The organism is Gilliamella sp. Nev6-6 (genome assembly GCF_001690605.1).
GTDB lineage: Bacteria > Pseudomonadota > Gammaproteobacteria > Enterobacterales > Orbaceae > Gilliamella > Gilliamella apicola_C.
The window spans coordinates 115,344-230,445 of sequence record NZ_LZHP01000018.1 but is presented as its reverse complement, the minus strand read 5'-3'; the positions used below and the strand labels follow the sequence as shown (position 1 = coordinate 230,445).

The following is a 115,102-nucleotide window of genomic DNA, read 5'->3' as shown; positions in this document are numbered from 1 at the left end:
CATCAATTGCTGCTTCACGAGAGACCGCCTTGTAAACAAGTTTCAAATCGCTCATAAATGCTTTGTGATGTTTAGAGGCAACATACTTAATTGAATGGCGGATTTGATGAATAACACAAAGTTGAACCTCTGTTTGTGGGTAAATAGTATTAATCGCTTCAGGAAAGCCAACTAATCCATCGACACAAGCAATTAAAATGTCATTTAATCCTCGGTTTTGTAAATCGGTCAACACCGATAACCAAAAATGAGCCCCTTCGTTTTCAGATAAATACAAGCCTAATACTTCCTTTTTTCCGGCTAAATTAAGTGCAAGTACAGTATAAACAGCCTTGCTGTGATAAACCCCATCTTCTTTTACTTTATAATGAATTGCATCCATCCAAACAAACGGATAAAGCGATTCTAGCGGTCGTTGTTGCCATAATCTGAGCTCAGGAATGATTTTATCTGTAATGGCGGTTAAAGTTGCAGGAGAAAGACGAAAAGCATAAATCTCTTCAATATGCTGGCTGATATCTTTATAACTCATCCCCAGCGCATACATACTGAGAATTTTTTGTTCAATTTCATCGTTTAATGTTGTCTGATTTTTTTTGATGAGTTGAGGTTCAAATGAACCGTTTCTATCTCTTGGTGCATCAAGTTCGAAACTGCCTGATGAGCTTTTTATTGTCTTTGAACTCTTACCATTACGCCGATTAGGGGTAATGTCGTTGGCTAAATGAGAATCTAATTCCGCCGATAACGCCGCTTCTGTTAGCTGCTTGATTAATGGCGTTAAAATACCATCTTTACCCGTTAGCGGTTGACCATTTTGTAATAATTTTAATGCTTTTTCAAAATCAAATTCTTGGGACATGGGTCATTTCCTTTTTTGTTACATAGTTTACCGAAATGACACAGAATATTGAACAGTCTCTCCTCTTCTAGGTAAAGATGCTTCATTCTCTCCTCCAGAGGGTCTTTTTAATCTTCCCAAAAAATATAGATAAAAAAATTTTACATCTAAGCGATCTTCATCTTTTCCAGTAAAGATAAGCCATCAAGACCATTTTATGGATACATACCATTATCGAACCAAATGTATCCGGATTTGTATCCAAAATTGTGCTTGATTTAGAGTAACTTCAATTGAGTTTGGTTGAGTAGTAAAACTTAGAGGAAGCCTTGTGAAAACAGCTTTTGTTAGAAATGTTAATAAATAATTGTTACAAATTAGTTCAAAATAAATCAAATCCAAGTGATTTCTCTTAAGCCTTGCAAACAAAGGCCTCAAGGCCATTTTATGGATACACGCCATTATCGAACCAAATGTATCTGGGTTTGTATCCGAAATTACACTTGATTTGGGGTGATTTCAGTTTAACTCGGTTGACAAGGAAAACTCATTGCAAGCCTTATCTGAAAAGGCTTTAGACATAAAAAAACCTGCTAGAAGCAGGTCTTAGAATTTGGTGATTGGTGCCCGGACGCGGAATCGAACCACGGACACGGGGATTTTCAATCCCCTGCTCTACCGACTGAGCTATCCGGGCAACAATGGATGCACATTAAACACGATTTGTAAGTGTCAGTCAATCCCTTTTGTAAAATTTTTTAAAAAATATTTATTGTTTGGTTGAAAATTAGCTAATCATCTTCATATTAATAGCTAATTTCTAATACTATCCCTTTGTGCTTATAGGAATTGTTATATGCGATTTGTTGGTTTTATTCTCTTTTTTATTTATGTTTATTTTGAAATCAGTGTTTTTATAGCTGTTGCAAATTCAATTGGTGTTTTACTTGCATTAATCTGTATTATTGCAACGTCAATTCTTGGTTTTTCATTAGTTAAAACACAAGGCTTGAAAAATCTAAGTATTATGCAACAAAAAATCGCCAATAATCAAAGTGCTAAAGCTGAAATTATAAAAAGTGTATCTTTGCTTTTTTCTGGTTTTTTCTTACTTATTCCTGGTTTCTTAACTGATATTGTTGGCGCAATTTTATTAATTCCCCGTGTTCAAGATTATATTGTAGAATTTATAGTTCGAAAAATACCGATGAGATTTCAATTTTCATCATCGCAAACACATTATCAAGACAGTGATATTATTGAAGGTGAATTCAAACGTAAAGATGATTGATAAATAATCAATTAGACTTTTTTTAGTTTTCTTCCCTTGAAGAATTTGAAATTGCCCCCATATAGTTTGCACTACATTTGAAAATCATAATTGCATGATTTATTGATAATAATTGTTTTAATTAAAATTAGTGTTAGGAGATAACTAATGAAAATTCGTCCATTGCATGATCGCGTGATCATTAAACGCAAAGAAGTAGAATCAAAATCAGCGGGTGGTATCGTGTTAACAGGTTCAGCTGCTGGTAAATCAACACGAGGTGAGGTTTTAGCAGTTGGTAATGGTCGCATTTTAGAAAATGGTCAAGTACAGCCATTAGATGTGAAAGTGGGAGATATCGTAATTTTTAACGAAGGATATGGCGTTAAAACAGAAAAAATCGATAACGAAGAAGTGCTTATCTTATCAGAAAGCGATATTTTAGCCATTGTTCAAGCATAACTGGCAAATAATTAAACTATAGACAGAATTTAGGAGAAATACGAAGATGGCAGCTAAAGATGTAAAATTTGGTAACGATGCTCGCATCAAAATGCTTCAAGGTGTTAATGTATTAGCCGATGCAGTTAAAGTAACTTTAGGTCCAAAAGGGCGTAATGTAGTATTAGATAAATCATTTGGCGCACCAACTATTACTAAAGATGGGGTTTCTGTTGCTCGTGAAATCGAATTAGAAGATAAATTCGAAAATATGGGTGCACAAATGGTTAAAGAAGTGGCTTCAAAAGCAAACGATGCAGCGGGTGACGGTACAACCACTGCTACTGTACTTGCTCAAGCAATTGTTAATGAAGGTTTAAAAGCTGTTGCTGCAGGTATGAATCCAATGGATTTAAAACGCGGTATTGATAAAGCCGTTGTTGCAGCTGTTGAAGAACTTAAAAAATTATCTTCTCCTTGTGCTGACTCTAGAGCAATTGCACAAGTTGGTACCATTTCAGCTAACTCTGATGAAACCGTTGGTACTTTAATTGCTCAAGCAATGGAAAAAGTAGGCAAAGAAGGTGTTATTACTGTTGAAGATGGTACAGGTTTACAAGATGAGCTTGATGTTGTTGAAGGTATGCAATTTGATCGTGGTTACTTATCACCATACTTCATTAACAAACCTGAAACAGCAACAGTTGAATTAGATAGCCCATATATTTTATTAGCTGATAAAAAAATCTCTAATATTCGTGAATTATTGCCAGTGCTTGAAGCGGTCGCTAAAGCAGGTAAATCATTATTAATTATTGCGGAAGATGTTGAAGGCGAAGCATTAGCGACTTTAGTTGTAAATACTATGCGCGGTATTGTTAAAGTTGCAGCTGTTAAAGCACCTGGTTTTGGTGATCGTCGTAAAGCTATGTTACAAGATATTGCAATCTTAACTGCTGGTACTGTAATTTCAGAAGAAATTGGTTTAGAGCTTGAAAAAACAACACTTGAAGATTTAGGTCAAGCTAAACGCGTTGTTATCAATAAAGACAATACAACCATTATTGATGGCGTTGGTGAAGAGTCTTTAATTAAAGCGCGTGTTGAACAAATTCGTAAACAAATCGAAGAATCAACTTCTGATTATGATAAAGAAAAACTTCAAGAACGCGTTGCTAAATTAGCTGGCGGCGTTGCAGTAATTAAAGTTGGCGCAGCAACTGAAGTTGAAATGAAAGAGAAGAAAGCGCGTGTAGAAGATGCGTTACACGCTACTCGTGCAGCAGTTGAAGAAGGCGTTGTTGCTGGTGGTGGTGTTGCTCTTGTTCGTGCTGCGTCAGCGATTTTGGAACTTAAAGGTGCTAACGAAGATCAAAACGTAGGTATAAAAGTCGCTCTTCGTGCAATGGAAGCGCCATTACGTCAAATCGTGACTAACTGTGGTGAAGAAGCATCAGTTGTGGTTAATGCGGTTAAAGGTGGCAAAGGTAACTATGGTTACAATGCTTCAACTGAAGAGTATGGTGATATGATTGCAATGGGCATCTTAGATCCAACTAAAGTAACTCGTAGTGCATTACAATACGCAGCGTCTGTTGCCGGTCTTATGATTACTACTGAATGTATGGTTACTGATTTACCTAAAGATGATAAAGCTGATTTAGGTGCTGCTGGTGGTATGGGCGGCATGGGTGGTATGGGCGGAATGATGTAATCTCATCTGTTGCTACTCCTTAAACTTATCAATATAAACCACTCGTTCATGCGAGTGGTTTTTTCTTATTAATTTCTTTCCTTATTTGTACCAAATAAAACAAATTAAAAATACGCCGTTAAATTGATTAAAGTTAAATATAAAGCTTGATAATACTTTCATATGTCAGTAAATGGCTTAAATTATATGTGTTTCCTATTTTCCTTTTTTATTATCAATAGCAGTTTTACTTGTCAAAATAAACTGTTAAATAGATAATAACATGATGAAAAGATGGCATTTGTCTTTTCTATAGGAGTAAATTAATTATTCCAAACTTTCTCCTTTTCATTTGAAATAGGATTTAAAATAGCTAAATAATAAGGAAAAAAACAATGAGTGTATCTTCTAAGAGAAAAGTAACTAGCACTGAACAAAATGATTCTTCAGTTAGGCAACGACAAAAAAGCGCTAAAGTAGAAAATCCGCTTTCAAATATTCAACAAAATACTTTTTTTAAAGTTATTTTTTCAGATAATCTTTCACTTGAACAGAAAGTAGAAGAAGTCACTCATATTTTAGAATTTACTGATAATAAAGAAGCTGATAGAGCCAAAATTCAAGAATTTGATACATTTAAAGAATATTTACAATCCATTTCAGAAGAGATGTCTAAACAGCGCATCGAAATGACTGATACCGAAGTATTCGCTGAGTTACAGCGGGTATATTCTGACTTTAATAATGACCTTAATGACTTTATTGAAAAAATTAAACCACTTACTGAACTTACAGACGCACTGTATAACTTACGCCAAAATGGTGAGACTCGAAATGCTTTAGCGCAAATAAAAGCGGATCAACAATGGGATGAAGAAAAGATAGCGCAACAAGCAAGTGTGCAAAGCGAAATTACTAGTATTGAAGAGAAAATAACTAATTTGCAAAAAGAAATCGTTTTGTTACAAAATGATAGGAAATTTTTTGGTTTAGGAAAAATTAAAGTTGCATCACAAGCTAAAATCACTGCTAATGAGGAAACTATTGTACAGTTACAACAGCAAATACAAAATAAACAAAAAGAATTAAGTGATATTCAGATAGAAATTGCACAACGTCACGAACAACGCAAGGATTCAATCGATGTTGAAAAACTAAAGGAGTTACTGAACCTAACTTCAGAACAGCATACATTACGCCAAGCTGATATGGTTGAATCGGCATTAAAATTTGTTAATCAAGGCAAAGAACGTTTTGGTGCAATTCGTAATCACCTTGAAAAAATGGTTAAACAAATAGAAGGGCTTAGCGATAATAATGGCAATATGATACAAATTTATGCCATTATGAACGAAGCGACTAAAAAAGTTGAGAAAGTTCACCGCGAACGTAGAGAAGAGCTTGAGCATAAAGATGTTGGTGACAACCTATTAGAATCAATGAAGCTTGATGAAGCTAGACGCAATTTAGATGAACATATCGATACTGTATCAACAGCAACGGTTGATACCATGCAAACCTATGGTGAATTAACAACGGAAGCCATTAAAATTCGCAATATGCAAGCTGCAACCAAAAAACAAGTTGAAAGTGCCAGAGCAATGCATTCACGAGGAATTGCATCGGTTGCTTCACAACTTAGTGTTGTGGTTACTGCTGTTAACTCAGCAGCAATTAATGAGGCACAATCTATGGCAGGTAATACTTTAGCTGAAATGACACGAGTAACAAATGAGATAGCTAAAAATGAAGCCATCCGAATTGCAACAGGTCGTGATGAAATTAATAATGATTTAGAAGCGATGTTACAGAACTTAGCAGAATTTGGTGATACTCAAAAAGAAGCTACTGAAATTACACGTTCAGCATTAGAAACAATGCGAGCAAATTTAGAAGAAATTGAAAGAATGTCTAAAGATGTTCAAAATGATACGCGAGAATTTATTGCTGTGACAGGTGATGTTTTATCAGAAAAATCTGAGAATAAAAAAGAGAGCTCGCAAACTACCTCTCCCTTTAAACTATAATAAAGGAATGCACAATGTATTTAGTTAGAGGGCGTGAATATTTAGCGCAATACCCTAATTTTACTTTAGTGGGTCGGGAACATGATTTAGAAAGAATATCATCTATTCTTATACGAAAATCATCAAATTCACTTTTGCTAACAGGTCCTGCTGGTGTTGGTGTTTCAATGCTTACCCTTGGTTTGCAAGCAGCTAAAAACAGCCCAGATACACCGTTTGATTTGATTGTAAAAAAACTGTTTTGGTTAAATTGTGATGCGCTTTTTTCTAGTGGTGATAGCGCTAAGATAAACAATGAGTTTCAAAGTATTTTAAAAAAGCTAATGCAAACTCCAGAATCAGTATTGATTATTACTGATACGGCTAATTTTTTAGAAGCAGCACACAATACTGGCAATGCTCATTTTATCAATGCATTAAATAACGCAGACAAAGGAAATAATTTCCAAGTTATTTTAGAAGTCCGCGATGATAAATTGAGTAATGTATTAAAAGCCAGTACAAACATGCCAGAGCTTTACACTCTTTATGATGTTAAAGAGCCGATTGGGGATGATTTAAGATCGATTGTTTCTAGTGTTGCTAAAGAGCTATCTGCATACCATAAAATTGAAGTTGATGAAGATGCTGTTGAAGAAGCGATACATTTAACCAGTAAGTATCGAGATAGTTTAGGTTTAGGTGGAGCACAACCGCAACGAGCGATTGCTCTACTTGATCGTGCGCTTGCAAGTTATCGCCAACTTACGCATAAACAGCATCCTAAAATAATTGAGCTAATGAATAAGATAGCCAAAAGTACCAATGAAACAGAAAAGCAAGATTTGCAACAACAACTTGAACAATGGCAACAAGATTGGCAAGAATTAAAGTCAGAAATCAATAAAACTTACCAATATCAACGTGAGGCCGAAACATTACGCTTTAAATTGCAAGATGAGATCAACCAATTGCAAGAAGAAGAGGATAATAATAAAAATTCGGAATCAACAACAATAAAAACCTTTGCACAGCTAACCGCTGGTGGATTTGACTCACCGGCTGTTACCAAATTAAAGGAAAAGATTCGACAGATTGATGCAGAAATAGTACAAAATAACGAACAACACCAAAAATTGGTTATGCTAGCTAACAAAGATTTACGGCTTAACCGTCAAGAAGTTATCACTGAATTTAGCAAAGTTTCAGGAATACCTGCAAACAAACTAGATGAAAATGAAGTTGAAAACTTGATTAATTTAGAGGCAAATTTATTATCGAGAATTTTTGGTCAAGATAATATTGTTAAACATGTCGCTAATTCGGTAAAAGTCGCTAAAGTCGATGCGCTAGAAGAATCAGGTCCAGCCATGTCTTACCTATTTTTAGGTCCATCCGGTGTAGGTAAAACTGAGATGGCTAAAGCCTTAGCGCAATATGTCTATGGTGATGAAAAATCATTGGTACGTTTTGATATGTCTGAATACATGGAAAAACATGCTGTTGCTAAATTGATTGGTGCGCCACCAGGATATGAAGGATTTGAAGCTGGAGGCATTTTGACAAACTCTGTTAGAGCAAAACCAGTTGGAATCTATCTATTTGATGAGATTGAAAAAGCACATCCTGATGTATTTAATATCTTTTTACAGATTTTATCGGATGGACGATTAACTGATAATGTCGGTCGAACAGTCGATTTTTCTGATATTATGATTATTATGACTTCAAATATCGGGCAACCTTATTATTTAGATCCAAACCTTTCTGATGAAGCTGCGTGTGAATTGGCAACAAATGACCTGAATAACACTTATCGTTCAGAACTACTTAATCGTTTTAACGGACGAGAAAATATTCTCCATTTCAAACGCTTGCCAATGGTCGTTATCGAGCGAATTATTCGCCGTGAAATTGACAAATTGAATCAAGCATATCAACCTCGAGGTTTTTCTGTAGAAATATCTGATTCTTGCATAAGCTCATTTTGTCATGATCACTACGATTTAATTCGTGGTGCGAGAGGATTACCTGGTTATATTAAAGCAAATATTAGACCAGTTATCGTCAATCATATTTTGCAAAATCCTCATGACAAAGGTGCCTTTAAAGCGGTCTATAATCAACAGGCTTGTAGCTTTGATATGACATTTTGTAAAATTTAAAAAGATTTAAATAGAAGTATTTTCCATAAACTGTTACCTATAACAGGTAACAGTTTAGTTAACTAAATTGGTTTCAATCTTATCTATTAGATACTTTAACGTGATAAATGCTATTATGATAGTCCTGTTTGAAAAGCTAAGCGATGTTACTAGATGAAAACAAGTGAAAGTCTAATTAGATAGATGTTGATAAAGCGTAATTGTGCCAATCATAATAAGCGCTAAACCACCTAAAAATTCTGCTCGTTTACCAATTAAACATCCTAATTTATTACCTAATAATAATCCAATCGTTACCATTAAACAGGTTGCTATGCCAATCATTGTTGCAGCCCAATAAATATTCACGCTTGCTAACGCTAATCCAATACCAACAGCAAATGCATCTATACTGGTTGAAATAGCTGTAAAAATTAGCATTAGAAAGGATTTTTTTGATGATGTTTCTCTATCCTCTAGGCAATCTTCATCAGTTTTTTTAAAGCTGTTGTAAATCATGTTAATACCTAAAAATAACATGACAGTAAAAACAACCCAGTGATCCCATTGTTCGATATATTTCAGTGCAATATAGCCAACTAACCAGCCGAGGATTGGCGTAATAGCTTCAACAACACCAAATAAAATACCGACTTTGAGTGCACCTAAAAATGGGGTTGATTTAAGCGAAACCCCGCGGCATACAGCGACAGCAAAGGCATCGGTCGACATAGCCAGTGCTAATAATAAAATAGCCCAAAAACTCATGATATCTTCTTTAAAAAATTATAATGATGATGTTATTACGGTTTAAATAATAATATTTTATAGCTTACTATTTTGTGACTGAAAACAAATAATTGGCAACTTTCATATCGCCCTTTTTCTGATAAATCTCAGCTATTTTTTTCACATTATCACGCCGATTTGCGTCGTATTGAAAAAGTTGCTTAAACATTAACTCAGCTGTTTTTTTATCATTATTTTGGATAGCACAATATCCATATTGTTCATAGGTATCAGCTTTCCAACGGTGGCGATCTAAATCAAGACTTTGCTTAAATTGTTGCTGTGCTTCTTGGTAACGATCTCGCCCACATAAAAAAGAGCCATAATGCACATGATATAATCCATTACCAGGTTGCATAAAAATAATGCGCTTATAGATCATCTCGGCTTCCTCGTATTCACCAACATGTTGATCAAACATTGCCATTGCTAGCATAATTTGTGGGTTATTTGGTGAGTATTGTGCCGCTAATTTGAGGTTATAATGTGCTGCTTTGACATTAGCTTCAGATCCATTTGCGTTGGCAAGATAGCCTAACCCAAGGCGCATTCTTGCTAAAGCGGCTTTTTCTGGATCAAATTCATCGCTGTTTTTGATTTGACAACCAGATAAAATGATCAGAGCAAAACAGTTTAATATCAAGCTTCTTTTCATCAACTTCCCCTTTTTGCTGTTTTTTTCCTTTATAATGTTTGTTGCACCAAGCTTTGTTTTTTATACAGCGTTCTTTTGGTACGATCAACAACTTCACCAGCTAATTGGCCACATGCGGCATCAATATCGTCACCGCGCGTTTTTCGAACAATTACAGTAAAACCATATCCCATCAATGTTTTCATAAATCGATCGATACGCGAATTAGAGCAACGAGAATAAGGCGCACCAGGAAACGGATTCCAAGGAATTAAGTTAATTTTACTTGGTACATTTTTTAGGAATTTAGCAAGTTCGTGTGCGTGTTCAACACCGTCATTAACTTGATTAAGTAATACATATTCGATAGTAACTTTTCCATGATTCGCATTTGAACAAGAAAGGTAACGTAAAATTGAATCACGCAACATAGTCATATTGTATTTTTCATTAATTGGCATGATTTCACTGCGAATAGTATCGTTAGGCGCATGAAGTGATATCGCCAGTGCCACATCAATCATACCCGCGAGCTTATCTAAAGCAGGAACAACCCCTGAGGTGGATAGTGTTACACGCCTTTTTGACAAACCATAGCCAAAATCATCTAGCATAATTTCCATCGCGGGCACTACATTAGATAAATTAAGTAACGGCTCTCCCATCCCCATCATAACGACGTTGGTAATCGGTCTATCCGCCAGTTTGCCTGTTACACCAATAGCATTTGATGCGCGCCATACTTGGCCAATAATTTCAGAAACGGTTAAGTTTCGGTTAAATCCTTGTTGTGCGGTAGAACAGAATTTACATTCTAATGCACAACCAACTTGTGATGAAACACATAATGTTGCACGATCGCGTTCTGGAATATAAACCGACTCAATCATTTGGTTATTGCCCACATCAAGCGCCCATTTAATTGTGCCATCAGATGAACGTTGCTCCATTGCAATCATTGGCGCTTTAATTTCAGCTAACGTTTTTAGTTGTTCTCTTAGCTTTTTATTGATATCGGTCATTTGGTCAAAATCATCTACCCCAAAATGGTAGATCCATTTCATCACTTGATCGGCTCTAAATGGTTTTTCACCTAGTGAAATAAAAAACGCTCTTAATTGTTGGCGTGTAAAATTGAGTAAGTTTACTTTTTCTTTACTTGGGTTCATTGTGGTTAGATTTATTGAGTTTGAAGTATCTGATAAATTTACAGACATATTTGACGTACTTAGTGTTGACATAAGGCCTCGTTTTTACACATTATGGCTATTTCAATTTTTAGGAAAAAGATTATACTGTTTTTCATCTCATCTTACTATAAAGAATATATGTAATATTTAAAATGAAAAGTAAATTAATAAATTTAAAAACACTTCTTATTTTAATCTCATCATTAACGTTAATTTTATGTTCGAGTATTACTATGGCGCAAACAATTCCATTAAATAAACTAACAGGGCAGTTTGATGAAAAAAAAGATAGTGATTTTATTGCATTGGATTTAACTCAATTACCAGTTAATAAAAAAGGAATGTATCTACAAAAAGAAGTTGCTGATCAGCTAATAAAAGCGTTTAAAGACTTCAAAAAAGATCACCCCAATATTCCTTTTATTGTGGTAAGTGCAACACGTAATTACGCTTACCAAAACGGGATTTGGCAACGAAAATGGGATGCTTTATCTCATAAGCTCAATGACCCTGAGAAAATTGCCCGAGAGATTTTAAAATACTCATCAATGCCAGGCACATCAAGGCACCACTGGGGTACAGATATTGATATTACCAGCGTTTCATCTGCATATTTTAAAAATGATAAAAAGGGCATCATTCTTTACAAATGGTTGCAAGAAAACCTACCCAAATATGGATTTTGCCAAGCATTTAATGAGGGGCGAAAAGGCGGATATCAACCCGAAGAATGGCATTGGTCCTACAAGCCCATCGCCAGCCAATATATTGCGCAGTACAAAGCGATACTAGAAAGTGATCCAGACGCTATTATAAAAACTTTAGATTTTATAGGTCACGATAAAATTAAGCTAGAAAGCCTAGTTAAACAGTACGTGCTCACCATTAATAGCGACTGTTATTAATCGTTAATTACTGCTTCTCCAATAAGGTAATTCGATTGTTACAACTAATCCACCACCATCACGATTGGTTGCTTGAATAGTGCCGTTATGCATAATAACGGTCTTTCTTGCAATCGCAAGACCTAACCCGTAACCTTTGCCTAATTGAGGAGACTGGATACGGACAAACGGTTCAAAAATACTCGATAGTTTATTAGCTTCTACACCAGGCCCACGATCTTTAACTTCAATTTGCAAATACTTGCCTGCTTCTTTTAATGAAACTTCGACAGCTTGTCCAGCTTTAGAGAAGCGAATCGCATTACGAATAATGTTTTCTATAGCTCGGCGAATTTGCTCTGAGTTACCTTTAACAATAGAATGAGCAACGGGCGATAAGTTGAAATGTACATCAATGAGTTGATGATTAGCCTCATAGTTAGCATCATTAATTACTACACTTATTAAGTCTTTTAAATCAAAATATTCATCGGTACGATTATTCATTTCAGCACGAGAATAGTTTAGAATCTCACCGATTAACTGATCTAATCGTTCTGACTCTAATTCGATTCTAGCTAATGCGGTATCAATATTTTGTTTGTTTTGTTGAGCAAGCCCAATCGCTAGTTGCAAACGAGCAAGAGGTGTTCTTAGCTCATGTGAAACATCATGAAGAAGAGCTTGACGATCTGAGATAAGAATATTAAGTTGCTCAACCATCATATCAAAATCTTTACCTAATTCGCTAAGCTCGTCACGCCTAGGTTTTAATTTTTGGAATAATCGAACAGAAAGATCACCCTGAGATACGCGAAAAAAACCTTGTCTTAATAACCGCATGGGTCTAGTTAGATTCCATGCCAAAAACAAGCTAAAAGCTAGCCCAACACAGATTCCCATTAACACAATTGGCATTGGCATATTGAATAATGTCTTTTTAACATCTTTATCTTTATCTTCTTTAAATGAAATAGAATAAAGTGTGCCATCAGGCGCGACAGCCATGCGTTGATAGACATAGGTTGGTGTTTCTAATTCGTCGGTCAAAATATTGACTTGCTCATTGATTGGAGAAACTAATTTTATTGATAATAAAGCCCTTTCTCGTTCAGGTAAATGGGCTATAAAATTAAGCGTCTCATCTTCGCCTGCTACATGTAATAGCTGGGCTATCATATCCACTTTTGTCGGCATATGATTAAGAAATTTTTGATTTTTATTTTCTACATAAACAGAAAATGCAATCCAAGTTAATTGGAAAGTGAGGTAGAAGATAACCCAAAATATAATGAGTATTTTCCAAAATAATCGACGATTCATAGCAAGCCTATTGGTTATTAGCGGATACGGTAACCGACAGCCCTAATTGTTTCAATTGTCACATCATTTTGTGCTATCTGATGTAGTTTTTGTCGAATGTTACTAATATGAACATCAACACTACGATCATAAAGTTCTCGTGCTCGACCAAGACCGATCTCTGATAACTCCTCTTTAGTTACTACCCGCTCGCTATGTTTTACTAATAAAACTAATAAATTAAACTCGGTTGATGTTAAATCAATAGCTTTTCCATTCCACGTGCATAAACGTTGGGGAAGATCTAAGGTTAAGCCATTAAAATGGTATTTTTTATCATCAACTGTTTCTACTGAACGTTCATCAAAACGACGTAAAACAGCACGTAATCGGGCTAACAACTCACGCGGATAACAAGGTTTTGGGATATAATCATCAGCGCCTAATTCTAATCCTAAAACGCGATCAATATTATCGCCTTTGGCCGTTAACATAATAACTGGCATATTACGCTGTTGCCGTATGCTTTTAAGGACATCAATACCATTAATGTCAGGTAACATCACATCTAAAATTGCAGCACGGTATTTTCCTGACAATGCTTCATCAATACCATCTTTACCCAAATAAACACTCTTGATATTGAAACCTTCATTAGTCAAATATTCACTAAGCATTTGTGATAGTTCAATATCATCATCAATTAATAAAATATTTATCATAATCGCAATCGCCATTGTTATCTAATTTTAGGTTTTTACATTATTGCAATAATAAAAAAAAAGTCAGGCTCCTTTACTAAAATATTACATATTTTTGAACGAGGAATGATAATGTAATTTACTATTATTAATAATATAAATAGTTTTTAAAGTAGCTCTATGTTACAGCATATATTTTCAAATCAAGTTAATAAGTGGCATTGAGTATTGGTTATGCCAGCGCACTAATTAATTCTAAGTAAAGATACAGTGAAGTAATATTTTTAAAGACCTATACTTTATGAATAAAATATGGAGATAAAAATTGAAACAACAAGTAATTAGGCAAGAAAAATTTAGTGTAGTTAAAAAGAACGCTAGCTATTAGTAAGCAGTAAGTTTGCATTGAAAGTAATTAAATTTTATACTTTTAACGCTTTTTATATAATCAGTTGGCGTATTTTTTTAAAAATATGCTGGACAATATTGTTTTTTATGCGTAATATTTCGCCCTGCTTCTATGGTGGCTATAGCTCAGTTGGTAGAGCCCTGGATTGTGATTCCAGTTGTCGTGGGTTCGAATCCCATTAGCCACCCCATTTATAGAATGCGGAAAACTTATAACGGCGAGTAGCGCAGCTTGGTAGCGCAACTGGTTTGGGACCAGTGGGTCGGAGGTTCGAATCCTCTCTCGCCGACCATTTTTAAATAAAATTCTACTTATTGGAATTTAGCTATTGAGTCTTATATAACAATCCGCATACTGATTTCATTTACCAGTCATCTATTTTCAGTCATTGCCTAATATTTTAATTAAATTTATTGCAACTTTTGAAACCATTTCCTTTCTCAATTTTTTATTATTTTGGTTAAATATCATATTAATATATAACGTCATGTTATCATCTTCTTATTTACAATAATAATTCTTATCTGGCTTGTTTTATGATGATATTTTGTTTTAATAATAAATATCTCTTTATATAAACTCTAATTATTGGAAATAACATATGAAAAATGTCGGTTTTGTCGGTTGGCGCGGAATGGTTGGTTCCGTTCTTATGCAACGTATGGTTGAAGAGCACGATTTTGATTATATCAATCCTGTATTCTTTTCTACATCTCAAGCGGGTCAAGCAGCGCCTACTTTGGGCGGTAAGACTGGTATATTACAAAGTGCAGATAATATTGATGCGTTGAAAGCATTAGATATTATTGTTACCTGCCAAGGTGGTGATTATACTTCTGAAATTTATAAAAAATTGCGTGCAACTGGTTGGCAAGGTTATTGGATTGATGCTGCATCAACACTTAGAATGGAAGATGATGCGATTATCGTTCTTGATCCTGTTAATAAAGCTAACATCCATACTGCTTTAGATAGAGGTATTAAAACCTTTGTTGGCGGTAATTGTACAGTAAGTTTAATGTTGATGTCATTGGGTGGATTATTTGCTGAAAACTTAGTTGATTGGGTATCGGTTTCAACCTATCAAGCGGCTTCTGGTGGCGGTGCGCGTCATATGCGTGAGTTGCTTACCCAAATGGGGATGTTAAATGCGGAGGTTGCTAAAGAACTACAGGATCCTAATTCTTCTATTTTAGATATTGAGCGAAAAGTGACGCAAAAAATGCGCGACGGTAGTTTACCAACTGATAATTTTGGTGTGCCATTAGCAGGTAGTCTGATCCCTTGGATTGATAAAGCGCTTGATAATGGGCAAAGTAAAGAAGAATGGAAAGGTCAGGCTGAAACCAATAAAATTTTAGGGACTGACGAGATTATTCCAGTTGATGGACTTTGTGTCCGTATTGGCGCATTACGTTGTCATAGTCAATCGTTTACGATTAAATTGAAAAAAGATATTAGCGTGCCAGAAGTTGAGAAACTACTTGCTTCCCATAATGATTGGGTTAAAGTTGTTCCAAATGAACGTGAAATTTCGATGCGAGAGCTTACTCCTGCCGCAGTAACAGGCACTTTAACAACGCCCGTAGGCCGCTTACGTAAGCTTAAGATGGGCAAAGATTATTTATCAGCTTTTACAGTCGGTGACCAATTACTATGGGGGGCCGCTGAACCATTGCGTAGAATGTTACGCATTTTAGCTTAAACTAGATATAAAAAGTAAAGCCCGATTTGTTGGGCTTTATTTTTATATCTATAAGCTATGATTCTTTATCTTCCAGCAATGTCATTAATAATGAACCATTAAATAAAGCTTGTTGCACTAATGCAAACGCACCAATTGCTGAACGGTCATTGAGCGATGAACAATGAAGAGTAAGATTTTTTCTTAATTCTTCTAAACTTTGTGCATTTAATGCACTATTTACCGCATGCAATAGTATTTCGGGAGATTTTGTCAATTCACCTGCTAATACAATACTTTGTGGATTAAAAATATTTACCATCATAGCAACTGCTCTACCAAGATTTTCACCGGCATCTTTGACTAACTTAATTGCCAATTCATCTCCTTGGTTAGCATATTTACAGATATTGGCAATATTACAATTACCCAAACTTAATTTAGTTGGGTAACCTTGCTCAATCATTTGTTTGGCTCGATGCTCAATTGCTTTATTAATAACTCGATTTTCTAAACAACCAAAGTTACCACAATGACAGCGCTCACCTAATGCATCCACTTGGATATGACCAACTTCACCCACCGTTTGATTATGATTAGTTAACAGTTGTTGATTAATAATGATGCCTGATCCAACACCACGGTGTACACGAATCAAAATTGAGTCATCTACATCTTGGGTTGAGCCAAAATAACTTTCCGCTAAAGCTAAACTTTGAATATCATTACCAATAAAAATCGAAATATTAAACTTATGGTGTAATGCTTCGGCTAAAGGCCATGCTTTAACTGGAATATGCGGTGTATAACGAATAATTCCGCGTACAGAGTCGACCAAACCAGGTAGTACAACAGATATTGCCACAAGGTGTTTTATCTTTTTACTATTCTGTTCTATAAATTGTTCAATTAACGCGATTAAATACTCTTCAGCCAATTGCTGGGTAAATGTAGTTAGTGGGTAAATTTCGGTAACTAGATTTTTAGCACCAAGATCATAAAGTTCAATGGTAACACGGGAACGACTTAATTGAACAGCAATTGTTTGATAATAATCAAATTTTGCTTGTATTGAAACGGCTGGTCGCCCGCCTGTTGATTGTTGTGCATCAACTTCTTTTATTAGATTGCTTTTAAGAAGTTGACGAGTAATTTTAGTTATACTTGCTGGTGCTAATTGACTAATTTCCGCCAGTTGAATTCGAGATACAGGCGCTTGCTGAACAATCAAACGGTAAATCATGGCATAATTTAATTGTTTGATTAATTCAGCATTGCCAACTAGATTTAGATAATTAAAGGTCATATTTTATCTCAATATTTTCGTTAACTATCTAGCATTCTAGCTGTTCATCTCTCCATTAACAATCGTTTTCACGTTTGAAAAGTCACGATCAAAAATAACCAAGTTCGCAATTTTATTTTCACTAATTGAGCCAAGTTGTTTATCAACACCAATTGCTTTTGCTGGGTAAAGTGTCGCCATTCTTAATGCTTCATCTAAGGCGATACCCACATATTCGACTGCATTTTTTACAGCTTCTATCATGGTTAAGGAAGAGCCGCCTAACGTCCCATTTTCATCAACACATCGACCATCTTTATAATAAATGGTTTTACCTGCAAATACACCAGATTCTAAGTTTGATCCAGCAAGTAACATTGCATCGGTAATTAAAATTAAATGATCTTGTTTAATTTTGTGGCTATTGCGAATATTTGCCCAACTTACATGTTGACCATCAGCAATAACACCAACATAAACTTCAGGTTCATCATAAATAGCGCCAACAACACCAGGTTCACGCCCAGAAATATAAGGCATGGCATTAAATAGATGCGTTCCCAAACGAATACCATCGTTAAACCCTCGACGGCAATCATCATAATGGCCATTAGAATGGCCAACAGATACATGAATACCTGCATTAACCAATTGTTTGATGAAGTGGCTTTCTACTTTTTCTGGCGCTAAAGTAATAATTTTAATGACATCAGCATTTTCACATAAAAAATCAATCATTTCTTGCGATGGTTGTCGAATAATATTTTCATCATGAATACCTTTCTTTTCAGGGCTAATATAAGGCCCTTCAAGGTGCAAGCCAAGTGCTTGGTTTTTATGCGTCGTTAGATATTCACGCATCACTTTAACCGCTTTTATCATGAATTCATCAGTCGATGTGATTAAAGTGGGTAAATAACTAGTACAACCAGAGATAAGATTTGTTGCCTGCATTGCTTCTAAGGTTTCAACACTTAGTGCATCAAGCGTTTCATTAAATTGTACACCACCACAACCATTGACTTGAATATCAATAAACCCAGGCGCAACTATTGCGCCTTGTAAATTTTTAATGGTGATGCCCACCGGCAATTCGTTTTGTTTACAGATTTTTGCAATCTTATCACCGTCGATAATAACAGCGTGATTTTCAAGGATTTCATAACCTGTATAAATACGGCAATTTGTTAATGCGTACATAAGTTTATCCTTTATAAAATGGTTACTTTAAGATTATCAGTTTCCATCTGTTTAAAATATTTTAAGGTTTTCACTTTAAGATCATCAGTACTTGGTTCATCACAAACAATAATTGATGCAGGGTGCATTTGTAGTGCAGTTACGGTCCAAAGATGGTTAACACTACCTTCAACACCTGCTTGCAGCGCTAAGCTTTTGTTATGACCGCAAACTAACAAAATCACTTCTTGTGCATCCATTAAAGTTGCAACTCCAATAGTTAATGCATGTTTTGGCACTTGATTGACATCATTATCAAAAAAGCGAGAGTTAGCAATGCGTGTGTCTTCAGTTAATGTTTTAATACGCGTACGAGAACAAAGTGAAGATCCTGGTTCATTAAAGGCAATGTGTCCATCTTGGCCAACGCCACCGACAAAAATATTAATTTTGCCATAAGCTTTAATTTTCGCTTCGTATTGACGGCATTCTTCATCAATATCAGGTGCATTACCGTTTAGTATATGGATGTTATTTTTGTCAATATCAATATGGTTGAAAAAATTTTCATACATAAAAGTATGATAACTTTGCGGGTGATCTTCTGGAAGTCCTACGTATTCATCCATATTAAATGTAACAACATGTTTAAAGCTAACATTTCCGGCTTTATACTGTTTGATGAGTTGTTGATACATAACTAATGGTGAACTTCCTGTTGGTAAACCTAGCAAAAAAGGGCGCTCAGCTGTTGGTTTAAATTGGTTAATTTTATTAACAATACGCTCTGCAACCCAAGCGCCGACTTCTTGTGCATTTTCTAAAGGAATAAGTCTCATGAGATATCACCTCTTTTGATATAATTAAATAAACTCTTTTTTTTTTAAGTAAAAAATGTTGAATATATTTTACTATATTAAGACAATAAATCAAAAAATATAGTGATTTTAGTCACAAAAAAGCAATAATTAATTTGCGAAGTAAAATAATATAAGATGAAATATAATAACCAAGCTGTTTTTACTTAAAAATATATAATTACACATACTTCTTTAAGTACCATTTCAACAAATATGAGGTAACACTTATGGGAATTTTAGCTTATATGCAACGTATCGGGCGCTCACTGATGGTGCCTGTTGCCGTTCTGCCGGCTGCGGCAATACTCCTCGGGATTGGCTATTGGATTGATCCCAATGGTTGGGGGCAAAACAATATTTTCGCCGCTTTTTTAATTAAATCTGGTGGTGCAATTATTGAAAATATGCCAATACTTTTTGCTATTGGTGTTGCTTACGGCATGTCTAAAGATAAAGATGGTGCGGCTGCCTTGTCTGGTTTGGTTGGTTTTTTAGTTGTTACAACCTTACTTTCTCCAAATTCTATTGCCTTATTTAATGGCATTGACACCAGTTTAGATGGGTGGGATGCTCAAGTTCCAGCGGCATATAAAAAAATAAATAACCAATTTATTGGTATACTTGTCGGTATTATTGCTGCGGAACTTTATAATCGTTTTAGCCAAGTTGAATTACATAGAGCATTATCTTTCTTCAGTGGTAAAAGGCTTGTACCTATTATTGTTTCAGTTGTTATGCTATTAATTTCAGCTATTTTATTTTTTGTTTGGCCGACTATCTATGATGCACTGGTCGCTTTTGGTAAATATATTAAAGAATTAGGCGCTGTTGGTGCAGGTATTTATGGGTTCTTCAACCGCTTACTTATTCCGGTTGGTTTACACCATGCTTTAAACTCAGTATTTTGGTTTGATGTGGCTGGAATTAATGATATTCCAAACTTCCTAGGTGGACAAAAATCTATTGAAAGTGGGTTAGCAACAGTAGGTATTACTGGCCGTTATCAGGCAGGATTTTTCCCTGTTATGATGTTCGGCTTGCCTGGTGCAGCGTTAGCTATGTATCATACAGCTAAAAAAGGTAATAAAGATAAAACGGCATCAATCATGTTAGCTGCTTCATTTGCTGCATTTTTTACAGGCGTTACCGAGCCGTTAGAATTTGCCTTTATGTTTGTTGCACCTATGCTTTATTTTGTACACGCTGTTTTGGCTGGTATCTCACTTTATATTGCTGCTGCAATGCAATGGATTGCAGGATTTGGTTTTAGTGCTGGTTTAGTGGATATGCTACTTTCAAGTCGTAATCCGCTTGCTGTTCACTGGTATATGTTAATTCTTCAAGGATTAGTGTTCTTTGTTGTTTATTATGTGGTATTCCGCTTTGTTATTGTTAAATTTAACCTTAAAACACCAGGTCGTGAAGACGATGATACTACTGTTTCATCAACCGAAAATGTTCAGCAAAAGCAAGCTGTTGGCGATATTTCTAAACTTGCCGAGCAATATTTAGCAATTGTAGGTGGTAAAGAAAACCTAACTAATATTGATTCTTGTATTACACGTTTGCGTTTAGGTGTAAATGATTCTGATCTAATTGATGAACCAGCAGCCAAAGCACTAGGAGCAATGGCAGTTATTAAATTAGGTAAAACGGGCGTACAAATTGTCGTTGGAACGCAAGCTGAAAAAATTGCCGACGGGATGAAAAAGCTAGTCTAATTAAGTTAAAATAAAACTTATTCGATTAAATCGACTTAACATGGTAATCCATCTTATTAATCAGCTTTGCTGAAAGATAGGGTGGATTATTTATACTACATGAATTTATATCGTATAAAAATATAGCTAATAAAAATCAGATTAGTTTTATTGTTGAATATTATATTTGTAAAGAAGTTTCAGGAAATATATACTTTTCACTATAAAATCAAAACCGTAAGATGACATCTTGAATAGAAAGTAGTTGACTTATAGATAGCGCATCAAGCACTTTATTAGGAATATTTAATGTGGCATTTGCTAAATTTCGTGCTTCTAATGAAGATTCGCATACATAAACATCTTCGATATCATAAAGTTCAAGCATATTAAGTGTAGCAATATAATCACGCATTAAAATTTGATTAGGTTGTTGATTAGGCAATAAATGCAATACCCCATCATTTATGAAAAAAACCGAAACATGATTGATGGCTGATACAGCTAAAGCTACATCGAGCGCTTCTCGCCCTTTAGCATTTCCATGCGGTGGTGAGCTAATAATAATTGCCACTTTTTTCATTCTAACGACCTTAAATCAAAATTGAACCGTACGATCTGACATAGCAATTGATTCACTCAGTTCACCAAGCCCTGTTAATTCAAAATGTTCAGCAAGATTACCCTCAGTAACACCACGTCTTTGCGCTGCTGCGACACACACAGCTAATGTTAATGAATATTTCTTTGCTAACTGTTGCCATGCTACAACTAAATTAAACTCATCATTAGCTGGATCGGTATAATGATTAGCATTATATATGCCATCAGCATAAAAAAAGATATTTTTAATTGAATGAGAAGTTTTTGTCAGCAATGTATGCGCAAATTGGTAAGCGCAATAAGCAGATTGGGTCCCATAAGCAGGACCCAAAACAACAAGTGTATAGTTTAATGAGTTCACAAAATTATTTTGCTTTCTGTGAGTTAGTTTCTTGTGAATTTTGATCCTTGGCATTACCATTATCAATGCCCAATAATTCAACTTCAAAAACCAAGGTTGAAGCAGGTTGAATAGAGGCTTTATCATTTTGACTAGGGAAACTTTGATCTCCATAAGCTAATTCAGGTGGAACCACTAGTTTAATTTTACCGCCAACGCCAATTAATTGAATGCCTTCTGTCCAACCTTTAATTACGCCGTTAAGTGGGAATGTTGCTGGCTCACCTCGATCATAAGAGCTATCAAATTTACGCCCATCAGTTAATGTCCCTGCATAATGAACAATAACTGTATCTTCAGCTGTTGGATGGCTCTCTGAACCCTCTTTAATGATTTGATAAAGCAATCCAGATTTGGTTTTTTTAACGCCATCTTGTTTAGCAAATTCTTCACGAAATTTATTGCCAGCAGCTGTATTATCTGCTTTTTCTTTTTCAAAACGGGCTTTACTTTCTTCTTGAATACGTTTACCAAACGCATCTAAAATAGTTTTAACATCATCTTTTGAAAGTTGCGATGCATCACGGAATGTTTCATTGAAACCACTGATTAAATATTCTTGATCAGGCTTAATTTCATTTTGTTCCAAATTTGATTTCATATAGGTTGCGAATGATGAACCTAAAGCATAAGCTTCTTTTTGTGCATCAGTTGAAAGAGTGACTTTGCTTTCCGTTGTTTCAGTATTCGATTCAGATGTTTTTTTATCATCACATCCCGATAATGCTAAAACAATGGCGCCACTTACTAAGGTCATTTTAATCAATGATTTCATTATACTTCTCCAAGTTATAAACTTTTTAGTTGATTATTTTAATTATTATATATGATTTGGTATAGGATAATATAGTGCTTGTGGATCATTTATTTTATAAATCTGTATTAATATGTTGATAACAAATTAGGGCAGACAATATTTCGCAATTTAAATCATCCTTGAGTGAAAGCGGTATCCTCAGTTATAATGTATAGAATTTAGAGTAAATAATGTATAAGGATAGCTATTTTGACTACCGAACTTAATGCCCTTGATATTGAAGAGATCATCAGTTTATTACCCCATCGTTACCCATTTTTAATGGTTGATCGCGTGATTAGTTATGAAAAAGGTAAAACATTAAAAGCGATAAAAAATGTGACGGTGAATGAGCCATTCTTTCAAGGACACTTCCCAAACAAACCGATTTTCCCTGGCGTATTAATTTTAGAAGCCATGGCACAAGCAACGGGTATTTTGGCATTTAAAAGCATTGAAGAGCTGTCCCCTGGGCAACTTTATTATTTCGCTTCAATTGACAAAGCACGTTTTAAACGTCCTGTTGTACCTGGTGATCAGCTTGTACTTGATGTTGAGTATATTAAAGAGCGTCGTGGTATTGCGCTATTCCATGGTGTTGCAACTGTTGATGGTAAGTTAGTTTGCGAAGCCGAAATGATGTGTGCTCGTAAATAACATTTGGTATTTTACATATTCCAAATTGTTTTAAGGAAATACTATGGCAACAGAAATACACCCAAGTTCAGTCATTGAAAAAGGTGCTAAAATCGGCGATAACGTCAAAATTGGTCCTTTTTGTTTTATTGGTGAAAATGTTGAAATTGGTGACGGAACCTTTTTAAAATCGCACGTTGTCATCAATGGTCACACCAAAATTGGTAAAGATAACCAAATTTATCAATTTGTCTCAATTGGTGAAGTAAACCAAGATTTAAAATATCGTGGAGAGCCAACGCGTACTGAAATTGGTGATCGCAATATGATCCGCGAAAGCGTAACCATTCACCGTGCTACCATTCAAGGTGGCAATTTGACTCGCATCGGTAGTGATAATTTATTGATGATTAATGCTCATGTTGCACACGATTGTTATATTGGTGATCACTGTATTTTAGCAAATAACGCTACTTTAGGTGGGCATGTTCAATTAGGTGATCATGTGATTATTGGCGGTATGACCGCAGTACACCAATTTTGTGTTATTGGATCGCATGTGATGGTTGGTGGTTGTTCAGGCGTTGCGCAAGACGTTCCACCTTATGTTATTGCTCAAGGTAATCATGCAACACCTCATGGCGTAAATTACGAAGGCTTAAAACGTAGAGGGTTTAGCAAAGAAGCTTTACAAGCGATTCGCAACTGCTATAAAACTCTTTATCGAAATGGTCTAACGTTAGAAGAAGCTAAAGTTCAAATTGAAGCTGCTGCAAAACAACAGCCTGAAGTCCAACTTTTTATTGACTTCTTTACTCGTTCAACGCGAGGCATCATCCGTTAATGGTCAATAAACCGTTAACTATTGCTCTAGTTGCTGGAGAAACCTCTGGTGATATTCTTGGCGCAGGATTGATTCGTGCGCTGAAAAAACATCACCCCAATATTGAATTTGTTGGTATTGCTGGCCCTCAAATGCAAGCCGAAGGTTGCCAAGCTTGGTATGAAATGGATGAATTGTCAGTTATGGGAATTGTTGAAGTATTGGGGCGTTTACGTCGTATTTTATCAATCCGTCGAGATATCACTCAACGCTTAATTCAGCTTAAACCTGATATATTTATTGGTATTGACGCGCCTGATTTTAACCTTTCTTTAGAAGGTAAATTAAAGCAAGCAGGTATAAAAACCATTCATTACGTTAGCCCTTCGGTTTGGGCTTGGAAACAAAAACGTGTTTTCAAAATTAAACGCAATACCAATCTTATTTTAGCTTTTTTGCCATTTGAAAAAGCGTTTTATGATAAATTTGATGTACCTTGCCGTTTTATCGGTCACAAAATGGCGGATGACATTGCACTTAACCCAAATCAACACGCTATGCGCCAACAATTAGGTATTCCGCTTAATAGTCGTTGTATAGCTTTATTACCTGGTAGTCGTCATGCTGAAGTTGCATTATTATCAGCACCTTTTTTAAAAGCGGCAATACTCTTGCGTAAGCGCTATCCTGATCTACATATTGTTGTGCCACTAGTCAATGCGAAAAGACGACAAGAGTTTGAACAAATTAAAGCCGAAATAGCACCAACACTTGATGTACAATTATTAGATGGTCATGCCCGTGAAGCAATGATTGCCAGTAATGCTGCAATTTTAGCATCAGGCACAGTAGCACTAGAATGTATGTTAGCTAAATGTCCGATGGTAGTTGGCTATAAGATGAAGCCTTTCACATTTTGGCTCGCTAAAAAATTAATTAAAACACCTTATGTTTCTTTACCTAATATTTTAGCGGGTAAAGCGATTGTGCCAGAGCTATTACAGCAAGATTGCACACCTGAAAATATTACTAATCATATTATTTCTTTTTTAGAAAGCGACAATAGTATATTGAAGGAAACCTTTTTATCTTTACATAATCAAATTCGTTGTAATGCCGATGAACAAGCAGCACAAGCGGTAATTGATGTAATTAGAGGATCCACATAGTTGTTAGATTTTACTTATCCAAATGCAACACTGATTGCTGGTGTTGATGAAGTCGGACGCGGTCCACTTTGTGGCGATGTTGTTACTGCTGCTGTTATTTTAGATCCAAACAAGCCAATTAAAGGCTTAACAGACTCTAAAAAATTGACTGAAAAAAAGCGCGAACAACTGTTTGACATAATCAAACAAGATGCTTTAGCGTGGAATATTGCCCGCGCTTCAGTGGATGAAATCGATAAATTAAATATATTACATGCCACTATGCTAGCAATGCAACGTGCTGTATCTGGGTTACCTATTAAACCCAATTTTGTATTAGTTGATGGTAATCGTTGTCCTGATTTTGGTATTCAAAGCCAAGCGGTTATTAAGGGCGATTTATTGGTAGCAGAGATTAGTGCTGCTTCAATTTTGGCTAAAGTTACTCGTGATCGTGAAATGGTTGAGCTTGATAAGTTGTATCCACAATATGGTCTTGCTAAGCATAAAGGTTATCCAACTAAAGCGCATTTAGCGGCAATAAAAGAACATGGTATTAATTATTTATATCGTAAAAGTTTTGCACCAGTTAAGCGTTTAGCCGTATTTTAATTTACCATTGTTTGTCAACTGTTGTCAGTAAGGGGGAATTAAAAATAGAAACTGGTGAAATAACCGTTTCTTGATAAGGAATTTTGTTTCCATAACGCTCTTTTAATTTTTTCTTCACGACAGGTGATGAAAGATTAAAATCTTTGATAGTTTGTAATTGACCAATTTTCAATTTCAAAGCCTTATCATAAATTTTCCAGATTAATTCAGAACAATAGATATAATTATTGTCCCAACCAAACCAGATATCATAAGGTTTGCCTTCAAAACTACTTGCGACTTGCTTTAATTTAGCAATTTCGCTATGGGATAGATTGTGATTTTTTAAACGTTTTATGATGTAGTTTTTATTTTTACCACGTGCAATCCAACTATTTAGTGGTGTATAAACGACTTTATTAGCAGCTTCAAAAACATATGGCTTACCATTATTTTTAATAAAAATAATTCCCATATGACTGTATGGAGAGTTTGTAGCTTGTTCAACTGCCAGGCTTTGTCTTGATTGTGAGGATTGAAAAATAATATCCCCATCTTGAGGTTTATAACTAGCAATACTAATAAAGCTAGCTAAAGACAGCATAAACAATATAACAAAACGCATTAAATTTACTTTTAGCTGTAAATAATGCTATAAATTATAAAATAAAATAGCCACTTATAAAATAGTGTTTTGTAAGTAGCTATTTAAATGGGAAACTAGTCTTGATGAGTAAAGATAGATGCAAATTTATTTTTATACGTTTCTTTACTGGTTTTAGCGAATCGAATTGTTTTGAATATACCCAATAAGCTTGCTTGATGCATGCGGTACAATAGGCGATGGATCGTTAAAGCAAAAAAGCCTTTAACGCTCATTTCTCCTTTTCCAGCAATTTTAACCACACCTTGAGCGGTATCATGCAAAGAAATAATTGTTCCATTATCTGTATAACTGAATGATTTCATGGATTTATTATTTAACATGTTAACAATGTTTTCATAACAAACTTTTGCCATTTGATGTGCGGCTTGTGCGGTAGCGGGAGCGGCTCGCCCGCTGTCTTGCATTGCGTAAGCACAATCACCAATAACAAAAATATTATCATCACGTGTTGTTTGTAATGTTGGTTTTACTACAAGCTGATTAGAACGACTTGATTCTAATCCAGAAATATCTTTTAAATAATCAGGTGCTTTTACCCCAGCAGTCCAGATCATAATATCTGCATGAATGGTATCGCCTTCTTTTGGATAAAAGCCATCACTTTCCGCTTTAGTGATCATGGTTTTTGTTAATACGCGAATGCCACGGTTTTGTAAATTTTCAGTGATACTTAATGCTGTTTTTTCAGGTAGGGCAGGTAAAATACGATCAGTTGCTTCAATAACGGATACATCTAGTAAATCTGAACACATTTTATTGTGACCACAAGCGCCGAATGTTTCAACCATGTGAGGTAATTCAGAGGCTAATTCAACACCTGTTGCACCGCCACCGACAATAGCAATACGAATTTTATCTTCATTTTTTTCTTGTTTTTCATCAATAATTGAACAAAAACCAGCAAATTTGGCAATCAGTGTTTCACGTAAACGAATTGCAGCATTTTGGTCATCTAAAAAGATACAATGCTCTTTAACACCAGGTGTGCCAAAATCGTTTGAAGTACTTCCTATTGCTACAACTAAAATATCATAGGGTACAGCGATAGATTCGTTGTTTAAATCTTCAATAATAATTTGTTTTTCTTCACGGTTAAGATCTTTAAATGTACCTTGCGTAAATTGAAAGCTGTGTTGTTGCCCTTGTGTAGCATAATCAATTTTATCAGCTTGTTCGTTCAAAACACCTGTGGCAAATTCATGTAATAAAGGCTTCCACAAGTGATAGCTGTTTTTATCAATTAGTCTAATTTCGGCTTGCTTGTCTTTACCTAGTTTATCGCCAAGGTCTGTAGCTAGCTCTAAACCACCGGCTCCACCACCAATAATTATTATTTTTTTCATAAATTTCGAACCTTATCGTATATTAATTGAAAATATCATACTAAATAAGTAGGTTTTTATCTATTTCTTTTAACTAATATCAATTATAAATAAAACCTATTAAAGTGATGTTTTATAATTATCAAAATTTATTTAAAAGTTAAATAGAATATAGCCATATTGACTATTCATAATGTTAATATATTCTTATTTTTTAAAATAAAAATTCTGCTTTAGTTGTTGAAATAAAGCATTTTTGGTATAACCTATAATATAGTAATCGTTACAATTTAAGTATGTAAAATCTGTAATGCATACCATCGTCCTAATTGTTTAGGTCTTATCTAATCATTATCACTCTATACAAAATTTATGAATAAAAAAATTTTTATTACGATTGTGTTAATTGTTATTTTAATCTCAATGACAATTTTAATTCGCTCACACAATAGTCAGCTTATCTTACAAGGTGAGGTTGATGCGCCTAATGTTAGTATTTCGTCAAAAGCTAAAGGACGGGTGCAGGCTATCCATGTTAATCGAGGCGATGATGTAAAACCAAACGATATATTAATAACGCTCGATAGCCCAGAGTTATTAGCACAAGTTAAAGCCGCACAAGCAGCATGTGATCAAGCTCAAGCTCAAGTTACACTTTCTAAGCACGGCACACGTGAAGAAAGTATTCGCTACTATCAAGCATTACTTCAACAAGCTAAAGTTGCTTATGCTAATGCCACTAAAGAGTATGATCGCAATAAAGCTATTTTTAGTAAGGGTTATGTTTCTCAATCAATCTTAGATAATGCATTAAAAATACGTGATGAAGCCTTTCAACAAGTTCTGTCGGCACAAGCTAATTTAGATCAAGCGCAAAATGGGGATCGCATTGAGCAACGTGAAATTTACGATGCAAAATTAAAAGAGGCGCAAGAGCAACTTAAACAATTACAAATTCAATATGATGATTTACAAGTAAAAGCACCTGTCGCAGGTGAAGTTGGTTCGATACCTGCTGAAGTTGGTGAGTTATTTAATGCCAATAGCCCACTGTTAACTGTCATTCAGCTACCACAGGCTTACTTTATATTTAATATTCGCGAAAACATTATGCCCAATATTCATAAAGGTGATCATGTTAAGCTTGAAGTGCCCGCACTCGGCAATAAAAAAATTGAGGCTGAAGTTCGTTATATTGCGCCCATGGGTGATTATGCAACAAAACGGGCAACGCGAGCTACTGGTGATTTTGATTTAAAAACCTTTGAAGTTAGGCTTTATCCAACAAAGCCTATTACTAATTTACGTGCAGGTATGAGCACATTATGGAAAATAGACAATTAATTGGGGATTTTTGGCATCGCTTTAAACAAGCGTTTAATGCTGAAATACCCACCATTTTTAAACGATTTACTTTCCATTGGCTAATGTGGATTTTGCCACTAATTATTTTTGTATTAATCAGTAGCATATTCCACCGCGGTGTGCTATTTGATCTACCTGTTGGCTATATAGATCATGATAACAGTGTTTTATCACGTGAAATTGTGCGCAATCTTAATTCGGGTGCACATGCAAGTCTTGTTAACTATGATAGTCAGCTTTCAGAGGCCGAGCGCGATTTGCGAAAAGCAAAAATTTACGCCATTTTTTATATTCCCCCTAATTTTGAAGCAGATGTATTAGCTGGCCGTCAGCCCACTCCAATGCTATATTACAATGCGTTATACTATAGTGCGGGCTTGTATTCTATTATGGACTATTCTGGCCTTATTGCCGCATTAAATACTCAATACCGTAGCACAATGGCAACTAGTATTGGGATACCAGTACCTAAGCTTGCAAAAGTAAACTTCAATTATGATGGATTGTTTAATGCCAGTGGTAACTCAATGTACTTTCAGCAATTTTCTGCTGTTGTGCATCTACTACAACTGTTTGTTGTCACAATAACGATTCATCTATTAGCACAATTACCAAAGCGAACTCGCCCTAATTATCCTTTTGTTTTAGGGAAATTAGCGCCTTATACCATTTGGTTTACTATGTTACTTATTTTTGAAATTGCTATGCTGGTTTTATTTTCTGATGCGCGTGTATCAGGATCACCCTTTGCAATGATGATAGTTGTGTTTTTTTATGTTATTGCTGCGCAAAGTATCGGTATTTTGCTGTACACTTTTACAAAAACGCCAATTGATGCTTATTCCTATATCGGTCTTTTAGTTGGGCTGGCGCTAACTTATTCGGGCATTGTTGTGCCAGAACTATCAATGCCATGGATTGCCAGATTCATTTCATCTTTAGAGCCATTAACTTATGCACTTAATAAACTGTTTGATCTGTTTTTACGTCACTCTAGCTATCTTTCAGTGCTAAAAGTCTGTGGTATTTTAATGATCTATCCAATAATTATTACTGTGTTAGTAAGAAAACGTCTAGTAAGACGACTACATTCACAGTAAGGGGAAAAACCAAGATGCTTAAAATATTTTGGTCTTCATTTGTAAAAATATTTTTGCTTATGTTAGTGAGACCAAGGTGGTTATTGTTACTCTTATCTGTCTCATTGATGAGTTTAGTTTATAGTAATGGAACTATAACCAGCTTGCCAGTAGCCATCGTCGATCAAGATCATACACCAACAAGTCGAGGTTTAATTCGCTCTTTAAATACTAGCTCTAAAATCGAGACCATCATATATGAAAGCTCTCTACAAGCTTATGATGATATTAATAATCATAAACTGTTTGCGGTATTTACTATTCCAAGAGATTTTGAAAAGCGGTTATTAAATGGCGAAGAAGTGACAATACCTGCATATGGTGATGCTTCAAGTCGTTTAGCCAATGGTTTAATACAAGTCGATATAAAAGGGATCTATCAACAGATATTAACTGAATATAATACTCGAATAATGCGTAATAGTGGATTTTCAGATAAACAGATCAATATTATTTTATCGCCAATAAATGGTCAAACTGAACCACTTTATAATCCTGGCGTCAGTTTTGCCGCTATTACCTTTCCGGGTTTATTAGTAATGTTATTGCAACACTCATTTTTAATTGCTTCAACACGTACTAATATTACATTAAACTCGTTACCGCAGGGTAAACCACCTAAAATTATCATATTGGGTAGCTTGTGTGGTCTTATACCGATCTGGTTATTTTTATCCATTGTTCTGTTTGGTTTATGGCCTTGGGCACTTGGCTATCGACAACTCGCCAATATTCCAGAAATTTTAATCATGACATTTCCATTATTGCTTGGTGTTTTAGGGCTCAGTAAATTGCTGACTGAATGTTTACGTAAAACCGAAATGATCTATTTGACACTCGCATTTTTGACAACCCCCGTATTTTATTTATCGGGTACAATTTGGCCGCTTGATGCCATGCCTTTTGGGGTACAAATAGTTTCTAAAATGTTACCATCAACTTGGGCAACCAATATGATAGCAGGTGTCAATCAAATGGGGTTAAGCTTAAAAGATAATTTATTTAATGTATTTATGATTTTGTTGCTTGGGATTATATACGGTTCACTTGGCTTTTTTATTGCAGCATTGCGAGAAGGTCGAGTAAGAAAATTTTTAAAAAACTCAACGTCTAAATCTAGAAAAATATAATAATCAATAGATTATCAATGATATAAAATATAAATCCAGTGGCTTATTGTTATTAGCTTTACCGATTGATATTAAACATTGCTATGATGATTTAAATTGTTCGTTAATAACTTTTTATTAGTACAAGATTAGTACAAGCAGTTAGGCTTGCTTTATTGGTTAATTTATTTTATTGTTTGAGAATTATCTTGAATTAGCACTCGTTTATTTAAATTTAATATCGTTTTACTTGTATTCGCGTTATACTAAATAAACTTATATACCACAGCAAAAGGAGACTTGATAATGGAGTTTGATACTTCAGTTCTTTGCGATTATTACCCAGAAGACGTTAACGTTGTTGAACCGATATTTAGTAATTTTGGCGGTGTGACATCATTTTCAGGTCAAGCTGTAACAGTTAAATGTTTTGAAGATAACGGGCTACTATACGAAATTTTACAATCGGACGGTTCAGGTAAAATTCTTGTTATTGATGGTGGTGGTTCTGTTCGTCGTGCATTAATTGATGCAGAGCTAATCGATATTGCCGTGCAAAATCAGTGGGAAGGGATTATTGTTTATGGCGCTGTTCGTCAAGTTGATCACTTGGCTGAAGCTGATATTGGTATTCAAGCGCTGGCAGCAATTCCAGTTGGTGCTGAGGATCAAGGCATAGGTGAAATCGATATTCGAGTTAACTTTGGTGGCGTAACTTTCTTTTCTGGTGATTTTATCTATGCTGATAACACTGGTATTATTTTATCTGAAATTGCGCTCGAAATTGAAGATAAATAAAAAATAACCTATACCGCCGAAGCCTATCGGCGGGTTTTATATTTAAATGCGCGCTTTTCTAAAGTTTTTTAACAAGGATTTTGTTAATGCTAAATTATTCGATTACGAATATAACCGCCAGTTACCGTTTTAATCAGTCCCTCTAGTTCCATATCTAATAATTTAGTTGTCACTTCGGAAATCGGTAAATTGACTTGCTGGGCAATAATATCAATAGGAATAGGTTGGTGGTGAATCACAGCAAAAATTTCCGGATACAAAATAGAATGACTTGGCGCTTCTTTAATTGAATTAAGCGAGTTATTTACTACTGATAAATAGTTATAATAATGCTCTAAAATATCAGCAGGCTTAGAAACCAAATAAGCGCCTTGTTTAATTAAATAATGAGTTCCACTACAGTTTTCATTATCAATATCGCCAGGTAAAGCAAAGACATCGCGATTTTGCTCAAGTGCATAGCGCGCCGTAATTAGTGAACCACTTTTTTCTGATGCTTCAATCACAAAAGTACCTAAACTTAATCCGCTAATAATTCGGTTTCGACGAGGGAAATAGACTGATCTGGCTTTTTCAAATGGTAGAAATTCAGAAACAATGGCGCCGTCTTGTGCCAAAATATCATTGGCTAAGCTTAAATTTGATCTTGGTGCAACCTTTGCTAATCCACTGCCTAGAACTGCAATAGTCGGGCCAGATACTTCAAGCGCACCACGATGGCAAATTGCATCTAACCCTAGCGCCAAACCACTGGTTATGGTTAAACCATTAATAGCTAATTCGCTTGCAAAATATCGTCCCCATTGTGCTCCATATTCACTAAATTCGCGACTGCCCACCATAGCCAATTGAGGAGAATCTAGTAACTGCCGATTACCTAAAACAAATAATAATAAAGGCGGAGAATCAATTTGCTTAAGCAGTAAGGGATAATCATTATCGCAATAGGCAATAAGATATTTTGGTGGAAAAGGTGAATCTAACCATTCAAGTATTGGCTCAAAATGTAGGTATGATGTTTCATAAAAAAGTGCTAATTGAATGTCTGATAATCCTAGTTTATTTAATAGAAGAGAGACATCTTTTATGCTACTAGGTAAACCGTTAGCAAAAAGTTGCATAATTTTTTCAAAAATGGCTCGTTTTCCATATCTAAGCATTGAAATTCGTAATAAAAATTCATATTTACTCATCATAACCCTTTTTTATATACAGCTTAAACAGGCGTCATATCTTGAATTGATAAGATATATTTTATCAATAGCCAACAAGGGCTATTCATCAGTATGATAAATGTTTACAATGAATAATAGATGGAATAAACCCGAAATTTGAGGAGTAGATCGAATAATTTATGGCTATTTTACCAGTATTACGTTTTCCTGATGAGCGACTTCGCAAAGTTGCTAAGCCTGTTACTAAATTTACACCAGAGTTACAAACCATTATTGACAACATGATTGAAACCATGTACGCCGAAAATGGTATTGGCCTGGCTTCTACCCAAGTCGATGTGCATGAACAAATTATCGTAATTGATGTATCAGAAGACAAAAGCCACGTTTATGTGATTATCAACCCAGAAGTCATTAGCCAAGAAGGTGAAACAGGTATTGAGGAAGGCTGTCTATCGGTACCTGATTGCCGTGGTTTTGTGCCAAGAGCTGAAAAGATTAAAATTAAAGCACTTGATCGTAATGGCAATCCTTACGAAATTGACGCTGATGATCTATTGGCTATTTGTATTCAACACGAAATGGATCACTTAAAAGGTAAGCTTTTTGTCGATTATCTTTCACCATTAAAACGCCAACGAATCGAACAAAAAATGAAAAAACTTGCCCGAGAAGAGCAACGCAGTAAATAAAATTAACCGCCAGTACTTGGCGGTTAAACTCATTACGCTTAACTATTTAGCGACAATAACCATTGCAGGGCGAATTAAACGGCCATTTAAGGTATAGCCTTTCTGAATGGTATTAACAATTTGTCCTGACTGATGTTCAGGTGATTCAACCATGCTAATTGCTTGATGCATATCAGGGTTTAATTGAGAATCTTCGGTATTAATCACTTCAATACCAAATTTTTTGACAGTGTCTAAGAATGATTTTAATGTCAGTTCTAATCCTTCAACTGTCGCTTTATGTTCTGGATTGGTTTTATCCGTAGATTCTAAAGCGCGTTCTAGATTATCAATAACGGGTAATAATTCGTTAGAAAATTTTTCGAGTGCAAACTTACGCGCTTTATCAACATCTTGCTCGACTCGTTTACGAACATTATCAATTTCAGCTCGCGCACGAATCATGGCTTCACTTTCATTTTTTTTCGCTAATTGCAATGCTTGTTCAAGCTCTGCAATACGAGCATCTTTTGCACTTAATTGTTCTTCAAGATTTGGTTGCGCCGGCGCTTCTTGCTCGGCTGTTGCTTCTACTGGTGTGTCAATGTTAGTTTCATTTTCTGACATATTTTTATCTTGCTCTGTCATAGGGTACTCCAAATAATGTAGTCGAAAACTTAGTGAATAACGGTTATTATGGGGGCAATTTTTATGATTACAAGCTTATCATCATATTGATATGTGATTTTTTGAATTATTATCAAAAAATACAGATGGTTATGTAAAAAATAACAAGGATATTTTATGGATACACCATTTAAATGTATTGGCTTAATTGGGCTTCCACGTAAATTAGAAGCAATAGAAACTCATCAAGTGCTTTATGATTGGCTTGTTAAACTTGGTATTCGTGTGCTGGTTGAAGATCGCTTAGCGGATCACATTCAATTTTCTGTTAGCCACTACGCTTCGTTGGAAACAATTGGTGAGCAAGCCGATCTCGCTATTGTTGTCGGAGGAGATGGAAATATGTTGCATTCAGCTAGGCGACTATCGCACTATAAAATCAAAGTTATTGGTGTCAATCGCGGTAACCTCGGTTTTTTAACTGATATTTCTCATGAACAAGTGATTGAACAATTAAGCCCTGTTATTGCTGGTAAATATGAGGATGATCCCCGCTTTTTGTTAGAAGTGTCTATTTATGATAATGGTAACTTGATTAACTCAAGTTTTGCTGTCAACGAAATTGTTGTTACTCCTAATACTGTTGCACATATGATTGACTATGATGTCTACATTAATGAACGCAATGCCTTTTCACAGCGAGCAGATGGGTTAATTATTGCCACACCGACCGGCTCTACCGCTTATTCACTATCGGCGGGAGGTCCTATTTTAGCTCCTCATTTAGATGCATTAATTATTACACCAATGTTTCCACATTCATTAGCGGTCAGACCATTAGTGATCAAAAGTGATAATGCTATCCGCTTAAAATTCCCAACGACAGCACTGGATCTTAATATTGCTTGTGATAGCCAAATTATTTTGCCTGTCAAACCCACACAAGATGTGATTATTCGCCGTTCTTCGTATGAGTTTAATTTAATTCACTCTAAGGATTATGATTATTTTAATAATCTTTCAAGCAAATTAGGATGGTCACAAAAGATGTTTTAGCTTGTGTTGTCAATAAATTTCAGAGAAATATGTATGTCAATATCAGATCATTGATCCTTGCCTTATTGGCGACATAAACCCCATCTAATTGCCCCAAGCTTAGTGTACGATATTAGAAACTAGGGCTATGATGTATCAGAAAGAATATAAATTAAGCATGATAAAAATCATTCAGAAAAGCTATTGATTTTATTGAAGTTTTTATTTTGTTGATTATCAGCAATAATATTCATCTTTTTTACCATTAGTCTATCGCATGATGTACGGCCCAATACATTAAATAGGCCGTTTAATCCTGTTGAACTCAACCTAGTTTGGATGACCGACATCACGGATATTCCCCCCTCGTGAAGGTGGGGTATACTTCGGTGTAATGATTTACTCGGTCGAAAAGCGATCTGCCAGCAAACAAGCTCATATATTGATAGTGGCGAGTTTTGTCTTATATTTTGGCGAGGATCACGCTTCATCTCTTAAAGAATAAATGTCATCGCATAAACAGTAAATGAGGAAAAGATAGCGGCAATTACATCATCTACCATAATGCCAAATCCACCGGGGATACGTTTATCAAACCAGCGAATTGGCCAAGGTTTTGCCATGTCAAACACTCTAAATGCCACGAAAGCTATGGCAATCCACATAAATGAAAGTTGCGGAATAAAAAATAGCGTGATCCACATTCCGACAAATTCATCCCAAACAATGTGCCCTGAATCGTGAGTATGGGTATCATCCGATGTTTTTTGGCAAATAAAACAACCAAAAATAAAAGTCACTAAAATAAATATCCAGTATAAAGCTGGCTGTAAACCATAAAACAAAAGCCATAACGGGATAGCCATTAATGAACCCATGGTTCCCGGCATAATCGGTGACATGCCGCTACCCAATCCTACTGCTAAAAAATGAATGGGATTGGTCAGTTTTAGGTATTTTTTAAAATTTTTGTTTCGCTCTTGTTTGGTCATGATTCAATATTCTTTTAGATAAAATTATGCCGACATTAAGTCGGCAAAAAGAAAGGAGCTTATGTTAACAAAACACCTTTGTATTAATTGTGACAATATTATTCGTCTTTGGTTAATGTTGCAACCATTACCGCTTTGATCGTATGTAGGCGGTTTTCCGCTTCATCAAACACGATGCTATGTTTAGATTCAAAAACTTTATCAGTCACTTCTAATCCATTGTTTAAACCATATTGCGCAGCTATTTGTTTACCAATCGTGGTATTCATATCATGAAAAGCAGGCAAGCAGTGCATAAATTTGACATTTGGGTTACCAGTGAGTTTAATCACGTTTTGATTTACTTGATATGGTGTTAATAGCTTAACTCGCTCATCCCAAACATTTTTAGGTTCGCCCATTGACACCCATACGTCCGTGTATAAAAAGTCAACATCTTTAACGCCTTTGGCAACCTCTTCAGTTAAGATAATTTTTGCCCCTGTTGTTTTAGCGATATCTTGGCACTTTTGCACAAGGTCAGCTTCAGGTTGGCAAGCTTTTGGGGCAACTAATCGAATTTCCATTCCCATTAATGCTGCACCTTCCATTAATGAATTCCCCATGTTATTTTGTGCATCGCCTAAATAAGCAAATTTAATACTGTTTAATGGGCGATCACCGATATGCTCTTGCATTGTCATAAAATCGGCTAATATTTGCGTTGGATGTGCTTCGGTTGTTAAACCATTCCAGACTGGCACACCTGCATATTTTGCTAAGGTTTCAACAATTTCTTGACCATAACCACGATATTCAATTCCATCATACATTCGACCTAGCACGCGCGCGGTATCTGCAATCGATTCTTTATGCCCAATTTGGCTACCACTGGGACCTAAATAGGTTACTTGAGCTCCTTGATCAAACGCACCTACTTCAAATGCACAGCGAGTACGAGTTGAATCTTTTTCGAAAATAAGGGCTATATTTTTACCAACTAAATGTTTTTTTTCGTTACCTTGTTTTTTGGCTTTTTTTAGTTCGATAGCAAGTTCAATCAATCGATTAATTTCTGCTGGAGTAAAGTCGAGTAAACGTAAAAAATGGCGTTGATAAAAACCGTACATATTGAGCTCCTAAAAAGCGGTAAATTTTGCTAAGATTTTATTTGAATAATTATGCAATTTCAAGTTAAACCTTCTAGATTTATTTGATATTATTTCTAAGCATTGAGTTGTCTAAAATTTTAGATTTTGTCATTTGATTATTTTTTATAATATTGCTTTTTTTGTTTAAAAAAGTGTAATAATATGATTAAATATTGTATTATTAAAAACAATTAAATTGAATTTTTATTCATATTTATTGGTTGTTTAATCAAAGGTAGCTTAATCATGCAAACTTACGCCCTCCTTATGTTGCAAGACGGTTCGCAATTTATTGGTAAATCCATTGGTGCTAACGGACAAACTGTTGGTGAGGTGGTCTTTAATACGTCAATGACTGGCTACCAAGAAATCCTTACCGATCCCTCTTACTGTGAACAATTGGTTACACTGACCTATCCTCATATTGGTAATGTCGGAACAAATGATGATGATGCCGAATCCAGCCAAATTTATGCAAAGGGATTGATTATTCGTGATTTGCCATTATTAGCCAGCAACTACCGAAGTGAACTCGATCTTTCCAGCTATTTAAAAAAGCATAATGTTATTGCCATCGCCGATATTGATACGCGACGCTTAACGCGTATTTTGCGTGAAAAAGGAGCACAGCATGGTGTTATTATAACAGCAACGGATAAAAAGACCTTACTTGAAAAAGCCGAAATAGCCAAACAACAGGCAATAAATTTTAAAGGATTAAGTGGGCTTGATTTAGCTAAAGAAGTGACGTGTTTGACAAGTTATATTTGGACTCAAGGCATATGGACAAGACAACAACAGCCTAATCCAATACCAGAAAAACAATTACCATACCATGTTGTTGCTTATGACTTTGGCGTAAAACGCAATATTTTGCGCATGTTAGTTGAACGTGGTTGTAAATTAACAGTCGTATCAGCCAAAACGACAGCAGAACAAGTCCTTGCATTAAAGCCAGATGGAATATTTTTATCTAATGGCCCAGGTGATCCAGCCCCTTGCCGTTATGCAATTGAGGCTATTAAGCAGTTTTTAAATACTGACATTCCCATCTTTGGTATCTGCTTAGGTCATCAACTTTTAGCACTAGCATGTGGCGCTAAAACGATTAAAATGAAGTTTGGTCACCATGGCGGAAATCACCCCGTTAAAAATCTTGAAAATAATCAGGTTATGATCACCGCTCAAAATCATGGTTTTGCAGTAGATGAAGCAAGTTTACCTGCTCATTTAAGAGCCACTCATAAATCACTATTTGATGGTTCACTGCAAGGTATTCATCACAATTACAAACCAGCTTTTAGTTTTCAAGGTCACCCAGAAGCCAGTCCGGGACCGCATGATGCGGCACCACTTTTTGACCATTTTATCGAATTAATCAAAATTTATAAGCAGGAGCAATAAGCATGGCGAAGCGAACAGATATCAACAGTATATTAATTATTGGCGCAGGCCCAATTGTTATTGGTCAAGCATGTGAATTTGATTATTCGGGAGCACAAGCCTGTAAGGCGCTACGTGAAGAAGGCTATCGCGTTATTTTAGTTAATTCCAACCCAGCCACTATCATGACGGATCCTGAAATGGCCGATGCCACTTATATCGAGCCAATTCATTGGACATGCGTTCGCAAGATTATTGAACAAGAAAGGCCAGACGCCATTTTACCAACCATGGGCGGTCAAACAGCGTTAAACTGTGCATTAGAGCTTGAAAAACAAGGTGTATTGAAAGAATTTAATGTTGAAATGATAGGTGCAACAGCAGATGCTATCGATAAAGCCGAAGATCGTAAACGGTTTGATGAGGCGATGAAAAAAATCGGCCTTGATACCGCTCGTTCAGGCATTGCGCATTCGCTTAAAGAAGCTTATGCCGTTCTTGAGCAAGTTGGTTTTCCTTGCATTATTCGCCCGTCCTTTACCATGGGGGGAACTGGGGGCGGAATTGCATATAACACAGAAGAATTTGATGAAATTTGTACCCGAGGACTTGATCTTTCACCAACCAATGAACTACTTATTGATGAATCATTAATTGGTTGGAAAGAATATGAAATGGAAGTAGTTCGAGACAAAAATGATAACTGTATTATTGTTTGCTCAATTGAAAACTTCGATCCAATGGGTATTCATACAGGTGATTCAATTACGGTGGCTCCGGCACAAACCTTGACGGATAAAGAGTATCAAATCATGCGTAATGCATCAATTGCCGTACTGCGTGAAATTGGCGTTGAAACCGGTGGCTCCAATGTACAATTTTCCGTTGATCCAAACACTGGGCGATTAATTGTCATTGAGATGAATCCGAGAGTATCACGTTCATCAGCGTTAGCTTCTAAAGCTACCGGTTTTCCAATTGCTAAAATCGCTGCTAAATTGGCAGTTGGTTATACACTCGATGAATTATCGAATGATATTACAGGGGGTAAAACCCCCGCCTCATTTGAACCGTCAATTGATTATGTGGTCACTAAAATCCCACGCTTTAATTTTGAAAAGTTTGCTGGTTGTAATGATCGTTTAACCACGCAAATGAAATCGGTTGGTGAAGTGATGGCCATTGGGCGTACCTTCCAAGAATCAATACAAAAAGCATTGCGAGGGCTTGAGGTTGGCGCTTCAGGATTTGATCCTAAAATTGATAATTATACTGATGAAAAAAATATCACCAAAATTCGTTATGAACTCCAAGAAGCGGGTGCCGATCGTATTTGGTATATTGCCGATGCTTTTCGAGCTGGTTTAACGCTTGATGAAATCTTTTTATTAACGCATATTGATCGCTGGTTCTTAGCCCAAATTGAAGAATTAGTACAAATAGAAAATCGATTAAAACAACAAACAATTAACAAGTTAGATGAAGAACAATTATGGCAACTTAAACGCAAAGGTTTTTCTGATTTATGTATTGCAAAACTGATCAACTCTACCGAACAAGCCGTTCGTCATTTACGGCATCAATACCATATCCATCCTGTTTATAAACGTGTTGATACTTGTGCTGCTGAATTTGCAACCGACACGGCCTATCTGTACTCAACCTATGAACAGGAATGCGAAGCTAAGCCTCAATTTCGTCGTAAAAAAATCATGATATTAGGTGGTGGTCCTAATCGAATTGGCCAAGGTATTGAGTTCGATTATTGCTGTGTGCATGCAGCATTAGCTCTGCGTGAGGATGGTTATGAAACCATTATGGTTAACTGTAACCCAGAAACCGTGTCAACCGATTATGATACTTCTGATCGCCTCTATTTTGAGCCAGTTACGCTTGAAGATGTGCTTGAGATTGCGCATGTTGAAAAGCCAAATGGTGTTATTGTGCAATATGGAGGGCAAACACCACTAAAGCTTGCCCGTGCACTTGAAGCGGCAGGTCTACCTATTATTGGTACTTCACCCGATGCTATAGATAAAGCCGAAGATCGCCAGCGTTTTCAAGAAGTCGTCGATAAATTGAAATTAAAACAACCAGCCAATGCAACGGTGACCGATATTGATGAAGCTATCACCAAAGCGGAAAAAGTCGGTTACCCATTAGTGGTTAGGCCATCTTATGTATTAGGTGGTCGGGCAATGGAAATTGTCTATAATGAGCAAGATTTACGGCATTATTTTAAAACAGCGGTAAGTGAATCGAATAATGCCCCTGTCCTACTTGATCACTTTTTAGATGATGCCATTGAAGTAGATATTGATGTGATTGCTGATGGTGAACAAATTGTCATTGGTGGTATTATGGAACATATTGAACAAGCAGGGATCCACTCTGGCGATTCAGCTTGTTCATTACCTACACACACACTAACCTCAGAGATTTTAGCCCAACTCAGGCAACAGGCTAAACAGTTAGCACTTGAGCTTGATGTGAAAGGCTTAATGAATGGACAGTTTGCTGTTAAAGATAACCAGATTTATTTAATCGAAATCAACCTGCGAGCAGCTCGCACTGTCCCTTTTGTCTCAAAAGCAACTGGCTTACCACTCGCTAAAATCGCCGCACGAGTCATGGTAGGAACAACCTTGGCACAACAAAACGTAACTAAAGAAGTAATCCCTCCTTATTACTCAGTAAAAGAAGTGGTATTACCGTTTAATAAATTTAGTGGCGTTGATCCTATCTTAGGACCTGAAATGCGCTCAACGGGTGAAGTTATGGGCATCGGTAAAACCTTTGCTGAAGCCTTTGCTAAAGCACAACTTGGTAGTTTATCAAATATGAAAAAATCAGGGAAAGTGCTACTATCTGTGCGTGACCAAGATAAAACAAGGCTATTAGGCGTCGCTAATCGATTAATTGCTCATGGATTTAGTATTGATGCCACTATTGGCACGGCAAAGGTATTACAACAAGCAAATATATCATGCCAAATCGTAAAAAAAGAAAACGAAGGGCGACCAAATATCCACGATCATATAAAAAATGGGGAATATAGTTATATCCTTAATACCACATCAGGACGAGCAGCTATTGATGCATCCAAAATATTGCGCCGAAGTGCCATTCAATATAAGGTGCATTACGATACGACAATGAATGCAGCTTATGCCACAACAGCAGCGTTAGATTACGATCCTACGCATAACGTAACCCCACTACAGGCGCTTTATCCATAGCCTAAAAGACGAGCAATGCTCGTCTTTTATAATCTATTAACTGATATAATCGATTAATTTAAATTAGCTTGCCGGTGAATTTTCTGCTGACATCGTCCAAATATCTGCCTCAGCTACATCATGAATATGATTTGCAAAATTATAACAACGTTGAAAAAGCTTATTATCAAGATTGCTTTGCTAAAGTAAAAATAATGAACTCACAGCTTGCAACCACAAGAAAAAGCTCGTTTTTTCCGCAATATCGTGTTAATTTATTTATTATATTTTAATTAATTTAACAAGTTATCATATATGGATATGATTCATTCCTCTGATCTAAAAACGATCATGCATTCCAAGCGTGCCAATATTTATTATTTAGAGCATTGCCGTGTTTTGGTTAATGGTGGGCGTGTTGAGTATGTGACGGAGCAAGGGCAACAGTCTTTATATTGGAATATCCCAATAGCTAATACTACCTGTATTTTATTAGGTACCGGAACGTCATTAACGCAAGCAGCCGTGCGAGAGCTTTCACGAGCAGGCGTCATGATTGGTTTTTGTGGAGGAGGCGGAACCCCACTTTTTTCATCAACTGAATCTGAGTTTGCCTGTCAATTTTTTTCGCCACAAAGTGAATATCGTCCGACAGAATACCTACAAAGTTGGTGTCAATTTTGGTTTGATGACAAGCGTCGATTACAAGCAGCTAAATTATTGCAACAAACAAGGCTTAATATTATTAGTGAGTGTTGGCCACAATTTGATTGGGATGTTGATAAAACGCAGTTAACGCATATTCTTACTGATGCAATACAACAATTTACCGATGTGGATAATAGCCAAGCACTTTTAGCCGCTGAAGGGCGAATTAGCAAACGCCTTTATGGCATGGCAAATCAATTAACACTACAAGATGATAAATTTAAGCGTGAGCATGGTACGCATGGTAAAAGTCATGACCCGGCTAATCAATTTTTAGATCATGGTAACTACTTAGCCTATGGACTTGGTGCAACGGCTTGTTGGGTATTGGGGTTACCCCACGGGCTTGCTATTTTACACGGAAAAACTCGGCGCGGTGGTTTAGTTTTTGATGCGGCCGATATTATCAAAGATGGCATTGTATTACCCCAAGCCTTTTTATCAGCTAAACAAGGGGATAGTGAAAAAGAATTTCGTATGGCGTGCATTGCGCAATTTGCCCAATTAGAAGCACTTGATAAAATTATTGATACCTTAAAACAGATAGCCGATCAAATATGAATATTTTACTTGTTAGCCAATGCAAAAAGAACGCCTTAACCGAAACACGGCGGATTATCGATCAATTTGCTGAACGTTGTGGAGAACGCACATGGCAAAGCCCAATGACCGAAGCCGGTCTACAAACACTCTATAAATTGTTACGCAAAACCGCACGAAAAAATACCGCAGTTGCTTGCTATTGGACTCATGGTAAAAATTTAACTGATCTTTTGTGGATTGTGGGTGATCGCAGTCAATTTAATCAAGAAGGGCGCGTCCCAACCAACCGTACGCGGCGTAATATTTTACGCAGTGACAGCGAAAATTGTTGGCAATATGCAACCACTATTCAATTAATCACAACCATAGCAGCATTACTTCATGATTTAGGTAAAGCAACGATTGGTTTTCAATCTAAATTACGAGCAGAAACGGCTGTGGCTGCTGATCCTTATCGACATGAATGGATTTCGTTACAATTATTTTTATTAATGATTCAAGACTGCCCCACCAACGAAGCCTTATTTGATCGATTAGCGAATTTTACTGAATATCGACAACAGCATCCTAATTGGTACAAACAGCTCACCCAAGTCGAAAAAAATGATCTTACCCAACTGCCTTTATTGGCGCAGTGGATCGCATGGCTGATTGTGTCGCATCATCGAATGCCGTTTTTACCGGACTCATTAACGAAGGATGTTAAAAATGTACAAAAAGGAGATTTTGATATATCGGGCTTAACTATCCGAAGTTTTTATAAAACATTTAAGGCAATTGATAAATGGGTTAAAAATAGTCATAGTCAACACACTTCACCCAACGATTTTTGGCAACTAAAAAGTGATATCACCTTAAGCCAACCTTGGCTTAAAAAATTAAGCCGTTATGCAACCAAAGCCCTAAACCATATTCCTTTAATGCAATTGGCTAATATTGACGCATTTTTATTGCATATTTCGCGTTTAAGTTTAATGGTGGCTGATCATAACTACTCAAGCTTGTCTTTAGCATGTGAAGAGGCAAAAGAAAATGAAACAATACTGATTGCTAACACAAATTACCAAAAAAAGCCTAAACAGTGTTTAGATGATCATTTAATTGGGGTCGCTAATTTAGCGGCTCGCTTTACTCGTTTATTACCTAAAATAATCACAGAATTACCTGCCATCAATCAACATAAACCTTTCACCAAACGAACAACTATAAAACGATTCCAATGGCAAAATCACGCGTTTGATTTAGCCAAAAGTTATCAACAACTATCTGATGAATGTGGCTTTTTTGGCGTGAATATGGCATCGACTGGCTGCGGTAAAACCTTAGCCAATGGGCGGATTATGTATGCGCTTTCAAATCCTAAACGCGGCGTGCGCTTTACCGTCGCACTGGGATTACGTGTTTTAACGTTGCAAACAGGTAAAGCATTAAGAGAAAGATTACACTTAAGTGATGAACATCTGGCGATTTTAGTGGGTGGGCGAGCCACAAAAACCTTGTTTGAACTGAGTAATGAAGAAATTCAACAAAACGATTCTCAAAAAAAATCAGAAAACCAAGGTAGTGAATCTATCGAATCGTTACTTGATGAATATATTGATGTAGCCGAAAGTGGTATTGCGGATTGTGAATTAGGGACGATTATCGAAGACAGTAAAGCACGGCAATTACTTTATGCGCCCATTGTGACATGCACTATTGACCATATTATTCAAGCGAGTGAATGTGGGCGTGGTGGTAAATATATTGCACCCACGTTAAGATTGTTAACTTCAGATTTGATTTTAGATGAGCCGGATGATTTTGATCAACATGACTTACCTGCACTGGCTCGCTTGGTGCATTTAGCTGGGTTATTTGGTAGCAAAGTACTACTGTCATCGGCGACCTTAACACCAGATTTAATTGCCGGATTATTTGATGCTTACCAAGCAGGGCGAAAAATTTGGAATCAAAATAACCAATATGCCAATAATGCCATTGTATGTGGTTGGTTTGATGAATATGAACAGTCGATATCACCAATTGCTGATACTAAAACGTTTAGCGATCATCATCAGCAATTTGTAGCAATGCGCATTCATCAATTAGAACAGAGCGCAATCCGTCGTCAAGGGCATATTTTGGATCTACTAAATTACCAAGAAAATAAAACAGAAAACCAAAAAATCAATTACGGTGTGCTGGCTAAACAATTATTAGATCAAGCTTATCAATTCCACCAAGATCATCATCAAATAGATAAAGAATCACAAAAAAAGGTAAGCATTGGTTTAATGCGTTTTGCCCATACCGAAGATGTTATTTCACTTACAGAACAAATTTATGCCCAAACCAAGTTACCTACTGATACTGCTTTTCATATCGTGGTTTATCATGCTCGGCAACTGCTGTTATTGCGTAGCCAGTTAGAAGAAAAACTTGATAGAATTTTAAATCGCAGTGATGAACAGGCATTATTTCATCAGCCTGAAATTATCGATGCCATCAAAGATAGCGATAAACAAAACCATATTTTTATTGTTATCGGTACGCCAGTGACCGAAGTCGGACGCGATCACGATTATGATTGGGCAATTGTTGAACCATCATCCATGCGCTCTATTATCCAGCTAGTGGGGCGAGTATGGCGACATCGACCACAAAAAATGGCACAAAAGGCCAATGTGGCGATATTAGGATCGAATTTAACGGCAATTAAAGCTAATTATCGTACGGATAAGGCCTGTTTTACTAAGCCTGGATTTGAAGAAGAGTCATTATTCTTGCTGAAAACCCATAAAACAAATGAACTCATTCCTGCTCATCAGTTAGTGAATATAGATGCGGTTCCTCGTATTAAGTCTTGCCCTGAAGATGGGCTAACGCTCGCCGAATTAGAACATAAGGTCATGGCAAATCTGTTTGCGATTCATGCCCGTAAAAGTAATTATGTCACCAGCTATTGGCAACCAGATTTAGCACATCACCATTGTGTGCATTTACAGGCAATTTCACCATTTAGAGGGAATAATAAGACACAAGATGAATATATCTGCCAACTTGATAATGGTGATTATCAATTTAGCTATGCAGATGTAGCATGGCAAACACCAGATGAATGCTGCCCAAGTACTCAAAATAACCAAATTAAATACAAACACTGGTTATTTGAAAATCCGCAAGTGAAACCATGGTTAGAAAATAGTGTAGAACAAGCCATAACAAAAATAGCGGAACATTTCCCCAATAAAAACTTATACCGATTAGCCAATGAGTTTTGTAGTGTCAGCTTATATCGGAATAGCAATTGGCATTTTCATCCTTATTTTGGTTTTTATAAAAAGAAATAATTGTTAGTTTTATACTAAAACATATATATCACCTGAAACTTTTTTACAAAACATCATCAGGTAGGTAGTGTTGCTAGTAAAAGGTAGGTAATTCTTTTATACTGAGTTCTGACAGCCGAGTAGGTTGCTGAGAAATGTTAAGTATTTACTTTTCTTTGAAGTGAATTTTACCGCTGAATAAGCGGTCTATAAAAGTGTTAATCTTGGATGGTGTAAATTAGCTAGTTTTATTTATTGTATTGATTTTTTTAAATTGTTTTTAATTTTATTCCTGTTAAGTATTAATTTTTTCTTTGATTCTTTCTTTTTTGTATTTTGTTTTTAGATTATTTTTTGTATTATTTGCTTGATTTTTAGCAAATGTTATTTTATTTTAATTATATTGAAATTTAAGATAAATAATAAGGAGGGAGAATGGATAATGTCTCTTGGCAAGATATAAGAAAAGTAATTTTAGAGTTTCTACAACAACGACTTGCCAATAATAGTAATTATAAAAGTGAAACTGCTAAGCTAGAAAAAGCAAAAGAGGCGGGTGATTTAGTTGCAGTTAATGAAGCTCAGCAAAAATTAGATGAGTTAGCCAAGCGATTTGATTTTGAAACGTGGATGGAAGATGCGGCTATTCGTCGTATTTCATGGCTTCTTATTGCAACTCATATTGCTAAGGGCGTTCACCCCAGTTCGAAGGCTTGTAACGCAAATTACAACACACAGATAAAGCCTAATAACCTGAATAATTTAGTATCATCTGCTACAGTAAACACCTTGCCTTTTGATGCTAGTGGTGCTGCTGCTTTAGATATATTTGGGCTTTTAAACCAAGTCGTTAAAAATGATATAACAATTTTACAACTTATTATTAATAATCACCCTGCTGTTCAAGAAGCTTTATCTGATGATAAAAATAAGTCTGCTCTTTATTTAGAAAATTTTAATCAGTTACTTAAAGATAATTGGGATGATGTGCAGGCTTCGGAGCTTAACAAGCAATTTTATTGGCCGAATAGTGAAGAAACTTATTTGTCACAGCATGAAAATAATTACCGCTTACTGGTTCCACTGCATCCTAGTGCTTTGTGTCATTTAGTTTATCAAAAGGTGCAGACACGATTTTCAGAAGAAAATAAATATGCACGAGAATTACGTAGAAAAAGAGGTGTTGAGCATCAACCTTATTTTTCTTTTCATGATTTAGCCGTAGTTAGGTTAGGCGGTAGTAATGCTCAAAATGCGAGTCAGCTTATTGGTAGCCAAATGGGGCGCAACTTTTTATTACCCTCAATGCCACCTAAATTTGAAAAATCTCAATTCCCATCGATTTCTAAACAGCAAGAAACAATTTTCAATAATGCACTGCAATATTTTTGTCGATTTGGTTTTAAACTACTGTTTGATATGGTTCAAGCGCCAAAAAATATTGTAGAAGAACGAGATGACCGTAAAGATGCGTTTTCGGTGATTTTATCATTACTACTTAAGTTTGCTCGCCATATTCAAACTACTCTTCCAGCGGGTTGGAGTCGTGATTATTCACTTAATTTTAATGAAAAACTTTGGCTTGATCCACAGCGAGCCCAATTAGAAAATGAAGAGGAGTTTAAAAAGCAGTATGAACAAGGTGATTGGCAACAAAGTCTAGAAAAGCGTTTTGCAACTTGGGTTCAAAATGCTTTAAAAGGAAAATTTAAAAATTTTAAACAACAATTTTCTGATCCTGAATTTAGCGAATGGCGCCGTGAATTTAGATCTGCGGTGAAAGCAAGTCAACGTAAAAGAGAGGGGATCTTTTAATGGCATCATTACGTTATTATTTATTCTTTGATCATGTCAAAATCCATAATGCCAATGCAATTTCTAGCCCATTAACGTATGGATTTCCAGCTATTTCGGGGTTTTTAGGCGCTATTCATGCTTTAAGTCGTAAAATTGAATCAGAAAATCCCATTTACTTAGATGGTGTGTTAATTGCATGTCATGAATGTGATGTACAAGTTTATCGACCAAATAACTATGCGGATTATACTTTTCGATTAACGCGCAATCCACTCTCTAAAAATGGTAGTACTCGTTCCATTATTGAAGAAGGGCGAGTTCATCTAGATGTTTCATTGCTTGTCGAGGTAAAAATTGAAGATCGTGAAACATTAGATGATGCAGATGAACAGCAAGCATTTATCCAACAGATGAAACAAAAACTTTACCAGCAACGCGTTGCTGGTGGGCATGTTGCCGATATTGAATCAGTCGCGCTATATTCTGCATCAGAATCAAATAAAAACTTAATCAATGCATTATTACCTGCATTTGTTTTAGTTGAAGCACCACAAGATTTACAAGATATTACTGCTGAATTACAGCAACAAGATCCTAATGCTACAGCGCTTGATGCCCTGATTGAAACAGCGATGTTGCATCATCATCCACAAGAAAAAGATCACTGGCAAACCACATCGGTTAAGCAAGGTCGTGGTTGGCTTGTCCCTTTGCATTTGGGCTATCAAGCAATTTCGCCACTGTTTGCCGCAGGTAAGGTTGAACATGCCCGCAGTAATGAACATGCCACGCAATTTGTGGAGTGTATATATGGGCTGGGTAAATGGGTCTTTCCTTTGCGTTTGCAAGAGAATTTATCACAGGCTTTTTGGCGTTATCAATGTAGTGAATTGCAATCAAATGATGCAGAAATTTATATTATCAATCAAGAAACCAATTAAGTAAATTTAGAAAATTATAGAATAAGGAATACATTATGAGTAAAGATAAAATTACCACCGCCAGCGTACTTGCTTTTGAACGTAGTTTTGATATTTCAGATGCCATTTTTGCACAGCAGGATCCTAAAGATAGCAATAAATTATCCCCTGTTGTGGTCACTGAAAAATCAGTGCGAGGCACTATTTCAAATCGCCTTAAAAATGCAGTAGCCAAAGATCCAACCAAATTAGATGCTGAAATACAAAAGCCTAACCCACAAACGGTTGATATTGCTGCATTAGATGCCGATAAAGAGACTTTAGTGATTAAATGGAGTTGTAAAGTGTTACCTTTTTTAGGTAAACCGTCGGTATGTAATGAAATTGAATATCAAGAAGCGTTAGAAAAAACAACCCAAGATTATATCCAAACACAAGGGTTGACTGCGTTGGCTAAGCGTTATGCCATTAATATCTTAAATGGTCGTTGGTTATGGCGTAACCGTATGGCAGCTGAGCAAATTAGCTTATCGATTACTCGAAAAGATGATAAAAAATCAATGATTGACGTCAATGATGTTAAACAATATCAACTTAACTCATTTGATTATGATGATAAAGCAGTAAATGCTCTCACTGCGCTGATTGAAGCAGGCTTATCAGGTAAAGAATTTGTGATTTTTAATGTTGAAGCTAAACTAAAAATGGGCTTAGGGCAAGAAGTTTACCCATCACAAGAATTAATTTTAGATACAGGTAAAACAAAAAGCAAAGTACTCTATGAAAAAAACAAACAAGCAGCTATGCATTCCCAAAAAGTCAGTAATGCCATTCGAACCATCGATACTTGGTATAAGGATAATGCACCATTCCCAATCGCAATAGAACCGTATGGCTCGGTCACTTCAATGGGACATGCTTTCCGTCAACCAAAACAGAAATTAGATTTTTATACCTTGTTTGATAATTGGGTATTAAAGGGTGAAAAACCAACGCTTGAGCAGCAACATTATGTGATTGCGGTATTAATTCGTGGTGGTGTATTTGGTGCCAGCGGTAAGGAGTAAATAAGATGCACTCACACTATTTAGAACTGAAAGCTATTTCGCAAATTGAAATCACCGAAGTGGATGTGATGAATCAAGTGATGCAATCATTACATCAAATTTTGGTCAATCATCAAGGAAATATTGCAATAAGCTTTCCTTGCTATAATGTGCACCGAACATTAGGCGGAGTAATTCGCCTATTTGGTACCGAGCAGGAGCTACAAAACCTTAAAGCAGATATACAGCAAAAATCATCAATTAGTGATTATGCTTTACCGATGTCTATTGAAGCTATTCCCGATACGATAAAAGGTTATTTACGTTTAATTCGTATTCATCCCAAAGGGCAAAGCGCATTGAGGCGTGCTGAAAAACGATTAACAGCACAAGGTAAATGGTCGGCAGAGGTTAAACAAAAAATGATAGAAAAATGGGGAATCGTTAATTTGCAATATCCTCATATTCACCTTGCCAGTAAAAGTACAGGGCAAAAGTTTATTCTATGGCTAAAACAAGAAAAATGCTTAAAGCCTGTATCAGGTACATTTAATAGCTATGGATTAAGCCAAACAGCTACCGTTCCCGATTTTTAAATTGGCAACCCTTTTTTTGAGGATGATTTTAACTAATTGATTATTATAGATATTAATATGAGATCAAAAAAAGGGTAAAAATAAGGTAAAATATCAAAAGCTCTTTTACAATAAGGCAATTTTGCAAAAAAACTCTAGTTTACTGCCGCATAGGCAGTTTAGAAAAAACCAATGCCTGATATAATTCTGCACTATAAGTTTACTGCCGCATAGGCAGTTTAGAAAAAAGTGTTTCTAGTTTTTATTAACTGAAACACTTTATTATTAGTATCATCAAGTAACTATTCTGCGCCAATTTGTGTACTCATTTTTATCTCTCGATTATCGGCGATTTCTAAATTTGACAATACGGCTAATTGAGGAAAATTCTGACGTAAAAATTGTGATAACATCGGTCTTAGTGTATGGTTCACTAATAATACTGGTGGAGCACCGATTGCTTCTTGTTGATTAATGGCTTGCTTAACTTGCTCTATGATATGCTCAGCTAGTCCTGGCTCAAAATTGCTTGTATTTTGTAGAGCTTGTAGTAATAAGCGTTCTAAATTGATATTTAATCCTATTACACTGATTGGATCTGAACCTGGAAACCATTGTTGGGTGATAACTCTGCCTAAAGCCATTCTGACCATACTAAGTAATTGATAAGCATCATTTTGGGTAGGCGCATGTTCACAGATTGTTTCAATAATGGTACGCATGTCACGAATTGATACTTTTTCGGCGATCAAGTTTTGTAATATTTTATGAAAAGTGGTTAGTGTAATAACCCCAGGGATAAAATCTTCCACTAGTTTTGGAATATCTTGTTTGATTCTTTCAAGCAACTCTTGGGTTTCTAAGCGCCCTAATAGATCGCTGGCAAATTGTTGTAATAAATGATTAAAATGAGTGGCAATCATGGTACTTGTATCCACAACAGTGTAACCTAATATTTGTGCATTTTCCTTATTGCTTTCATCAATCCATATTGCAGGTAATCCAAAGGCGGGTTCAGTTGTTGGAATACCTTCGATAGTTTCGGTGACATTACCCGGATTAATAGCTAACCATTTATTATTAACAATTTCACCTTTGCCGATTTCGCCACCTTTGATAAATATCTTATATTGATAAGGTGCTAATGAAAGATTGTCTCTTATATGAACTTGGGGCGGTAAAAATCCCAGTGTTTGCGCAAATTTTTTGCGTAAACTGCGGATCCGACTGAGCAATTCACCGTTTTGGGTTTGATCTACCATAGGGATAAGCCCATATCCTACTTCCATTGCTAATATATCTTCAATATTAACATCTGACCACGTCGCTTCGATATTGGTTGGTGTAGTTACTTGTGCATTAACTTGTTTGGGTTGCGTTGTTTGTTGTGTTTTTCTCTGTTTAGTTAGCCACCAAGAAAGTGATGATAAAATAGCGGTAAAGAGTAAAAATACTAAATTGGGCATACCAGGAATTAGCCCAAGTAAACCAATGACAACCGCGGTTAAAATTAATACTTGTGGATTGTTAAATAGCTGGCTGAGCATTTGTTCGCTGATATTGTCTTGTGATGATACACGCGTAACAATTACACCAGCTGCTGTTGAAATGATTAATGAAGGAATTTGCGCAACTAACCCATCACCAATAGTGAGTAATACATAGGTTTTACTCGCATCAGATAGTGTCATATCATGTTGGATAACTCCAACGAGTAACCCTCCAATAATGGTAATTGCCATTATCAATAACCCAGCGATAGCATCGCCACGGACAAATTTACTGGCACCATCCATTGAGCCATAAAAATCTGCCTCTTGACTTACTTCAGCTCGGCGTGCTTTGGCCTCGTCTTCTCCTATTAAGCCAGCGTTAAGATCGGCATCAATAGCCATTTGTTTACCTGGCATACCATCTAAAGCAAAGCGTGCACCAACTTCAGCTATTCTACCTGCCCCCTTGGTGATGACCATAAAGTTAATGATAACTAAAATGATAAATACCACGATACCGATAGCAAAATTACCACCAACCAAAAAGTGCCCAAAGGCTTCAATAACTCGCCCAGCTGCAGCGCTACCCGTATGCCCTTTTAGTAATACCACTCGTGTCGATGCAACGTTTAACGATAGCCTTAGTAAAGTTGCAAACAATAAAACAGTTGGAAATGCTGCAAAATCAAGCACGCGTTTAGTAAATAATGCCACAATTAATATAATAATTGATAACGCAATATTAAACGTAAAAAATAGATCTAAAATAAATGCCGGAAGTGGTAATACCATCATTGAAAGAATCAATAAGATTAGCATTGGGCCAGCTAAGATCTGATAATGTCCACTCTTTAATGTATTTATTGATAATAAAGTTAGTAGTTTAGATTTAATCATAAGATTAGTAATTACCTTTATTTATTTTCGGATAATGATTCAGGTACAGGTAAATTATTCGGCACAGGTGGTTTATCACCGCCGTATTTATGCCAATGTTTTAATTGATATACCCAAGCTAATATTTGTGCGACAGCAGTATATAATTCAGTTGGAATCGTTTCCCCTATTTCGCCATGGCGATATAAAGCCCGCGCAAGAGGAGGGGCTTCTAATTGGGGAATGTCATGTTTATTAGCAATTTCTTTAATGCGCAGTGCAAGTTTGTCAGTACCTTTTGCCAATAACTTTGGTGCAATCATTGTTTTTTCATCATATTGCAGAGCAACGGCGTAATGGGTTGGGTTGGTAACAATGACATTGGCTTTTGGCACATCTTTCATCATTCGTCGCCTAGCAATTGCTTGTTGCATTTGGCGAATACGTCCTTTAATTTGCGGATTTCCCTCTTGCTCTTTAAACTCATCTTTAATTTCTTGTTTTGACATTTTCAGTTTTTTTAAATTGCTCCATATTTGATGAAAGATGTCAAAACCCACCATGGGTATTAACGATATAACGCTTAGTATTGCGCAAAGGATCACTAACTGTATTGCTTTAGCTAGTGCATCATTTAAATACATATGGGGCAACGAAAGCATGTCAGGAAAATGGTGCATTAAAAACAATGTTGAAGTGATAGCAATTAAAATAACTTTAAGTATACTTTTTAGTAACTCAGAAAAAATTTTAGTACTAAATAACCTACTCAACCCAGATATTGGATTGAGTTTTTTAAAATTTGGTTTAATTGATTGTAGGCTAAAAAGCAATCCCCCCACACAAAGTGGTGCAAAGAGAGCAATAATCACTAAACCCAAAAAAATTGGCGCAATTGACAAAAAACCATGGGTGAATGAGTTAACTAAATTGGAGATGATTAACTTCTCATCTTTGACTTTGTACGAAAACTTCATTGCCGTTTTTATGATTGCGATTAACTGGTTAACTAAATATGAGCCCATCAACCAAAATAATATCGTACCGATTAACAAGATTAATAACGAAGTTAATTCACGAGATCGAGGGATCTGTCCTTTTTCCCTAGCCTTTTTTATTTTGCTATCGGTGGGATGTTCGCTTTTATCTAGATCATTATCGTCAGCCATGATGAATTAAATGAAACTTCATAGTTTAATTAACGTTTACCATGCTAACAGTATGAACTAATCGCTAATAAGTTATTGGCTTAATAAGAGGGCATTTTTGGGGGTATTTATCTCGTTTACCATCGACAAAGATCAATTTTCTCAAACTTTGGCTCGCTTAGATAAGATAACATCGGTTTGTTGATAACCATTATTAGTATAAATAGCAGGGCTATTTAGGCCTTTAAGATAATTAATCGTTTGTTGGGTTATATTCATACGATTTTGGATAATTAATCCATTATCGCGATTTATATTGGCTAACAATTTTGTTTTATCAGTAATTAATTGCCAATGTGTTGCGATTGCTGAGTTCTCTATATAAGGCGGTTGAATATTAAATTGTTTATTTAATTTTATCCGTTTTTCATCAAGTAACTTTAATTGAATGAGTAACTCATTTTTTTTATTGATAATATCATTTAACTGATTGGTTGTACTATTTTCAATTAATAGTTGCTGCTCTGTTTGTAGAATTGTTGAAAGTGTTTGTAACATTTCTGTTATTTTATTTAGGATGTCATCGAGTGCTAACATTTTGGTATCCCTTGTAAATCTGACTTATTTTCAAATATCTTCTAGTAATTGGTTTATCAATTTATCGGCAATTTTATGCGTATCAATAGCCAATGTACCGTTAGTAATTGCTTGTTTTATTCTTTCGATTTTTTCTTCATCAACGTCTTTGTCAGTTGCATGTAAAAGGTGCATTGCGTCTTGAGTTATACTCACGGTGGTACTTGCCTTCGCACTCATTTTGGGTGGTACAGATGCAGTGTGATTTTTCTGTTGCTCATTAACTATATCACGGCTAACTATACCTGATATGGTTGTGATGGATTTTGTTGCATCTATACTCATAAAATACCTTTAATCAAATTTACGATTTAAGTGACTGGCTTAATGTTATTATCGGCAATAATAAAAAAATCATTAATATTATTTATTGAAAATGATTACGCCTTGATAAGTTAACGTACCTTCAACAATATTGCCAGAATTAAGTTTAACTTTAACTTTATCATTTAATACTGCATTGCTTAGCGCTTTCCCCTTAGTGGCTATTTCATACCCATCGCCATTTATTATCACTTTAACTTGTTGCCCAGCTTTTACGAGCCAATTTTTTTGAAGCATGGTTGTTTTTATTGGTTCATTGTGATCAATATTTCTTAATGCAATATGATTAAGAATATCGGCTTTATTTAAAATGATTGTAGCAGGTAGTTTATCTAGCCTGCCTGATTGTATATGTATATGATCTTCGTTAATTACAGTTCCTGCACTTATTGCTTGTTTAGCCACAACATAATTACTTATGACAGCCACATTAATCCGCATAAATTTTTTCTTATTATCACATTGAGCATAAATGGTCATGTTTCCCCATGGCTTTTTTTTATTCAATAATGAAAGTATTGGGGTATCGCAACTCAATTGCGGTTTAGGGGTAAGGTAAGTAATTAAAATATCCTCTACTTTATGGTTAAACTGCTGAGATATTAAATTGTTAATTTGTTTATCAAGACAACTAGCTAAAACACTATTCCAGTTAAATAGCATAACAACAGTTATTATTAGTTTTGCAATCTTAATCATATTGATCGGCATTCAATTAGTGATAAGTTGATTGTACTTTATGATTGCGTGAAGTGAATCTTGAAATAAGGGCAATTTTTACCGTTATTTGCGCGATGACTTTTTTTTTATTCGCTTAAAATCCTCATTATCAAAAAAAGTGAGATGATTTTATGTTTGATAAATTGGATAACTGGGTTAATTTTCACCAACAAGCATTGAATATACGCGAAATGCGACAAAATATTTTAGCGGCAAATATTGCTAATAGCGATACACCTAACTATCAGGCTCGAGATATTGATTTTAATGCTGAGTTAAGCAAAGCGATTAATAATCAGAGTAATATTAATCCCGTTGGACTCAATATTACCTCAAATCACCATATTCAGGTAAAAGCACCAATCACACTTAATCAAAATGTACTTTATCGTATTCCTTATCAAGCATCGGCTGATGGTAATACGGTCGAAATGGATCAAGAGCGTACCGCGTTTATTGACAATAGTATTCACTATCAGAGTAATTTAACGTTTTTAGGTGAACAATTTAAAAATGTGATGTCGGTATTACAGCAAGGATAATAAAGATGAGTTTTTCTATTTTTGCCATTTCGGGGTCGGCATTAATGGCTCAAACCCAACGAATGAATGTCAGTGCCAGTAATTTAGCCAATGCTGACAGTATTACAAGCACGTCTGGTGAAGCTTATCGAGCTAAACAAGTGATTTTTCAGGTGGATGATAAAGGCCAGACCAACCCAATTGCAGGTGTGAAAGTGTCGCAAGTCATTGAGGATCCCTCACCGATGAATCTAGTGTACGAACCACATCACCCCTTGGCCGATGCAAAAGGTTATATCCAAAAGCCGAATGTTGATGTTGTTGCCGAAATGGTTAATACCATTTCGGCTTCACGTAGTTATCAGGCCAATATAGAAGTGATTAATACGGCAAAAAGTTTAATGCTAAAAACCCTTACATTAGGGCAATAATAAGGAGTAACCGATGGGCGTATCTAATGTACTCGTTTCACAGTCACCAGGGGTAAAAAGCCCACAAACGACGCAAAAAAGTACATCTGATGGTAATTCAAGTAAAGAATTGCAAGATAATTTTTTAACGTTATTAATTGCACAAATGAAAAACCAAGATCCGACCAATCCAATGGATAATAGCCAGTTAACATCACAACTTGCTCAGATTAATACTTTAGCAGGTATAGAGCGACTTAATACCACGTTAGGAATGGTTTCAGGACAGATCGATGACAGCTTATCAGTTAATGCTAGCAATATGATTGGTAAAGGGGTTATGGTTCCAGGCAATAAAATTTTAGTGGCGACCTCAGATCCTAATGACATCAATACATTTGATGATACAAAGCCAGATAAAGAAACGATCACAACGCCTTTTGGTTTTGAATTGATGCGTGATGCAGATTCAGTGGTTATAACCATTCAAGATGAAAAGGGTAATGTGGTTCGTGAAGTTGATTTAGGCGCTATTCCAGCTGGGGTTAGCTCTTTTACTTGGGATGGCATTTTAAATGATGGAACAATTGCGCCTGATGGAAGTTATACCTTTTCGGTTAATGCGACTAATGATGGGCAAAAAGTATCCTCTACACCATTATCTTATTCAGTCGTGTATGGCGTGATTAACAGTAAGGTTAACAATAAAGTATTACTTGATTTAGGAATACTTGGTTCAATTAGTATTGACGAAGTACGTCAAATTCTTTAAAGGAGATAAACTTCAAATGGGATTTTCTCAAGCGGTAAGTGGCATGAATGCCGCATCAAAACAATTAGATGTCATAGGTAATAATATCGCTAACTCTGCAACGGTAGGCTTTAAAAGTGCCAGTATTTCCTTTGCTGATATCTATGCTGGCTCAAAAGTTGGTATGGGGGTAAAAGTGGCTGCGGTTATGCAAAATTTTAATGATGGAGCAACAACAACAACCAACAACAGTTTAGATGTTGCTATCTCGGGTAATGGTTTTTTTCGTTTATTGGATAGTAGTGGTCAAGTTTTCTATACTCGTAATGGGCAATTTCAGTTAGATGCTGAGCGAAATATTGTTTCTGCTGATGGTCTTCAGTTAACGGGATATCTTGCAACAGGAACACCGCCCAAAGTGCAACAAGGTGCAGCGCCTGGTCCATTAAAAATTTCACAAGAAATGTTAAACGCCACAGCGACAACAAAGGCGACTTTACAAACCAACTTAAACTCTAATAGTAAAGTTCCAGCCAAACAACCAATCAATGCACTTGATGCTGATACTTTCAATTATTCTACAACCATTACGACTTATGATTCGCTTGGTAATCAACGTAATGTTCAGCTCTTTTATGTTAAAACTGCGGATAACCAATGGGATGTTCACTGTCTTGATAGTAGTGATCCTAAAGCCACTTTACAAAAAGTAGGTAAAATGGAGTTTGATTCTTCAGGCAAATTAATTAGCGATCCTGAAATGACCATTAATATTAATGGATTAAATGGCTCGGCTGACAACACCTTTACTTTATCATTAGCGAATAGCTCTCAGCAAAATATGGGTAAAGAACTCGGTAGTATTAAAACGCCTGTGGTTGATGGTTATGCGCCGGGTGATTTAGTCGGTTATAGCATTAATGATGATGGCTCTATTTATGGTGTGTATTCTAACCAACAGACAATGTTATTAGGTCAAATTGCGATGGCTGATTTTGCCAATGTTAACGGGCTTGAATCAGCAGGAAACAATAATTGGCGATCAACCATTAATTCTGGCGGCGAAGTATTAGGCGTGGCAAATTCAGGCACTTTTGGATCATTAGCCAGTGGTGCACTTGAATCGTCAAATGTTGATATGAGTCAGGAATTAGTGAATATGATTGTAGCTCAGCGAAATTACCAATCTAATTCGCAAACAATTAAAACGCAAGATCAAATTCTTAATACGCTAGTTAATTTGCGTTAGTATAAAGGCTATTTATGGATCGTGTTATTTATACAGCCATGTCGGCAGCAAGCCAGACATTAAATCAGCAGTCAATTACTACCAATAATCTAGCTAATGTTTCTACGACAGGGTTTCGTGCACAATTGACGACGATGAAAGCTGTTCCTATTGTCGGCAATGATACGCCCACCCGAACCATGGTGGTTGCAACAACCCCAACGTTTGACTCGTCAATGGGGGCATTTAACTATACAGGTAGAAATCTCGATGTTGCTTTGGCAGAAGATAACTGGTTGGCAGTGCAATTAGCCGATGGTAGCGAAGCGTACACTCGCAATGGTGCCATTGAAATTGACGAAAATGGTACACTTAACATACAAGGCTACCCATTACTTGGTGATAGTGGTGTATTGACTGTGCCACAAAAATCTCAAGTGAGTATTAGCAGTGATGGCACACTTTCAGCATTAGGGGCAGGAGATAAACCAACGACCATAGCTCAAGTCGGTAAAATAAAAAAAGTTCATATTGAACCTTATCAAATAGTGCGTGGTGATAATGGCTTTTTTCAATTAACCGAACAGGCGCGTAATGAAAACGGTATGGTGATGCCAGATAACCCACAAGCTAAGCTGATGTCTGGTGTATTAGAAGGAAGTAATGTTAATCCTGTTACTGCGATGGTTGATTTAATTAGCCACGCTCGCCAATTTGAAATGCAGATGAAAGAAATCACTACTGCGGATGAAAATGCACAAAAAGCGAACCAAATTTTATCGTTAACTTAGCTTTATTAATAATTTAAGTAGGAAAAACTATGATTAAATCATTGTGGATTGCCAAAACAGGCTTAACCGCACAACAAATGAATATGGATATTATTTCCAATAATCTTGCCAATGTGAGTACCAGTGGTTTTAAACGGCAACGTGCTGTATTTGAAGATTTATTATACCAAACTGTTCGTCAACCCGGTGCGCAGTCTTCAGAACAAACAACACTACCATCAGGTTTGCAAATAGGTACAGGTGTTCGTCCTGTTGCAACAGAGCGGGTTCATAGCCAAGGTAATTTAGAAGCAACGGATAACAGCAGTGATATTGCAATTAACGGACAAGGTTTTTTTCAGGTGCTATTACCTGATGGAACGCAGGCTTATACACGCAACGGCGCTTTTCAAGTCAACCAAAATGGTCAATTGGTAACCGCTGCGGGATATGAAATTCAGCCAACTATTAGTATTCCATCCAATGCAATCAAAATGACGGTTGCACGTGATGGTGTGGTTAATGTGACGTTAGCTAATCAGTCAACACAAGTGCAAGTTGGTCAATTAACATTACATACTTTTATTAATGATGCTGGGCTTGAAAGCATGGGCGAAAACCTTTATTTAGAAACGGAAAGTTCAGGTGCTCCCACTGAAAATACGCCAGGATTAAACGGCGCAGGGTTGCTATATCAAGGTTATATCGAAACATCTAATGTCAATGTTGCTGAAGAATTGGTGAATATGATCCAAGTTCAACGCGCTTATGAAATTAACAGTAAAGCGATTTCAACATCAGACCAAATGTTGCAACGTTTAAATCAGTTATAAATTTAACAATATAATAAGCGTAATGAGATATTTTTATATTTTAATTGCATTTTTTTTATTTAGCTGTGCTCAATTACCTAAACAAGCCTTAGTTGAGGGTAAAACAAGCATTGTTCCACAAATGCCAGAAACTGTGAACAATAATGGTTCAATTTATCAAGCTAGCCAGCCCAGTAGCTTTGGTTATCAGCCGATATTTGAAGATCGTCGCCCGCGCAATATTGGCGATGTGTTAACTATTGTTTTACAAGAAAATGTGAGCGCTAGCAAAAGCTCATCTGTTAATGCTGGACGAAATGGCTCGGTGAGTTTAGGGGTAAAAACTATACCGACATTTCTTGATGGGCTAGTGGGTCGTGGTAAAGCCAATACCGAAATGTCTGGTGACAATGACTTTAAGGGATCTGGTGGCGCTAATGCTAAAAATACCTTTAGTGGCACAATCACGGTCACCGTTCAAGATGTCATGATCAATGGTAACTTGAAAGTGATTGGTGAAAAACAGATTGCAATTAATCAAGGCACTGAATTCATACGCTTTTCTGGTGTTGTTAATCCAAGAACCATCAGCGGCAATAATACGGTAATTTCAACGCAAGTTGCTGATGCACGCATTGAATATGTGGGTAATGGTTACATTGATGAAGCGCAAACAATGGGCTGGTTACAGCGATTATTCTTAAATCTTTCACCATTTTAATGAGTCTCATTATGATAAAAAAATTGCGTCCTTTTTTCTGCTTTACCTTGATGATGATATTGGTTATACCAAATGGTCATGCTGAGCGTATACGTGATTTGGTCACCATTGAAGGGGTAAGAGAAAACGCCTTAGTTGGCTATGGGATTGTTGTTGGGCTTGATGGCACAGGCGATCAAACATCACAAACACCTTTTACTATCCAAAGTATCACTAATATGCTATCCCAATTAGGGATTACTGTGCCAACAGGCAGCAATATGCAATTAAAAAATGTTGCTGCAGTTATGGTGACTGCAAAATTGCCTTCTTATTCACGCGTTGGGCAACAGATCGATGTGGTGGTATCTTCGCTTGGTAATGCAAAAAGCTTACGTGGTGGCACATTGATCATGACGCCATTAAAGGGGGCTGATAATCAAGTCTATGCTATTGCGCAAGGCAATCTTTTTGTGGGGGGAATGGGCGCAAGTAGTAAAGGAAGTAGTGTCAGTGTTAATCAAACGGCCGGTGCAACTATACCTAATGGGGCAACCATTGAACGAGAACTAGCAACCCGTTTAGATGAACGAAATGTTATCCACTTACATCTTAATCAATTTGATTTTACACGTGCCTTAAAAATTGCTGATGTCATTAACAAGTTACAAAAAAACACTGCGGTTGCACTAGATGGTACAACAATAGCACTACAGATGCCAAAAGAAAATACAACTCGAGTGCAGTTACTTTCTCGAATACAAGATCTTGAAATTGGCACAACCCCTATTTCAGCAAAAGTGGTCATCAACACAAGAACAGGTGTTGTGGTCATGAATCAAAAGGTTAAATTGGATAATTGCGCCGTAGCACATGGCAATTTATCTGTTGTTGTAAATAGTAAATTAAAAGTCAGCCAACCCAATACGCCATTAGCGGGTGGTGCAACAGTGGTTACGCCTGATAACCAAGTCAGTGTTGAGCAAGAAGGTGGCGCATTACATAACATCGCATCGGGCACTGATTTAAACCGAGTGATTAATTCGCTAAATTTATTAGGCGCTAATCCTACTGAGTTAATGTCGATACTTGAAGCCTTAAAGACGGCGGGCTGTTTGCATGCTTCATTGGAAACTATCTAAAAAACGATTTATAAAAGAAATGACATTATGAATAATAAAATTGGACAACCTTTTAATCGCTTTGCTTATGACTTTTCAGGGCTAAACCAGCTAAAGCGCAATGTTGCTAATGGTTCTGCTCAAGGTATTAAGCAAGTTGCTCAGCAATTTGAGTCCTTATTTATTAATATGATGATGCAAAGTATGCGCAAAGCGGTGCCTGAAAGCGGTTTATTTAGTCAATCTGCTTCACAACTATTTACTGCAATGTTTGATCAGCAAATTGCGCAACAAGCTGCTGGTAAAGGGTTGGGTTTATCTGATATGCTTACTAAGCAGTTAACTAATAGATCATCAATTAATGCTAATTTGCACTCTAATACTAACTTACAATCTAATAATCACTTACAATCTAATACAAACAATACTGCGCAAAATCTTCAATTAGCCCAATCTTTATTTAGTCAGGCTCCATCTAACATATCACCTCAAGCATTAGGGCAAATGCTATATCGTAGTGCTAACAACATGCTTGAAAGTAAGCATAACGAAAAAGTATCAAAAACAACACGTGATAATACAAATGAAAATCATGTTACCCAATTTGTCAAAGAATGGCTTGAGCCAGCCAAGCAAGCAGCTAAACAATCGGGAATTCCTTATGAAATCATTATTGCACAAGCTGCATTAGAAACAGGCTGGGGGCAAAAACAAATCAAGACAGAACCTAATCAATCAAGCTATAATTATTTTGGTATAAAGGCAACTCCATCATGGCAAGGGCGTTCAACGCGTTTAACAACGCAAGAATTCATTGATAACCATATGATAAAAATTCAAGATGAATTTAGAGTCTATAATAGCAAACAACATGCAATCACCGATTACCTTAATTTATTAACCAAAAATCCTCGCTACCGCGCAGTAGTTAAAGCTCCTGATGCCAGAACAGCAGCTAAAGAGTTGCAAGCAGCACATTATGCAACCGATCCTAACTATAGCGACAAACTTATCCAAATCATTAGTCGTATTGAAAAAATTGCAAAAAATAGCCAGCCAACGGCCATATCAGGCTTTAAGCAAGTTGCATTTAATTGATAATAGGATTAAGCGCCCAATACTGGGAACCGCAGTTTTTTGCCACGTTACCCATTAATTCAAGTTGAAATTCAAGCTGTTGATAGCTAGGTAGATATAGTTAAATAGGGGTTTGATATGAGATGCCGTTTAGGGTGTGATATTGCGACAGAAAGGATTGCCGTAATAATATCTTCCCCCTTTTTGATGCGTTAAAGTACCAGTAAACATTGAAGGGGAAACGTTGTTGCTAAATTAGATAACAAGTGGGTGCTAAGGTCATTTTGAATGATAAGGGTTTGGTTATAGATATATCTGATGTTATCAAAAATAATAAAATGATTTTCAATAGTGCTGCCTCTAAAGTAAATAATGTTGTTAATGATAATATTGAAGTTGTTATATTAGATTTCTTTCCCGTTGAATTTAAGCCTGATAAATTGCTAGGTTTTGATTTTCTTAGTAAAAATAGCATAAGCATTGATTTTTAAAACAAGCAATTGTTGATTAAGTCTAAAGTAAAACAATAAAAATGGTTCAGAAAACATATTGATTTTATTGAATTTTTTAAGGTGGATTTTTAAATCTCTTCCTTCTGGCAAATTAAGAGCAATATCAACGTTTAACATCTTACGATTGAAGTCATCGATGATATTGAACGTTAGGCAGCACAACCGAAATGATAATATGCACAAAAGATGCTAAAATTAGTAGGATAAATGGCTGTATGTTCTAGTATCATTGGTAAACGTAGTTATCTTAGTTAGTGTATAACAATTAGGGAGGAATAATGAAATATTACGCAAAGTTAATTGCCATTGATCCCTATATTGAGGAGCAGGCTACTTTCGCTTTTGGACAGTATCAACTCTGTTGTTTTATTAACTCTTCTCCTTGGGCGCTTAACACAGGTAATATTTACTTATTAGAGCTTGGCTTGTGTTTTATTAATAAAATAAAACCAGAATTATCTAAAGATAAATGCTTTATCATTAAACAACAACAAGACACGTTTACCCATCATATCAATGGGTACTTATTTGAAAATAAATTAATATTATCAAATTTAGTTTTTCAAGATGATCTATTTTATGATTTTTCTTATCTAAGTGGCGACTTTATTAAGTGCAATATTGATAGGTTTTCTGTTGATATTTTAGATAAACAGTAGCCTGTTTATTATAAATAACCACGATAGAATCAATATCAAATATTACATTAAAACCTCTTCCTCGGGTGAAAAAGAGGTAATTAGTACGCTTGTGGTGGTGGATACCATTGCTATAACGACAAACTGGATTTTAGTAATTTAAAAGCGACTTCGTACCAAAAAGATAAGTGTAGTGGTCTAATAATTTAAGACGCTCAATTAGGTGGTAAACTAACTGAAACCCTCTGCAAACAAAGTAGCGGCTCAGCTGGCAGTCGAACGATAACCACAAAACTGAACCAGCAAGGTATCAAGATGGGTCCTAACAAAGTGAGAAAATTAATGAAAGAAGCTAAATTATACAGTAAGCAACCCAAAGCAAGGCATTTCAACCGTGCAACCAAGGAGAAATTTGAACTGCTCAATAAGCTATCACGGAACTTTAACTAGCCTAGTCCAAATCAGGTATGGACAAGTGATATCACTTATATTTGGGCGGGTGGCAGGTGGATTTATTGGGCGATAGTAGCCGATTTGTACGCTCGGCGGGTAGTGGGTTATAGCGTATCAGATAAAGTCGATAGTCAATTAGTGATTAGTGCATTAGACATGGCTTGGTCTCTACGAGGTAAAGCCAAGGGCTTTAATGTTCCATTCTGACCAAGGTTGCCAGTATTTATCAGCAGTATTCAGGCATCGTCTTAGTCGTTGTGGAATAGTACAAAGTGTTAGCCATCGCGATAATTGTTGGGACAATGCACCCACTGAACGCTTGTTTCGTAGTTTGAAAAGTGAATGGATCCCCAAGGCAGGTTATCGTCGTTTAGCTCAAGCCAAGTCAGACATGTTCTGTTACTTATTCGATTATTATCACCAAAGACGACCACATAGTTTTAACACTGATTTACCACCGGCTGTGGCAAAACAACCTAAATTGGTGATTAAAATACTTGACCATTACAGTTTAACGCTTTGGCTGAATAAGGGATTTAAACAATTTGGTGCTTTATTTATAATAATTTATTAACCAATTGAATTTAAAATAATTTCATGCTAAAACGGTATAGATTCCTGAATATTTTTTACAAAAATGATTGTATTTTTGCCCCAATAAAAAAGAAAAAATATGAAGAAAGATCTAAAAGAAATAGAACAACAAAATCAATTAATAGTAGTTTATTTATGCCTAAAATAATTGGCTAATTCGTCAATTTTTTTAGATTACCCACGGCAACCAAACAGTTATCATTCATGACTTAATAGCATTTTTTTGCTATAGTAGGCGCCATTTTATTTAATTTGGATGAATCTTAATTATGGAATCTATACCTAATTGCCCTGTTTGCCAATCTGAACACACTTATCATGATGGCAGCTTTTGTGTTTGCCCTGAATGTGCCCACGAATGGGATCCAAACGAGGCTGTGTCTTCTGATGATGAATTACAAGTAAAAGACAGTAATGGTAATTTACTTGCTGATGGTGATGATATTATTTTAATTAAAGATCTTAAGTTAAAAGGATCGTCAACTGTGCTGAAAAAAGGCGCTAAAGCCAAAGGCATTCGTTTAGTAGACGGTGATCATGAGATCGATTGTAAAGTCGATGGTATGAAAATTATGCTTAAAGCTTGCTTTGTGAAAAAAGCTTAATTAGAAAGATTCAGTTCAAAAGTCGAGTTAAATATCCTATTCACATTGGTTTAACCAATATGAATAGGAATAGTTAACATAAAATAAGCTTCTGGTTAATTATTCATGACGTAAAACGAAGAGAGCTTCGTGAGATTGACTTAATAAAAATTTATCCTGTTCGTTATCGGCTTGTTCTATTAAACGGTCTAATTGCGCTTCGGCATCATCAGGTAGTGGATACGTATTCAGTAGTCGGCGAATCTTATTATTAAGCATCTTAAAATGATCATTGGGGCATAAAGCTTCTTCAAGAGCGATAGAGTAAAAAGCCACAACCCGGGATCTCATTTCAAGATCGGTTTCGTTGTTAAGTAGATCCATAAGTTGATCGAATGGTTTTTCTGAATCTGGAAGTAAAGCGAGCCTTTCGGCTTGTTTTATTAATTCTTGCTCTTTACCCATAGTAATTACACGCCGTTAAGTTGTAAAAATTATATATTAACGATAACACCAAAATGCCGCTTATTTTGCTTGGCTTATAATCACAATGATTAGCTAAATTAATTAGCTTTAATAATCAACATGTTGATTTTATTATTATCAGTCATTTTAGTGCTTAAAAGTCATTCAGAAAACCCATTGATTTTATTGAATTTTTTCTTTTTGTTAAAATCAATCGTTTTTCTATGCTATTTTTTAGTTATCTTGTTATTTTAAGATAATTTTTCTTTCTGCATTTGGTTTTTTGCTGATAAATAAATGATTGCTAACAGATTAGATTTAGGCGATTTGAAGCCAAATATTTTGCCTCAAACATGGCGTTGAATGACTAAAAATAAGGTATTTTGCTACTTAAAAAAGAATTCAGAAAACCAATTGATTTTATTAAAGTTTTTTTAAAGATTAACACCGTGCTTATTTGGCGTGAGAATATAGCTACCGATAGCGTAAAGTAAGCACAGCAAACAAGCATGTTTGCAAGGCACTGCTTTGCCTAGAATAAATTAGCATCGTTGCGTTAAAACCAAGTGGCAAAGATCGGTTGTCAAAGCCTCCATTTTGTAGCCATGCTTAAGGTACAGGGGGATTTTACAGAAAATTTTTTGGTTTTAGCATGGTAGCACATGATAGCAATAGCTTATTTTATCAGCAACGCTTCAAACACCCGAAATAACACAGATCTCAAATTGACTTAGTGTTTTTATTGGCTGAAATATCGCAATAGAGTAGAAATTTGTTCAAACATTTGTTCAAAGACAAATGTAGCAAAGGTGGGCAATGCTGAAATTAAGTAAGTTAGCATGAGCAATCCTAATAATAATGTAGCTGGATAGCCGACAACAAAAATCGAGAGTTGTGGCGTTATTCTATTAAGTAGCCCTAATGATATATTGACGATTAGCAACAATGTCATTAAGGGAAGTGCTAACATTATCCCGTTGATAAATAATAGTTTACTGACATCAATTAAAGCTAAGTATCCGTTTGCTTGTAATGGCATTACTGCGATGGGAATAATATCAAAACTGTTTGCTATGCCGTATAACAACCATAAATGACCATCAATACTAAGAAAGATTAGCAGTGCAATAATGTTAATTAAGCGTGACAATACCGATGTAGATGGACCGCCAATAGGATCAAAAAAGGTGGCCATTCCAAGTCCCATTTGCATACCAATTAATTCGCCGGCAAATCGCACCGTCATAAATGCTAACTGCATAGTAAAACCAATAAGCACGCCAATCATTATTTGCTGTGCAATCATCCATATGCCAATAAAAGAGTATATTTTAATATGTTCATCAAGATGTGGAAGTGGCAAAGCAATTGCAATAAGTAATGCCAAGCTTATTTTTACGCGGTTGGGGATCTCTTTTTCTCCCAAAATAGGGGCAACCATAATCAACGCTAGGATGCGCACAAAGGGGAAAAAGCCATCTTTAGCCCAAGCAAAGAAATCAATATTAAATAAAATATTACTATTAATATCCATTTAATTTAACGGGTTAAATTAGGAATATCGGTAATGACCGTTTGCATATAATCAATCATGGTTGATAGCATTGATGGTCCCCATATGATTAAAACCACAACGACCGCTATAATTTTGGGAATAAATGATAATGTCATTTCATTAATTTGCGTGGCCGCTTGTAATAAGCTAATGATTAATCCTGTTACTAAAGCAACTAATAGTAACGGTCCAGCCAGTGATGCAGCGACTTTTATTGCTTGTATTGCTAAGGTGCTAATATATTCGGGCGACATAGTGTGATTCAACTAAAAAAGCTTTGTGCTAACGAACCAAGTAATAAGTGCCAACCATCGGCTAACACAAATAACATTAACTTAAATGGTAAAGACACCGTTGCTGGCGGTACCATCATCATGCCTAATGCCATGAGCGTGCTTGCAACCACGAGATCTATCACTAAGAAAGGAATAAAAATGGTAAAACCGATTTGAAACGCTGTTTTTAATTCACTGACAACAAAAGCCGGAACCAGTACTTTTAAAGGGACATCTTCACGTGTTTGAATATCATTTTGGTGAGACATGTTAACAAATAATGCTAGGTCCGTTTCTCGTGTTTGGGCAAGCATAAATTGTTGTAATGGTTTAGCCGCTTGAGTGAAGCCCTCTTGCATGGTGATTTGATTTTGCGAATACGGCACATAAGCATCTTGATAAATGTTATCAATCACGGGGGACATAATGAAATAGGTCATAAATAGGGCAATGCCCAAAATAACTTGATTGGGTGGTGCCGATTGCGTACCAAGGGCATTACGTAACAGACCTAATACAATAATAATACGTGTGAAACTGGTCATTAGTAACAAAATTGCTGGAATGAAGGTAAGCAATGTCAAAAATACTAAGGTTTCAACAGGTAATGACCAATTTTGCCCACCACTCATGGGTTGGGATATGGTAGGTAACGCAGATAAGTCAGCATGGCATGATAAACTTAGTAACAATAAGCTGAGCAAAATAGTAAAATTTAACCGCACTAGTTGTTACTCCTTTTTTGCTTTTAAAGCGGATTGTAATATCTGCTGAAATACGTTACTTTTCACACAAGTGGTATCTGTCATATTTTGCGAAAGCAGTGCTTGAGTGCGTTGTTCATTGATAGTATGTAATAACGTCATTTGTTGAGGTGTAACCCCAATCACTAATAATTGGTTATCAACATGAACCACAACCATACGCTCTTTGGGGCTAATGCTATATGTGGCTTTGACATCGATCCATTGATTGGTCTTTTTTTTCCAGCCCATTCGTTTGGCAAGCCAACCTAACAATAAAATAAAACCAATGACAACGATAAGCGTTGATCCTATTGAGGATCCTACTTCAGTATAAATATTTAACGGAGAAGATGACGGAGCCAACGTTTTGGCGTTTGTTAACGTTTTGGTGTTTGCTATAGTATCCACAGGTTCAACCAAATTAGTTTGCTTCATTACTATTAACGGCTCAATCTTCACTGTTAACGGCTCAGTCTTCGTACACGTTCTGATGGGGTAATAATATCGGTGATACGCACACCATAGTTATCGCCCACAACGACAATTTCACCTTGAGCAATTAAGTAACCGTTAATCAATATATCCAATGGTTCACCAGCTAGCCCATCTAATGCAATTACCGATCCCTGTGTTAAATTTAATAGATCTTTAATTGCTATCTTGGTTCGACCAAGCTCTACACTTAAATCAACAGGAATATCTAAAATCAGATTAATATCTTGCTTTTTTTCTTCCGTTTGTTGCGGTGATAATGTTTCAAAAATAGCCTCTTTAGTGATGAGTTCATCACTCATTACTTTTTCTTCTTGGTCTTCGTCGTTATTTGGTATAATGTCAGTCATTGAACACTCCCTCATTAAGTTGTTCTATTACAGGATTAATGACCTGTTCTACTTGAATTGCATATTGTTTATTTACTTTACCGTAATGGCCTTTTAATACCGGTACACCGCCAACTGTTACATCTATATTTGTTGGTTTTTCAATTGTTAAAACATCATCAACTTTTAACGCTAACAGTTTTTCAACGGTTGTATGAATATGGGTAAAATTGGCAACTAATTCGACAGATGATTGTTTAATTCCAGTGGTTAATGAACTCATCCAGATATTATCGTCTTGATAAGTCTGTTCTTCGATAGGCGGTTTTATTAGCAACTCTTTGATTGGTTCGACCATAGAATAAGGAATACAAACGCAAAATGTTGCTTTGCTATGACCCACTTCAACTTTAAAATTGGTTGTTAACACGACATCGTCAGGTGAGCTAGTAATGTTGGTAAATTTACTTTGCATTTCAGAACGAATATATTCGGTTTCAATGGCGTAAATATCAGCCCATGCATTTTGATAAATAACTAATGTTAACTCGAGCACTCGTTTAATGATTTGCTGTTCCGTGTGCGTAAATTCCCGCCCTTCTGTTTCTATTTGGGAAAAATGTCCATCACCGCCAAACAATGAATCCACAATAATAAACACTAGCTCAGGTGAGAATGAAAATAAACAAGTTCCTCTTAATGGGTTAAGGTGCACTAAATTCAAATGATTTGCTGATGAAATATCAGAAAACTCTTTAAACGTATGAGACTCAACGGGAGAGGCAATTACATCAGTATTACGGCGTAATTGATTAAATAATCCAATTCGAAATTGCCGAGCAAAACGTTCATTAATGATCTCTAATGCCGTTAAACGTTCAGGGATAAATCGATGTTTGACTGATAAATCATAAGGTCTAACATCGGTCTTTTTTCCTGTAGGTAACGAGGCACCCAAAGCATCAATATTGCTATCATCTTCAGCTACAACAAAATTATCAGGGGTTAAAGCATCACTGCTTTCATTTATGTCTTGTTTCGGCTCACGCTTATCAGGCATAATCATCACCGTATAATAAAATCAGTAAATAAAACTTCATCAATATTTACCCAATGTTTTGCATTATATTTTCGCGATAACGTATTTTTTATCTGTTCTTGTAAATCGATTTTCCCTGCTTCTTGCTTTAGCTTATTAATATATTGCTTTGAAGTAAGGAGGAGGATATCGCTTCTTACTTCGGGTAAATAATCCAATAGCACTGTTTTTTGATTTTCATCATTAACACGTAATACCACCCCGACATAAAGGATTTTAGTCATCTCAATATTATCTTCAGCAACAGGCAATGAAATAGTAAACGGTTTTAATGTTAAAAATACTGGCGAGACGATTTCAGGCTCTTCTTGCACTTTAGTTGTGTCTTTTAGATAGCCTTGAAACCACAAATAAGCTGCGGCACTTATTGCTGATAGGGTAATAAGAATAAGGATTAAATTTAAAGCACTTACTTTTTTGGACGTTGTAGGCATATTTACTCTTGTCTCTATAAAAATTTAAAAAGATTTATAATCCATTAATTGGCTATAGTGACGAGAATAATAAATCATATTTTTAAAATTGATTTGAAGAATAGGCAACAAAACATGACCTATTTAAACGTTTCATCTTCTCTAATCCCCAATTTGTATAATAAATAGTAATTTTAATCGTTAAGCAAATATACTGAGTGCCGATTTTTGTGGGCTATTTTCAACACGTACTTGTTCAACATTGATATCGTTTGTCTCTGGATCTAACGTTAGGGCGTTATGTGACTGATTGTGTTTGGTTTGCTGATACATAGCAGATTGTTGCGAATCACTCATCATCGAAAAGTCACCAATATCTGCTTGTTCTAGGGTAATGCCTTGATCGGCTAATGATGTTTTTAAGAAAGGTAGCGCCGATTCTAACATACCTTTAACAATACTATGTGCTGCCATCATATGAAGATTCATCTTGTCATCGCTGATCGCAAGTTTAATGTGTAATGATCCTAATTCTTGTGGATGCAAATTTATGTTGGCAGATTGAATACCTTGCCGATTAAACATAATAATTTGTTCTGTTAATGAATTTTGCCATTGCGTAGTATTTGCTTGCATCGACATATTTAGTGTTGCTGATGTCGTGCTAGTATTAACTGACGGTACTAATGCATTTTGCCCATTGGCATGGGTAGTTAAAGCTGATTCGGGATTGATATGCAAAATCGCACCTTGATCGTCATTATTTGCTTGATTAAAATGCGTATTACCCACATCATTTTTAATTCTTGTGGCTTTTTTATGCACAAGATCAGTGGCTATCGATTGGTTATTGTCCGACAATGGCATGACATCTGTTTGCTGTTTTGCTTTATTGATTAAATTCTCACTGTCATAAATAGAGGCCAGTAGCTGTGTTGGCTGATCATTAATTAACGTTTCTGACGATAAATTATCGAATACATCCGCATCTAAAATGGCAGTATTTAGAGGATTTGTTATCGATAAATTTGGCTTGTTTTTTGCCTCACTATTTTGTTCTGCGCTTACAACATCTTGTTTTTCTTGTTCAATAGTTTGTATATAAAAAGGATTGATAGCCATAATGATCATATCAGCATCATGATCTTCGTGTGTATCATCGATAACATTTAACTCAGCATTAATGATTTTTTTGCCTTGTTGGCTTTGCTTTTCACTCTGTTGCAATAATTGTTGAAAACCATCATTATCACTTGCAATTACATCCGTTTCAACTGATTGCGATTGATGAGATGGGGTAAGATTTAAATCATTAATAAGATTAATATTCATTTAATACTCTCCTTGCTAGTTGTAGCTGTGCAAATTCATCAGTCAGTTTTTGTTGCAAACGGCTTTGTTGCTGTAACCGTTTTTTATATTGCTTGTCTAATAATGTTGTATAAGTGTTCAAGTTTTTTTGTGATTGATTAAGTTGATGGGTTATTTGCTTTTGCTTAATATCTAACGATAACAATACTTTTTTTTGCTGTTCAATGCCTTTTTCAAGGGTTGAAATAAATGCATTAAAATTACTTAATTGGCATCCATTAATACCATGAGATAAGGCATTATTTAATTTTTGTCGGTACTCATCATAATAATCATTTAATACATTCAGTTGTGATTGTGCATTACGATGATTTTCATGGGCTTTTTTTAACTTAAGTAAAGTATCGTCTACCGATTTTTGCGCCAATTTTTTTAGTGTTAAAAAAGCAAATTGCCCAGAATTTTTATTTACCATTACTCAGTCCTAACTAGCTAATTTGGGTTCGACAATATTTACTAATTGTTGATAAGCATCTTGATAACTACAATGCTCATTAATTCCTTGCTGTAAAAATTTTTGCATAGCAGGAAACAGCATAATCGCCTTATCCAATAAAGGATCGGTGCCAGACACATAAGCACCAACATTAATCAAATCTCGGTTTCGTTGAAAACTTGAAAATAACTGTTTAAACAACCGTGATTTTTTTTCATCCTCAGGTGCGGTAAGATCGGTCATCACTCGACTGATTGAGGCCTCGATATCAATAGCGGGGTAATGACCAGACTCAGCAAGTGAGCGTGACAAAACAATATGCCCATCGAGTATGGCTCTAGCTGAATCAGCAATCGGATCTTGTTGATCATCACCTTCAGTTAATACCGTATAAAATGCCGTAATTGAGCCTTTTCCTTCTTCATCATTGCCTGCTCTTTCAACTAATGCTGGTAATTTGGCAAAGACCGATGGAGGATAGCCTTTCGTTGCTGGTGGTTCTCCAATAGCTAACGCAATTTCACGTTGTGCCATGGCATAACGCGTTAAAGAGTCCATAATCAGTAACACATTAAACCCTTTATCGCGGAAATTTTCGGCGATTTTAGTCGCATAGGCAGCGCCTTGTAAGCGTAATAATGGCGAGACATCCGCTGGTGCGGCAACAACAACCGCTCGCGCTAATCCCTCTTCACCTAAAATATTTTCGATAAAATCTTTAACTTCTCGCCCCCGCTCACCGATCAATCCGACAACTATAATATCGGCTTGGGTGTAACGTGCCATCATGCCAAGTAAAACGCTTTTTCCAACGCCAGAACCAGCAAATAACCCCATTCGCTGTCCTTTACCAACCGTTAATAATGCGTTGATTGCTCTAACGCCAACATCAAGCACTTGGTGAACTGGCGTGCGCTGTAATGGGTTAATCGATTTATGAGATAATCCAACAAATTCAACATCTTCTGGTAACGGTTGACCATCTAACGGTTTACCCATAGCATCAACAACTCGACCTAACAAACCCATTCCCATGGGTAATACTTTATGACTAAAGTGCGCTAAATCATATTGCTTGGTATAAACACGAGCGCCTAATAAAATACCGTCAGTGGATTCAAATGGCATTAAGTAAAGCGTTTTATCACTAAATCCAACTATCTCGCACTCAACAGGCTCAATTCGACCGTCGGTTTGTCGTTCAACCAAGCAGTTAGATCCCAAAGGTAACTTTAGTCCAGTAGCTTCTAACACAAGTCCCGATGCTTTAACCAATCTTCCGTATTGGCGGATTAGTGATAATGATTCAAGTTGTTGTTTAGCCTGATCAATTTTACTTAGCCATTTTGCAGAATATCTCATGTTAATGATTGTCCTCTTTTAGGCTATCAGACATTATTTGCCAGTGTTGACCGACATTTGCGTCAATTTCATTAGTTTCGGTAAATATCTTACATCCACCCTGTTCTACGTTAGAATCGGCAATAAGTTGCCAATGATGTTGACTGATTTCATCATTCAGCATGGGTTCTAACCATAGCAAATCAGCCGGATTAAAATGCAATGCAATAGGTTCAGACAAGATTGAACACTGTTCAACTAATGTTTTTATGGTATAAATAAGCTGTTTTTGCTTAGCTTTTGGTATCGTACCTACTGTTTTTTGCGCAGCAATCAATGCTAAATCAAGCAGTTTAGGAACAATTAATTCATTGATTTCGTTAATCGAATTTTGAAAATTAGTCATTAAATTAGCTATAGCTTGAACGGCATTTATTTTTTCTTTATTAAGTTGTTGTTCAATGAACTGGCGCCCTTCTTGCTCGCCAATTCGATATCCTTCATCATAACCAGTCTGTTTACCTGCATTGAAACCTTCTTGTTGACCTAAATTAAAACCTTCCTGATAAGCCTGTTTTTTTACCTTTTCTTTTAACAGCTCTAACTGTTGTGCCTGATTTAACTCTGGTTCAATTACAACATTATCTATCTCGGTAGCAGTTAATTCTGTTTCAGGTTCATCAATTTCAACGTTTATAGTAACTTCATTTTTACTTAACTTCGGTAATTCGGATAAATAAAAATCTTGAAAAATTAATGGTTTCCAATTTGATCTATCTAGCCGGTTACACATATTCATCATCACCGCTACTTAGGATCACTTCACCACTTTCTGCTAATCGACGAGCAATCGCCAATATTTTTTTCTGTTCGGTTTCAACTTGAGATAAACGTACAGGTGGCCTATTTTCTAAATCTTCACGTAAAATAGAGGCTGCACGCTGTGACATATTACTTAATAATTTGTCACGTAACTCAACCGTTGCACCTTTCAATGCAATGATTAACATTTCATTATCGATTTCTTTAAGTAAGCGTTGAATACTTCTATCATCCACTTCAACAAGATTTTCAAACAAGAACATTTCATCAATAATTTTTTGGGTTAATTCTCCATCATAATCACGCAATGCATTAATAACTTGCTCTTCTTGCTGTGTTTTCATTAAGTTAATAATTTCTGCCGCAGTACGTATACCACCAAGATTATTAAGTTTGATATTTTGACCATGTAGTAAAGTCGATAGTGAGGTTGAAAGCAATTGAAGCGCTGAAGGCTCAACCCCCCCAAATGTTGCAATACGTAACATAACATCGTTTCGTAATTCATCATCAAATAAGTTTAGAATTTCTGCCGCTAAATCGCGATTTAGATGAACAAGAATCGTTGCTATAATTTGAGGATGCTCTTTCTTCACTAGATCAACCGCTCTTGTTGCATCAATATAATTGAGCATTTCAAGACCATCGGTAGCTTCTTCTTGTTCAGTTGATAAAAGTTCATCAAGTAAACGTTCCGCTTTTTCACTACCCAGTGAACGCCCCAATATTGATCGTAAATAACCATTGGGATCAGTATTTAAAACAGCGCACTCTTCAAGTGCAACTTGGCACTCGTTAAGTATGCCTTTCAACTGTTCTTGAGAAAACTGAGGCAACGACATCATAGCACTACTAATTTGTTGTACTTCTTTTTGGCTAAGATGCTGCATTACTTGCGCCGCCAGCCCTTCGCCTAATACCATTAAAATGGCAGCCGCTTTCTGAGATTCACTTAAAATCATTGGTTAGTGTCCTCCCTACTTATCCAGCTACGAATAATTAATGCCATTACGCGAGGCTCTTTCTCAACAATTTTTCGTATGTGCTGTTGTTGTTGCATATTATCTTCAAACATTTTGTGTTGCTGTTTACTGTGTGCTTTATAATCTAATTTTTCTTCCGCTGATAGCTCAATATCAGATGTTTGACCATTACTGTTAAGAAGCTGTCTTTGTAATTTTATCCAGAACGATCGTAATACCTTACGCCATAAAACCCATAAAATGGCAATATAAATTAAATATTTAACTGCATTTTTAACGGAGTCATAAAATTCATTTGTTTTCCAAAATGCGATATTTTCGTTTTCATCAAATAATTGATCAGTAAATTTCAAATTTGCAACCGTTAATGTATCGCCACGTAAATCAGAAAAGCCCATTGCTTGGCGTGCTAATGCTTCAATATTTTTCAGCTCATCGTTATCTAACTTTACCCATTGTTCTGTTATAGAAGATGACTTGCTGTCATCATCAGATTTAGCCTCATCTGGCTCAATGGTGACAAATTTATAATTAACCAAAACAGCCACCGATAAACGTTTAACCCGTCCTTCCGGTATTTGGCTACGTATAACTTGTCTATTTACTTCAAAATTAACGGTATTATTCGATTGTAAGTTGTAAGGTTGTTGTTTATTATTTTTTTCAATCGATTCATCGTTTTCATCGATTGGTGCACTAGGTGTTGGTACAGGTTGATTAGATAATGCACCTGGCACTCCGCCAATACCATAGCTTGTTGCTGATTGATGATTTTCGACTTGCTGTTTACTACGGATGGTTTGATTCGCAATATTGCTATTAGGATCATACGTTTCTGATGTCGATTCTTGGCGACTAAAATCAACATCAGCATTCACTTGTACCTTGACGTTATTTTTACCCAAAATAGGAATAATAATTTTTTCTACTCGCTCACGAACGCTGTTTTCAATCCGCTCACTAAACTCCAACTGCGCAACATTCGCGCTTCTGTCACGATAGCTTTCACCAGTTAATAAATTGCCTCGCTGATCAATAATTGTGACTTTGTCGGGCTGTAATTCCGGTACACTACTTGAAATCAAATGAATAATGCCATCAATTTGACCTTGCGATAATGAGCGACCTGGGAGTAATGTTAATGCTACTGACGCTGAAGGAAATTTGCGTTCTCTAACAAACAAAGAAGGTTTAGGCATAGCTAAATGCACTCTCGCATCATCAATACTACTAATGATAGCAATTGTTCTTGATAATTCGCCTTCTAAAGCGCGTTGATAATTAACTTGCTCATTGAATTGGCTCATACCAAAACTTTCTTTATCAAGCAATTCAAAACCAACTGCACCACCTTTAGGCAACCCTTGTTGGGCAATCCGTAAACGGGTATCGTAAACTTTATCTTCAGGAATTAAGATAGTCGTGCCAGAAGAGGAAAATTGATAAGGAATATTCATCTTATCAAGCTGGCTAATAATTTCGCCACCATCTTTATCATTCAAATGACTAAATAGAACTGCGTAAGGCTCATCTTTAGCCCATAAATAGACAAAACTCATCATTGCGATTGTAATGACACCAGCAATTAACAATGCCATTTTTTTGTTTTGTTTTAATTGATTGACAAAAGGTAACTTATTTAATATTGATTGACCTTTATTATTGACTGTTTGGCTAGTCATAGGCATCCTGATTCTAAACTATTTAGATTTACTCTGTCGTTTATTATCCATGTATTTAGAAAATTCAATGGCTAGAAAAGCGTATAGTTTTCCCCTTACTTAAACCCTTTGGCTTTTTATTTTTATGATAAATTTAATGGTACATTGACAAAAAAATACAAGACGTAATTATCAACATGAATACAATCAATACGTTAAATTCAATTCAATTCGCTAACTTAAATCAATTAACAGAAACTTCACAACAATCAACTTTTTCTGATAAACAAAATTTTGGTTTAGCGCTAAAAAATGCGTTAGATGGAATAAGTCAGCGACAAATACAAGCACATAATGACGCTAAAGCTTTCGAAATGGGCGATCCCAATACGTCATTAAATGAAGTGATGGTTAATATGCAAAAGTCATCGGTTTCATTGCAGTTTGGTATTCAAGTGCGTAATAAACTGGTTGCCGCTTATCAAGAAATTATGAATATGAATGTTTAATTAATGGCATCAAATATCATTCCTATATCCTAAATTTTGCATTTTACTTTTACCGATAACCATTAATTCTGATCTAAATGCGATAATCAACGCACCACACCATTCAAGTTTAAAATAAGCATCGTTCATATTTTTGATGCTTGTTTTTCTACGCAATATATTATTTTTGTTATCAATTGATGACTCAAAAAACTTTACCATTTTTACTCTGCTATTAAAAAATAACGACATAATGCGATTTTTTAATAAAAAAACAACCAATGAAATACATAAAGGATTCAACGTGATAATATTCAAAAAACAATATTATTCACTGGTCTATTACTCAGCATAGTATCAATCAATTGCCATGCGCAATTCCCTGTTGTGAGTTGCCCTACAACTTTTTCTGATGGACAGAATGTTTACCAGCTTAATAACGCCAAACTATTTGCTGGACCAATCTGTAATAAGGTAGATTTAGTACCCGAATTTAAAAAAGAAAAAGTAATATGGTAACTTATCCCACAAATAACGCCTTATTTAGTTTGCAGATATGCTGAAACCAACCATTACATTGTTTTTTATGCCAAGGGAGCAACTTATTGCGAAAGATACGCAGCACCAGTGCAAGCACATTGTATGCCGTAGCTATTTTACAATAGCATTCTTAGACGTTTTTCAATTATCCTGAAAAAAATTAATCATTGGCAGTATCATCCAAACCAAAAATGCCAATGACACAGTTATCTTTTATGAGAAAGAAGAAGATAATCAAACAAAAAATGGTTTATTTTAAATAGATGTGTTTGTTAAAACGAGTTGAATAAACATATTGGCTTGAGCTTTATCTGATAAATAAAACTCAAACCAATCAGTTTGCAAACTCACATTAATCTTGCCATTTCTTGATAGTTGTCTATTTTATTTTGATAATCAACATGCTCGCCGATCATCTTTCTCAGCTGAGCATGACGAGTAATAATCAATTGAGTTAATTGTTGTTGATAACTTAAAATGTTTTTTATATACATCTGAATGATATCGCGATGTTGTTTTGGCAATGTATCCATGCGGATAAAATCGCCTGTTATTATAAGATTTTCAGACAATTGTTGATATTTTTCCTGCCAACTGACTAATGATTCCCAATGTTCATCGTGTGCATTAATCAACATTTGTTCAACGACATAATTCAATTGTTCATATTGTTCTAATAATTTATTTCCTTGCATAAGTATCCTTTTTTATTTTGCAATTTCACGCCAAGATTCGGCAATATTGTTTAACAGATCATAACAAGTTTGTAGCTTTTCTTTGTCATTATGTAAATTAGCTAAAACTAACTGTTGGCTAATATAGCGATAGAGACGATCTAAATTTTCGGCAATTTCTCCGCCCTTTTCTAAATCTAGACAGCTTTTAAGCCCATTATCAACAATATTAATCGCTTTAGAAATTGCATTACCTTTACCGACAATATTACCTTTTTGAATATACAAGCTAGCTAATTTAATTGCGTTAAGCGCACCATCAAATAATAATACGATCAATTGATGAGGCGATGCTTGGCTAACTCGCGTTTCTAAATTCACTTGCTCATAGGCCTTAGAACCTAATTGGTACATTATTTACTCCCTATTTTTTTAAATTTGCCATCATGTCAAATTGGGTTGTTAAATAATTACTCATGCTATCTAACTCGTTAATTAAAATATCTAATTTGGTAAATTGCACTCGATAACGTTCAATAGTTTGTTCAATAGAATTGCTTACTTGATCATGGCGTTTCTCTAATGATTTTAAGGTAGAATTTAACCCATTAGTTGCTGAATCAATCATGCCATCGCTATCAATAAATCCACTCACTTTGGCAAAAACTTCGTTAGCAATACCCGTTTTTTCACCATCACCAGTAAATAATATCATTACCGCATCGCTGTTTTCATTGAGTGCTTTTTTCAGCTCATTTTCTTTGATCGTTAACTGGCCACTTTTGTCCATATTGATGCCTATTTGCGACAAAACAGCAAATTCGCCTGATTGTCCTTTGGCAAAGATTGAACGAATACTTTGATCAATATTACGTAACGTTGAATCGCCAATAAGTGGACCATTACTACTGTTTAATTCTTTTGAATTTTTATCTTCTGCAGTAAACTTAGTTAATGATGAAATCGTTGTTTGTAATTGATTAAATGCATCTATCCATTCTTTTATGGCTTCTTCCGTTTTTTCATGATCAGCAGTTATAGCAAGGCTTTGGCTAGTTGGCGTTATCTGTTTTAAGGTAATATCAACACCAGCAATAACATCCTTAACCGTATTAGACCCACTGGTTATGGCAATACCATTAAACGAAAATTTAGCATCTTGCGCTTTTGCAACTTCAGTCATATGACTATTACTGGATTGATTAATATCAAACCCAATAACATTACTTAACATTTCGTCATCTGATGAAATAGAAGTAATGCTTTGTTGTTCACCTGTTTCTTTCGATGTGATGACTAATTGATAACCATCTGCTCCGGAACGAATAATGGAAGCATTCATTGTTGAAGAGCTGGTTGTTCCATCTTCATTAGTAACTTTGGCATTATTAATGGCATTTGCTATTGATTCTAAAGATGTCTCATCCTGAGATAAGGTTATATCAATTTTTTGACCATTAGCTTGTTCAATAGTAATAGTTCGCGTTTGGTTATCATTACCCAACTTAGCATTTTTATCATTGATTGTCGATGTAGCAATACCATGAGATGTGGCTAATTGATCAACTGTAACTGTATAATTACCTAATGCTGCTTTGCTATTTGCTTTTACCGAAAAATAATTGTCATTTCCTGTTGCTATTCGGCTTTGAAAAAGATCTTTTTTTTGAAGTTTTTCCGTTACAGTATTAAATGTTGTTAATGCACTTTTTAATTTACCAAAACCACTAATTTTAGCATTAATTGCTTTTTGTTGAGTTGTAATTGGGGTTAAACGTGTTTTTTCGGCCACTTCTAGTTGATCTAAAATACCATTAAGATCAATTCCAGAACCAATGCCTAATGCGCTCATTGCCATGATTTAGTCTACCTATAACAATTATTCAATATTGTTTATATCGGCTGATAATTAGAAAAATTTAGTCTTCCTTTAAATATTTATCTAATAAATTGATAATAATCTATTCTTTCGAATAAAAAAATCATTAGAAAATTATTTCCAAAAAATAATACTATGATTATATTTAATAATATCAGTTTAATTTACAACTAAATTGCTGCTATAAAAAAATAATCATCAAAAAGATTAAAGTTCCCTATTTTGTTACCGATAAGTTATTTGTCAGCAAGAATTATGAATTAAATTTAAATATCTTGTTGATTTTAATATTTATATTATTGGAGATAAAAATGGCACAAGTAATTAATACAAATACAATGTCTTTAATGGCAAAAAATAACCTTAACAATTCTCAAAGCGTTCTTAGTACTTCTATTGAGCGTCTTTCATCAGGTATGCGTATTAATAGCGCAAAAGATGATGCAGCAGGTCAAGCAATTGCTAACCGTTTTTCATCAAACATTAAAGGCTTAACGCAAGCGGCACGTAATGCAAATGATGGTATCTCCCTTGCACAAACTACTGAAGGTGCGTTAAACGAAATCAATAACAACGTACAACGTATTCGTGAATTAACTGTTCAAGCAGCCAATGGCACCAATTCTGAAAGCGATTTAGTATCAATTCAAAATGAAATCGATCAACGTTTAGACGAAATCGATCGTGTTTCTAAACAAACTGATTTCAACGGCTCTAAAGTATTATCAGAAGATAAAACGCTTAAAATTCAAGTGGGTGCAAACGATGGTGAAACTATTGAAATCCATTTGAAAAAAATTGATAGTACTGAACTTGGTTTAGATGGATTTAAAATTTCAGGTGAAGACCTAACCACAGATCCATTAAAAACAATTGATGAGGCATTATCAAACATTGATGCATTACGTGGCCAACTTGGTGCGGTACAAAACCGTTTCGAATCAACAGTAAACAACATCAATAATACTGTAAACAACTTAAGTTCTGCGCGTAGCCGTATTGAAGATGCTGATTATGCAACAGAAGTTTCAAACATGACTCGTGGTCAAATCTTGCAACAAGCAGGTACTTCAGTACTAGCTCAAGCTAACCAAGTACCACAATCAGTACTTTCTTTATTACAATAATTGTAATTACCCATTTTTGATCATTCAAAATTTACACATAGTCATAACAGTATTTTTATAATGTTGTTATGGCTAATAATTATAATTAACTATTTTTTCGCCCTTTATTCTGCCCATTAAATTCATTAACTATCGTCATAATACTATTCGGCATTTTTCTTAACATTGGTTCAAAAAATGGATGATAGCTTATATAACTCATATGGTGTAATAAACCAAATCGATTGGAAACAATATATTCATTTGGTACGTAATGAAGCTTTAAAATTAGCAGTTCGTTTGCCGGCAACGGTTGAGCTAGACGATTTATTACAAGTTGGCTATATCGGTTTATTAGATACAATCAAACGTTATGATGCCACTCAAGGTAATACTTTTGCAACCTTTGCTATTCCAAGAATACAAGGGGCAATGTTAGATGAGCTACGTAGCCGAGATTGGTTACCAAGACAAACTCGCAAAAAAATAAAAGATGTCACAGCGGCAATCAATGAATTAGAGAAAACATTAGGCATCACTCCTAACGATCATCAGATCGCCGAGTATTTGCAATTATCCCTTACTGAATATCATAAAATTTTATTAGATTCGAATTATAGCCAGATAGGCTCATTTGATGAGATCCAACTAAAGTTAGGCGATAACATTGATGCCATCATTGAGCATGGCGAGGATAACAATCCTTTTTCGGCAATTATCAGCGATGAAAATTACACCATTATTAACCAACAAATTGAAAATCTACCAGAAAAGGAAAAACTTGTCCTAGCGCTTTATTACCAAGAAGATCTTAATTTAAAAGAGATTGGTAAGGTAATGAATATTAGTGAATCAAGAGTAAGCCAATTGCATAGCCAAGCAATAAAAAGAATACAAAGTAAAGTTTCTTGTTAGAAGAAATAGAAAAAAATTTAAATAAATCGTAATCAATCGAAAATAAATTGAAATGATTTTTTTATTGACCTTTCGCATTTAAAAATGTAACTTTAGGCGAAAAAAAATATTTAACTTTAATTTTACTAATTTTCGTTTTTTTATGCGAAAAACAGATATAGGTTGGTGACTAAATTGGGAAACACACTAGATGACGATATTCTTAAATGCATACATCATTTAAATCTTTCAACACTACTGTTAAGCCAGCGTATGCTTGAGAAAGATAAAGTAATGGCAATGTATCGATTAGGTATTGATGAACAAACCGCTGACATACTTAGCCATTTAAGTACTGCTCAGATGTTAGTTTTATCCGAAACCAATCAGCTCATATTTCAGCTAAGATTTGAAAATGCAGAAATGATGAAAAAGCTAACAGAAGAATCGCGCGTCAGAGATATAAAACAGATGCATACAGGAATTCTTTTATCAAGTTTGCTATTAGATTCAATCAATAAGTAGCTAAGGAATGATGATGACAGGTACAAGTATTATTCAAAAATATAAAGAAACCCAACTCGCTATCAAATTAATTTCCCTTGGTGGCAGAATTCAAATGTTAGAAAGCGAAACCAATTTAAGCCGAAATAAACTGATAAAACTGTATAAAGAGATTCAAGGTTGCCCACCGCCTAAAGGTTTATTGCCTTTTTCAACATCGTGGTTTATGACTTGGGAACCCAATATTCATGCCAGTATATTTTATAATGCTTATGCGTTTTTAGTGAGAAATGGGCTCAAGTCAGGCATTCAAACTATTTTAAAAGCTTATCAACTTTATTTAGAACAATGTCAATGTTCGCATAAAGAAGAACCTGTTTTAGGGCTGACTAGAGCTTGGATTTTAGTCAAATTTGTCGAAAAAAAGGTGATGCAACAATCCTGTTGCACGGAATGCCGTGGGCTTTTTATTACTCATGCTTATCATCCTCGAAATACTTTTACTTGTAGCTTATGTCAACCACCATCAAGAGCGGATAAAAATAATAAAACCCAAAAAGAAAATGACGAAAGATGCATGAAAGTGTTATCAAGACCAAGTTATTTAAATTCATCAACTACTAGACAGATCACTGCTTAAATAAGTATTAAAAATAAGTATTAAAGCAATTTAGCTGTTATTTTATGGAGAAAGAAAAAAACCAATGCTAATCATTATAGGTTATATTGTCGTTATCGCCTCGGCGCTACTTGGTTATGTGCTAAGTGGCGGTTATTTAGCTGTGCTGTTTCAACCACTCGAATTGTTAATTATTGGAGGCGCAGCAGTTGGTGCTTTTATTGTCAGTAATGAAAAGAAAGTCATCAAAGCCACGCTGCAATCTTTAGGACAATTATTTAAAACCTCTAAATATAATAAAGCACTTTATTTAACATTAATTAATTTAATGTACAGCGTATTAACGAAGATCCGACAAAGTGGAGGATTATCCATTGAGGCTGATATTGATAATCCGCATGAAAGTGAATTATTTAAAGCCTATCCACAGATTTTAGCTAACCCTAGAATCTGCGACTTTATCACTGATTATTTACGACTTATGATTAGTGGCAATATGGATGTATTTGAGATCGAAACACTCATGAGCGAAGAAATTGAAACCTTCGTTCATGAACTCGAAAAACCCGTTGATGCCATTTCAAGTATTGGTGATGGTTTACCGGCATTTGGTATTGTTGCCGCGGTCATGGGTGTCATTAATACCCTAGCGCAAGCAGATCGACCAGCAAGTGAACTTGGAGAACTTATTGCCCATGCGATGGTGGGAACTTTTTTAGGGATCTTACTTGCCTATGGTTTCGTGTCACCGCTAGCAGCCTTATTGAAGCAAAGAAACGCTGACGTGGTCAAAATGTTAGAGTGCACCAAAGTGATTCTTATTGCCAGTATGCATGATTATGCTCCTCAAATTTGTATTGAATTTGGCCGAAAAACACTCTTCTCTCATGAAAGACCATCATTTTTTGAATTAGAACAATACATACAAGAAGTTAAAGACAAAAACACTAATCCAAATGAAAATAATTAATAATGAAAGATAAGTCTGTAAGAATAATTGTCCGAAAAAAATCGGGGCACGGCGGCGGGCATCATGGCGGTTCGTGGAAAATCGCTTACGCCGACTTTATGACCGCAATGATGGCGCTATTTTTAGTTATGTGGCTAATTTCTACATCAACGCCCCAAGAATTAAAAGGTATTGCTGAATACTTTAGAACGCCCTTAATTCTTGGCTACAATGGCGGGAAAAATATTAGCGACAGTGAAAGCCCGATCCCTGGTGGTGGCGATGATGTGAGTAAACAAATCGGCGAAGAAAAAAACCATATGTTAAATGCATCACAAAATGAATATGAACAGCTACATATTGAAAGAAATCTACTTCTTGAAGCTGCACGTAAAATTTATGAAACGTTTGAGATAGATAATCGCCTTAAAAGCTTAGCGCCTAATCTTATTATTGAATTAACTGAGCTGGGATTACGGATTCAAATTTTAGCTTTCGATGATAAACCCATGTTTGGTATTGGTAGTACATCCATTGATCCCAATATGCAAGAAATTTTGCATGCACTAGCACCTATTATTAATTCATTACCGAATAAAATCACTTTATCTGGCCATACCGATGAGCGGCAATATATAACAGGGGATCGTGGTTATAGTAATTGGGAATTATCGGCGGATAGAGCCAATGCATCAAGAAGAGAACTCATTGCTGGTGGCTTAGATTCCAATAAGATTATTCGCATTATTGCGTTAGCTGATACAGTAAGCTTAAACAATCCTAACTACAGCAAAGATGCCAATCGTCGCATTAGTATCTTAATTTTGAATAAAAATGCCCAACAATATATTGAAAATGAAAATAACATGACAGGTACTGATTTTTTAAAACAATCAAAAACCATTATCGAGCAATAATCAAATAGTCAAATAATTTCAAAAATCAAAACACATTACCTTTTGGATAGTGAAATCAGACAAACTATCCATTAATGGGTTGAAAAAATCATTAAAGTTTTGAGAAATTGCGCCGATATAGAAAACAGCCCTTTCTTTTAATAATCACGTTATTAACTGAAACTATATATTATATTTAGGAGTTTTTATGACAAATTCATTGATGAATACGGGAATTAGTGGATTAAATGCAGCGCAAAATATGCTTAATGTGATAAGTAATAATATTAGTAATGCCCATACAATCGGTTACAATCGCCAACAGCAAGTTTTACGTCAAGCAAATGGAACTCAACATAGTTTTGGTTTTGTGGGTAATGGTGTTTCAGTATCATCCGTTAATCGCGCCTTTAACCATTTTGTTGTAGGACAGCTACGTCAATCACAATCGCAAGATGGATCGATTAAAGCTTATTATAATGAATTATCGAAGGTAGATAATTTATTAGCAGAAAATGATAATAGCATTTCATCACAATTCAATAACCTCTTTGCTAGCTTAAAGAAGCTTGCTTCAAATGCGGGTGATGCCGCGACCAAGCAAACTGTTATTAGCGATCTAACCTCATTGACGAATCAATTTAATAAAACAGAAAAAAACTTAAAAAATCAAATTGCCAATGTCAATACCGAGCTAAGCAGTAATATTGATAAGGTTAATACCTATACTCAGCAAATCGCCGAACTTAATCAAAAGATTTCACACTTACAGGCGGTGGGAAATGGGCTTGAACCCAATGCATTACTTGACCAACGCGATCAATTGGTTAATGAGTTAAGCGAAATCGTTGGCATAACCGTTACTGAACAAAATGGGCAATATAACCTTTCACTGGCTAATGGCTTGAATTTAGTCCAAGGCTCTTCAATTAACCTATTATCGGTACAACCATCGCAAGACGATCCTACATTAAATACCATTATTTATACGCATCATTCAGGAGCAACACAAGAACTGACTAGCCAAAATATTACATCAGGCACATTAAACGGATTATTAACCTTTCGTGACGGGCCATTAACTGAAGCTCGTAATCAATTAGGTTTAATTGCCCTAAATTTGGCGGAACGTTTTAATGAAGTGCATATGTCAGGCGTTGATATTAATGGTAATCAGGGTGAAAAGTTATTTGACTACAATCCCCCTAGTTGTATCACTAATATAAAAAATCAAGGTAATGCCTCGGCAAAAATCGAATTTAACTCAGTTTGCGACGTAAAAGCTTCTGATTATAAAATTGAATTTGATGGTGACAATTGGGTTGTTACTCGATTATCTGATCATAAACAAATCACACCAGAAATTGAAGATGGTAAGTTAATTTTTGATGGGCTTTGTATTGAGATCAATGGCAATGCAATGCCTGGTGACTCGTTTATGATAAAACCTGTTGCCGATATTGCCTCATCATTACAATTACAAATCAAAGACGTTAATAAACTCGCAACGGGTATTAATGATGAAGAAAATGGCGCAGGCGATAATCGTAATGTTGCCAAATTACTAGAAATTCAAAATGAAAAGCTGGTTAATGGTACAACAACCTTAAAAAGTGCTTACACAAGTTTAGTCAATTATATTGGCAGTGAAACCCAAACGGCTAAAATATCTGCCCAATCAAGCAAAAATATTACTCAGCAAATTTATGAACAAAATCAATCTATATCCGGAGTGAATATTGAAGAAGAATATATCTCTATGCAGGTATATATGCAGTATTACCAAGCTAATGCAAAAGTGATAGATGCGGCAACAACAATATTTGATACCATTTTAGGTTTAACTAAATGATAAAAGGATAAAAAATGCGCCTTAGTACAAACTCACTTTATCAAAAAAACTTACAAAGTATTTTAAATACCAATAGCCGATGGCAAAAATCTGGTTTGCATTTAGCCACGGGCAAAAAGATCTTATCGCCGTCTGATGATCCAATGGGCGCATCACAATCATTGATAATAAAACAAGCTCAAGCGCAAAATGAACAGTTTCAAGCAACCCGTGAAAGCGCCGATAAATTACTTAGCCGTCAAGAAACGATTTTAGCGGAAACCAATACCGTTATCCAAACAATTCAAGAAACATTGATTTATGCAGCAAACGAAACATTAAATGAAGAAAACAGATTAGATCTTGCCAACAAATTACAAGCTTTAAAAGATCAACTGTTATCATTAGCCAACTCAAAAGATACTAATGGCAACTACCTTTTTGCTGGCAAGAAAAACGACACCCCACCTTTTGTTGTAAACGAATCTGGCGAAGTGAGTTACGTAGGCGGCACAACATCGGTTAACGTTTTTATTGATGACTCACGAGAAATCGCACTCAGTTTTACAGGCATTGAAGTATTCATGACGGGAGCAAATGTTAAACAAGCTGATGGAACTCCCGCAGAAAGTAATATTTTTGCAAGCATAGATTATGCAATTGAAGCGTTAAAAATGGATTTAGACTATGACAATGAAGAGACTGTCCAACAATTTAGGGATGGATTATCAAAAGCGCGTCACGGTATAGACAATTCATTTAATAATATTTCAACACTGAGAGCAGAAGGTGGTTCGATATTGGCCGAAATTGATAGATTAACCGCACTAGGTAAAACATTAGATATTGAATTTCAAACTCAAATTAGCCAGCTTGAAGATGTTGACTGGTACGAAACAATCTCAGAATATGTCATGCTACAAGCTAATTTACAAGCGGCGCAATATACCTTTATGACCATGCAAAGTATGTCACTGTTTCAAATGAAATAAGGCATTGAACCTAACGTCACTCAGTAACATTATTCTTACCCTTAGTCGTGAATCGACTAAAACTATTCATCCAAACCCAAGGAGGCTTATCGCCTCCTGTTTTGCTAAAAGCATGACTTTCATATAAAAACCAACAAAAACTTAAATAAAATCAATTAGTTTACTGAAGCGTTTTGATTGCTTTACCGCATAACATATTGTTATTGTTAATTTTTGGTGAAATTATAATAACATCTTTATGATGGTTTACTTTCTTTTTATTAAAAGCTCAACAGCCCTTAGCGTGGTTGAGATTATTTACTTTTTACTTTGCATGGCAAGGCGCTAAAAATACAAGTATAGAGCATAACTAATCTAGGTTTATTGTTAAAAAAATAACAAAAATAGACTAAAAAAGGTTGCATAGAATAAAAAATAATCTTATCTTAGCTAAAAATACCTTTATTTTTCGGTTTCTTAATACTTTCTAAAGGAATTTAGGTAAATATCATGGAGCTCGCTGTTAGTCATATTGCTTTAATCATCAATCGCCTTATTCAATATCCCTTTCTTGTCTTTTATAAGTTAAACGGATTTTTAGTAGTACGGGTTTTATTGTGCAATGCAAGGGGCAGATTATGCTAGCTATGCCACTGTCTCAATGGCGCACGATTACCGCTACCTCTGCCATGCCTTTGTATGCCGTACTTTCTAATGTCAGTGATGCGCAAGCGGTTAAAAACTACTATATCACTGATGGCTCACAAACGCCCTATGGTCTTTATACTGGCACGCCTTACGAGCACTGGTTTTCTGTTATGCCCATGCTAGTGAGACTTGATGAGCATAGTCCTTTTTTAGATTGGATTAATAACACTGAGCACAAAGACTGGGGCTGGCTAGCACGCTCTCATTTACCCTTTGCAGACATCTGCGCTCATTTACGGAGCTTAACCCAAGCCATTATGCCCGATGGTGAAACGGTGTTTTTTCGCTATTGGGATGGCGAATATTTGTCAATCATGCTTGATTATTTTACCGATAGCTGGCAAGACGTGCTGCCTGCTTTTGCTTTTTACTGGATTAATCACCAATCACATGTGGTGCATGTACCGGTTGAGCAAGCGGTACAAACTTCGCCTTGGTGGCAGGTGCCAGAAAATCTATTAGAACAATTATCTGCCACCCAACCTAAGCTTTTAGTCAACCATATATTACAATTATTACAAGAAAATTATTTGGATATATATACCGCTTTCCCTTATCAAGTATTAGAAACAAAAATCATTCATCTTTTATCGTTATCAACTAAAAAACAAAACGTCTTTGATTTTATATTGCAGCAGTTGGATAAAGAAAAAAAGGAAACTTAACATGGACAATAATGACAATAATATAGGTAAATTTACCCGAGAGGTTAACAGCGTACTCCCGCCAGTATCTGTAAGCTCTGAAGGAGCGATAAATGTTCAGGACCTATCTGTCCGTGCAACAATTATTAAGTTTCTTGTCGAAAAAGAGGAAGACCCACAATTTTATATTAAAAGAGCCAATACATTATTAACTGAATTAAAAACTTGTTTATCTACATTTTCAAAAGAAACTCAAGATGAATATAAAGCAAGGATGAAGCGGTGGGGCGCATCGAATGTCATTCCTTATGTTGATATTAAAGAAAAATTATTAAGTTATCAACGCTCAACACAAGAGGTTAATATTAATAAACCCTATTGTGCCAAATGCGCGAATAAAGGGAAAGTCAAAATCAGTTATAATATGGAGGGGCTTAACAACGAAAAAGTCATTTTAAGTCAAGTTAAAATTCAATTAATTCCTTATCAATCCAAAGCGCTTACCCAGTATTTTAGTGCTACAAATGCTATTCCGTACATAGTAGACGAAGATATTCCTCTTTCTGAAGCTGAAAAACAAGAGTATATCATTACACTAGATGAAAACGGTGAAGCAGAGCTAGACTGGTCAGACGAAAAATTTGCCAAATATTCAAGATACCATGTTGTGGTATTGCCTGTTGAAAAAGGCGATGTCGACAACTGGTTACAAGCTTATCAAATGATTATCGATGAGTTACATCAACAGCTGCAAGATAACTGGACCAATGAGATATTGCCAGAATGGGAATCCTATTCTACATTAGAGATTGCAGAACAATATCAGTTATTATCTCAATGGTGGAATGTTGGGCTAGTAACGGGCGTTGATGACAAATTAGAAAAATACAAAAAAGCGCTAGAAAAGCTTGAAGAATGGGATTTTCGTGGTTGGCTTGATGAGTTATTTAAAGAGCGTGTAGTTAGTGACGAACCAACGCTGACCTTATTACAAGATGAAGTTCGTTTTTATCTTGCTGCGTATTATGCGCAAAGCTGGATGGCGATGCTTCCACCGCATTATCAAATGGTATTTGCGGGTGAAATGTACTCTGCCATAATGATATCAGTAATGGAATTTGTTGCTGAATTCCTTGTTGAAGCGTTGATATTTAAAGGGGTCACAGCAGGGGTAAGCAAATCGGTTAGTGCGATAAATGGGGGTGGCCGATTTATTAACTCCATGACCAAAATGAGCGATGGCTTAAAACAAAGTATGAAAGCAATCAAACCTAATAGGGCTATCTTGGGCGGGAATGGTATTAATGTTGTTAAGCATATCAAATCATCAAGCCAATATATTAAGTTATCCACACGCTTGAAGCCATGGATACAAATAGGCGAGAAAAAAATTGCAAAGGCAAAATCTAGCTTATCTAAAAGTCGTAATAAAAAAGGAACCTCACGCAATCCAGCTCAAAGTGGTGAACCCATATCGATGGTAACGGGTGAAGAGTTACTCACCCTTGATGATGGTGAATTTAAAGGTTTATTGCCTTTTATTTGGCAACGTTGTTACCGAAGCAGCGCTGTTGAGCACAATATTGGATTAGGCTATGGATGGAGCCACTCTCTGGCGCATTACTTATTATTTGAGGGTGAAGAAGTTGTCTGGTTGGATGATGAAAACTTATTAACCACGTTTCCGCTACCTACCCCAAAAGACCCCATCATCATTAATCCGGTAGCCGAGTCAAGCATTTATTTAAGCGACACCGCCGATGAATACATCCTGTATAAAAAAGGTAACAACCGCGTACGATATCATTTCAAACGAGTTGAACAAACGGCCTATTTAAGTGCTATTACTGACAAGTATGGTCACCGACTCAATGTGGTTTATGATAATCATCATCGCTTGATAGCCTTACAACCTCAGCAAGATAAAACACGACGTTTAGCTTTTGGTTATCGTGATAAGCAATCAATACTGATTGATACGGTCACTATACAGATTTTAGTGGAAGGAGAATGGCAAACGCTGCACCCTCTAATGCACTATCACTATAATGACCATCACCAACTTATTGGGGCAACTAACGCAGCGGGTCAAACTGAAACGTATGAATATGACGCCTTAAATGTTATTCAAAAGCGAACAATGGCTGGAGGCGCTGAATTTAACTGGGTCTGGGAGGGTGAAGGTCAAGATGTTCGTTGTTTACGTCAATGGGGTAACTTTGGGCAATTAGATGAACGTTACACATGGCAAGATGAAAACGTGATTGTCACCATGGCTGATGGCAGTCAAAAGTGTTACACCCATAAAGACGGTTTGTTACAGTCAGAAACCGATGCTAATGGGGCGACCAAAACCTATCAGTATAATGAAGAGGGATTGAAAACCGTTGAGATTGATGCGTTAGGGCATCAAACCCACTATGAATATACGGTTAATGCCGAGTTAAAAACCATTATTTACCCAGACAACAGTTATGAAGATTATACTTGGCAACGTGGACGAATTATTCGAATTGAAAAAAATGGGCTGATATGGCGAATACGTTATAACCATCACGACGACATTATTGAGTTGGAAACGCCCGACGGTTTACTCACTCGTCATCGTTATAATGAAGATGGACAGCGCTTATCGACCCAATACCCTGATGGTAGCGAACAACATTTTACGTGGGGAGATAACGGTGAATTACAACAGCTAGGCTTTTCCGATGGACGTCTTTTTCAATTTAGTTATGATGCTTTACTTCGGCTCACGGTCGTCAGTGATGGACAACAGGGCAAGACCTATTATACTTATGACGATTTAGGACAAATCACAAAAATCACCTACCCGAATAACACCACCCGTGAGTATCAATACAACGCTTATGGCAAAGTGACTTGGTTTAAAGATGAAGCGGGTAAAGTCACGGAATATGACTACGCTTCGCCATTACATTTAATGACCGAAAAGCGGCTGCCAGATGGTGAACGGCTGAAATTTCGTTATGATAATATCCATCTACAAATCAGTGAAATTGAAAATCAGAAAGGGGAACGTTACCGCTTCAGCTACACGCCAACGGGGCAATTGAGTGAAGAAATTGGTTTTGACGAGGTAAAAACCACTTATCATTACGATTTAAATGGCTATTTAATTGAAAAACACGAGTATGGTAACCAACATGATGAAAAACCGCTCATTACCCGCTACCAACGTGATAGCCGTGGAAAACTCATCGTAAAAGAGCTAGCTGATGGCATAAAAGAGCACTATAGTTACAATCAGAACGGCTTATTAACACAAATACTTGACGGGCAATCGGTTTTAGGATGGGAATATAATGAAGTTGGTCGTTTAACGGCCGAGCACCAAAACTGGGCGACTATTCGCCATCGCTACGATGAAAACACCGGCTTACTCAATGGCACAAAACTGCCCGATGGGCAATGGTTAGAATATCATTACAATCAGGGTCAGCTACTGGGGATGACACTCGACCACCAGCCATTAGCCGCTTTTCGTTGGGATAAACAAGGGCGAGAATGTGAGCGTCGTCAAGGCAATGGACTGGTTAACCGTTACCAGTATGACCCGCTAGGGCAACTTATTGCCCATCAACGTTATCATGGTTATGATATCAGCACCCAAACCTCGCCAACGCCAATTTGGCAACAGCAATATCACTACCAGCCAAACGGACAGCTTGCCGAAATCACCGGACATCAGCCACGCCGTTATCGTTATGATAACGCCGGTCAGCTACACACAGTGACTTACCCTGAGGTCAATCCCGAGCAGCATCATGCTGAAAAAGTCGAGCAGTTTGATTATGACGCAACGGGCAATAAAATCAGTGAAACCCAAGCGCTAGCCCCTACGCCTTTTCATGCCAATATCGCCAAAGGCAACCGGTTAACCTTTTTTAGTGATAAACACTTTGAATATGACCGATTTGGTAACCTAATTGCCGAAAAGCGCGGAAAAAATCACAGTCTAGTTACCCACTATGAGTACGACTGCCGGCATCGACTTATCAAAGTGATTAAACCGACGGGGCTTATCATCACCTATACTTATGATGCTTTTAACCGTCGTACTAGCAAAACCGTGGATGGTAAAACCACCGAGTTTATGTATTCGTCTCATCCATGAGACTCACCCTTGCAGGGCCAACGCTAAAGCGTTGTTCAAATTTGTTCCAGACAAATTTGTGGCAAGGTAGTAAACTTATTGCTGAGACTGATAACGATAAACACTGGCAAAGCTACCTTTACGAGCCAGACTCTTACCGCCCATTAGCTCTGGTGCATGGCAATGCGCAGCAAGACAACATCAAACTCTACTGGTATCAAAACGACCACCTCGGCACACCCATAGCCCTTACCGGCAGCTTAGGTGACACCCTCTACGAATGCCAGTATAATGCCTATGGTCAGATAATAAACGAAACCTACCATCAGGACGATATAGATTTCCTGCCGAATAATCCGTTGAGGTTCCAAGGGCAATATTATGATGAAGAAACAGGACTTCATTACAACCTAAACCGTTACTACGACCCATTTACCGGCAGATATATCACTCAAGATCCGCTAGGCATACTGGGTGGGTTAAATAGTTATCAATATGTCAATGGCGATCCGATAAATTGGATAGATCCGTTAGGGTTGATTAAGGTTGAAAATAATGGACTTGAGGGGGTTACAGGAAAGAAAGCCACAAACACAGCGGTTATATCTGAAAGCATTCCCAATATTAAAGGGACTCAAGTTGGATTAAGAAACCCAACCCAAATAGACTCTATAAAACATGATATGATAAATGAAATTTATGATTTTAAAAAAATCGATAATATTATAGCTGGATATGTTGATAGTAAAGGAAATTATTATGTTACAGAAGGTCATCATCGAATGGTTGCTGCAATGGAAATTTATAAAGAAACAGGAAATGCTTCTTATGTAAAAAAACTATTATCTAATGGAAAATGGACAGAGATAAAAAAACCACCTATTGATGCAAGACCTCTACCTAAAAGGTAAACGTTATGATGAAAAATGAAATTTATGTTGAAATGTTAGAATGGGCTTTACCTTACATTAGAAATATTCAATCACAAAATGCAATTAGAAAAGCGAATGATGAATCTTGTTATTATGAAGCTGAGCTAGTTCATAATTTACCCCAAAAGATATTGATTCAAGATTTTACGGAAAGTGATATTCATTTTATGAATAATCAAGCTAAATTTTATTATGATAATTGTAATGAAGATATATCTCCAAATTATCCAGGGCATATAGAAAGAATAAAAAAGTTATTTGAACTAGTTCCTTATCAGCTAAAAAATAAATTAATATGGAGTGGCCCTCAATAAGGAACAAATTCTATATATTGTGTGTTCGCATCCTAAATTTCGTATATTTGCTAGTTAAATGTGAAAATTGATTCTATCAACCAAATTAAAAGGGATAGAGTTTACTCGACGAATAGAACGCCCAGTTATGAGCTTTTCTATCAAATGGACAACCATTAATCAGTCTGCTTTATGAGCACGTTGGCCAGTTACACACGATGACTTACCTTAAGGTCAATCCCGAACAGCATCATGCTGAAAAAATCGAGCAGTTTGATTACGACCCAACGGGCAATTTAATAAAATTATGTTGGGTAAATATAATGGAAAAGGGATTTCCTATGTTAAAGAAGCTAAAAAAACTCAATCTACTTATTTTGAATTGGATAATTGATCAGAAATAGCAGTAAAACTTGGTGAAGAAGGCATGTGGAAAATTAATGAAGCTTTTCTTGAACAGCAAGTTGCTTTAAATAAAACAGTATTGTTATCTCATAACCCTTATACAGCAACAGGCTATTTTTCTCAAGAAGTAAACTTTTTAATAAAACTTAATTACTCTTTTGTAAAAGAAGGAAAATATTGGCGAGCCATTAAAAGTACAGGAAATTAATATGATGAAAGATGATATATACAAGCAAGCTAAAGAAATATTTTTTAAATATCAGGGCAATTCTTTTTTTATGGAGCGAGATCATTTATACAAAACATTCAAAAATTATAATGTTCCTCAACATGTATTAGCTGATTGGTATAAAGCATTACTTGAAAATAACAAGAATCGACTTCTATCTGCATCGAATAACAGTGATGTAGTGGTTAACTTCTTTGTATATTTAGACTTAATTAGATGCAATAGCCAATATTTTTCAGCTAGTGATATTGATTTTGCATTTGACTTTTTTAGCAAAAATGAAAAATTAGATGATTATTCAAAAATAAAAATCATTGAAATATTAATCAATTTCATTAAATATAAAAAAACAGCAGATGATCGTATTAAAAAATATTGTAAAGAAGTATTAAGTAAAATGGATATTAATTCATTTACCGTTGATAAAAGTTATAACGATAATGGGCAGTTGCCATCAGACGTATTAAAAGAAAATATCGCTCCTTGAATATTAAAAGATCTTGAGCAAATATCAATGCTTTAAATCATATTGAATAGTACGATTATGATGACAGCCATCTGATTATTCGGCGCAAGATAAATGGCAGTAAACTGCCCGATGGGCAATGGTTAAAATATCATCATATTCATGGTCAATTACGGGGCATGACCTTAGATGGGCAGTCTTTAATCGGTCTACTGTATGATAACGTGGGGCGAGAATGTGAGCGCCGTCAAGGTAATGGACTGGTTAATCGTTACCAGTATGACCCGATAGGGCAACTTATTGCCCATTAACGTTATCATGGTTATGATATCAGCACCCAAACCTCGCCAACGCCAATTTGGCAACAGCAATATCACTACAATCCTAACGGACAGCTTGCCGAAATCACCGGACATCAGCCACGCCGTTATCGTTATGATAACGCTGACCAGTTACACACAGTGGCTTACCCTGAGGTCAATTCCGAGCAGCATCATGCTGAAAAAGTCGAGCAGTTTGATTACGACCCAACGGGCAATAAAATCAGTGAAACCCAAGCGCTAGCCCCCACACCTTTTCACGCCAATATTGCCAAAGGCAACCGGTTAACCTTTTTTAGTGATAAACACTTTGAATATGACCGCTTTGGTAACCTGATTGCCGAAAAACGTGGAAAAGACCACAGTCTAGTTACCCACTATGAGTACGACTGCCGGCATCGACTTATCAAAGTGATTAAACCAACAGGGCTTATCATCACTTATACTTATGATGCCTTTAATCGGCGTACCAGTAAAACGGTAGACGGCAAAACCACCGAATTTATCTGGCAAGGTAGTAAACTTATTGCCGAGACCGATAACGATAAACACTGGCAAACCTACCTTTACGAGCCAGACTCTTACCGTCCATTAGCCCTAGTGCACGGTAATGCCCAACAAGATAACATCAAACTCTACTGGTACCAAAACGACCACCTCGGCACACCCATTGCCCTTACCGGCAGCTTAGGTGACACGCTCTACGAATGCCAGTATAATGCCTATGGGCAGATAATAAACGAAACCTACCATCAGGACGATACCCAAACCCTGCCGGATAATCCGTTGAGGTTCCAAGGGCAATATTATGATGAGGAAACAGGACTTCATTACAACCTAAACCGTTACTATGACCCATTTACTGGCAGATATATTACTCAAGACCCACTTGGTATACTGGGTGGGTTAAATAGTTATCAATATGTCAATGGTGATCCGATAAATTGGATAGATCCGTTAGGATTGATTAAGGTTGAAAATAATGGGTTTGAGGGGATTGCAGGAAAGGAATCGAATCAGGTAAACCCCGGAGCTAATTTTGCCCCAGATGCAAATCCAAACTTAACTGTTAATATGAATCAACAAAACAAACATATTGTTGGTACTAATGAGCATAAAACGGCAAATGCTAGCGCCCCTACACCAAGAAGTACTATTGATTCAAATATTGATGTTCAGCAATTGGTTGATAATTATGCTGGGACTGGGAGGGTGATTCCAACAGGAAGACTTATAGGTAATCCTGGTTCGAAAGAGGTAGTATCAACCAATAGAATAATTGGCCAATATTATGATGTGACTACAAAATCTTTTGTTCCAACAAAAAACTTTACTATTCATTATGCTAAAAATGGGGTACATATTGTACCTGCGAGGCCATAAATTATGTATGCAAATAAAACAAAGGAAGAACAAGTACAATTAGAAAATAGAATCAATATATATACAATGTATAGTTTAATTGATCGAGCATCTAAAAAGATGCGAGGAGTAACTGCAAATATAGTTGCGCAAGATTTAACAATAACGATATTTTTTGATAATGAATTAACCGAAGAAGAAAGGGAAGAAATGGAATGTGCTCATACAGAGATTATTTCTGATTTATATCAAGAGTTTGTAGGAATGTACTTGAATCTTTCAGTTGTTCCGAGTTCAACTAGCATTTATGATCAAAAAGGCAATTTAGGCTGGTTTTATTTACGTAAAGAATATTAATAATATGAATGCTAGTATAATTCTTATGGGCAGTTAATAAACGAAACCTACCATCAGGACGATACCCAAGCTCTGCCCGATAATCCGTTGAGGTTCCAAGGGAAATATTATGATGAGGAGACGGGTCTTCATTACAACCTAAATCGCTATTACGACCCATTTACCGGCAGATATATTACTCAAGACCCACTTGGTATACAGGGTGGCTTAAATAGTTATCAATATGTCAATGGTGATCCGATAAATTGGATAGATCCGTTAGGATTGATTAAGGTTGAAAATAATGGGTTTGAGGGGATTGCAGGAAAGAAAGCTACAAACACAGCGACTATATCTGAAAGCATTCCCAATATTAAAGGAACTCAAGTTGGACTGAGAGATCCTGCTTCCGTAGATAGGCTAAAAAATGATATGTTATCAGGTAATTTTAATTTTGAAGCAGATTTTGGACGTATAGGCGGTTATATAGATAATAAAGGTAACTATTATGTTGGAGCTGGTCATCATAGGATGGTAGCAGCAATGGAAATCTATAAGGCAACAGGAGATGCCTCTTATATTAGAAAATTAATAAAGAATGGGCGATGGACGCCAATAGATAAACCTCCGGTTGATATGAGACCTTTGCCAAAAAGGAAAAATTAATATGAATAAATGTGACATATATAAAGAAATGTTAGAATTTGCATTATCGTATATTAGAAATGTTCAGTCCCACAATGCGATTAGAAAGGCGAAAGATATATCATGTTTTTATGAAGCTGAATTAGTTCATAATATTATGATTAGTATTTTAGAAAAAGATTTTAAAGAACATGATATATGGTTTTTAAATAATCAAGCTAAGTTTTATTATGATAATTGTAATGAAGATATATCTCCAAATTATCCAGGGCATATAGAAAGAATAAAAAAATTATTTGAACTAGTTCCTTATCAGCTAAAAAATAAATTAATATGGAGTGGCCCTCAATAAGGAACAAATCCTATGTATTCGCATCCTAAATTTCGTATATTTGCTAGTTAAATGTGAAAATTGATTCTATCAACCAAATTAAAAGGGATAGAGTTTACTCGACGAATAGAACGCCCAGTTATGAGCTTTTCTATCAAATGGACAACCATTAATCAGTCTGCTTTATGAGCACGTTGGCCAGTTACACACAATGACTTACCTTAAGGTCAATCCCGAACAGAATCATGCTGAAAAAGTCGAGCAGTTTGATTACGACCCAACGGGCAATAAAATCAGTGAAACCCAAGCGCTAGCCCCTATGCCTTTTCATGCCAATATCGCCAAAGGCAACCGGTTAACCTTTTTTAGTGATAAACACTTTGACTATGACCGCTTTGGTAACCTAATTGCCGAAAAACGTGGAAAAGACCACAGCCTAGTTACCCACTATGAGTACGACTGCCGGCATCGACTTATCAAAGTGATTAAACCGACGGGGCTTATCATCACCTATACTTATGATGCCTTTAACCGTCGTACTAGCAAAACTGTGGATGGTAAAACCACCGAGTTTATGTATTCGTCTCATCCATGAGACTCACCCTTGCAGGGCCAACGCTAAAGCGTTGTTCAAATTTGTTCCAGACAAATTTGTGGCAAGGTAGTAAACTTATTGCCGAGACCGATAACGATAAACACTGGCAAAGCTACCTTTACGAGCCAGACTCTTACCGTCCATTAGCTCTGGTGCATGGCAATGCGCAGCAAGACAACATCAAACTCTACTGGTATCAAAACGACCACCTCGGCACACCCATAGCCCTTACCGGCAGCTTAGGTGACACCCTCTACGAATGCCAGTATAATGCCTATGGTCAGATAATAAACGAAACCTACCATCAGGACGATATAGATTTCCTGCCGAATAATCCGTTGAGGTTCCAAGGGCAATATTATGATGAAGAAACAGGACTTCATTACAACCTAAACCGTTACTACGACCCATTTACCGGCAGATATATCACTCAAGATCCGCTAGGCATACTGGGTGGGTTAAATAGTTATCAATATGTCAATGGCGATCCGATAAATTGGATAGATCCGTTAGAGTTGATTAATACGGCTTCAAAAGGTAACGAAAAGCTACTGGAAAAAACAAAATCCATAGCAATTGATGCAATTACTCCAGATATTTATTCAGATTTAGCAATACAAGCTACAAAGAATGGACAATTTGATAAAATTATGTTGGGTAAATATAATGAAAAAGGGATCTCCTATGTTAAAGAAGCTAAAAAAACTCAATCTACTTATTTTGAATTAGATAATTGGTCAGAAATAGCAGTAACACTTGGTGAAGAAAACATGTGGAAAATTAATGAAGCTTTTCTTGAACAACAAGTTGCTTTAAATAAAACGGTATTATTATCCCATAATCCTTATACAGCCACAGGCTATTTTTCTCAAGAAGTAAATTTTTTAATAAAACTTAATTACTATTTTGTAAAAGAAAAAAATTATTGGCGAGCCATTAAAAGCACAGGGAATTAATATGATGAAAGATGATATATACAAGCAAGCTAAAGAAATATTTTTTAAATATCAGGGTAATTCTTTTTTTATGGAGCGAGATTATTTATATAAAACATTTAAAAATTATAATGTTCCTCAAAATATATTAGTTAATTGGTATAAGGAATTATTATTAAAAAATAAAGAAAATTTATTATCATCATCAAATAATGAAAAAATGATAGGTGAATTTTTTTTATATTTAGACTTAATCAGATGTAATAAAAATTATTTTTCGCTTGACGATATTAACTTCGCTTTTAATTTCTTACGTAAAAATGAAAAATTAGATGATTTTTCTAGGTTATTGATGATAGAAGCTGTGATTGATTTTATAAAATCTACAAACCTATCTGATAGTGCTATTAAAGATTATTGTAAAAATATTTTATCCAAAATGGATATTGATTCATTTACCGTTGATGAAAGTTATAAATATGATGGACAGTTGCCATCATACGTATTAAAAGAAAATATAGCACCAAGGATATTAGAAGATCTTGAGCAAATATCAATGCTTTAAGGCATACTGAATAGTACGATTATGATGGCAGCCATCTGATTATTCAGCGCAATATAAATGGCACTAAAACCAGCCATTAGCGGCTTTTCGTTGGGATAAACAAGGGCGAGAGTGTGAACGTCGTCAGGGTAATGGGCTGGTTAACCGTTACCAATATGACCCGCTAGGGCAACTTATTGCCCATCAACGTTATCATGGTTATGATATCAGCACCCAGACCTCGCCAACGCCAATTTGGCAACAGCAATATCACTACAATCCTAACGGACAGCTTGCCGAAATCACCGGACATCAGCCACGCCGTTATCGTTATGATAACACTGGTCAGTTACACACAGTGACTTACCCTGAGGTCAATCCCGAGCAACATCATGCTGAAAAAGTCGAGCAGTTTGATTACGACCCAACGGGCAATAAAATCAGTGAAACCCAAGCACTAGCCCCTACGCCTTTTCATGCCAATATCGCCAAAGGCAACCGCCTAACCTTTTTTAGTGATAAACACTTTGAATATGACCGCTTTGGTAACCTGATTGCTGAAAAGCGTGGAAACAACCACAGTCTAGTTACCCACTATCAATACGACTGCCGGCATCGACTTATCAAAGTGATTAAACCGACAGGGCTTATCATCACTTATACTTATGATGCGTTTAACCGTCGTACCAGCAAAACTGTGGAGGGTAAAACTACCGAGTTTATGTATTCGTCTCATCCATGAGACTTACCCTTGCAGGGCCAACGCTAAAGCGTTGTTCAAATTTGTTCCAGACAAATTTGTGGCAAGGTAGTAAACTTATTGCCGAGACCGATAACGATAAACACTGGCAAACCTACCTTTATGAGCCAGACTCTTACCGTCCATTAGCCCTAGTGCACGGTAATGCCCAACAAGATAACATCAAACTCTACTGGTATCAAAACGACCACCTCGGCACACCCATAGCCCTTACCGGCAGCTTAGGTGACACGCTCTACGAATGCCAGTATAATGCCTATGGGCAGATAATAAACGAAACCTACCATCAGGACGATATAGATTCCCTGCCGGATAATCCGTTACGATTCCAAGGGCAATATTATGATGAGGAGACGGGGTTACATTACAACCTAAACCGTTACTACGACCCATTTACTGGCAGATATATCACCCAAGACCCACTTGGTATACTAGGCGGACTAAATAGTTATCAATATGTTAATGGTGATCCGATAAATTGGATAGATCCGTTAGGGTTGATTAAGGTTGAAAATAATGGGTTTGAGGGGGTTGCTGGAAAGGGAGCGGATAGTGCGCCACAAGCTGATGCCGCAAAATATTCTGGGCAAGAGCGACAGTATTGGACAAAAGATCCTATAGAATTTAATGGTAATAAAGTTTATCAACGTGATGATTTGTTTGATCCAATGCAATTAGATCAACAAGGTAGAACAAATATACAAAGGATGAAAAAAGGATATGCACCAATAGGAACTGATGGTAAACCAATAAATTTGCATCATATGACACAAAAACAAGATGGTCCTATTGCAGAAGTATCCCAAAGTTTTCATAAAAAAAACAGCAAGGTTATCCATGTTAATCCAAATACAATACCATCAGGTATTGATCGCAATAAATTTAATAAATGGCGTTCTGGTTACTGGAGAAATCGAAGAAGTGCCTTTAAATAGTAGGAGGTTTTATGAGTGTACAAGACGTGATTGATACAATAAATGTTATTGAACGAAATAGTGAAAATGCAGATTTTTTAGGGCATAAAGATCCTAATTTAGTTATTGCTGCTGAAAAATCACTAAATATAACATTTCCAAATAGTTATCGATATTTTTTAACTGAATTAGGTGCGGGCGGAATATATGGACAAGAGTTTTATGGCGTAATTAATAATGATTTTATTAATTCAGGTATACCAGATGCAATATGGCTAACTTTAAAAGAGAGAAAAGAATCTAATTTGCCAGAATATTTAGTTTTGATCTATTTTGGTGGAGATGGTGATTATTACGCTATTGACTGCCGTGATCCTAATAATGCGCCTATTGTATATTGGGAACCAGGAGCATCTCAGGAAAATGATAAATTGCACAAGATAGCTGATGATTTTGGTGCTTTTTTTAAAGAAACAATTTTAAATGCTAAAGAAAATTGGTGATTATTTATAAAATTTTTCTAGTTCTGTGATCTATTTCGCAGAGCTAATTAAATTTTTATTAATTATAAAATTTAATTTTCACGTCAGGGTAATGGTCTAGTTAACCGTTATGATTATGATAATTTAAGCCGATTAACTCACCATCAAATTTTTCATGGTTTTGATTTTGATTCACAGCGTAGCCCAACGCCTCTGTGGCAACAAGATTATGGTTATCAGGCGGATAATCAACTTAGCCAAATTCGAGGAAATGCAGCCAGAGAATATCAATACGATGCCATAGGTCAGTTAACTTCGGAGGGTAAGCCTGAACATCATCAAACGCATCACGCTCAGCCCTTAGCGATGTTACACTATGATGCTACGGGCAACTTGCTGAGTGACTCCAAAACCCATATTGCCAAAGGCAATCGCCTAACGTTTTTTGGTGATAAACACTTTGAGTATGACCGCTTTGGAAACCTGATTGCGGAAAAAAGCGGAAAAAAACACCGTCTAGTTACCCACTATGAATACGACTGCCGGCATCGACTTATCAAAGTGATTAAACCGACAGGGCTTATCATCACTTATACTTATGATGCTTTTAACCGTCGTACTAGCAAAACAGTGGAGGGTAAAACCACCGAATTTATCTGGCAAGACCATAAATTAATAGCAGAATGTGCCGATAACGATAAGTTCTGGCGAAGTTATATTTATGAACCCGATAGCCATCGACCACTAGCCCAAATCCTTGGAAAAGCAGGACAGTCAGAAAAGTTAAAAACCTATTGGTATCAAAATAACTACTTAGGTACGCCTCATCGTCTTACAGACAGCCTTGGCGAAACTGTTTATGAATGCGAATACAGCGCCTATGGCGAAATCATCCATGAACATTGGCCACAAGCTGAAAATAATATTAAACCCATCAATCCACTCAGATTTCAGGGACAATATTATGATGAAGAAACCAGTTTACATTATAATCTTAATCGCTATTACGCTCCTAATCTGGGTCGATTTATTACCCAAGATCCGGCTAAACTTTGTGGTGGATTAAATAGCTATCAATATTGTTTTAATCCGATAATCTGGATTGACCCGCTTGGGTTACTTGCTGGTTTAGGGAGCCATGCCCCTTATGATCCCCACCTTGTGCGCAAGCAGTTAGAAGAACTATACGGCCCCGGTAATGTGGTTTCTAACCCAATAGTCTGATCATTGCCTTTTACTAACCCTAACATATTTATTTCCCCTTAGATAATGCTTCGCCACCTATGTGGCCTGTCTTTAAATGCGCTCTATCTGGAACCAGTTGCATTCTAGCGCGATGTTGATGATGATGCCAAATATAATCAGGTATTTTAGATTTACCGGCATTAATTGCTTTTAACTGCTCTGGTGTAAATATCCCAGGATTTACTTCTCCCCGTTGGATAGCTCTTCGTAAATCTTCAGTTGCCATTTTCATTTGGCCTCGATAACTTTTATTGTAAAATTCAGCACTTGGTAACACGGTATCATATCGTGCAATATCATCAAAAATACCTAATCCCCTATTGTCAAACACAATTCTGGATTCAGGATGTCGTTGACCTCTTAATTTAACATTTTTATTATTTGGCAATGGAACGGTGTTAGAAACCACATTACCGGGGCCGTATAGTTCTTCTAACTGCTTGCGCACAAGGTGGGGATCATAAGGCCCATAACTCCCTAAACCTGCAAGTAATCCGAGCGGGTCAATCCAGATAATCGGATTAAAACAATATTGATAGCTATTTAAACCACCATAAAGTTTAGCTGGATCTTGCGTAATAAATCGACCCAGATTAGGAGCGTAATAGCGATTAATATTATAATGTAAACCGGTTTCTTCATCATAATATTGTCCCTGAAATCTAAGTGGGTTTATGGCTTTAATATTATTTTCAGCTTGTGGCCAATGTTCATGGATGATTTCGCCATAGGCGCTGTATTCGCATTCATAAACAGTTTCGCCAAGGCTGTCTGTAAGACGATGAGGCGTACCTAAGTAGTTATTTTGATACCAATAGGTTTTTAACTTTTCTGACTGTCCTGCTTTTCCAAGGATTTGGGCTAGTGGTCGATGGCTATCGGGTTCATAAATATAACTTCGCCAGAATTTATCGTTATCGGCACATTCTGCTATTAATTTATGGTCTTGCCAGATAAATTCGGTGGTTTTGCCGTCTACTGTTTTACTGGTACGTCGATTAAAGGCATCATAAGTATAGGTGATAATTAGCCCTGTCGGTTTAATCACTTTGATAAGTCGATGCCGGCAGTCGTATTCATAGTGGGTAACTAGACGGTGGTTTTTTCCACGTTTTTCCGCAATTAGGTTACCAAAGCGGTCATATTCAAAGTGTTTATCACTAAAAAAGGTTAGGCGATTGCCAGTAGCACCACAATACCGTATTTTTAAAGTCGCATAAAAAAAGCAGAAAAGTAAATAAATCTTTTCTGCTGATCATGCTAGCGAGAATTCTACCCATTCTTATGGTAGAGATATAAGCTGGCGAATTAAACAATTAAAAATCGATAAAAGGGAATGTTTCTCTGAACAATTTTTCGACTTCTGGGTGTTTTTTTAAAGCTTCTAATGCTTGTTCTTCATTAAATGAGACATCGTCTTGAGATAATTTTTCCCCTCTTTTTACCGCTATGCCATAAACTGCTTTTCTTTGCTCTTTCGTACGTCGCCAACAAGGAAAAAATCCGAGCAAGTGTTCTAACTCATTAACTGTTCCTTTTAAATCAATCAAATCAAAAATATAATCGGGTAAATCGCTTACTTCATTTTCACCAATGACTTTTTCAGCCCAACGATTGACCTCATCCATATTAATTACACCGCATAGTAAACAATAATATACAAAACCAATAGTCTGATCATTGCCTTTTACTAACCCTAACATATTTATTTCCCCTTCTCTTTGAGGCAGAAATTACACTTAAAATAATGTTAGCGATCACTTAGTAAGAAGATTTAATAAAATTATTTTAAATTGTCTGCGATGTATTGTGTTAAAGCGTTAAGATCATCAAATGCAATTGAGCCAAACTCTGGTTCATATTTTGCTAAATACTCTTCAGATACTAATCCATTCTTTTCAGCTAAAGCTGTTACCTCCCTAACTCTTAATGGTCTTATAACCCAGTTAGTTCCCTGCAATGGTTCTCGTTTATGTTTATGAAGTTCCCATTTAATGAGACCACGATAGCTATCTATAAGAAATTTTAATTTATTAATAATTTCTTCCGACTCATTTTCAAACCGAAATGCGACAAATGGGGGTATATTTGAACAATCTTTTTTTTCTAATCGATTATTCATTCTTATCCGTGGATATCTCTGATTATAGCGTCTCCACTCAAGAGGACTAATCGCTTCAATTATATTTAATAATTCCCCCTCACTATCGGGTATTTTATATATAGACATATTATTTTTTTCCCTTTAAACCATATAATTTATTAGAAATTATGACTCCATCAGGATTGATCGCTTTTATGTGTTTTTTCCAGTCGCCTTTTGGTATTGGTTTTGATGACAAACGAATATCATAAATGTATTTATTATCGGTATAAACTTGGTGATAATATTGACCAATTTCAATTCTTCCATTTTCAAAAACATTCAATTGACCTTTATTTTTGGGACGAACTTCAATGATTTTTCCTTTACCATCTGAAATATTTAGAAGTTTTTCTGCAATTTCAGAACAATCCAAACCACTACATTTTGCCATATTTTTAAATTTATCACTTTTAAGGGCATCAGTTACAGTTTGATTAGGAGGAAAATCAGCATTTGGTAGTCTAACAGGTCTATCTAAACCCTCTATTGTTTTAGTGGCTATATCATTAACATTTTTTTCAGCAATGCCCTCAAACCCATTATTTTCAACCTTAATCAACCCTAACGGATCTATCCAATTTATCGGATCGCCATTGGCATATTGATAACTATTTAACCCACCCAGTATACCTAGTGGGTCTTGGGTGATATATCTGCCGGTAAATGGGTCGTAGTAACGGTTTAGGTTATAATGAAGCCCTGTTTCCTCATCACAATATTGCCCTTGGAACCTCAACGGATTATCGGGCAGGGAATCTATATCGTCCTGATGGTAGGTTTCGTTTATTATCTGTCCATAGGCATTATACTGGCATTCGTAGAGGGTGTCACCTAAGCTGCTGGTAAGGGCTATGGGTGTGCCGAGGTGGTCGTTTGGGTACCAGTAGAGTTTAATATTGTCTTGCTGCGCATTGCCATGCACAAGGGCTAAGGGACGGTAAGAGTCTAGCTCGTAAAGGTAGCTTTGCCAGTGTTTATCGTTATCGGTCTCGGCAATAAGTTTACTACCTTGCCACAAATTTGTCTGGAACAAATTTGAACAACGCTTTAGCGTTGGCCCTGCAAGGGTGAGTCTCATGGATGAGACGAATACATAAACTCGGTGGTTTTACCATCCACAGTTTTGCTAGTACGCCGATTAAAGGCATCATAAGTATAGGTGATGATAAGCCCCGTCGGTTTAATCACTTTGATAAGTCGATGCCGGCAGTCGTACCATAGTGGGTGACTAGACTGTGGTTTTTTCCACGTTTTTCGGCAATTAGATTACCAAAGCGGTCATATTCAAAGTGTTTGTCACTAAAAAAGGTTAGGCGATTGCCAGTAGCGCCACAATACTGTATTTTTAAAGTCGCATAAAAAAAGCAGAAAAGTAAATAAATCTTTTCTGCTGATCATGCTAGCGAGAATTCTACCCATTCTTATGGTAGAAATATAAGCTGACGAATTAAACAATTAAAGATCGATAAAAGGGAATGTTTCTCTGAACAATTTTTCGACTTCTGGGTGTTTTTTTAAAGCTTCTAATGCTTGTTCTTCATTAAATGAGACATCGTCTCTACGTAAGCTTCGACCTCTTTTTACCCTTATACCATAAACAGCCTTTCTTTGCGCTTTCGTGCATCGCCAGTGAATAAAAAATCGAGAAAACAAACCAATCAATCTTTCTAGCTCTGAAACAGTTCCTTTAAAATCAATCAAATCAAAAATATAATCGGGTAAATCACTTACTTCATTTTCACCAATGACTTTTTCTGCCCAACGATTGATCTCTTCCATATTAATAACACCACATAGTAAACAATAATATACAAAACCAATTGCTTTATCATTTTTTAACTCCAACATATTTATTTCCCCTTAGATAATGCTTCGCCACCTATGTGACCTGTCTTTAAATGCGCTCTATCTGGAACCAGTTGCATTCTAGCGCGATGTTGATGATGATGCCAAATATAATCAGGTATTTTAGATTTACCGGCATTAATTGCTTTTAACTGCTCTGGTGTAAATATCCCAGGGTTTACTTCTCCCCGTTGGATAGCTCTTCGTAAATCTTCAGTTGCCATTTTCATTTGGCCTCGATAACTTTTATTGTAAAATTCAGCACTTGGTAACACGGTATCATATCGTGCAATATCATCAAAAATACCTAATCCCCTATTGTCAAACACAATTCTGGATTTAGGATGTCGCTGACCTCTTAGTTTAACATTTTTATTATTTGGCAATGGAACGGTTTTTGTATATTCTTGTTTATTATCTGGTGTTATCAATATGGATGAGGTCAATCGTTGGGCAGAAAAAGTCATTGGCGAAAATGAAGTAAGCGATTTACCCGATTATATTTTTGATGTGATTGATTTTAAAGGAGAAGTAAGAGAGTTAGAGCGCTTGATCGGATTTTTCCCTAACTGGAGATGCACAAAAGCGCAAAATAGGGCGGTTTATGGCATAAGGGTAAAAAGAGGTCGAAGCTTACGTAGAGACGATGTCTCATTTAATGAAGAACAAGCATTAGAAGCTTTAAAAAAACACCCAGAAGTCGAAAAATTGTTCAGAGAAACATTCCCTTTTATCGATCTTTAATTGTTTAATTCGTCAGCTTATATTTCTACCATAAGAATGGGTAGAATTCTCGCTAGCATGATCAGCAGAAAAGATTTATTTACTTTTCTGCTTTTTTTATGCGACTTTAAAAATACAGTATTGTGGCGCTACTGGCAATCGCCTAACCTTTTTTAGTGACAAACACTTTGAATATGACCGCTTTGGTAACCTAATTGCGGAAAAACGTGGAAAAAACAACCGTCTAGTTACCCACTATCAATATGACTGTCGGCATCGACTTATCAAAGTGATTAAACCGACAGGGCTTATCATCACCTATACTTATGATGCCTTTAACCGTCGTACTAGCAAAACTGTGGATGGTAAAACCACCGAATTTATGTATTCGTCTCATCCATGAGACTCACCCTTGCAGGGCCAACGCTAAAGCGTTGTTCAAATTTGTTCCAGACAAATTTGTGGCAAGGTAGCCGGCTTATTGCCGAGACCGATAACGATAAACACTGGCAAAGCTACCTTTACGAGCTAGACTCTTACCGCCCATTAGCCCTTGTGCACGGCAATGCCCAACAAGATAACATCAAACTCTACTGGTATCAACACGACCACCTCGGCACACCCATAGCCCTTACCGGCAGCTTAGGTGACACGCTCTATGAATGCCAGTATAATGCCTATGGTCAGATAATAAACGAAACCTACCATCAGGACGATATAGATTCCCTGCCGAATAATCCGTTAAGATTCCAAGGGCAGTATTATGATGAGGAGACGGGGTTACATTACAACCTAAACCGTTACTACGACCCGTTTATTGGCAGATATATCACCCAAGACCCACTAGGTATACAGGGTGGGTTAAATAGTTATCAATATGCCGGTAGTGATCCGATAAATTGGATAGATCCGTTAGGATTGATTAAGGTTGAAAATAATGGGTTTGAGGGGGTTGTTGGGAAAGGCAATATTATAGATAATGCTTCAGAACCACTACCATTAGGGGCTAATTTAATCGATAGAAATGATAGTTTAGCAAAAGCTGCTTCATGGATTAAACCTAAAGAAGGTTTTTTTGACGTAATTATTCATGGCTCATCGGATAGTTTTTCAGTATTTCGTAATGGAAAATGGATTAAACTAAATCAAAGATCATTAACAACATTATTGTTTTAATCCGATTATCTGGATTGATCCGCTTGGATTACTTGCTGGTTTAGGGAGCCATGCGCCTTATGATCCCCACCTTGTGCGCAAGCAGTTAGAAGAACTATACGGTCCCGGTAATGTGGTTTCTAACACCGTTCCATTGCCAAATAATAAAAATGTTAAATTAAGAGGTCAACGACATCCTGAATCCAGAATTGTGTTTGACAATAGGGGATTAGGTATTTTTGATGATATTGCACGATATGATACCGTGTTACTAAGTGCTGAATTTTACAATAAAAGTTATCGAGGCCAAATGAAAATGGCAACTGAAGATTTACGAAGAGCTATCCAACGGGGAGAAGTAAATCCTGGGATATTTACACCAGAGCAGTTAAAAGCAATTAATGCCGGTAAATCTAAAATACCTGATTATATTTTGCATCATCATCATCAACATCGCGCTAGAATGCAACTGGTTCCAGATAGAGCGCATTTACAGACAGGCCACATAGGTGGCGAAGCATTATCTAAGGGGAAATAAATATGTTAGGGTTAGTAAAAGGCAATGATCAGACTATTGGTTTTGTATATTATTGTTTACTATGCGGTGTAATTAATATGGATGAGGTCAATCGTTGGGCAGAAAAAGTCATTGGTGAAAATGAAGTAAGCGATTTACCCGATTATATTTTTGATGTGATTGATTTTAAAGGAGAAGTAAGAGAGTTAGAGCGCTTGATCGGATTTTTCCCTAACTGGAGATGCACAAAAGCGCAAGATAGGGCGGTTTATGGCATAGCGGTCAAAAGAGGGGAAAAATTATCTCAAGACGATGTCTCATTTAATGAAGAACAAGCATTAGAAGCTTTAAAAAAACACCCAGAAGTCGAAAAATTGTTCAGAGAGACATTCCCTTTTATCGATTTTTAATTGTTTAATTCGTCAGCTTATATTTCTACCATAAGAATGGGTAGAATTCTCGCTAGCATGACGAGCAGAAAAGATTTATTTACTTTTCTGCTTTTTTTATGTGACCTTAAAAATACGGTATTGTGGTGCTACTGGCAATCGCCTAACCTTTTTTAGTGATAAACACTTTGAATATGACCGCTTTGGTAAGCTGATTGCGGAAAAGCGCGGAAAAGACCACCGTCTAGTTACCCACTATCAATACGACTGCCGGCATCGACTTATCAAAGTGATTAAACCGACAGGGCTTATCATCACTTATACTTATGATGCCTTTAACCGTCGTACTAGCAAAACCGTAGATGGTAAAACTACCGAGTTTATGTATTCGTCTCATCCATGAGACTCACCCTTGCAGGGCCAACGCTAAAGCGTTGTTCAAATTTGTTCCAGACAAATTTGTGGCAAGGTAGCCGGCTTATTGCCGAGACCGATAACGATAAACACTGGCAAAGCTACCTTTACGAGCCAGACTCTTACCGCCCATTAGCTCTGGTGCATGGCAATGCCCAACAAGATAACATCAAACTCTACTGGTATCAAAACGACCACCTCGGCACACCCATAGCCCTTACCGGCAGCTTAGGTGACACGCTCTACGAATGCCAGTATAATGCCTATGGGCAGATAATAAACGAAACCTACCATCAGGACGATATAGATTTCCTGCCGGATAACCCATTAAGATTCCAAGGGCAATATTATGATGAGGAAACTGGGCTTCATTATAACCTAAACCGTTACTACGACCCATTTACCGGCAGATATATCACCCAAGACCCACTAGGTATACTGGGTGGGTTAAATAGTTATCAATATGCCAATGGCGATCCGATAAATTGGATAGATCCGTTAGGGTTAATTAAGATTGAAAATAATGGGTTTGAGGGGATTAGTTTTAATATTAATCAGCCCAAACATTTAGCAACTGTTGACGGATTTTCTCAAAGTAGAGGTATTTCAGGTGGGCACAATGCTGATGCATTTTATGATGCAGCTAAGCAATATAATGTTAAGATTGTAAGTGAAAAGCCAACAGGTGTTCCTGGTATTACTGAAGTTAAATATCAGATACCAACTAAAGATAGGGCTGGAAATTTTACGGGGGAATATAAATCAAAACTAGAAACAAAGACGATTTATGACCCTAAAATTTTTACGGATCAAAAAATATTAGCTTCAGGGCAACAAGCAACGGCTAGTGGATATAAGGATGCGATAGAGAAAGGATTGCAATCTTATAATGCTAAAGCAGGCGGTGTTACTTTTAGAATTTATATAATTCCAAACACTAAAATTATTAGTAACTTTCATCCTAAATAGGAATAATTTATATGAGCGAGTCTTTTGATGAATTAAATAAGTTTTTATTTGGATTACCGTATAATTATGAGAATAAAGATAATTTTAATAATCAAGATTGGATTATCAAAACTTATTTTGATCGAATGTATAATGATCAGCATTTCTTAGAAGTTATTAATTATATGGTTCAAAAAATAGAATTTAGTACTGATGGTGCATATTGCCATTTTGCCTGTGAATATGATGGTTTTTTGGATGATATGATCTTTGAAGAGGGAGTTTTTTTTGCAATAGGTTATCCTCCAGAAAAAGAAGATGAAATAGTCGTCAGCGAAGCAACCTGTTATCACTATGTCCGCTTAGCTTGCGAGAAGTATCTAAAGTTACACCCAGAAGATACAGATAAGATTAATGAGCTATTAGCAAAAATACCAACGTAATAAAATTTTTAG

At 36.1% G+C, this 115,102-nt stretch carries 120 protein-coding genes, 3 tRNA genes and 3 pseudogenes; 78 read left to right on the top strand and 48 right to left on the bottom strand.

Features of this window, described 5'->3' with window-relative positions:
• Together A9G42_RS03675 and A9G42_RS03670 are read right to left on the bottom strand one after the other, a co-directional pair.
• A partial coding sequence (locus tag A9G42_RS03675) for an IS256 family transposase (RefSeq protein WP_065652685.1) occupies positions 1–862 on the bottom strand: 862 nt, incomplete at its 3' end.
• A gap of 600 nt (positions 863–1,462) precedes the next feature.
• Positions 1,463–1,538: transfer RNA gene (locus A9G42_RS03670), tRNA-Phe, on the bottom strand.
• Positions 1,539–1,697: 159 nt separating this feature from the next.
• Here A9G42_RS03670 and A9G42_RS03665 point away from each other — a divergent pair.
• From A9G42_RS03665 to A9G42_RS03645, 5 genes are all read left to right on the top strand, one after another.
• Complete coding sequence (locus tag A9G42_RS03665) at positions 1,698–2,132, top strand: FxsA family protein (RefSeq protein WP_065588899.1); 435 nt, start codon at positions 1,698–1,700, stop codon at positions 2,130–2,132.
• Positions 2,133–2,279: 147 nt separating this feature from the next.
• Positions 2,280–2,573 carry a co-chaperone GroES gene (locus A9G42_RS03660; protein ID WP_034915350.1) on the top strand — a complete coding sequence of 98 codons (294 nt, stop codon included), beginning with the start codon at positions 2,280–2,282 and terminating at the stop codon, positions 2,571–2,573.
• A 46-nt stretch (positions 2,574–2,619) separates the two neighbouring features.
• Positions 2,620–4,266, top strand: a complete 1,647-nt coding sequence (gene groL / locus A9G42_RS03655) for a chaperonin GroEL (protein WP_065568239.1) — start codon at positions 2,620–2,622, stop codon at positions 4,264–4,266.
• 374 nt (positions 4,267–4,640) lie between these two features.
• Positions 4,641–6,272, top strand: coding sequence for a hypothetical protein (locus A9G42_RS03650; RefSeq protein WP_065652684.1), 1,632 nt, complete (start codon positions 4,641–4,643; stop codon positions 6,270–6,272).
• 14 nt (positions 6,273–6,286) lie between these two features.
• Entirely contained in the window at positions 6,287–8,416 is a 2,130-nt protein-coding gene (locus A9G42_RS03645; RefSeq protein WP_065652683.1) for an AAA family ATPase, read from the top strand.
• A 171-nt stretch (positions 8,417–8,587) separates the two neighbouring features.
• Here A9G42_RS03645 and A9G42_RS03640 read toward each other — a convergent pair whose 3' ends face one another.
• From A9G42_RS03640 to A9G42_RS03630, 3 genes are all read right to left on the bottom strand, one after another.
• Entirely contained in the window at positions 8,588–9,163 is a 576-nt protein-coding gene (locus tag A9G42_RS03640; RefSeq protein WP_065579830.1) for a manganese efflux pump MntP, read from the bottom strand.
• A 67-nt stretch (positions 9,164–9,230) separates the two neighbouring features.
• On the bottom strand, positions 9,231–9,839 hold the full coding sequence (locus A9G42_RS03635; RefSeq protein ID WP_065568243.1) for a hypothetical protein: 609 nt from the start codon (positions 9,837–9,839) through the stop codon (positions 9,231–9,233).
• Between the two features lie 29 nt (positions 9,840–9,868).
• The gene (locus tag A9G42_RS03630) at positions 9,869–10,987 is read right to left on the bottom strand and encodes a bifunctional tRNA (adenosine(37)-C2)-methyltransferase TrmG/ribosomal RNA large subunit methyltransferase RlmN (RefSeq protein WP_442903050.1); all 1,119 of its coding nucleotides are present in this window, start codon (positions 10,985–10,987) and stop codon (positions 9,869–9,871) included.
• Positions 10,988–11,241: 254 nt separating this feature from the next.
• Between A9G42_RS03630 and A9G42_RS03625 the strand changes: the two genes are divergently transcribed.
• Positions 11,242–11,913 carry a M15 family metallopeptidase gene (locus A9G42_RS03625; protein ID WP_176700669.1) on the top strand — a complete coding sequence of 224 codons (672 nt, stop codon included), beginning with the start codon at positions 11,242–11,244 and terminating at the stop codon, positions 11,911–11,913.
• Positions 11,914–11,916: 3 nt separating this feature from the next.
• Here A9G42_RS03625 and A9G42_RS03620 read toward each other — a convergent pair whose 3' ends face one another.
• Together A9G42_RS03620 and A9G42_RS03615 are read right to left on the bottom strand one after the other, a co-directional pair.
• A complete protein-coding gene (locus tag A9G42_RS03620; RefSeq protein WP_065652682.1) occupies positions 11,917–13,215 on the bottom strand; it encodes an ATP-binding protein in 1,299 nt (432 codons plus the stop codon).
• 17 nt (positions 13,216–13,232) lie between these two features.
• Positions 13,233–13,913 (bottom strand): response regulator transcription factor, encoded by a 681-nt coding sequence (locus tag A9G42_RS03615; RefSeq protein ID WP_065568294.1) that lies wholly within the window; start codon positions 13,911–13,913, stop codon positions 13,233–13,235.
• Positions 13,914–14,418: 505 nt separating this feature from the next.
• Here A9G42_RS03615 and A9G42_RS03610 point away from each other — a divergent pair.
• The 3 genes from A9G42_RS03610 (at position 14,419) to asd (ending at position 16,009) form a co-directional block, all read left to right on the top strand.
• Positions 14,419–14,494 (top strand) — tRNA-His (locus A9G42_RS03610).
• A gap of 25 nt (positions 14,495–14,519) precedes the next feature.
• Positions 14,520–14,596, top strand: a tRNA-Pro gene (locus A9G42_RS03605).
• A gap of 309 nt (positions 14,597–14,905) precedes the next feature.
• Positions 14,906–16,009, top strand: a complete 1,104-nt coding sequence (gene asd / locus A9G42_RS03600) for an aspartate-semialdehyde dehydrogenase (RefSeq protein WP_065652681.1) — start codon at positions 14,906–14,908, stop codon at positions 16,007–16,009.
• 55 nt (positions 16,010–16,064) lie between these two features.
• Here the strand turns inward: asd and A9G42_RS03595 are convergent, their stop codons facing one another.
• From A9G42_RS03595 to nagB, 3 genes are read right to left on the bottom strand one after another with little or no spacing between them, the layout of a single operon-like run.
• Positions 16,065–17,294, bottom strand: a complete 1,230-nt coding sequence (locus A9G42_RS03595; RefSeq protein WP_065587853.1) for an ROK family protein — start codon at positions 17,292–17,294, stop codon at positions 16,065–16,067.
• 36 nt (positions 17,295–17,330) lie between these two features.
• Complete coding sequence (nagA, locus tag A9G42_RS03590; protein WP_065579835.1) at positions 17,331–18,473, bottom strand: N-acetylglucosamine-6-phosphate deacetylase; 1,143 nt, start codon at positions 18,471–18,473, stop codon at positions 17,331–17,333.
• An 11-nt stretch (positions 18,474–18,484) separates the two neighbouring features.
• On the bottom strand, positions 18,485–19,291 hold the full coding sequence (gene nagB, locus A9G42_RS03585) for a glucosamine-6-phosphate deaminase (protein ID WP_065568249.1): 807 nt from the start codon (positions 19,289–19,291) through the stop codon (positions 18,485–18,487).
• Positions 19,292–19,539: 248 nt separating this feature from the next.
• Here nagB and nagE point away from each other — a divergent pair, with 248 nt between their 5' ends.
• Positions 19,540–21,033 (top strand): N-acetylglucosamine-specific PTS transporter subunit IIBC, encoded by a 1,494-nt coding sequence (gene nagE / locus A9G42_RS03580; RefSeq protein ID WP_065642481.1) that lies wholly within the window; start codon positions 19,540–19,542, stop codon positions 21,031–21,033.
• A gap of 208 nt (positions 21,034–21,241) precedes the next feature.
• Here the strand turns inward: nagE and tusC are convergent, their stop codons facing one another.
• From tusC to fkpA, 3 genes are read right to left on the bottom strand one after another with little or no spacing between them, the layout of a single operon-like run.
• Positions 21,242–21,595 carry a sulfurtransferase complex subunit TusC gene (tusC, locus tag A9G42_RS03575; RefSeq protein ID WP_065587855.1) on the bottom strand — a complete coding sequence of 118 codons (354 nt, stop codon included), beginning with the start codon at positions 21,593–21,595 and terminating at the stop codon, positions 21,242–21,244.
• 15 nt (positions 21,596–21,610) lie between these two features.
• Positions 21,611–21,976 (bottom strand): sulfurtransferase complex subunit TusD, encoded by a 366-nt coding sequence (gene tusD, locus A9G42_RS03570; RefSeq protein WP_065581523.1) that lies wholly within the window; start codon positions 21,974–21,976, stop codon positions 21,611–21,613.
• A 4-nt stretch (positions 21,977–21,980) separates the two neighbouring features.
• On the bottom strand, positions 21,981–22,790 hold the full coding sequence (gene fkpA, locus A9G42_RS03565) for an FKBP-type peptidyl-prolyl cis-trans isomerase (RefSeq protein ID WP_065652680.1): 810 nt from the start codon (positions 22,788–22,790) through the stop codon (positions 21,981–21,983).
• Positions 22,791–23,021: 231 nt separating this feature from the next.
• On the opposite strand from fkpA, the gene fabZ reads away from it, so the two are divergent.
• The 4 genes from fabZ to rnhB are packed head-to-tail and all read left to right on the top strand — an operon-like array spanning position 23,022 to position 26,030.
• Positions 23,022–23,468, top strand: a complete 447-nt coding sequence (fabZ, locus tag A9G42_RS03560) for a 3-hydroxyacyl-ACP dehydratase FabZ (RefSeq protein ID WP_065568254.1) — start codon at positions 23,022–23,024, stop codon at positions 23,466–23,468.
• Between the two features lie 43 nt (positions 23,469–23,511).
• Complete coding sequence (gene lpxA, locus A9G42_RS03555) at positions 23,512–24,291, top strand: acyl-ACP--UDP-N-acetylglucosamine O-acyltransferase (RefSeq protein ID WP_065652679.1); 780 nt, start codon at positions 23,512–23,514, stop codon at positions 24,289–24,291.
• Positions 24,291–25,439 carry a lipid-A-disaccharide synthase gene (lpxB, locus tag A9G42_RS03550; RefSeq protein ID WP_065579839.1) on the top strand — a complete coding sequence of 383 codons (1,149 nt, stop codon included), beginning with the start codon at positions 24,291–24,293 and terminating at the stop codon, positions 25,437–25,439. The genes lpxA and lpxB overlap by 1 nt, the downstream gene beginning before the upstream one ends.
• On the top strand, positions 25,440–26,030 hold the full coding sequence (rnhB, locus tag A9G42_RS03545) for a ribonuclease HII (RefSeq protein ID WP_065652678.1): 591 nt from the start codon (positions 25,440–25,442) through the stop codon (positions 26,028–26,030).
• A 1-nt stretch (position 26,031) separates the two neighbouring features.
• Here the strand turns inward: rnhB and A9G42_RS03540 are convergent, their stop codons facing one another.
• Positions 26,032–26,634 carry a YiiX family permuted papain-like enzyme gene (locus A9G42_RS03540; protein WP_065568258.1) on the bottom strand — a complete coding sequence of 201 codons (603 nt, stop codon included), beginning with the start codon at positions 26,632–26,634 and terminating at the stop codon, positions 26,032–26,034.
• A 95-nt stretch (positions 26,635–26,729) separates the two neighbouring features.
• Positions 26,730–28,019 (bottom strand): NAD(P)/FAD-dependent oxidoreductase, encoded by a 1,290-nt coding sequence (locus A9G42_RS03535; RefSeq protein ID WP_065652677.1) that lies wholly within the window; start codon positions 28,017–28,019, stop codon positions 26,730–26,732.
• Between the two features lie 351 nt (positions 28,020–28,370).
• Here A9G42_RS03535 and A9G42_RS03530 point away from each other — a divergent pair, with 351 nt between their 5' ends.
• The 4 genes from A9G42_RS03530 to rraA all read left to right on the top strand — a co-directional run bounded on the left by A9G42_RS03530 (position 28,371) and on the right by rraA (position 32,409).
• Entirely contained in the window at positions 28,371–29,342 is a 972-nt protein-coding gene (locus A9G42_RS03530; protein ID WP_065568260.1) for an HlyD family secretion protein, read from the top strand.
• On the top strand, positions 29,324–30,463 hold the full coding sequence (locus A9G42_RS03525; protein WP_065652676.1) for an ABC transporter permease: 1,140 nt from the start codon (positions 29,324–29,326) through the stop codon (positions 30,461–30,463). The genes A9G42_RS03530 and A9G42_RS03525 overlap by 19 nt, the downstream gene beginning before the upstream one ends.
• A 14-nt stretch (positions 30,464–30,477) precedes the next feature.
• Positions 30,478–31,632: an ABC transporter permease gene (locus A9G42_RS03520; protein ID WP_065652675.1), complete on the top strand. Its 1,155-nt coding sequence runs from the start codon at positions 30,478–30,480 to the stop codon at positions 31,630–31,632.
• 285 nt (positions 31,633–31,917) lie between these two features.
• Positions 31,918–32,409: a ribonuclease E activity regulator RraA gene (gene rraA, locus A9G42_RS03515; protein ID WP_065568263.1), complete on the top strand. Its 492-nt coding sequence runs from the start codon at positions 31,918–31,920 to the stop codon at positions 32,407–32,409.
• A gap of 89 nt (positions 32,410–32,498) precedes the next feature.
• On the opposite strand, the gene dprA is transcribed toward rraA, so the two are convergent.
• Positions 32,499–33,602: a DNA-processing protein DprA gene (gene dprA, locus A9G42_RS03510; RefSeq protein WP_065652674.1), complete on the bottom strand. Its 1,104-nt coding sequence runs from the start codon at positions 33,600–33,602 to the stop codon at positions 32,499–32,501.
• A 161-nt stretch (positions 33,603–33,763) separates the two neighbouring features.
• Here dprA and def point away from each other — a divergent pair, with 161 nt between their 5' ends.
• The gene (gene def, locus A9G42_RS03505; RefSeq protein ID WP_065568264.1) at positions 33,764–34,276 is read left to right on the top strand and encodes a peptide deformylase; all 513 of its coding nucleotides are present in this window, start codon (positions 33,764–33,766) and stop codon (positions 34,274–34,276) included.
• Positions 34,277–34,318: 42 nt separating this feature from the next.
• Here def and grpE read toward each other — a convergent pair whose 3' ends face one another.
• Entirely contained in the window at positions 34,319–34,903 is a 585-nt protein-coding gene (gene grpE, locus A9G42_RS03500; protein ID WP_065642485.1) for a nucleotide exchange factor GrpE, read from the bottom strand.
• A gap of 156 nt (positions 34,904–35,059) precedes the next feature.
• On the opposite strand from grpE, the gene nadK reads away from it, so the two are divergent.
• Entirely contained in the window at positions 35,060–35,938 is an 879-nt protein-coding gene (nadK, locus tag A9G42_RS03495) for an NAD(+) kinase (RefSeq protein ID WP_065652673.1), read from the top strand.
• Between the two features lie 473 nt (positions 35,939–36,411).
• Here nadK and A9G42_RS03490 read toward each other — a convergent pair whose 3' ends face one another.
• Both A9G42_RS03490 and argF read right to left on the bottom strand, forming a co-directional pair.
• Positions 36,412–36,909: a phosphatidylglycerophosphatase A family protein gene (locus tag A9G42_RS03490; protein WP_065588335.1), complete on the bottom strand. Its 498-nt coding sequence runs from the start codon at positions 36,907–36,909 to the stop codon at positions 36,412–36,414.
• 98 nt (positions 36,910–37,007) lie between these two features.
• On the bottom strand, positions 37,008–38,018 hold the full coding sequence (gene argF, locus A9G42_RS03485; RefSeq protein WP_065652672.1) for an ornithine carbamoyltransferase: 1,011 nt from the start codon (positions 38,016–38,018) through the stop codon (positions 37,008–37,010).
• Positions 38,019–38,285: 267 nt separating this feature from the next.
• On the opposite strand from argF, the gene carA reads away from it, so the two are divergent.
• From carA to cas6f, 8 genes are all read left to right on the top strand, one after another.
• Entirely contained in the window at positions 38,286–39,443 is a 1,158-nt protein-coding gene (gene carA / locus A9G42_RS03480; protein ID WP_065652671.1) for a glutamine-hydrolyzing carbamoyl-phosphate synthase small subunit, read from the top strand.
• A 2-nt stretch (positions 39,444–39,445) separates the two neighbouring features.
• Positions 39,446–42,661 (top strand): carbamoyl-phosphate synthase large subunit, encoded by a 3,216-nt coding sequence (carB, locus tag A9G42_RS03475; RefSeq protein ID WP_065652670.1) that lies wholly within the window; start codon positions 39,446–39,448, stop codon positions 42,659–42,661.
• Positions 42,662–42,955: 294 nt separating this feature from the next.
• A complete protein-coding gene (gene cas1f / locus A9G42_RS03470) occupies positions 42,956–43,909 on the top strand; it encodes a type I-F CRISPR-associated endonuclease Cas1f (protein ID WP_065652669.1) in 954 nt (317 codons plus the stop codon).
• A complete protein-coding gene (gene cas3f, locus A9G42_RS03465; protein ID WP_065652668.1) occupies positions 43,906–47,223 on the top strand; it encodes a type I-F CRISPR-associated helicase Cas3f in 3,318 nt (1,105 codons plus the stop codon). The genes cas1f and cas3f overlap by 4 nt, the downstream gene beginning before the upstream one ends.
• Before the next feature lie 414 nt (positions 47,224–47,637).
• On the top strand, positions 47,638–49,017 hold the full coding sequence (csy1, locus tag A9G42_RS03460) for a type I-F CRISPR-associated protein Csy1 (protein ID WP_065652667.1): 1,380 nt from the start codon (positions 47,638–47,640) through the stop codon (positions 49,015–49,017).
• Positions 49,017–49,940: a type I-F CRISPR-associated protein Csy2 gene (csy2, locus tag A9G42_RS03455; RefSeq protein WP_065652666.1), complete on the top strand. Its 924-nt coding sequence runs from the start codon at positions 49,017–49,019 to the stop codon at positions 49,938–49,940. Before csy1 ends, csy2 begins: the two co-directional genes overlap by 1 nt.
• Positions 49,941–49,975: 35 nt before the next feature.
• Positions 49,976–50,986: a type I-F CRISPR-associated protein Csy3 gene (gene csy3, locus A9G42_RS03450; protein ID WP_065652665.1), complete on the top strand. Its 1,011-nt coding sequence runs from the start codon at positions 49,976–49,978 to the stop codon at positions 50,984–50,986.
• A 5-nt stretch (positions 50,987–50,991) separates the two neighbouring features.
• Entirely contained in the window at positions 50,992–51,561 is a 570-nt protein-coding gene (cas6f, locus tag A9G42_RS03445; protein WP_065652664.1) for a type I-F CRISPR-associated endoribonuclease Cas6/Csy4, read from the top strand.
• 281 nt (positions 51,562–51,842) lie between these two features.
• Here the strand turns inward: cas6f and flhA are convergent, their stop codons facing one another.
• The 5 genes from flhA to flgA all read right to left on the bottom strand — a co-directional run bounded on the left by flhA (position 51,843) and on the right by flgA (position 56,716).
• The gene (gene flhA, locus A9G42_RS03440; RefSeq protein WP_065652663.1) at positions 51,843–53,930 is read right to left on the bottom strand and encodes a flagellar biosynthesis protein FlhA; all 2,088 of its coding nucleotides are present in this window, start codon (positions 53,928–53,930) and stop codon (positions 51,843–51,845) included.
• A 17-nt stretch (positions 53,931–53,947) separates the two neighbouring features.
• Entirely contained in the window at positions 53,948–55,078 is a 1,131-nt protein-coding gene (gene flhB, locus A9G42_RS03435) for a flagellar biosynthesis protein FlhB (protein WP_065581501.1), read from the bottom strand.
• 141 nt (positions 55,079–55,219) lie between these two features.
• The gene (locus tag A9G42_RS03430) at positions 55,220–55,654 is read right to left on the bottom strand and encodes a flagella synthesis protein FlgN (protein WP_065588032.1); all 435 of its coding nucleotides are present in this window, start codon (positions 55,652–55,654) and stop codon (positions 55,220–55,222) included.
• Positions 55,655–55,684: 30 nt separating this feature from the next.
• The gene (gene flgM, locus A9G42_RS03425; RefSeq protein ID WP_065568275.1) at positions 55,685–55,978 is read right to left on the bottom strand and encodes a flagellar biosynthesis anti-sigma factor FlgM; all 294 of its coding nucleotides are present in this window, start codon (positions 55,976–55,978) and stop codon (positions 55,685–55,687) included.
• A gap of 78 nt (positions 55,979–56,056) precedes the next feature.
• Complete coding sequence (gene flgA / locus A9G42_RS03420) at positions 56,057–56,716, bottom strand: flagellar basal body P-ring formation chaperone FlgA (protein ID WP_065652662.1); 660 nt, start codon at positions 56,714–56,716, stop codon at positions 56,057–56,059.
• 152 nt (positions 56,717–56,868) lie between these two features.
• On the opposite strand from flgA, the gene flgB reads away from it, so the two are divergent.
• The 15 genes and pseudogenes from flgB (at position 56,869) to A9G42_RS03355 (ending at position 66,929) form a co-directional block, all read left to right on the top strand.
• Complete coding sequence (flgB, locus tag A9G42_RS03415; protein ID WP_065588035.1) at positions 56,869–57,279, top strand: flagellar basal body rod protein FlgB; 411 nt, start codon at positions 56,869–56,871, stop codon at positions 57,277–57,279.
• A gap of 5 nt (positions 57,280–57,284) precedes the next feature.
• A complete protein-coding gene (gene flgC, locus A9G42_RS03410) occupies positions 57,285–57,689 on the top strand; it encodes a flagellar basal body rod protein FlgC (protein WP_065579858.1) in 405 nt (134 codons plus the stop codon).
• A gap of 13 nt (positions 57,690–57,702) precedes the next feature.
• A complete protein-coding gene (locus A9G42_RS03405) occupies positions 57,703–58,440 on the top strand; it encodes a flagellar hook assembly protein FlgD (RefSeq protein ID WP_065588036.1) in 738 nt (245 codons plus the stop codon).
• A gap of 16 nt (positions 58,441–58,456) precedes the next feature.
• On the top strand, positions 58,457–59,668 hold the full coding sequence (gene flgE, locus A9G42_RS03400) for a flagellar hook protein FlgE (protein WP_065652661.1): 1,212 nt from the start codon (positions 58,457–58,459) through the stop codon (positions 59,666–59,668).
• 14 nt (positions 59,669–59,682) lie between these two features.
• Entirely contained in the window at positions 59,683–60,438 is a 756-nt protein-coding gene (locus tag A9G42_RS03395) for a flagellar basal body rod protein FlgF (RefSeq protein ID WP_065652660.1), read from the top strand.
• Positions 60,439–60,467: 29 nt separating this feature from the next.
• On the top strand, positions 60,468–61,250 hold the full coding sequence (gene flgG, locus A9G42_RS03390; protein ID WP_065581494.1) for a flagellar basal-body rod protein FlgG: 783 nt from the start codon (positions 60,468–60,470) through the stop codon (positions 61,248–61,250).
• A gap of 22 nt (positions 61,251–61,272) precedes the next feature.
• Positions 61,273–61,950: a flagellar basal body L-ring protein FlgH gene (locus A9G42_RS03385; protein WP_065588039.1), complete on the top strand. Its 678-nt coding sequence runs from the start codon at positions 61,273–61,275 to the stop codon at positions 61,948–61,950.
• An 11-nt stretch (positions 61,951–61,961) separates the two neighbouring features.
• Positions 61,962–63,071 (top strand): flagellar basal body P-ring protein FlgI, encoded by a 1,110-nt coding sequence (locus A9G42_RS03380; protein ID WP_065568284.1) that lies wholly within the window; start codon positions 61,962–61,964, stop codon positions 63,069–63,071.
• A gap of 27 nt (positions 63,072–63,098) precedes the next feature.
• Positions 63,099–64,148 carry a flagellar assembly peptidoglycan hydrolase FlgJ gene (flgJ, locus tag A9G42_RS03375; protein WP_065652659.1) on the top strand — a complete coding sequence of 350 codons (1,050 nt, stop codon included), beginning with the start codon at positions 63,099–63,101 and terminating at the stop codon, positions 64,146–64,148.
• A 245-nt stretch (positions 64,149–64,393) separates the two neighbouring features.
• Positions 64,394–64,618, top strand: coding sequence for a hypothetical protein (locus A9G42_RS03370; protein ID WP_065588041.1), 225 nt, complete (start codon positions 64,394–64,396; stop codon positions 64,616–64,618).
• A 299-nt stretch (positions 64,619–64,917) separates the two neighbouring features.
• Positions 64,918–65,298 carry a hypothetical protein gene (locus A9G42_RS03365; protein WP_065652658.1) on the top strand — a complete coding sequence of 127 codons (381 nt, stop codon included), beginning with the start codon at positions 64,918–64,920 and terminating at the stop codon, positions 65,296–65,298.
• A gap of 228 nt (positions 65,299–65,526) precedes the next feature.
• Positions 65,527–65,727: pseudogene (locus tag A9G42_RS14645) on the top strand (IS3 family transposase); the annotation flags it as partial.
• 15 nt (positions 65,728–65,742) lie between these two features.
• Positions 65,743–65,937: pseudogene (locus tag A9G42_RS14640) on the top strand (DDE-type integrase/transposase/recombinase); the annotation flags it as partial.
• Complete coding sequence (locus tag A9G42_RS03360; RefSeq protein WP_065652657.1) at positions 65,924–66,304, top strand: integrase core domain-containing protein; 381 nt, start codon at positions 65,924–65,926, stop codon at positions 66,302–66,304. The pseudogene A9G42_RS14640 and the gene A9G42_RS03360, both read left to right, overlap by 14 nt.
• 289 nt (positions 66,305–66,593) lie before the next feature.
• Complete coding sequence (locus A9G42_RS03355; RefSeq protein WP_065582117.1) at positions 66,594–66,929, top strand: zinc ribbon domain-containing protein YjdM; 336 nt, start codon at positions 66,594–66,596, stop codon at positions 66,927–66,929.
• A 99-nt stretch (positions 66,930–67,028) separates the two neighbouring features.
• On the opposite strand, the gene A9G42_RS03350 is transcribed toward A9G42_RS03355, so the two are convergent.
• The 14 genes from A9G42_RS03350 to fliF all read right to left on the bottom strand — a co-directional run bounded on the left by A9G42_RS03350 (position 67,029) and on the right by fliF (position 78,917).
• Complete coding sequence (locus tag A9G42_RS03350) at positions 67,029–67,373, bottom strand: hypothetical protein (protein WP_065652656.1); 345 nt, start codon at positions 67,371–67,373, stop codon at positions 67,029–67,031.
• A 739-nt stretch (positions 67,374–68,112) separates the two neighbouring features.
• Positions 68,113–68,907, bottom strand: coding sequence for a flagellar biosynthetic protein FliR (gene fliR, locus A9G42_RS03345; protein WP_065652655.1), 795 nt, complete (start codon positions 68,905–68,907; stop codon positions 68,113–68,115).
• 5 nt (positions 68,908–68,912) lie between these two features.
• Positions 68,913–69,182 carry a flagellar biosynthesis protein FliQ gene (gene fliQ / locus A9G42_RS03340; RefSeq protein WP_065582113.1) on the bottom strand — a complete coding sequence of 90 codons (270 nt, stop codon included), beginning with the start codon at positions 69,180–69,182 and terminating at the stop codon, positions 68,913–68,915.
• An 8-nt stretch (positions 69,183–69,190) separates the two neighbouring features.
• Positions 69,191–69,928, bottom strand: a complete 738-nt coding sequence (fliP, locus tag A9G42_RS03335) for a flagellar type III secretion system pore protein FliP (protein ID WP_065587895.1) — start codon at positions 69,926–69,928, stop codon at positions 69,191–69,193.
• 6 nt (positions 69,929–69,934) lie between these two features.
• A complete protein-coding gene (fliO, locus tag A9G42_RS03330; protein WP_141671952.1) occupies positions 69,935–70,384 on the bottom strand; it encodes a flagellar biosynthetic protein FliO in 450 nt (149 codons plus the stop codon).
• A gap of 26 nt (positions 70,385–70,410) precedes the next feature.
• Positions 70,411–70,743: a flagellar motor switch protein FliN gene (gene fliN, locus A9G42_RS03325; RefSeq protein ID WP_442903188.1), complete on the bottom strand. Its 333-nt coding sequence runs from the start codon at positions 70,741–70,743 to the stop codon at positions 70,411–70,413.
• Positions 70,744–70,783: 40 nt separating this feature from the next.
• Positions 70,784–71,830, bottom strand: coding sequence for a flagellar motor switch protein FliM (gene fliM, locus A9G42_RS03320; RefSeq protein ID WP_082211846.1), 1,047 nt, complete (start codon positions 71,828–71,830; stop codon positions 70,784–70,786).
• A gap of 5 nt (positions 71,831–71,835) precedes the next feature.
• Positions 71,836–72,303: a flagellar basal body-associated FliL family protein gene (locus tag A9G42_RS03315; RefSeq protein WP_065582109.1), complete on the bottom strand. Its 468-nt coding sequence runs from the start codon at positions 72,301–72,303 to the stop codon at positions 71,836–71,838.
• Between the two features lie 180 nt (positions 72,304–72,483).
• Positions 72,484–73,614, bottom strand: coding sequence for a flagellar hook-length control protein FliK (locus A9G42_RS03310; protein WP_065652653.1), 1,131 nt, complete (start codon positions 73,612–73,614; stop codon positions 72,484–72,486).
• Positions 73,604–74,068, bottom strand: coding sequence for a flagellar export protein FliJ (gene fliJ / locus A9G42_RS03305; RefSeq protein ID WP_065587897.1), 465 nt, complete (start codon positions 74,066–74,068; stop codon positions 73,604–73,606). The genes A9G42_RS03310 and fliJ overlap by 11 nt, the downstream gene beginning before the upstream one ends.
• A gap of 9 nt (positions 74,069–74,077) precedes the next feature.
• On the bottom strand, positions 74,078–75,451 hold the full coding sequence (fliI, locus tag A9G42_RS03300) for a flagellar protein export ATPase FliI (RefSeq protein WP_065652652.1): 1,374 nt from the start codon (positions 75,449–75,451) through the stop codon (positions 74,078–74,080).
• Position 75,452: 1 nt separating this feature from the next.
• Positions 75,453–76,229, bottom strand: coding sequence for a flagellar assembly protein FliH (locus A9G42_RS03295; RefSeq protein WP_065652651.1), 777 nt, complete (start codon positions 76,227–76,229; stop codon positions 75,453–75,455).
• Positions 76,216–77,214 (bottom strand): flagellar motor switch protein FliG, encoded by a 999-nt coding sequence (gene fliG / locus A9G42_RS03290; protein ID WP_065582104.1) that lies wholly within the window; start codon positions 77,212–77,214, stop codon positions 76,216–76,218. Before fliG ends, A9G42_RS03295 begins: the two co-directional genes overlap by 14 nt.
• The gene (fliF, locus tag A9G42_RS03285) at positions 77,211–78,917 is read right to left on the bottom strand and encodes a flagellar basal-body MS-ring/collar protein FliF (protein WP_065652650.1); all 1,707 of its coding nucleotides are present in this window, start codon (positions 78,915–78,917) and stop codon (positions 77,211–77,213) included. The genes fliG and fliF overlap by 4 nt, the downstream gene beginning before the upstream one ends.
• Before the next feature lie 176 nt (positions 78,918–79,093).
• Between fliF and fliE the strand changes: the two genes are divergently transcribed.
• On the top strand, positions 79,094–79,405 hold the full coding sequence (fliE, locus tag A9G42_RS03280; RefSeq protein ID WP_065582102.1) for a flagellar hook-basal body complex protein FliE: 312 nt from the start codon (positions 79,094–79,096) through the stop codon (positions 79,403–79,405).
• Positions 79,406–79,414: 9 nt separating this feature from the next.
• Here the strand turns inward: fliE and A9G42_RS03275 are convergent, their stop codons facing one another.
• From A9G42_RS03275 to fliD, 4 genes are all read right to left on the bottom strand, one after another.
• Positions 79,415–79,606, bottom strand: a complete 192-nt coding sequence (locus tag A9G42_RS03275) for a hypothetical protein (RefSeq protein WP_065582101.1) — start codon at positions 79,604–79,606, stop codon at positions 79,415–79,417.
• 665 nt (positions 79,607–80,271) lie between these two features.
• The gene (locus A9G42_RS03270; protein WP_065652649.1) at positions 80,272–80,619 is read right to left on the bottom strand and encodes a hypothetical protein; all 348 of its coding nucleotides are present in this window, start codon (positions 80,617–80,619) and stop codon (positions 80,272–80,274) included.
• 12 nt (positions 80,620–80,631) lie between these two features.
• On the bottom strand, positions 80,632–81,012 hold the full coding sequence (gene fliS, locus A9G42_RS03265) for a flagellar export chaperone FliS (RefSeq protein WP_065582099.1): 381 nt from the start codon (positions 81,010–81,012) through the stop codon (positions 80,632–80,634).
• Between the two features lie 10 nt (positions 81,013–81,022).
• Positions 81,023–82,456, bottom strand: coding sequence for a flagellar filament capping protein FliD (gene fliD / locus A9G42_RS03260; protein ID WP_082211814.1), 1,434 nt, complete (start codon positions 82,454–82,456; stop codon positions 81,023–81,025).
• A gap of 332 nt (positions 82,457–82,788) precedes the next feature.
• Between fliD and A9G42_RS03255 the strand changes: the two genes are divergently transcribed.
• The 27 genes and pseudogenes from A9G42_RS03255 to A9G42_RS14480 all read left to right on the top strand — a co-directional run bounded on the left by A9G42_RS03255 (position 82,789) and on the right by A9G42_RS14480 (position 106,489).
• Entirely contained in the window at positions 82,789–83,604 is an 816-nt protein-coding gene (locus A9G42_RS03255; protein ID WP_065582097.1) for a flagellin N-terminal helical domain-containing protein, read from the top strand.
• A 177-nt stretch (positions 83,605–83,781) separates the two neighbouring features.
• Complete coding sequence (locus A9G42_RS03250) at positions 83,782–84,498, top strand: RNA polymerase sigma factor FliA (protein ID WP_065652647.1); 717 nt, start codon at positions 83,782–83,784, stop codon at positions 84,496–84,498.
• Positions 84,499–84,672: 174 nt separating this feature from the next.
• Positions 84,673–85,002 carry a flagellar transcriptional regulator FlhD gene (flhD, locus tag A9G42_RS03245; RefSeq protein ID WP_065566401.1) on the top strand — a complete coding sequence of 110 codons (330 nt, stop codon included), beginning with the start codon at positions 84,673–84,675 and terminating at the stop codon, positions 85,000–85,002.
• Between the two features lie 13 nt (positions 85,003–85,015).
• Positions 85,016–85,621 carry a flagellar transcriptional regulator FlhC gene (flhC, locus tag A9G42_RS03240; RefSeq protein ID WP_065566402.1) on the top strand — a complete coding sequence of 202 codons (606 nt, stop codon included), beginning with the start codon at positions 85,016–85,018 and terminating at the stop codon, positions 85,619–85,621.
• 64 nt (positions 85,622–85,685) lie between these two features.
• A complete protein-coding gene (motA, locus tag A9G42_RS03235) occupies positions 85,686–86,570 on the top strand; it encodes a flagellar motor stator protein MotA (RefSeq protein WP_065582095.1) in 885 nt (294 codons plus the stop codon).
• A 2-nt stretch (positions 86,571–86,572) separates the two neighbouring features.
• Complete coding sequence (gene motB, locus A9G42_RS03230) at positions 86,573–87,466, top strand: flagellar motor protein MotB (protein ID WP_065652646.1); 894 nt, start codon at positions 86,573–86,575, stop codon at positions 87,464–87,466.
• A 187-nt stretch (positions 87,467–87,653) separates the two neighbouring features.
• Positions 87,654–89,297, top strand: a complete 1,644-nt coding sequence (gene flgK / locus A9G42_RS03225) for a flagellar hook-associated protein FlgK (protein ID WP_065652645.1) — start codon at positions 87,654–87,656, stop codon at positions 89,295–89,297.
• Between the two features lie 14 nt (positions 89,298–89,311).
• Positions 89,312–90,268: a flagellar hook-associated protein FlgL gene (gene flgL, locus A9G42_RS03220; RefSeq protein ID WP_065582092.1), complete on the top strand. Its 957-nt coding sequence runs from the start codon at positions 89,312–89,314 to the stop codon at positions 90,266–90,268.
• A gap of 617 nt (positions 90,269–90,885) precedes the next feature.
• Positions 90,886–91,620, top strand: a complete 735-nt coding sequence (locus A9G42_RS03215; RefSeq protein ID WP_065652644.1) for a DUF4123 domain-containing protein — start codon at positions 90,886–90,888, stop codon at positions 91,618–91,620.
• Position 91,621: 1 nt separating this feature from the next.
• The gene (locus A9G42_RS03210; protein WP_065652643.1) at positions 91,622–95,737 is read left to right on the top strand and encodes a DUF6531 domain-containing protein; all 4,116 of its coding nucleotides are present in this window, start codon (positions 91,622–91,624) and stop codon (positions 95,735–95,737) included.
• Positions 95,734–96,627, top strand: coding sequence for an RHS repeat-associated core domain-containing protein (locus tag A9G42_RS03205; RefSeq protein ID WP_065652642.1), 894 nt, complete (start codon positions 95,734–95,736; stop codon positions 96,625–96,627). Before A9G42_RS03210 ends, A9G42_RS03205 begins: the two co-directional genes overlap by 4 nt.
• A gap of 5 nt (positions 96,628–96,632) precedes the next feature.
• Entirely contained in the window at positions 96,633–96,962 is a 330-nt protein-coding gene (locus A9G42_RS03200; RefSeq protein ID WP_065652641.1) for a zinc ABC transporter substrate-binding protein, read from the top strand.
• A 197-nt stretch (positions 96,963–97,159) separates the two neighbouring features.
• Positions 97,160–97,345, top strand: coding sequence for a hypothetical protein (locus tag A9G42_RS03195; RefSeq protein WP_065652640.1), 186 nt, complete (start codon positions 97,160–97,162; stop codon positions 97,343–97,345).
• Positions 97,346–97,368: 23 nt separating this feature from the next.
• On the top strand, positions 97,369–97,554 hold the full coding sequence (locus A9G42_RS03190) for a hypothetical protein (protein ID WP_065652639.1): 186 nt from the start codon (positions 97,369–97,371) through the stop codon (positions 97,552–97,554).
• Position 97,555: 1 nt separating this feature from the next.
• On the top strand, positions 97,556–98,062 hold the full coding sequence (locus A9G42_RS03185) for a hypothetical protein (protein WP_065652638.1): 507 nt from the start codon (positions 97,556–97,558) through the stop codon (positions 98,060–98,062).
• Positions 98,063–98,220: 158 nt separating this feature from the next.
• Positions 98,221–98,352 (top strand): hypothetical protein, encoded by a 132-nt coding sequence (locus tag A9G42_RS14250; protein WP_257006334.1) that lies wholly within the window; start codon positions 98,221–98,223, stop codon positions 98,350–98,352.
• A 150-nt stretch (positions 98,353–98,502) separates the two neighbouring features.
• On the top strand, positions 98,503–99,744 hold the full coding sequence (locus A9G42_RS03180) for an RHS repeat-associated core domain-containing protein (protein WP_065652637.1): 1,242 nt from the start codon (positions 98,503–98,505) through the stop codon (positions 99,742–99,744).
• A gap of 3 nt (positions 99,745–99,747) precedes the next feature.
• Positions 99,748–100,080, top strand: a complete 333-nt coding sequence (locus A9G42_RS03175) for a hypothetical protein (RefSeq protein ID WP_065652636.1) — start codon at positions 99,748–99,750, stop codon at positions 100,078–100,080.
• A gap of 15 nt (positions 100,081–100,095) precedes the next feature.
• A pseudogene (locus A9G42_RS14635) lies at positions 100,096–100,350 on the top strand (RHS repeat-associated core domain-containing protein); the annotation flags it as partial.
• A gap of 376 nt (positions 100,351–100,726) precedes the next feature.
• Positions 100,727–101,056 carry a zinc ABC transporter substrate-binding protein gene (locus A9G42_RS03165; protein WP_065652634.1) on the top strand — a complete coding sequence of 110 codons (330 nt, stop codon included), beginning with the start codon at positions 100,727–100,729 and terminating at the stop codon, positions 101,054–101,056.
• A gap of 190 nt (positions 101,057–101,246) precedes the next feature.
• Positions 101,247–101,630: an RHS repeat domain-containing protein gene (locus A9G42_RS03160; protein ID WP_065652633.1), complete on the top strand. Its 384-nt coding sequence runs from the start codon at positions 101,247–101,249 to the stop codon at positions 101,628–101,630.
• Positions 101,627–102,586 carry an RHS repeat-associated core domain-containing protein gene (locus tag A9G42_RS03155; protein WP_065652632.1) on the top strand — a complete coding sequence of 320 codons (960 nt, stop codon included), beginning with the start codon at positions 101,627–101,629 and terminating at the stop codon, positions 102,584–102,586. Before A9G42_RS03160 ends, A9G42_RS03155 begins: the two co-directional genes overlap by 4 nt.
• A gap of 1 nt (position 102,587) precedes the next feature.
• Complete coding sequence (locus A9G42_RS03150; protein ID WP_065652631.1) at positions 102,588–103,130, top strand: hypothetical protein; 543 nt, start codon at positions 102,588–102,590, stop codon at positions 103,128–103,130.
• 337 nt (positions 103,131–103,467) lie between these two features.
• Entirely contained in the window at positions 103,468–103,851 is a 384-nt protein-coding gene (locus A9G42_RS03145) for an RHS repeat domain-containing protein (protein ID WP_065652630.1), read from the top strand.
• Positions 103,848–104,804 (top strand): HNH/ENDO VII family nuclease, encoded by a 957-nt coding sequence (locus tag A9G42_RS14050; protein WP_065652629.1) that lies wholly within the window; start codon positions 103,848–103,850, stop codon positions 104,802–104,804. The genes A9G42_RS03145 and A9G42_RS14050 overlap by 4 nt, the downstream gene beginning before the upstream one ends.
• 11 nt (positions 104,805–104,815) lie before the next feature.
• On the top strand, positions 104,816–105,286 hold the full coding sequence (locus tag A9G42_RS03135; RefSeq protein WP_065652628.1) for an SMI1/KNR4 family protein: 471 nt from the start codon (positions 104,816–104,818) through the stop codon (positions 105,284–105,286).
• A 345-nt stretch (positions 105,287–105,631) separates the two neighbouring features.
• Positions 105,632–106,489, top strand: coding sequence for an RHS repeat domain-containing protein (locus A9G42_RS14480; protein WP_065652627.1), 858 nt, complete (start codon positions 105,632–105,634; stop codon positions 106,487–106,489).
• 28 nt (positions 106,490–106,517) lie between these two features.
• Here the strand turns inward: A9G42_RS14480 and A9G42_RS14475 are convergent, their stop codons facing one another.
• From A9G42_RS14475 to A9G42_RS13140, 6 genes are all read right to left on the bottom strand, one after another.
• Positions 106,518–107,558 carry an RHS repeat-associated core domain-containing protein gene (locus tag A9G42_RS14475; protein ID WP_065652626.1) on the bottom strand — a complete coding sequence of 347 codons (1,041 nt, stop codon included), beginning with the start codon at positions 107,556–107,558 and terminating at the stop codon, positions 106,518–106,520.
• Positions 107,559–107,826: 268 nt separating this feature from the next.
• Positions 107,827–108,213: a hypothetical protein gene (locus tag A9G42_RS03120; protein WP_065652625.1), complete on the bottom strand. Its 387-nt coding sequence runs from the start codon at positions 108,211–108,213 to the stop codon at positions 107,827–107,829.
• Positions 108,214–108,293: 80 nt separating this feature from the next.
• Complete coding sequence (locus A9G42_RS03115; protein WP_065652624.1) at positions 108,294–108,740, bottom strand: hypothetical protein; 447 nt, start codon at positions 108,738–108,740, stop codon at positions 108,294–108,296.
• A gap of 1 nt (position 108,741) precedes the next feature.
• Positions 108,742–109,734, bottom strand: a complete 993-nt coding sequence (locus A9G42_RS03110) for an RHS repeat domain-containing protein (RefSeq protein ID WP_065652623.1) — start codon at positions 109,732–109,734, stop codon at positions 108,742–108,744.
• Between the two features lie 377 nt (positions 109,735–110,111).
• Positions 110,112–110,504 (bottom strand): hypothetical protein, encoded by a 393-nt coding sequence (locus A9G42_RS03105; protein WP_065652622.1) that lies wholly within the window; start codon positions 110,502–110,504, stop codon positions 110,112–110,114.
• Between the two features lie 2 nt (positions 110,505–110,506).
• Entirely contained in the window at positions 110,507–110,932 is a 426-nt protein-coding gene (locus A9G42_RS13140; RefSeq protein WP_218837750.1) for an HNH endonuclease, read from the bottom strand.
• Between the two features lies 1 nt (position 110,933).
• Here A9G42_RS13140 and A9G42_RS03095 point away from each other — a divergent pair, with 1 nt between their 5' ends.
• From A9G42_RS03095 to cdiI, 7 genes are all read left to right on the top strand, one after another.
• Positions 110,934–111,245 carry a hypothetical protein gene (locus tag A9G42_RS03095; protein WP_065652621.1) on the top strand — a complete coding sequence of 104 codons (312 nt, stop codon included), beginning with the start codon at positions 110,934–110,936 and terminating at the stop codon, positions 111,243–111,245.
• Between the two features lie 378 nt (positions 111,246–111,623).
• Entirely contained in the window at positions 111,624–112,400 is a 777-nt protein-coding gene (locus A9G42_RS03090; protein ID WP_065652620.1) for an RHS repeat-associated core domain-containing protein, read from the top strand.
• A 73-nt stretch (positions 112,401–112,473) separates the two neighbouring features.
• Positions 112,474–112,917, top strand: a complete 444-nt coding sequence (locus A9G42_RS03085; RefSeq protein ID WP_218837749.1) for an HNH endonuclease — start codon at positions 112,474–112,476, stop codon at positions 112,915–112,917.
• A gap of 2 nt (positions 112,918–112,919) precedes the next feature.
• Complete coding sequence (locus tag A9G42_RS03080; RefSeq protein WP_065652619.1) at positions 112,920–113,306, top strand: hypothetical protein; 387 nt, start codon at positions 112,920–112,922, stop codon at positions 113,304–113,306.
• Between the two features lie 100 nt (positions 113,307–113,406).
• Positions 113,407–113,688: an RHS repeat domain-containing protein gene (locus A9G42_RS03075; protein WP_065652618.1), complete on the top strand. Its 282-nt coding sequence runs from the start codon at positions 113,407–113,409 to the stop codon at positions 113,686–113,688.
• Complete coding sequence (locus tag A9G42_RS03070; protein ID WP_065652617.1) at positions 113,685–114,668, top strand: RHS repeat-associated core domain-containing protein; 984 nt, start codon at positions 113,685–113,687, stop codon at positions 114,666–114,668. The genes A9G42_RS03075 and A9G42_RS03070 overlap by 4 nt, the downstream gene beginning before the upstream one ends.
• Positions 114,669–114,679: 11 nt before the next feature.
• Positions 114,680–115,090: a ribonuclease toxin immunity protein CdiI gene (gene cdiI, locus A9G42_RS03065; RefSeq protein ID WP_065652616.1), complete on the top strand. Its 411-nt coding sequence runs from the start codon at positions 114,680–114,682 to the stop codon at positions 115,088–115,090.
• Positions 115,091–115,102: the final 12 nt, after the last annotated feature.

Bases quoted from the DNA above. Each gene is read 5' to 3' on its own strand.
- A9G42_RS03665 (WP_065588899.1), top strand. From the start codon at position 1,698: ATGCGATTTGTTGGTTTTATTCTCTTTTTTATTTATGTTTATTTTGAA.
- A9G42_RS03660 (WP_034915350.1), top strand. From the start codon at position 2,280: ATGAAAATTCGTCCATTGCATGATCGCGTGATCATTAAACGCAAAGAA.
- groL (WP_065568239.1), top strand. From the start codon at position 2,620: ATGGCAGCTAAAGATGTAAAATTTGGTAACGATGCTCGCATCAAAATG.
- A9G42_RS03650 (WP_065652684.1), top strand. From the start codon at position 4,641: ATGAGTGTATCTTCTAAGAGAAAAGTAACTAGCACTGAACAAAATGAT.
- A9G42_RS03645 (WP_065652683.1), top strand. From the start codon at position 6,287: ATGTATTTAGTTAGAGGGCGTGAATATTTAGCGCAATACCCTAATTTT.
- A9G42_RS03640 (WP_065579830.1), bottom strand. From the start codon at position 9,163: ATGAGTTTTTGGGCTATTTTATTATTAGCACTGGCTATGTCGACCGAT.
- A9G42_RS03635 (WP_065568243.1), bottom strand. From the start codon at position 9,839: ATGAAAAGAAGCTTGATATTAAACTGTTTTGCTCTGATCATTTTATCT.
- A9G42_RS03630 (WP_442903050.1), bottom strand. From the start codon at position 10,987: ATGAACCCAAGTAAAGAAAAAGTAAACTTACTCAATTTTACACGCCAA.
- A9G42_RS03625 (WP_176700669.1), top strand. From the start codon at position 11,242: ATGGCGCAAACAATTCCATTAAATAAACTAACAGGGCAGTTTGATGAA.
- A9G42_RS03620 (WP_065652682.1), bottom strand. From the start codon at position 13,215: ATGAATCGTCGATTATTTTGGAAAATACTCATTATATTTTGGGTTATC.
- asd (WP_065652681.1), top strand. From the start codon at position 14,906: ATGAAAAATGTCGGTTTTGTCGGTTGGCGCGGAATGGTTGGTTCCGTT.
- A9G42_RS03595 (WP_065587853.1), bottom strand. From the start codon at position 17,294: ATGACCTTTAATTATCTAAATCTAGTTGGCAATGCTGAATTAATCAAA.
- nagA (WP_065579835.1), bottom strand. From the start codon at position 18,473: ATGTACGCATTAACAAATTGCCGTATTTATACAGGTTATGAAATCCTT.
- nagB (WP_065568249.1), bottom strand. From the start codon at position 19,291: ATGAGACTTATTCCTTTAGAAAATGCACAAGAAGTCGGCGCTTGGGTT.
- nagE (WP_065642481.1), top strand. From the start codon at position 19,540: ATGGGAATTTTAGCTTATATGCAACGTATCGGGCGCTCACTGATGGTG.
- tusC (WP_065587855.1), bottom strand. From the start codon at position 21,595: ATGAAAAAAGTGGCAATTATTATTAGCTCACCACCGCATGGAAATGCT.
- fkpA (WP_065652680.1), bottom strand. From the start codon at position 22,790: ATGAAATCATTGATTAAAATGACCTTAGTAAGTGGCGCCATTGTTTTA.
- lpxA (WP_065652679.1), top strand. From the start codon at position 23,512: ATGGCAACAGAAATACACCCAAGTTCAGTCATTGAAAAAGGTGCTAAA.
- lpxB (WP_065579839.1), top strand. From the start codon at position 24,291: ATGGTCAATAAACCGTTAACTATTGCTCTAGTTGCTGGAGAAACCTCT.
- A9G42_RS03540 (WP_065568258.1), bottom strand. From the start codon at position 26,634: ATGCGTTTTGTTATATTGTTTATGCTGTCTTTAGCTAGCTTTATTAGT.
- A9G42_RS03535 (WP_065652677.1), bottom strand. From the start codon at position 28,019: ATGAAAAAAATAATAATTATTGGTGGTGGAGCCGGTGGTTTAGAGCTA.
- A9G42_RS03530 (WP_065568260.1), top strand. From the start codon at position 28,371: ATGAATAAAAAAATTTTTATTACGATTGTGTTAATTGTTATTTTAATC.
- A9G42_RS03525 (WP_065652676.1), top strand. From the start codon at position 29,324: ATGGAAAATAGACAATTAATTGGGGATTTTTGGCATCGCTTTAAACAA.
- A9G42_RS03520 (WP_065652675.1), top strand. From the start codon at position 30,478: ATGCTTAAAATATTTTGGTCTTCATTTGTAAAAATATTTTTGCTTATG.
- rraA (WP_065568263.1), top strand. From the start codon at position 31,918: ATGGAGTTTGATACTTCAGTTCTTTGCGATTATTACCCAGAAGACGTT.
- dprA (WP_065652674.1), bottom strand. From the start codon at position 33,602: ATGAGTAAATATGAATTTTTATTACGAATTTCAATGCTTAGATATGGA.
- def (WP_065568264.1), top strand. From the start codon at position 33,764: ATGGCTATTTTACCAGTATTACGTTTTCCTGATGAGCGACTTCGCAAA.
- grpE (WP_065642485.1), bottom strand. From the start codon at position 34,903: ATGACAGAGCAAGATAAAAATATGTCAGAAAATGAAACTAACATTGAC.
- nadK (WP_065652673.1), top strand. From the start codon at position 35,060: ATGGATACACCATTTAAATGTATTGGCTTAATTGGGCTTCCACGTAAA.
- A9G42_RS03490 (WP_065588335.1), bottom strand. From the start codon at position 36,909: ATGACCAAACAAGAGCGAAACAAAAATTTTAAAAAATACCTAAAACTG.
- argF (WP_065652672.1), bottom strand. From the start codon at position 38,018: ATGTACGGTTTTTATCAACGCCATTTTTTACGTTTACTCGACTTTACT.
- carA (WP_065652671.1), top strand. From the start codon at position 38,286: ATGCAAACTTACGCCCTCCTTATGTTGCAAGACGGTTCGCAATTTATT.
- carB (WP_065652670.1), top strand. From the start codon at position 39,446: ATGGCGAAGCGAACAGATATCAACAGTATATTAATTATTGGCGCAGGC.
- cas1f (WP_065652669.1), top strand. From the start codon at position 42,956: ATGGATATGATTCATTCCTCTGATCTAAAAACGATCATGCATTCCAAG.
- cas3f (WP_065652668.1), top strand. From the start codon at position 43,906: ATGAATATTTTACTTGTTAGCCAATGCAAAAAGAACGCCTTAACCGAA.
- csy1 (WP_065652667.1), top strand. From the start codon at position 47,638: ATGGATAATGTCTCTTGGCAAGATATAAGAAAAGTAATTTTAGAGTTT.
- csy2 (WP_065652666.1), top strand. From the start codon at position 49,017: ATGGCATCATTACGTTATTATTTATTCTTTGATCATGTCAAAATCCAT.
- csy3 (WP_065652665.1), top strand. From the start codon at position 49,976: ATGAGTAAAGATAAAATTACCACCGCCAGCGTACTTGCTTTTGAACGT.
- cas6f (WP_065652664.1), top strand. From the start codon at position 50,992: ATGCACTCACACTATTTAGAACTGAAAGCTATTTCGCAAATTGAAATC.
- flhA (WP_065652663.1), bottom strand. From the start codon at position 53,930: ATGATTAAATCTAAACTACTAACTTTATTATCAATAAATACATTAAAG.
- flhB (WP_065581501.1), bottom strand. From the start codon at position 55,078: ATGGCTGACGATAATGATCTAGATAAAAGCGAACATCCCACCGATAGC.
- A9G42_RS03430 (WP_065588032.1), bottom strand. From the start codon at position 55,654: ATGTTAGCACTCGATGACATCCTAAATAAAATAACAGAAATGTTACAA.
- flgM (WP_065568275.1), bottom strand. From the start codon at position 55,978: ATGAGTATAGATGCAACAAAATCCATCACAACCATATCAGGTATAGTT.
- flgA (WP_065652662.1), bottom strand. From the start codon at position 56,716: ATGATTAAGATTGCAAAACTAATAATAACTGTTGTTATGCTATTTAAC.
- flgB (WP_065588035.1), top strand. From the start codon at position 56,869: ATGTTTGATAAATTGGATAACTGGGTTAATTTTCACCAACAAGCATTG.
- flgC (WP_065579858.1), top strand. From the start codon at position 57,285: ATGAGTTTTTCTATTTTTGCCATTTCGGGGTCGGCATTAATGGCTCAA.
- A9G42_RS03405 (WP_065588036.1), top strand. From the start codon at position 57,703: ATGGGCGTATCTAATGTACTCGTTTCACAGTCACCAGGGGTAAAAAGC.
- flgE (WP_065652661.1), top strand. From the start codon at position 58,457: ATGGGATTTTCTCAAGCGGTAAGTGGCATGAATGCCGCATCAAAACAA.
- A9G42_RS03395 (WP_065652660.1), top strand. From the start codon at position 59,683: ATGGATCGTGTTATTTATACAGCCATGTCGGCAGCAAGCCAGACATTA.
- flgG (WP_065581494.1), top strand. From the start codon at position 60,468: ATGATTAAATCATTGTGGATTGCCAAAACAGGCTTAACCGCACAACAA.
- A9G42_RS03385 (WP_065588039.1), top strand. From the start codon at position 61,273: ATGAGATATTTTTATATTTTAATTGCATTTTTTTTATTTAGCTGTGCT.
- A9G42_RS03380 (WP_065568284.1), top strand. From the start codon at position 61,962: ATGATAAAAAAATTGCGTCCTTTTTTCTGCTTTACCTTGATGATGATA.
- flgJ (WP_065652659.1), top strand. From the start codon at position 63,099: ATGAATAATAAAATTGGACAACCTTTTAATCGCTTTGCTTATGACTTT.
- A9G42_RS03365 (WP_065652658.1), top strand. From the start codon at position 64,918: ATGAAATATTACGCAAAGTTAATTGCCATTGATCCCTATATTGAGGAG.
- A9G42_RS03360 (WP_065652657.1), top strand. From the start codon at position 65,924: ATGTTCCATTCTGACCAAGGTTGCCAGTATTTATCAGCAGTATTCAGG.
- A9G42_RS03355 (WP_065582117.1), top strand. From the start codon at position 66,594: ATGGAATCTATACCTAATTGCCCTGTTTGCCAATCTGAACACACTTAT.
- A9G42_RS03350 (WP_065652656.1), bottom strand. From the start codon at position 67,373: ATGGGTAAAGAGCAAGAATTAATAAAACAAGCCGAAAGGCTCGCTTTA.
- fliR (WP_065652655.1), bottom strand. From the start codon at position 68,907: ATGGATATTAATAGTAATATTTTATTTAATATTGATTTCTTTGCTTGG.
- fliQ (WP_065582113.1), bottom strand. From the start codon at position 69,182: ATGTCGCCCGAATATATTAGCACCTTAGCAATACAAGCAATAAAAGTC.
- fliO (WP_141671952.1), bottom strand. From the start codon at position 70,384: ATGAAGCAAACTAATTTGGTTGAACCTGTGGATACTATAGCAAACACC.
- fliN (WP_442903188.1), bottom strand. From the start codon at position 70,743: ATGAGTGATGAACTCATCACTAAAGAGGCTATTTTTGAAACATTATCA.
- fliM (WP_082211846.1), bottom strand. From the start codon at position 71,830: ATGCCTGATAAGCGTGAGCCGAAACAAGACATAAATGAAAGCAGTGAT.
- A9G42_RS03315 (WP_065582109.1), bottom strand. From the start codon at position 72,303: ATGCCTACAACGTCCAAAAAAGTAAGTGCTTTAAATTTAATCCTTATT.
- A9G42_RS03310 (WP_065652653.1), bottom strand. From the start codon at position 73,614: ATGAATATTAATCTTATTAATGATTTAAATCTTACCCCATCTCATCAA.
- fliJ (WP_065587897.1), bottom strand. From the start codon at position 74,068: ATGGTAAATAAAAATTCTGGGCAATTTGCTTTTTTAACACTAAAAAAA.
- fliI (WP_065652652.1), bottom strand. From the start codon at position 75,451: ATGAGATATTCTGCAAAATGGCTAAGTAAAATTGATCAGGCTAAACAA.
- A9G42_RS03295 (WP_065652651.1), bottom strand. From the start codon at position 76,229: ATGAATATGTGTAACCGGCTAGATAGATCAAATTGGAAACCATTAATT.
- fliG (WP_065582104.1), bottom strand. From the start codon at position 77,214: ATGATTTTAAGTGAATCTCAGAAAGCGGCTGCCATTTTAATGGTATTA.
- fliF (WP_065652650.1), bottom strand. From the start codon at position 78,917: ATGACTAGCCAAACAGTCAATAATAAAGGTCAATCAATATTAAATAAG.
- fliE (WP_065582102.1), top strand. From the start codon at position 79,094: ATGAATACAATCAATACGTTAAATTCAATTCAATTCGCTAACTTAAAT.
- A9G42_RS03275 (WP_065582101.1), bottom strand. From the start codon at position 79,606: ATGGTAAAGTTTTTTGAGTCATCAATTGATAACAAAAATAATATATTG.
- A9G42_RS03270 (WP_065652649.1), bottom strand. From the start codon at position 80,619: ATGCAAGGAAATAAATTATTAGAACAATATGAACAATTGAATTATGTC.
- fliS (WP_065582099.1), bottom strand. From the start codon at position 81,012: ATGTACCAATTAGGTTCTAAGGCCTATGAGCAAGTGAATTTAGAAACG.
- fliD (WP_082211814.1), bottom strand. From the start codon at position 82,456: ATGGCAATGAGCGCATTAGGCATTGGTTCTGGAATTGATCTTAATGGT.
- A9G42_RS03255 (WP_065582097.1), top strand. From the start codon at position 82,789: ATGGCACAAGTAATTAATACAAATACAATGTCTTTAATGGCAAAAAAT.
- A9G42_RS03250 (WP_065652647.1), top strand. From the start codon at position 83,782: ATGGATGATAGCTTATATAACTCATATGGTGTAATAAACCAAATCGAT.
- flhC (WP_065566402.1), top strand. From the start codon at position 85,016: ATGACAGGTACAAGTATTATTCAAAAATATAAAGAAACCCAACTCGCT.
- motA (WP_065582095.1), top strand. From the start codon at position 85,686: ATGCTAATCATTATAGGTTATATTGTCGTTATCGCCTCGGCGCTACTT.
- motB (WP_065652646.1), top strand. From the start codon at position 86,573: ATGAAAGATAAGTCTGTAAGAATAATTGTCCGAAAAAAATCGGGGCAC.
- flgK (WP_065652645.1), top strand. From the start codon at position 87,654: ATGACAAATTCATTGATGAATACGGGAATTAGTGGATTAAATGCAGCG.
- flgL (WP_065582092.1), top strand. From the start codon at position 89,312: ATGCGCCTTAGTACAAACTCACTTTATCAAAAAAACTTACAAAGTATT.
- A9G42_RS03215 (WP_065652644.1), top strand. From the start codon at position 90,886: ATGCTAGCTATGCCACTGTCTCAATGGCGCACGATTACCGCTACCTCT.
- A9G42_RS03210 (WP_065652643.1), top strand. From the start codon at position 91,622: ATGGACAATAATGACAATAATATAGGTAAATTTACCCGAGAGGTTAAC.
- A9G42_RS03205 (WP_065652642.1), top strand. From the start codon at position 95,734: ATGAGACTCACCCTTGCAGGGCCAACGCTAAAGCGTTGTTCAAATTTG.
- A9G42_RS03200 (WP_065652641.1), top strand. From the start codon at position 96,633: ATGATGAAAAATGAAATTTATGTTGAAATGTTAGAATGGGCTTTACCT.
- A9G42_RS03195 (WP_065652640.1), top strand. From the start codon at position 97,160: ATGACTTACCTTAAGGTCAATCCCGAACAGCATCATGCTGAAAAAATC.
- A9G42_RS03190 (WP_065652639.1), top strand. From the start codon at position 97,369: ATGTGGAAAATTAATGAAGCTTTTCTTGAACAGCAAGTTGCTTTAAAT.
- A9G42_RS03185 (WP_065652638.1), top strand. From the start codon at position 97,556: ATGATGAAAGATGATATATACAAGCAAGCTAAAGAAATATTTTTTAAA.
- A9G42_RS14250 (WP_257006334.1), top strand. From the start codon at position 98,221: ATGACCTTAGATGGGCAGTCTTTAATCGGTCTACTGTATGATAACGTG.
- A9G42_RS03175 (WP_065652636.1), top strand. From the start codon at position 99,748: ATGTATGCAAATAAAACAAAGGAAGAACAAGTACAATTAGAAAATAGA.
- A9G42_RS03165 (WP_065652634.1), top strand. From the start codon at position 100,727: ATGAATAAATGTGACATATATAAAGAAATGTTAGAATTTGCATTATCG.
- A9G42_RS03160 (WP_065652633.1), top strand. From the start codon at position 101,247: ATGACTTACCTTAAGGTCAATCCCGAACAGAATCATGCTGAAAAAGTC.
- A9G42_RS03155 (WP_065652632.1), top strand. From the start codon at position 101,627: ATGAGACTCACCCTTGCAGGGCCAACGCTAAAGCGTTGTTCAAATTTG.
- A9G42_RS03150 (WP_065652631.1), top strand. From the start codon at position 102,588: ATGATGAAAGATGATATATACAAGCAAGCTAAAGAAATATTTTTTAAA.
- A9G42_RS14050 (WP_065652629.1), top strand. From the start codon at position 103,848: ATGAGACTTACCCTTGCAGGGCCAACGCTAAAGCGTTGTTCAAATTTG.
- A9G42_RS03135 (WP_065652628.1), top strand. From the start codon at position 104,816: ATGAGTGTACAAGACGTGATTGATACAATAAATGTTATTGAACGAAAT.
- A9G42_RS14480 (WP_065652627.1), top strand. From the start codon at position 105,632: ATGTTACACTATGATGCTACGGGCAACTTGCTGAGTGACTCCAAAACC.
- A9G42_RS03120 (WP_065652625.1), bottom strand. From the start codon at position 108,213: ATGTTAGGGTTAGTAAAAGGCAATGATCAGACTATTGGTTTTGTATAT.
- A9G42_RS03115 (WP_065652624.1), bottom strand. From the start codon at position 108,740: ATGTCTATATATAAAATACCCGATAGTGAGGGGGAATTATTAAATATA.
- A9G42_RS03110 (WP_065652623.1), bottom strand. From the start codon at position 109,734: ATGAGACTCACCCTTGCAGGGCCAACGCTAAAGCGTTGTTCAAATTTG.
- A9G42_RS03105 (WP_065652622.1), bottom strand. From the start codon at position 110,504: ATGTTGGAGTTAAAAAATGATAAAGCAATTGGTTTTGTATATTATTGT.
- A9G42_RS03095 (WP_065652621.1), top strand. From the start codon at position 110,934: ATGGATGAGGTCAATCGTTGGGCAGAAAAAGTCATTGGCGAAAATGAA.
- A9G42_RS03090 (WP_065652620.1), top strand. From the start codon at position 111,624: ATGAGACTCACCCTTGCAGGGCCAACGCTAAAGCGTTGTTCAAATTTG.
- A9G42_RS03080 (WP_065652619.1), top strand. From the start codon at position 112,920: ATGTTAGGGTTAGTAAAAGGCAATGATCAGACTATTGGTTTTGTATAT.
- A9G42_RS03070 (WP_065652617.1), top strand. From the start codon at position 113,685: ATGAGACTCACCCTTGCAGGGCCAACGCTAAAGCGTTGTTCAAATTTG.
- cdiI (WP_065652616.1), top strand. From the start codon at position 114,680: ATGAGCGAGTCTTTTGATGAATTAAATAAGTTTTTATTTGGATTACCG.